This is a genomic window from Pseudomonas sp. DP-17 (genome assembly GCF_022380625.1).
GTDB lineage: Bacteria > Pseudomonadota > Gammaproteobacteria > Pseudomonadales > Pseudomonadaceae > Pseudomonas > Pseudomonas nitroreducens_A.
Genome location: NZ_JAKSXG010000018.1, coordinates 1 through 110,749 on the forward strand (window position 1 = coordinate 1; position 110,749 = coordinate 110,749).

General features: G+C 57.0%; 115 protein-coding genes and 1 pseudogene (1 of these 116 cut by a window edge). 30 read left to right on the forward strand and 86 right to left on the reverse strand.

Features of this window, described 5'->3' with window-relative positions; translation table 11 throughout:
* Both MJ122_RS27030 and MJ122_RS27035 read right to left on the reverse strand, forming a co-directional pair.
* Positions 1-1,220: copper resistance system multicopper oxidase (locus tag MJ122_RS27030; RefSeq protein WP_239746815.1), on the reverse strand; the 1,220-nt coding region annotated here is incomplete at its 3' end.
* 300 nt (positions 1,221-1,520) lie between these two features.
* Complete coding sequence (locus tag MJ122_RS27035) at positions 1,521-2,066, reverse strand: plastocyanin/azurin family copper-binding protein (RefSeq protein ID WP_239746816.1); 546 nt, start codon at positions 2,064-2,066, stop codon at positions 1,521-1,523.
* A 340-nt stretch (positions 2,067-2,406) separates the two neighbouring features.
* Here MJ122_RS27035 and MJ122_RS27040 point away from each other — a divergent pair, with 340 nt between their 5' ends.
* Together MJ122_RS27040 and MJ122_RS27045 are read left to right on the forward strand one after the other, a co-directional pair.
* Complete coding sequence (locus tag MJ122_RS27040; RefSeq protein ID WP_017516956.1) at positions 2,407-3,090, forward strand: heavy metal response regulator transcription factor; 684 nt, start codon at positions 2,407-2,409, stop codon at positions 3,088-3,090.
* Entirely contained in the window at positions 3,087-4,460 is a 1,374-nt protein-coding gene (locus MJ122_RS27045; RefSeq protein WP_239746817.1) for a heavy metal sensor histidine kinase, read from the forward strand. Before MJ122_RS27040 ends, MJ122_RS27045 begins: the two co-directional genes overlap by 4 nt.
* 82 nt (positions 4,461-4,542) lie before the next feature.
* Here the strand turns inward: MJ122_RS27045 and MJ122_RS27050 are convergent, their stop codons facing one another.
* The 10 genes and pseudogenes from MJ122_RS27050 to MJ122_RS27095 form a co-directional block, all read right to left on the reverse strand.
* On the reverse strand, positions 4,543-4,986 hold the full coding sequence (locus MJ122_RS27050; protein WP_239746818.1) for a DUF411 domain-containing protein: 444 nt from the start codon (positions 4,984-4,986) through the stop codon (positions 4,543-4,545).
* 13 nt (positions 4,987-4,999) lie between these two features.
* A complete protein-coding gene (locus MJ122_RS27055; RefSeq protein WP_239746819.1) occupies positions 5,000-5,269 on the reverse strand; it encodes a heavy-metal-associated domain-containing protein in 270 nt (89 codons plus the stop codon).
* A 111-nt stretch (positions 5,270-5,380) separates the two neighbouring features.
* A complete protein-coding gene (locus tag MJ122_RS27060) occupies positions 5,381-7,720 on the reverse strand; it encodes a heavy metal translocating P-type ATPase (protein WP_275590851.1) in 2,340 nt (779 codons plus the stop codon).
* Positions 7,721-7,723: 3 nt separating this feature from the next.
* Positions 7,724-7,975, reverse strand: coding sequence for a DUF2933 domain-containing protein (locus tag MJ122_RS27065; protein ID WP_239746820.1), 252 nt, complete (start codon positions 7,973-7,975; stop codon positions 7,724-7,726).
* Between the two features lie 90 nt (positions 7,976-8,065).
* The gene (locus MJ122_RS27070) at positions 8,066-8,515 is read right to left on the reverse strand and encodes a hypothetical protein (protein ID WP_239746821.1); all 450 of its coding nucleotides are present in this window, start codon (positions 8,513-8,515) and stop codon (positions 8,066-8,068) included.
* A gap of 105 nt (positions 8,516-8,620) precedes the next feature.
* Complete coding sequence (locus MJ122_RS27075) at positions 8,621-9,013, reverse strand: hypothetical protein (protein ID WP_239746822.1); 393 nt, start codon at positions 9,011-9,013, stop codon at positions 8,621-8,623.
* 32 nt (positions 9,014-9,045) lie between these two features.
* Positions 9,046-9,234 (reverse strand): hypothetical protein, encoded by a 189-nt coding sequence (locus tag MJ122_RS27080; protein ID WP_239746823.1) that lies wholly within the window; start codon positions 9,232-9,234, stop codon positions 9,046-9,048.
* Positions 9,235-9,255: 21 nt separating this feature from the next.
* Positions 9,256-9,790, reverse strand: a pseudogene (locus tag MJ122_RS27085) (arsinothricin resistance N-acetyltransferase ArsN1 family B).
* Positions 9,791-9,809: 19 nt separating this feature from the next.
* Positions 9,810-10,277 carry an arsenic resistance N-acetyltransferase ArsN2 gene (gene arsN2 / locus MJ122_RS27090; protein ID WP_239746824.1) on the reverse strand — a complete coding sequence of 156 codons (468 nt, stop codon included), beginning with the start codon at positions 10,275-10,277 and terminating at the stop codon, positions 9,810-9,812.
* A 103-nt stretch (positions 10,278-10,380) separates the two neighbouring features.
* Positions 10,381-11,352 (reverse strand): site-specific integrase, encoded by a 972-nt coding sequence (locus MJ122_RS27095; RefSeq protein ID WP_239746825.1) that lies wholly within the window; start codon positions 11,350-11,352, stop codon positions 10,381-10,383.
* A gap of 180 nt (positions 11,353-11,532) precedes the next feature.
* Here MJ122_RS27095 and MJ122_RS27100 point away from each other — a divergent pair, with 180 nt between their 5' ends.
* A complete protein-coding gene (locus tag MJ122_RS27100) occupies positions 11,533-12,531 on the forward strand; it encodes a DNA-binding protein (protein WP_239746826.1) in 999 nt (332 codons plus the stop codon).
* A gap of 894 nt (positions 12,532-13,425) precedes the next feature.
* The gene (locus tag MJ122_RS27110) at positions 13,426-14,583 is read left to right on the forward strand and encodes an IS30 family transposase (RefSeq protein ID WP_239746961.1); all 1,158 of its coding nucleotides are present in this window, start codon (positions 13,426-13,428) and stop codon (positions 14,581-14,583) included.
* Between the two features lie 31 nt (positions 14,584-14,614).
* On the opposite strand, the gene MJ122_RS27115 is transcribed toward MJ122_RS27110, so the two are convergent.
* From MJ122_RS27115 to MJ122_RS27125, 3 genes are all read right to left on the reverse strand, one after another.
* Positions 14,615-14,875 carry a hypothetical protein gene (locus MJ122_RS27115; RefSeq protein ID WP_239746828.1) on the reverse strand — a complete coding sequence of 87 codons (261 nt, stop codon included), beginning with the start codon at positions 14,873-14,875 and terminating at the stop codon, positions 14,615-14,617.
* 109 nt (positions 14,876-14,984) lie between these two features.
* Complete coding sequence (locus MJ122_RS27120; RefSeq protein ID WP_239746829.1) at positions 14,985-15,992, reverse strand: nucleotidyl transferase AbiEii/AbiGii toxin family protein; 1,008 nt, start codon at positions 15,990-15,992, stop codon at positions 14,985-14,987.
* Positions 15,985-16,575, reverse strand: a complete 591-nt coding sequence (locus tag MJ122_RS27125) for a DUF6088 family protein (RefSeq protein WP_192225832.1) — start codon at positions 16,573-16,575, stop codon at positions 15,985-15,987. Before MJ122_RS27125 ends, MJ122_RS27120 begins: the two co-directional genes overlap by 8 nt.
* A 490-nt stretch (positions 16,576-17,065) precedes the next feature.
* Between MJ122_RS27125 and MJ122_RS27130 the strand changes: the two genes are divergently transcribed.
* The 3 genes from MJ122_RS27130 to MJ122_RS27140 all read left to right on the forward strand — a co-directional run bounded on the left by MJ122_RS27130 (position 17,066) and on the right by MJ122_RS27140 (position 19,546).
* A complete protein-coding gene (locus tag MJ122_RS27130; protein ID WP_239746830.1) occupies positions 17,066-18,565 on the forward strand; it encodes a UvrD-helicase domain-containing protein in 1,500 nt (499 codons plus the stop codon).
* A gap of 63 nt (positions 18,566-18,628) precedes the next feature.
* The gene (locus tag MJ122_RS27135; protein ID WP_239746831.1) at positions 18,629-18,889 is read left to right on the forward strand and encodes a hypothetical protein; all 261 of its coding nucleotides are present in this window, start codon (positions 18,629-18,631) and stop codon (positions 18,887-18,889) included.
* Between the two features lie 111 nt (positions 18,890-19,000).
* Positions 19,001-19,546 carry a hypothetical protein gene (locus tag MJ122_RS27140; protein ID WP_239746832.1) on the forward strand — a complete coding sequence of 182 codons (546 nt, stop codon included), beginning with the start codon at positions 19,001-19,003 and terminating at the stop codon, positions 19,544-19,546.
* A 79-nt stretch (positions 19,547-19,625) separates the two neighbouring features.
* Here MJ122_RS27140 and MJ122_RS27145 read toward each other — a convergent pair whose 3' ends face one another.
* The gene (locus MJ122_RS27145) at positions 19,626-19,895 is read right to left on the reverse strand and encodes a helix-turn-helix transcriptional regulator (RefSeq protein WP_024766020.1); all 270 of its coding nucleotides are present in this window, start codon (positions 19,893-19,895) and stop codon (positions 19,626-19,628) included.
* Between the two features lie 121 nt (positions 19,896-20,016).
* Between MJ122_RS27145 and MJ122_RS27150 the strand changes: the two genes are divergently transcribed.
* Positions 20,017-20,436, forward strand: a complete 420-nt coding sequence (locus MJ122_RS27150; RefSeq protein ID WP_192225826.1) for a hypothetical protein — start codon at positions 20,017-20,019, stop codon at positions 20,434-20,436.
* Positions 20,437-20,556: 120 nt separating this feature from the next.
* On the opposite strand, the gene MJ122_RS27155 is transcribed toward MJ122_RS27150, so the two are convergent.
* Positions 20,557-20,859, reverse strand: a complete 303-nt coding sequence (locus MJ122_RS27155; RefSeq protein WP_239746833.1) for a hypothetical protein — start codon at positions 20,857-20,859, stop codon at positions 20,557-20,559.
* 65 nt (positions 20,860-20,924) lie between these two features.
* On the reverse strand, positions 20,925-21,464 hold the full coding sequence (locus MJ122_RS27160; RefSeq protein WP_239746834.1) for a phospholipase D family protein: 540 nt from the start codon (positions 21,462-21,464) through the stop codon (positions 20,925-20,927).
* Positions 21,465-21,672: 208 nt separating this feature from the next.
* Between MJ122_RS27160 and MJ122_RS27165 the strand changes: the two genes are divergently transcribed.
* From MJ122_RS27165 to MJ122_RS27175, 3 genes are all read left to right on the forward strand, one after another.
* Complete coding sequence (locus MJ122_RS27165) at positions 21,673-22,170, forward strand: hypothetical protein (protein WP_239746835.1); 498 nt, start codon at positions 21,673-21,675, stop codon at positions 22,168-22,170.
* A 134-nt stretch (positions 22,171-22,304) separates the two neighbouring features.
* On the forward strand, positions 22,305-24,050 hold the full coding sequence (locus tag MJ122_RS27170; protein WP_239746836.1) for a phosphoadenosine phosphosulfate reductase family protein: 1,746 nt from the start codon (positions 22,305-22,307) through the stop codon (positions 24,048-24,050).
* 79 nt (positions 24,051-24,129) lie between these two features.
* Positions 24,130-24,312, forward strand: a complete 183-nt coding sequence (locus MJ122_RS27175; RefSeq protein WP_239746837.1) for a hypothetical protein — start codon at positions 24,130-24,132, stop codon at positions 24,310-24,312.
* A 28-nt stretch (positions 24,313-24,340) separates the two neighbouring features.
* Here MJ122_RS27175 and MJ122_RS27180 read toward each other — a convergent pair whose 3' ends face one another.
* The gene (locus MJ122_RS27180; protein WP_239746838.1) at positions 24,341-25,375 is read right to left on the reverse strand and encodes an endonuclease; all 1,035 of its coding nucleotides are present in this window, start codon (positions 25,373-25,375) and stop codon (positions 24,341-24,343) included.
* A 430-nt stretch (positions 25,376-25,805) separates the two neighbouring features.
* Between MJ122_RS27180 and MJ122_RS27185 the strand changes: the two genes are divergently transcribed.
* Positions 25,806-26,003 (forward strand): hypothetical protein, encoded by a 198-nt coding sequence (locus MJ122_RS27185; RefSeq protein ID WP_239746839.1) that lies wholly within the window; start codon positions 25,806-25,808, stop codon positions 26,001-26,003.
* A gap of 630 nt (positions 26,004-26,633) precedes the next feature.
* Here the strand turns inward: MJ122_RS27185 and MJ122_RS27190 are convergent.
* The 5 genes from MJ122_RS27190 to MJ122_RS27210 are packed head-to-tail and all read right to left on the reverse strand — an operon-like array spanning position 26,634 to position 30,700.
* Complete coding sequence (locus tag MJ122_RS27190) at positions 26,634-27,359, reverse strand: hypothetical protein (RefSeq protein WP_239746840.1); 726 nt, start codon at positions 27,357-27,359, stop codon at positions 26,634-26,636.
* Positions 27,356-28,327: a hypothetical protein gene (locus MJ122_RS27195; protein ID WP_239746841.1), complete on the reverse strand. Its 972-nt coding sequence runs from the start codon at positions 28,325-28,327 to the stop codon at positions 27,356-27,358. Before MJ122_RS27195 ends, MJ122_RS27190 begins: the two co-directional genes overlap by 4 nt.
* Positions 28,327-29,430, reverse strand: coding sequence for a toxic anion resistance protein (locus MJ122_RS27200; RefSeq protein WP_275590852.1), 1,104 nt, complete (start codon positions 29,428-29,430; stop codon positions 28,327-28,329). Before MJ122_RS27200 ends, MJ122_RS27195 begins: the two co-directional genes overlap by 1 nt.
* 13 nt (positions 29,431-29,443) lie before the next feature.
* On the reverse strand, positions 29,444-29,899 hold the full coding sequence (locus tag MJ122_RS27205) for a hypothetical protein (protein WP_239746842.1): 456 nt from the start codon (positions 29,897-29,899) through the stop codon (positions 29,444-29,446).
* 24 nt (positions 29,900-29,923) lie between these two features.
* On the reverse strand, positions 29,924-30,700 hold the full coding sequence (locus MJ122_RS27210; RefSeq protein ID WP_239746843.1) for a toxic anion resistance protein: 777 nt from the start codon (positions 30,698-30,700) through the stop codon (positions 29,924-29,926).
* 171 nt (positions 30,701-30,871) lie between these two features.
* Here MJ122_RS27210 and MJ122_RS27215 point away from each other — a divergent pair, with 171 nt between their 5' ends.
* Positions 30,872-31,705: a hypothetical protein gene (locus MJ122_RS27215; protein WP_239746844.1), complete on the forward strand. Its 834-nt coding sequence runs from the start codon at positions 30,872-30,874 to the stop codon at positions 31,703-31,705.
* A 76-nt stretch (positions 31,706-31,781) separates the two neighbouring features.
* Here MJ122_RS27215 and MJ122_RS27220 read toward each other — a convergent pair whose 3' ends face one another.
* From MJ122_RS27220 to mobI, 11 genes are all read right to left on the reverse strand, one after another.
* Positions 31,782-32,180: a hypothetical protein gene (locus tag MJ122_RS27220; RefSeq protein WP_239746845.1), complete on the reverse strand. Its 399-nt coding sequence runs from the start codon at positions 32,178-32,180 to the stop codon at positions 31,782-31,784.
* A 24-nt stretch (positions 32,181-32,204) separates the two neighbouring features.
* Positions 32,205-32,501: a hypothetical protein gene (locus MJ122_RS27225; RefSeq protein WP_239746846.1), complete on the reverse strand. Its 297-nt coding sequence runs from the start codon at positions 32,499-32,501 to the stop codon at positions 32,205-32,207.
* Positions 32,502-32,572: 71 nt separating this feature from the next.
* Positions 32,573-32,833 (reverse strand): hypothetical protein, encoded by a 261-nt coding sequence (locus MJ122_RS27230; RefSeq protein WP_239746847.1) that lies wholly within the window; start codon positions 32,831-32,833, stop codon positions 32,573-32,575.
* Positions 32,834-33,006: 173 nt separating this feature from the next.
* The gene (locus MJ122_RS27235; protein ID WP_239746848.1) at positions 33,007-34,272 is read right to left on the reverse strand and encodes a DUF1173 family protein; all 1,266 of its coding nucleotides are present in this window, start codon (positions 34,270-34,272) and stop codon (positions 33,007-33,009) included.
* A gap of 110 nt (positions 34,273-34,382) precedes the next feature.
* On the reverse strand, positions 34,383-34,688 hold the full coding sequence (locus MJ122_RS27240) for a hypothetical protein (RefSeq protein WP_239746849.1): 306 nt from the start codon (positions 34,686-34,688) through the stop codon (positions 34,383-34,385).
* The gene (locus MJ122_RS27245) at positions 34,669-35,103 is read right to left on the reverse strand and encodes a hypothetical protein (protein WP_239746850.1); all 435 of its coding nucleotides are present in this window, start codon (positions 35,101-35,103) and stop codon (positions 34,669-34,671) included. The genes MJ122_RS27240 and MJ122_RS27245 overlap by 20 nt, the downstream gene beginning before the upstream one ends.
* Before the next feature lie 148 nt (positions 35,104-35,251).
* Positions 35,252-35,506 carry a hypothetical protein gene (locus tag MJ122_RS27250; protein WP_239746851.1) on the reverse strand — a complete coding sequence of 85 codons (255 nt, stop codon included), beginning with the start codon at positions 35,504-35,506 and terminating at the stop codon, positions 35,252-35,254.
* Positions 35,499-35,912 carry a hypothetical protein gene (locus MJ122_RS27255; RefSeq protein ID WP_239746852.1) on the reverse strand — a complete coding sequence of 138 codons (414 nt, stop codon included), beginning with the start codon at positions 35,910-35,912 and terminating at the stop codon, positions 35,499-35,501. The genes MJ122_RS27250 and MJ122_RS27255 overlap by 8 nt, the downstream gene beginning before the upstream one ends.
* Positions 35,913-36,046: 134 nt before the next feature.
* The gene (locus MJ122_RS27260) at positions 36,047-37,549 is read right to left on the reverse strand and encodes a hypothetical protein (protein WP_239746853.1); all 1,503 of its coding nucleotides are present in this window, start codon (positions 37,547-37,549) and stop codon (positions 36,047-36,049) included.
* Between the two features lie 35 nt (positions 37,550-37,584).
* Entirely contained in the window at positions 37,585-37,944 is a 360-nt protein-coding gene (locus tag MJ122_RS27265) for a hypothetical protein (RefSeq protein WP_239746854.1), read from the reverse strand.
* Between the two features lie 494 nt (positions 37,945-38,438).
* Positions 38,439-38,912 carry a conjugative transfer protein MobI(A/C) gene (gene mobI / locus MJ122_RS27270; protein ID WP_192225808.1) on the reverse strand — a complete coding sequence of 158 codons (474 nt, stop codon included), beginning with the start codon at positions 38,910-38,912 and terminating at the stop codon, positions 38,439-38,441.
* A gap of 259 nt (positions 38,913-39,171) precedes the next feature.
* Between mobI and MJ122_RS27275 the strand changes: the two genes are divergently transcribed.
* From MJ122_RS27275 to MJ122_RS27290, 4 genes are all read left to right on the forward strand, one after another.
* Positions 39,172-40,152: a ParM/StbA family protein gene (locus MJ122_RS27275; protein ID WP_239746855.1), complete on the forward strand. Its 981-nt coding sequence runs from the start codon at positions 39,172-39,174 to the stop codon at positions 40,150-40,152.
* 273 nt (positions 40,153-40,425) lie between these two features.
* Complete coding sequence (locus tag MJ122_RS27280) at positions 40,426-41,004, forward strand: transglycosylase SLT domain-containing protein (protein WP_239746856.1); 579 nt, start codon at positions 40,426-40,428, stop codon at positions 41,002-41,004.
* A gap of 12 nt (positions 41,005-41,016) precedes the next feature.
* Positions 41,017-42,051, forward strand: coding sequence for a FlhC family transcriptional regulator (locus tag MJ122_RS27285; protein ID WP_239746857.1), 1,035 nt, complete (start codon positions 41,017-41,019; stop codon positions 42,049-42,051).
* Positions 42,052-42,280: 229 nt separating this feature from the next.
* Positions 42,281-42,664, forward strand: a complete 384-nt coding sequence (locus tag MJ122_RS27290; protein WP_239746858.1) for a hypothetical protein — start codon at positions 42,281-42,283, stop codon at positions 42,662-42,664.
* 34 nt (positions 42,665-42,698) lie between these two features.
* Here MJ122_RS27290 and MJ122_RS27295 read toward each other — a convergent pair whose 3' ends face one another.
* The 6 genes from MJ122_RS27295 to MJ122_RS27320 all read right to left on the reverse strand — a co-directional run bounded on the left by MJ122_RS27295 (position 42,699) and on the right by MJ122_RS27320 (position 50,367).
* Positions 42,699-45,737 carry a conjugal transfer protein TraG N-terminal domain-containing protein gene (locus tag MJ122_RS27295; RefSeq protein WP_275590853.1) on the reverse strand — a complete coding sequence of 1,013 codons (3,039 nt, stop codon included), beginning with the start codon at positions 45,735-45,737 and terminating at the stop codon, positions 42,699-42,701.
* A gap of 9 nt (positions 45,738-45,746) precedes the next feature.
* Positions 45,747-47,111 carry a conjugal transfer protein TraH gene (locus tag MJ122_RS27300; protein WP_239746860.1) on the reverse strand — a complete coding sequence of 455 codons (1,365 nt, stop codon included), beginning with the start codon at positions 47,109-47,111 and terminating at the stop codon, positions 45,747-45,749.
* A gap of 38 nt (positions 47,112-47,149) precedes the next feature.
* On the reverse strand, positions 47,150-48,163 hold the full coding sequence (traF, locus tag MJ122_RS27305; RefSeq protein WP_239746861.1) for a conjugal transfer protein TraF: 1,014 nt from the start codon (positions 48,161-48,163) through the stop codon (positions 47,150-47,152).
* A 121-nt stretch (positions 48,164-48,284) separates the two neighbouring features.
* Positions 48,285-49,499 carry a toprim domain-containing protein gene (locus tag MJ122_RS27310; protein WP_239746862.1) on the reverse strand — a complete coding sequence of 405 codons (1,215 nt, stop codon included), beginning with the start codon at positions 49,497-49,499 and terminating at the stop codon, positions 48,285-48,287.
* Positions 49,451-50,053 (reverse strand): DNA primase, encoded by a 603-nt coding sequence (locus MJ122_RS27315; RefSeq protein ID WP_239746863.1) that lies wholly within the window; start codon positions 50,051-50,053, stop codon positions 49,451-49,453. Before MJ122_RS27315 ends, MJ122_RS27310 begins: the two co-directional genes overlap by 49 nt.
* Entirely contained in the window at positions 50,053-50,367 is a 315-nt protein-coding gene (locus MJ122_RS27320) for a hypothetical protein (RefSeq protein WP_138527031.1), read from the reverse strand. Before MJ122_RS27320 ends, MJ122_RS27315 begins: the two co-directional genes overlap by 1 nt.
* 402 nt (positions 50,368-50,769) lie before the next feature.
* Between MJ122_RS27320 and MJ122_RS27325 the strand changes: the two genes are divergently transcribed.
* Positions 50,770-51,465 (forward strand): hypothetical protein, encoded by a 696-nt coding sequence (locus MJ122_RS27325; protein ID WP_239746864.1) that lies wholly within the window; start codon positions 50,770-50,772, stop codon positions 51,463-51,465.
* 189 nt (positions 51,466-51,654) lie between these two features.
* On the opposite strand, the gene MJ122_RS27330 is transcribed toward MJ122_RS27325, so the two are convergent.
* The 23 genes from MJ122_RS27330 to ssb form a co-directional block, all read right to left on the reverse strand.
* Positions 51,655-52,368 (reverse strand): nuclease-related domain-containing protein, encoded by a 714-nt coding sequence (locus MJ122_RS27330; protein WP_275590854.1) that lies wholly within the window; start codon positions 52,366-52,368, stop codon positions 51,655-51,657.
* A gap of 24 nt (positions 52,369-52,392) precedes the next feature.
* Positions 52,393-53,442, reverse strand: a complete 1,050-nt coding sequence (locus MJ122_RS27335; protein ID WP_345772986.1) for a TraU family protein — start codon at positions 53,440-53,442, stop codon at positions 52,393-52,395.
* On the reverse strand, positions 53,411-54,619 hold the full coding sequence (locus MJ122_RS27340; RefSeq protein WP_239746865.1) for a TrbC family F-type conjugative pilus assembly protein: 1,209 nt from the start codon (positions 54,617-54,619) through the stop codon (positions 53,411-53,413). Before MJ122_RS27340 ends, MJ122_RS27335 begins: the two co-directional genes overlap by 32 nt.
* A gap of 8 nt (positions 54,620-54,627) precedes the next feature.
* The gene (locus MJ122_RS27345; protein WP_192225794.1) at positions 54,628-55,194 is read right to left on the reverse strand and encodes a S26 family signal peptidase; all 567 of its coding nucleotides are present in this window, start codon (positions 55,192-55,194) and stop codon (positions 54,628-54,630) included.
* Positions 55,194-57,665: a type IV secretion system protein TraC gene (gene traC, locus MJ122_RS27350; RefSeq protein WP_193452212.1), complete on the reverse strand. Its 2,472-nt coding sequence runs from the start codon at positions 57,663-57,665 to the stop codon at positions 55,194-55,196. Before traC ends, MJ122_RS27345 begins: the two co-directional genes overlap by 1 nt.
* Positions 57,666-57,674: 9 nt before the next feature.
* Positions 57,675-58,391 carry a DsbC family protein gene (locus MJ122_RS27355; RefSeq protein ID WP_239746866.1) on the reverse strand — a complete coding sequence of 239 codons (717 nt, stop codon included), beginning with the start codon at positions 58,389-58,391 and terminating at the stop codon, positions 57,675-57,677.
* A gap of 119 nt (positions 58,392-58,510) precedes the next feature.
* Entirely contained in the window at positions 58,511-58,840 is a 330-nt protein-coding gene (gene traA, locus MJ122_RS27360) for a TraA family conjugative transfer protein (protein WP_275590857.1), read from the reverse strand.
* A gap of 181 nt (positions 58,841-59,021) precedes the next feature.
* Positions 59,022-65,129: an Ig-like domain-containing protein gene (locus MJ122_RS27365; protein WP_345772988.1), complete on the reverse strand. Its 6,108-nt coding sequence runs from the start codon at positions 65,127-65,129 to the stop codon at positions 59,022-59,024.
* Between the two features lie 69 nt (positions 65,130-65,198).
* Positions 65,199-65,726 (reverse strand): type IV conjugative transfer system lipoprotein TraV, encoded by a 528-nt coding sequence (gene traV / locus MJ122_RS27370; protein WP_239746868.1) that lies wholly within the window; start codon positions 65,724-65,726, stop codon positions 65,199-65,201.
* On the reverse strand, positions 65,726-67,114 hold the full coding sequence (locus MJ122_RS27375) for a TrbI/VirB10 family protein (RefSeq protein WP_239746869.1): 1,389 nt from the start codon (positions 67,112-67,114) through the stop codon (positions 65,726-65,728). The genes traV and MJ122_RS27375 overlap by 1 nt, the downstream gene beginning before the upstream one ends.
* 10 nt (positions 67,115-67,124) lie before the next feature.
* Positions 67,125-68,231, reverse strand: coding sequence for a type-F conjugative transfer system secretin TraK (locus tag MJ122_RS27380; protein WP_239746870.1), 1,107 nt, complete (start codon positions 68,229-68,231; stop codon positions 67,125-67,127).
* Positions 68,232-68,421: 190 nt separating this feature from the next.
* Positions 68,422-69,057 (reverse strand): TraE/TraK family type IV conjugative transfer system protein, encoded by a 636-nt coding sequence (locus MJ122_RS27385; protein ID WP_138526927.1) that lies wholly within the window; start codon positions 69,055-69,057, stop codon positions 68,422-68,424.
* Positions 69,057-69,347: a type IV conjugative transfer system protein TraL gene (traL, locus tag MJ122_RS27390; protein ID WP_138526928.1), complete on the reverse strand. Its 291-nt coding sequence runs from the start codon at positions 69,345-69,347 to the stop codon at positions 69,057-69,059. The genes MJ122_RS27385 and traL overlap by 1 nt, the downstream gene beginning before the upstream one ends.
* The gene (locus MJ122_RS27395; protein WP_239746871.1) at positions 69,344-70,156 is read right to left on the reverse strand and encodes a thioredoxin domain-containing protein; all 813 of its coding nucleotides are present in this window, start codon (positions 70,154-70,156) and stop codon (positions 69,344-69,346) included. Before MJ122_RS27395 ends, traL begins: the two co-directional genes overlap by 4 nt.
* 86 nt (positions 70,157-70,242) lie before the next feature.
* Positions 70,243-70,899 (reverse strand): DUF4400 domain-containing protein, encoded by a 657-nt coding sequence (locus MJ122_RS27400; protein WP_192225788.1) that lies wholly within the window; start codon positions 70,897-70,899, stop codon positions 70,243-70,245.
* Complete coding sequence (locus MJ122_RS27405) at positions 70,892-71,248, reverse strand: hypothetical protein (protein WP_138526904.1); 357 nt, start codon at positions 71,246-71,248, stop codon at positions 70,892-70,894. Before MJ122_RS27405 ends, MJ122_RS27400 begins: the two co-directional genes overlap by 8 nt.
* 12 nt (positions 71,249-71,260) lie before the next feature.
* Positions 71,261-73,096, reverse strand: coding sequence for a conjugative transfer system coupling protein TraD (gene traD, locus MJ122_RS27410; protein WP_239746872.1), 1,836 nt, complete (start codon positions 73,094-73,096; stop codon positions 71,261-71,263).
* The gene (mobH, locus tag MJ122_RS27415; protein ID WP_239746873.1) at positions 73,093-75,606 is read right to left on the reverse strand and encodes a MobH family relaxase; all 2,514 of its coding nucleotides are present in this window, start codon (positions 75,604-75,606) and stop codon (positions 73,093-73,095) included. Before mobH ends, traD begins: the two co-directional genes overlap by 4 nt.
* A gap of 113 nt (positions 75,607-75,719) precedes the next feature.
* Positions 75,720-76,763: a lambda-exonuclease family protein gene (locus MJ122_RS27420; protein WP_239746874.1), complete on the reverse strand. Its 1,044-nt coding sequence runs from the start codon at positions 76,761-76,763 to the stop codon at positions 75,720-75,722.
* A 128-nt stretch (positions 76,764-76,891) separates the two neighbouring features.
* Entirely contained in the window at positions 76,892-77,395 is a 504-nt protein-coding gene (locus MJ122_RS27425) for a hypothetical protein (protein WP_239746875.1), read from the reverse strand.
* Positions 77,376-77,555 carry a hypothetical protein gene (locus MJ122_RS27430; RefSeq protein ID WP_239746876.1) on the reverse strand — a complete coding sequence of 60 codons (180 nt, stop codon included), beginning with the start codon at positions 77,553-77,555 and terminating at the stop codon, positions 77,376-77,378. Before MJ122_RS27430 ends, MJ122_RS27425 begins: the two co-directional genes overlap by 20 nt.
* Positions 77,556-77,780: 225 nt before the next feature.
* Positions 77,781-78,884, reverse strand: a complete 1,104-nt coding sequence (locus tag MJ122_RS27435; RefSeq protein WP_239746877.1) for a RecT family recombinase — start codon at positions 78,882-78,884, stop codon at positions 77,781-77,783.
* Between the two features lie 61 nt (positions 78,885-78,945).
* The gene (gene ssb / locus MJ122_RS27440; protein WP_239746878.1) at positions 78,946-79,485 is read right to left on the reverse strand and encodes a single-stranded DNA-binding protein; all 540 of its coding nucleotides are present in this window, start codon (positions 79,483-79,485) and stop codon (positions 78,946-78,948) included.
* Between the two features lie 402 nt (positions 79,486-79,887).
* On the opposite strand from ssb, the gene MJ122_RS27445 reads away from it, so the two are divergent.
* The 5 genes from MJ122_RS27445 (at position 79,888) to MJ122_RS27465 (ending at position 83,587) form a co-directional block, all read left to right on the forward strand.
* Entirely contained in the window at positions 79,888-80,475 is a 588-nt protein-coding gene (locus tag MJ122_RS27445; RefSeq protein ID WP_239746879.1) for a hypothetical protein, read from the forward strand.
* Between the two features lie 4 nt (positions 80,476-80,479).
* Positions 80,480-81,358, forward strand: coding sequence for a thioredoxin domain-containing protein (locus MJ122_RS27450; protein ID WP_239746880.1), 879 nt, complete (start codon positions 80,480-80,482; stop codon positions 81,356-81,358).
* Positions 81,348-81,626 (forward strand): hypothetical protein, encoded by a 279-nt coding sequence (locus MJ122_RS27455; RefSeq protein ID WP_239746881.1) that lies wholly within the window; start codon positions 81,348-81,350, stop codon positions 81,624-81,626. The genes MJ122_RS27450 and MJ122_RS27455 overlap by 11 nt, the downstream gene beginning before the upstream one ends.
* A 156-nt stretch (positions 81,627-81,782) precedes the next feature.
* Positions 81,783-82,694 carry a hypothetical protein gene (locus MJ122_RS27460; RefSeq protein ID WP_239746882.1) on the forward strand — a complete coding sequence of 304 codons (912 nt, stop codon included), beginning with the start codon at positions 81,783-81,785 and terminating at the stop codon, positions 82,692-82,694.
* Between the two features lie 113 nt (positions 82,695-82,807).
* Complete coding sequence (locus MJ122_RS27465) at positions 82,808-83,587, forward strand: hypothetical protein (RefSeq protein WP_239746883.1); 780 nt, start codon at positions 82,808-82,810, stop codon at positions 83,585-83,587.
* A 29-nt stretch (positions 83,588-83,616) separates the two neighbouring features.
* Here the strand turns inward: MJ122_RS27465 and traN are convergent, their stop codons facing one another.
* The 16 genes from traN to MJ122_RS27545 all read right to left on the reverse strand — a co-directional run bounded on the left by traN (position 83,617) and on the right by MJ122_RS27545 (position 99,786).
* Positions 83,617-86,319 (reverse strand): conjugal transfer mating pair stabilization protein TraN, encoded by a 2,703-nt coding sequence (gene traN, locus MJ122_RS27470; protein ID WP_239746884.1) that lies wholly within the window; start codon positions 86,317-86,319, stop codon positions 83,617-83,619.
* A 129-nt stretch (positions 86,320-86,448) separates the two neighbouring features.
* On the reverse strand, positions 86,449-86,646 hold the full coding sequence (locus MJ122_RS27475) for a hypothetical protein (RefSeq protein ID WP_024766031.1): 198 nt from the start codon (positions 86,644-86,646) through the stop codon (positions 86,449-86,451).
* Positions 86,647-86,919: 273 nt separating this feature from the next.
* A complete protein-coding gene (locus MJ122_RS27480) occupies positions 86,920-87,135 on the reverse strand; it encodes a hypothetical protein (RefSeq protein ID WP_138526983.1) in 216 nt (71 codons plus the stop codon).
* Between the two features lie 265 nt (positions 87,136-87,400).
* Complete coding sequence (locus tag MJ122_RS27485) at positions 87,401-87,541, reverse strand: hypothetical protein (protein ID WP_239746885.1); 141 nt, start codon at positions 87,539-87,541, stop codon at positions 87,401-87,403.
* A gap of 351 nt (positions 87,542-87,892) precedes the next feature.
* Positions 87,893-88,138, reverse strand: coding sequence for a hypothetical protein (locus tag MJ122_RS27490; protein WP_024766033.1), 246 nt, complete (start codon positions 88,136-88,138; stop codon positions 87,893-87,895).
* Between the two features lie 96 nt (positions 88,139-88,234).
* Positions 88,235-88,633: a hypothetical protein gene (locus MJ122_RS27495; protein WP_024766034.1), complete on the reverse strand. Its 399-nt coding sequence runs from the start codon at positions 88,631-88,633 to the stop codon at positions 88,235-88,237.
* A gap of 65 nt (positions 88,634-88,698) precedes the next feature.
* Complete coding sequence (locus tag MJ122_RS27500) at positions 88,699-89,142, reverse strand: hypothetical protein (protein ID WP_239746886.1); 444 nt, start codon at positions 89,140-89,142, stop codon at positions 88,699-88,701.
* Between the two features lie 71 nt (positions 89,143-89,213).
* Positions 89,214-90,959 carry a VWA domain-containing protein gene (locus tag MJ122_RS27505; protein WP_239746887.1) on the reverse strand — a complete coding sequence of 582 codons (1,746 nt, stop codon included), beginning with the start codon at positions 90,957-90,959 and terminating at the stop codon, positions 89,214-89,216.
* 77 nt (positions 90,960-91,036) lie between these two features.
* Positions 91,037-92,134, reverse strand: a complete 1,098-nt coding sequence (locus MJ122_RS27510; protein WP_239746888.1) for a DUF3150 domain-containing protein — start codon at positions 92,132-92,134, stop codon at positions 91,037-91,039.
* Positions 92,135-92,209: 75 nt separating this feature from the next.
* Positions 92,210-93,169: an AAA family ATPase gene (locus MJ122_RS27515; RefSeq protein ID WP_239746889.1), complete on the reverse strand. Its 960-nt coding sequence runs from the start codon at positions 93,167-93,169 to the stop codon at positions 92,210-92,212.
* An 85-nt stretch (positions 93,170-93,254) separates the two neighbouring features.
* Positions 93,255-93,605 carry a hypothetical protein gene (locus MJ122_RS27520; RefSeq protein WP_239746890.1) on the reverse strand — a complete coding sequence of 117 codons (351 nt, stop codon included), beginning with the start codon at positions 93,603-93,605 and terminating at the stop codon, positions 93,255-93,257.
* Between the two features lie 310 nt (positions 93,606-93,915).
* Positions 93,916-95,367: a 3'-5' exonuclease gene (locus MJ122_RS30205; protein WP_239746891.1), complete on the reverse strand. Its 1,452-nt coding sequence runs from the start codon at positions 95,365-95,367 to the stop codon at positions 93,916-93,918.
* Positions 95,364-95,825: a hypothetical protein gene (locus MJ122_RS27530; RefSeq protein WP_239746892.1), complete on the reverse strand. Its 462-nt coding sequence runs from the start codon at positions 95,823-95,825 to the stop codon at positions 95,364-95,366. The genes MJ122_RS30205 and MJ122_RS27530 overlap by 4 nt, the downstream gene beginning before the upstream one ends.
* A 156-nt stretch (positions 95,826-95,981) precedes the next feature.
* The gene (locus MJ122_RS27535; protein ID WP_239746893.1) at positions 95,982-97,403 is read right to left on the reverse strand and encodes a UvrD-helicase domain-containing protein; all 1,422 of its coding nucleotides are present in this window, start codon (positions 97,401-97,403) and stop codon (positions 95,982-95,984) included.
* On the reverse strand, positions 97,393-99,117 hold the full coding sequence (locus MJ122_RS27540; protein ID WP_239746894.1) for an ATP-binding protein: 1,725 nt from the start codon (positions 99,115-99,117) through the stop codon (positions 97,393-97,395). Before MJ122_RS27540 ends, MJ122_RS27535 begins: the two co-directional genes overlap by 11 nt.
* Before the next feature lie 84 nt (positions 99,118-99,201).
* Positions 99,202-99,786, reverse strand: coding sequence for a hypothetical protein (locus tag MJ122_RS27545; protein WP_239746895.1), 585 nt, complete (start codon positions 99,784-99,786; stop codon positions 99,202-99,204).
* A 343-nt stretch (positions 99,787-100,129) separates the two neighbouring features.
* On the opposite strand from MJ122_RS27545, the gene MJ122_RS27550 reads away from it, so the two are divergent.
* On the forward strand, positions 100,130-100,462 hold the full coding sequence (locus MJ122_RS27550) for a hypothetical protein (RefSeq protein ID WP_239746896.1): 333 nt from the start codon (positions 100,130-100,132) through the stop codon (positions 100,460-100,462).
* Positions 100,463-100,511: 49 nt separating this feature from the next.
* Here MJ122_RS27550 and MJ122_RS27555 read toward each other — a convergent pair whose 3' ends face one another.
* From MJ122_RS27555 to umuD, 4 genes are all read right to left on the reverse strand, one after another.
* On the reverse strand, positions 100,512-101,099 hold the full coding sequence (locus MJ122_RS27555; protein WP_239746897.1) for a lasso peptide biosynthesis protein: 588 nt from the start codon (positions 101,097-101,099) through the stop codon (positions 100,512-100,514).
* Between the two features lie 83 nt (positions 101,100-101,182).
* A complete protein-coding gene (locus MJ122_RS27560) occupies positions 101,183-101,824 on the reverse strand; it encodes an SOS response-associated peptidase (RefSeq protein ID WP_239746898.1) in 642 nt (213 codons plus the stop codon).
* A 30-nt stretch (positions 101,825-101,854) separates the two neighbouring features.
* On the reverse strand, positions 101,855-103,138 hold the full coding sequence (gene umuC, locus MJ122_RS27565; RefSeq protein ID WP_239746899.1) for a translesion error-prone DNA polymerase V subunit UmuC: 1,284 nt from the start codon (positions 103,136-103,138) through the stop codon (positions 101,855-101,857).
* Positions 103,139-103,145: 7 nt separating this feature from the next.
* Positions 103,146-103,586, reverse strand: a complete 441-nt coding sequence (gene umuD, locus MJ122_RS27570) for a translesion error-prone DNA polymerase V autoproteolytic subunit (RefSeq protein WP_239746900.1) — start codon at positions 103,584-103,586, stop codon at positions 103,146-103,148.
* Between the two features lie 245 nt (positions 103,587-103,831).
* Here umuD and MJ122_RS27575 point away from each other — a divergent pair, with 245 nt between their 5' ends.
* From MJ122_RS27575 to MJ122_RS27585, 3 genes are all read left to right on the forward strand, one after another.
* Entirely contained in the window at positions 103,832-104,065 is a 234-nt protein-coding gene (locus MJ122_RS27575) for a hypothetical protein (protein WP_239746901.1), read from the forward strand.
* Between the two features lie 19 nt (positions 104,066-104,084).
* Positions 104,085-105,089 (forward strand): nucleoid-associated protein YejK, encoded by a 1,005-nt coding sequence (gene yejK, locus MJ122_RS27580; RefSeq protein WP_239746902.1) that lies wholly within the window; start codon positions 104,085-104,087, stop codon positions 105,087-105,089.
* 282 nt (positions 105,090-105,371) lie between these two features.
* Positions 105,372-106,448, forward strand: a complete 1,077-nt coding sequence (locus MJ122_RS27585) for an RES family NAD+ phosphorylase (protein WP_239746903.1) — start codon at positions 105,372-105,374, stop codon at positions 106,446-106,448.
* Between the two features lie 187 nt (positions 106,449-106,635).
* Here the strand turns inward: MJ122_RS27585 and MJ122_RS27590 are convergent, their stop codons facing one another.
* Together MJ122_RS27590 and MJ122_RS27595 are read right to left on the reverse strand one after the other, a co-directional pair.
* Positions 106,636-107,133 (reverse strand): hypothetical protein, encoded by a 498-nt coding sequence (locus tag MJ122_RS27590; RefSeq protein WP_239746904.1) that lies wholly within the window; start codon positions 107,131-107,133, stop codon positions 106,636-106,638.
* A 115-nt stretch (positions 107,134-107,248) separates the two neighbouring features.
* On the reverse strand, positions 107,249-108,187 hold the full coding sequence (locus MJ122_RS27595) for a S49 family peptidase (protein WP_239746905.1): 939 nt from the start codon (positions 108,185-108,187) through the stop codon (positions 107,249-107,251).
* A 504-nt stretch (positions 108,188-108,691) separates the two neighbouring features.
* Here MJ122_RS27595 and MJ122_RS27600 point away from each other — a divergent pair.
* The 3 genes from MJ122_RS27600 to MJ122_RS27610 all read left to right on the forward strand — a co-directional run.
* A complete protein-coding gene (locus tag MJ122_RS27600; protein WP_024766604.1) occupies positions 108,692-108,925 on the forward strand; it encodes a hypothetical protein in 234 nt (77 codons plus the stop codon).
* 126 nt (positions 108,926-109,051) lie between these two features.
* Entirely contained in the window at positions 109,052-109,327 is a 276-nt protein-coding gene (locus tag MJ122_RS27605; protein ID WP_239746906.1) for a hypothetical protein, read from the forward strand.
* A 44-nt stretch (positions 109,328-109,371) separates the two neighbouring features.
* A protein-coding gene (locus tag MJ122_RS27610; protein WP_239746907.1) for a PRTRC system ParB family protein crosses the window boundary here: on the forward strand, positions 109,372-110,749 show its 5' portion. The gene runs 428 nt beyond the window's last position; 1,378 of the gene's 1,806 nt are visible here — the first part of the coding sequence; its start codon is at positions 109,372-109,374; the stop codon falls past the right edge of the window.

The window sequence follows — 110,749 nt, forward strand, 5'->3', positions numbered from 1 at the left end:
GCCATGTCGCCATGATCCATCCCGGACATATCCATGCCCGCCATGTCGCCATGATCCATCCCGGACATATCCATGCCCGCCATGCTCCCATGGTCCATGCCTCCCATCCCCATATCGTCCATGGTGATTTGTGGGCGGGGATCTAGCGCCGGCACTGGTGCACTGATTCCGTCCTTTACCGCAAGCGTGCCTCGGGCGTAGCCGGTACGGTCCATCGATTGAGCAAAGATGGTGTATGCGGCCTGGTCTGTCGGCTCGACAATGACGTCATAGGTTTCAGCAACGGCAATGCGGAACTCATCAACACTTACCGGCTGGACTGGCTGCCCATCTGCAGCCACTACTGTCATCTTCAGTCCGGGAATCCGAACATCGAAGTAGGTCATTGCAGAGGCGTTGATGAAGCGCAGTCGGACCTTTTCCCCGGGCTTGAAAATGCCAGTCCAATTGGTATCAGGTGCGTGACCATTGACGAGATAGGTGTAGGTATAACCACTTACGTCGGCGAGATCGGTTGGGCTCATCTTCATTTCAGCCCACATTTTTCGGTCGGCGACAGTTTTCGACCAACCATTCTCGCTTACATCATCAATGAAATCCCCGACCGTGCGTTTATGGAAGTTATAATAACCAGAGTCTTTCTTCAGCTTGGCAAGGACACGACTGGGATTCTCATCCGACCAGTCGCTCAGCATGACGACATAATCACGGTCGCAAGAAATTTTCTCTGGCTCTTTGGGGTCGATAATTAACGGCCCGAAAACGCCAAGCTGCTCCTGGAAGCCGGAGTGGCTATGGTACCAGTAGGTACCGTGCTGATTGACCTTGAATTTATATTCGTACATGCCATCGGGAGCGATTCCCTGGAAACTTAAACCCGGCACACCATCCATGTTGGCTGGGAGAATAATTCCATGCCAATGAATGGAGGTATCTTCCTTCAGGCGATTACGAACGCGGAGCGTAATCGTGTCACCTTCGCGCCAACGCAAAGTTGGCCCAGGAAGCGATCCATTGATGGTCATTGCTGTACGGACTGCACCGGTCAGGTTGACTGAAGTTTCACCAATGAACAGATCGAACTCGGTACCGGCAAGGACAGTCGGTTGAGTCGGACTGGCAAGGGCCCAGACGGGGGTGCGCCACAAACCGAGCCCGCCGAGAATGCCTGTCGCGGCAAGGCCCTTAACGAAAGTCCGTCTTGACGTTTTGTTCTGCATTCCGCTACGACCCTGCTAGGAAAGAGCTCTCATGAACCAATTTATGGGGCCACTTTCGAGCCATTATGAAGTGGACTTCAATTCGAGCCTGACGATCGGAGGCTCAGATGTCCTTGAAAAATTTGCCATATTTAGGCAGTCGCGATGATTACATTTCTGTAAGGATTGACCTTGCCGCTACCTGCCTGGCCTGCGGGGGAGTTTGCAGGCATGTTGCCATCACCGCAGTTAGCCGCCGGCGGGAGCCGCCCCCTTCCCACAAGCCTGCAGCGCAGATAAAACGGAAAGCACTGCCATCAACTAGTTTATGGCAATCTGCCCTACCATCCCTTTCTGGTAATGCCCTGGAACGTTGCACGCAAATTGCAGTCCCGCTGTTTTACTAAATGTCCAAACCAGTTCCTTGGTTTGACCTGGCTCAATCAAAACACTGTTGGCGTCATTGTGGTTCATGCTGGGCATGCTCATGCCATGCATGTCACCTTCCATACCTGCCATATCGTGCTCGGCGTCGTTAACTTTCATTGCCGTGAGATAGCCGCTCTTGAACATCTCCACCATTTCCTTCTGGTGCTGCACGTGCGCCGCTGCCTTGCCCAGATTGAACTCATGAAGAACCAGCCCTTCGTTTTTCAATACAAATCGAATGGTCTCGCCATTTTTTACATCTATACGAGAAGGCTCGAAGTAGAGATCCCCAATCTTAATCTCAATTGTCCGATCTGCTTTCTCCGGCGCGCTACGACTTCCAAAATCGAAATTCACTGCCTTTTCACTAGCCATCGAAACTGCAGAGAGAGCAAACAAAATCCCCGCCACCAGGAAGTTCGAAAATTTGGTATTCATAGGACACCTCTCAATAGAAGTATTAATCCCAGGCCAGCACAGTTAAGAATCATGCTCTTGGCATCAGTTCTTGAGCGGCGTACTGATTGCTAAAAAATCGGCGCCAAGGCGGCGCCGATTGGCCAAAGGAGCATTGGTAAGGCCTTAAGGGGATCGTGCCAATCGTCACACCTCGCGTGCTCAGATCGCCCAAACGAAGTACTCGCTCTAGAAGTCGTCTCCACCATAGCGCTACCTGCCTGACCGTCGGCTTATGCCAAGATTACATTTTTGTAAGGATCTGGTTGGTGGCAACCAGTAGCGGCACACTCACAGCATTGTTCAGCTATGGGTCAGAAAAATGAGACTTCTTGTCGCGGAAGACGAACCCAAGATCGGCTTGTACCTGCAGCAAGGACTGAGCGAGGCCAGCTTCAATGTCGACCTGGTCAATTCGGGTACTGAAGCGCTCCAACATGCACTCAGCGAGTCCTATGACCTGCTCATACTGGACGTGATGATGCCCGGCCTGACCGGGTGGGAAGTACTACGCATGGTGCGGGCCGCCGGTAAGGATGTTCCGGTGTTGTTCCTGACCGCACGCGACGGCGTGGATGATCGCGTCAAGGGACTTGAGTTAGGAGCAGATGATTACCTGGTCAAGCCTTTCGCATTTGCCGAGCTCCTGGCGCGTGTACGCACGCTGCTACGGCGCGCGACAACAACTCCAACCTTGGTGACCCTAAAAATTGCGAATCTCGAAGTGGACCTGCTCAAGCGCCGGGCAGTGCGAGGCGGGGTGCGCATTGACCTGACGGCAAAGGAATTCTCGCTGCTTGAGCTGTTGATGCGGAGACGCGGGGAGGTTCTGCCGAAATCGCTGATTGCCTCTCAGGTATGGGACATGAACTTTGATAGCGATACGAACGTTATCGAGGTGGCAGTACGGCGGCTGAGGGCCAAGATCGACGATGACTTCGAGCCCAAGCTGATCCATACGATTAGGGGAATGGGGTACATGCTCGAAGAGCCCGAGCAGAAATGAAGCGACTATCCCTAACTGCTCGTATGAGCCTGATGTTCATGCTTGCCGTGGTGTCCGTCCTGACCGTTGCTGGAGTGAGCTTCAGTGAGTTCAGTCGTCGGCACTTCTTGATGCAGGATCAGCAGACGATCACCGAAAAGCTCGACTCTATTCAACAAATCCTCATGTCTGCGAATGCCAATCTAGAGAGCGGTCACATTCGTTTGGAGCTTAATGCTTTACTTGGCGCTCACCATGAGCTCGAATCGATCATTACCACGACGGATGGCAATGTACTTTTCTCGAATTCAACCATTACTAATTTGCCGGCTCAATTTTCGCAGGAAAGTGCCGGCATGTGGGAGTGGGGGAATCATGGGCGGCTGTATAGGGGTATGACTGCTCGGGTTGGCCCACAGTCGGGGCCTGGCTCGGCAACCGCCGTTCTGATATTGGATGTCACCAGCCACTCTCACTTTTTCGTGACGCTAGAACGTTGGTTTTGGATAGGCTTGGCGATCAGCGCCATTGCAAGCGGCGCCTTGGGCGTCGTGGTTGTCAGAAGTGGCTTGCGACCGATACGACAAGTGACCGCAGTGGCGGCATCGATGTCAGCAAAGTCCTTGAAAGAGCGTATCCCACTGGACCCCGTACCCTCTGAACTCCAAGAGTTGGTAAGCTCTTTCAATGAGATGCTGGCTAGACTAGACGATTCGTTTGTGCGCCTCTCCAATTTTTCGGCGGATATTGCCCATGAGCTTCGCACACCCATTACAACACTACTCACGCACACCGAGGTGATCCTCGGAAAAAAGCGCAGCATCGATGACTATGAGGAAAATCTCTACTCCAATCTTGATAGTTTGCATCATATGTCAAGAATGATTGATGACATGCTCTTCTTGGCAAAGTCTGACAATGGACTTATCACTCCTGGCTCGGCCAAGATCAATCTTGAGGAGATTGTGCAGAGGCTCTTCGAGTACTACAGCCTGCTTGCAGAGGAGCGCGGTATTGAGCTTCGCCTCATTGGTTCGTCTTGTATCCAGGGCGATAGCCTGATGCTGCATCGAGCCATTTCCAACTTGCTATCGAATGCGGTTCGTTACACCCCAGCGGGTGCAACAATCGAAGTTTTTATTGAGAGTAACGCCAATACCGTGACTCTCTCGGTCGTCAATCCTGGAGAGACAATTCCTTCCGAGCACCTGAAGAAGCTCTTCGATCGCTTCTATCGTGCCGACCCCGCGCGTCGAGAGGGGGAATCGCATAATGCAGGCCTTGGCCTCGCGATTTCACGTTCAATTGTCGAGGCGCACCATGGCCGCATCTGGTGCACCTCATCAGACGGAGTGACAACATTCCACCTGGAATTTCCACATCGCCCTTGATGGTGCGATGTCCGGGCTAGCGGCGCGTCTTGTTGAGTTCAAGACACGCTACTTGAAAGCCCCGGCGGGAAAGTCCACACGGTTATTGGGTTGCCGGATAGTCGGCGATAACCTCGTCGGCGCCGTCACGGGTAAGCCCAATGATTTGGTAAGCCTGCTGGGCCTGCCCCATTTCCATGCCAGGCGAGCCGATGGGCATGCCTGGAGCCGCGATCCCAAGCAGTTCCGGACGCTTCTCCAGCTCGTGGATCTGCGCCACCGGAACATGCCCTTCGACGAATTTTCCACCGATCACCGCGGTGTGGCAGGACGATAGGCGCGGTACCACACCAAAGCGCTGCTTGACCGCGCTCATGTTCGGCTCGAGATGGTCGTTCACGCTGAAGCCATTGGCCTCCAGGTACTTGATCCAGCTCTTGCAGCAACCGCAGTTGGGGTCGCGGTAGACGTCGATAGTTGTGGCTGCCTGGGCGATGGAGGCCATGAACAGCCCGGCCAGTGCGGTCAAGCGAAGTGCCTTGTGCATGATGCTCCCCCTCTTAGTGACAGCAGCAGGAACTGCCGCCGCAGCCGCGCACCTTGCCACCTTCCGGGGCCTGGGTCGATGCTTCGACCTTGGCCGGATAACCGGCATCCTGCAGCGCGGCCATCAGTGCTTGGGCATCAGCATCCCCACTGACGCGCACCCGCCCCGCCGCGAGGTCGACCGACACCTCGGCAACCCCAGTGACTGGCGCCAATGCAGCATTTACGTGGCGGACGCACGAAGCGCAGCTCATGCCTTCTACGTGCAGATCAATACTTTTCATCGTGGTGACTCCTCAACAAGAAACCTTATTGCCCGGAACACTGGCTGAACCTGTCCGGAACGTGGAGCTATCCTCGACCTTGCCATAGTGGCAAGGTCAAGCTTCCCGAACTCAGCCATCGAGCGAGGCCTTGCGCAGGCGCACGGCATTGAAGACGACCGATGCCGAACTTACGCTCATGGCCAACGCAGCGATAATCGGGGACAGCAGGTGCCCCGTCAGGGGGTAGAACAACCCGGCGGCAAGGGGTATGCCCATAGCGTTGTAAGCAAAGGCGAAGGCGAGGTTCTGATGCATGTTGCGCACTGTCGCCATGGAGAGGTTGCGGGCGCGGAGAATGCCGAGCAGGTCGCCTTTGACCAGGGTGACCTGGGCACTGTTCATCGCGACGTCCGTACCGGTACCCATGGCAATGCCAACATCGGCACGCGCCAGGGCGGGCGCATCGTTGATGCCGTCTCCGGCCATCGCCACACGATGCCCAGCCGCCTGGAGGCTGGCAGCCAGGCGCTCCTTATCCTGTGGCTTGACCTCACCGTGTACTTCTTCAATACCCAATTGCCGGGCCACTGCCCGCGCCGTGGTCGGACCGTCGCCAGTGGCCATGATGACCCTGACGCCGGCGTCCTGGAGGTACTGCACGGCCTGCCTGGAGGTAGGCTTGATAGGGTCAGCCACCGCCAGCAAACCGGCCAGGGTACCGTCCACCGCGAGATACATGATGCTTGCACCTTCACTACGCAGTTGTTCGGCGCGTACCTGCAGGGCCTCGCAGGACACGCCAGCATCGGCCAGCAAGGCAGTGTTGCCCAGCAGCAGGCGCCGCCCATCGACCTGGCCGCGCACGCCAATCCCCGAGGCGCTCTCGAACTCATCCGTTTCACTCAACGCCAGCCCCTGGGCCCTGGCCTGGTCGACAATGGCATGGGCCAGTGGATGCTCGCTGCCCTGGTCAAGGCTGGCGGCCAGACGCAGGACCTCTTCAGCACTGAAACCGGACGCTGCCTCGACACTCTGGAAGGCCGGGCGCCCTTCGGTGAGGGTGCCGGTTTTGTCGACGATCAGCGTATCGATCTTGCGCAGGTTCTCGATGGCCGCCGCATCGCGGAACAGCACTCCACTGCCAGCAGCCTTGCCCGTAGCGACCATTACGGACATCGGGGTCGCCAGGCCGAGGGCGCAGGGGCAGGCGATGATCAGCACCGCCACGGCGTTGATCAGACCAAACACCCAACTGGGCTGCGGCCCCCAGACGCCCCATCCAATCAGGGTCAGGGCCGCGATGGCGATGACGACCATCACGAAGTAGCCGGCAATGACGTCAGCCAGGCGCTGCATCGGCGCCTTCGAGCGTTGCGCCTGCACGACCATCTGCACGATCTGCGCAAGCATGGTATCCGACCCGACCTTTTGCGCCTGCATCACCAGGCTGCCATGGGTGTTCAAGGTTGCCCCAATGAGCGTGTCGCCCACTTGCTTGAGCACCGGCAGAGGTTCGCCAGTCAGCATGGATTCATCAACGGCGCTTTCGCCCTGTACGACCAGGCCATCGACCGGGACCTTCTCGCCGGGGCGGACGCGCAACCTGTCGCCTGGGTGCACATGGCTCTGCGGGATGTCCTCTTCGCTGCCATCGGCATTGATCCGCCGGGCCGTCTTCGGTGCCAGGCCAAGTAGCGACTTGATGGCCGCCGAGGTCTGCGAGCGTGCCTTGAGTTCGAGTATCTGGCCCAGAAGGGTGAGCGAGATGATGACGGCCGCCGCCTCGAAGTAGACGCCGATGCGGCCCTCCATCATGAAGTTCGCCGGGAAGACCGCCGGCGCCAGGGTGGCCACGAGGCTATAGAGATAGGCGGCGGAAGTACCCAGGCCGATCAGCGTCCACATGTTCGGGCTACGCTGCAGTACCGAGCGCACTCCGCGCACATAGAACGGCCACCCCGCCCAGAGCACCACCGGGCTGGAGATCACCAGCTCGACCCAGTTCTGCGTGGCGCCATGGAACAGGTTCAAGGCATGCCCGCCCATGGCCAGCAACGTAACGATGACGGTCAGGGGCAAGGTCCACCAGAAGCGCCGGGAGAAATCCCGGAGCTCGGGGTTCTCCTCCTGCTCCAGTTCCGGCAGCACCGGTTCCAGGGTCATGCCGCACTTTGGGCAGGTGCCCGGACCGAGCTGGCGTATCTCGGGGTGCATTGGGCAGGTGTACCAGGTGTCACTTGCAGCCGTCGGGAGGTCGGTCGTCTCTTCCCGCACAGCGGCACCATAGACTTCCGGTGCCGCCCTGAACTTCGACAGGCAGTTTTCGCTGCAGAACCGATAGACCTTCCCGACGTACTGCAGTCGGTGGGGGCTGTCTGCTTTGACCGTCATCCCGCAGACGGGGTCCTTCACTTCGCCGGACGAGGTTTGGTTTCCGGGTAATGAGTGTGCATGTTCATGACCGTGCATGAGTCAGCCTCTTTGGTCGTCCTTGGGGGCATTGTCCGTTCCGCCATGATGACCGTGGCCGCCGTGGTGATGGCCGAACAGGTGCATCAGGGGGCACAGCAACAGGATCGCGTACGGCAATAGCAGCGAGATATGACCGTAGTGCTCACGAGCCAGGTAGAACAAGGCAATGACCAGCAACATACCCAGGGCAATGCCGGGCTTGCTGCGCCAAAAGGACGGCGGAGGCTGATGGGATGAAGGCGAAGCGTTCATAAGTATTCTCCAGGGCGAAAGTGGGGGTGCTCCGTCTTGGCCTAGGGATGCTTCCGCCCTACAGACCAAGACTGGAGCCGCGCCATGTGATTACTGGGCTGGTTTCTGGGCCGGCTGGTCCATGGAGTGCTGCATGGGCATGCCCTTCATGCCTGACTGCGGGTCCATCATGCCGGCCTGCTGATCCATCATTTGCATCATCATTCCCATCATCTTCGAGTCCATCATCTTCATATGCTGGCCCATGCCTTTGCCGGCGCAGCCGTTCTGCATCATACCCAGGCCTTCCTTCATCGCCTGCATACCGTCATGCATCGCCGCCTGACGCTCCTCCGGGGTCTTGGCGGCAGCGAGTCTGTCGTGAATAACCTGCATCTTTTGCATCTGTGTGGCCATGGCTTTCTCCTGGCCCTGAGTCGGCGCCGATGTGTTCTCGGCTTTCGTCGGAGCCTGATCGGGGTGATGTTCGTCGACGGCCACAGCAAGCAGAGGACTGCTAATCAGTAGGGTGGCGACAAGCGATTTGAGGGTGATGTGCATGGCGATCTCCAGGTGTTTCAACGGGTGAAATGAAGCGCAGCCGCGCCTGGTCGTGCAGGCACGGCAAGACTGTGCGCCCGGTGGTCCGGGTGCACGGAAGGCGGGTCAATCGTTGAAGCGGACGAAGCTCAGGCGTGCCGGCGGCCGGAGCGGCGCAGGCAGGTGCGTGGCGAGTGCGCCGAAGCGCGGAGGGATGATGGCAGGCAGGAAGAGGACCGGAAGCGTGAGCAGGAGCACCCAGAGGGCCTGGTCGAACGGAAGGTACCCCGGCGCCAGATTGAGCGCGGATGCGCTGTCGTCACAGAATTGTAGGCAGCCGCTGGCATGCAACTGGTGCGCATGCCCCTCCAGACTGACTGAGACGTCTGTATGAGCTAGTGCGGGGTCATGCTCTGCGTAGGACAGACAGCCATGGCTTGCCGCAACCCCGAACGCCAGCACCCACAGCACCAAGGCCATGCGTAGCAACGTGCGTTGATGGTTCCGGAACCAGGTCATCTGCTCAGCCCGTAGCAAAAGTAAGCTAGACACTAGCGCTGGCAGCTTTGCGACGCTTGATTCGGATCAAGCAAAGCGGCTGGCTTCGCGACTTCCAACTCAAGGGGTTCTCCGTCGGCGAGCAGCAGGGGCATCCTTGGGCATTGATTGTAGCCGTTCGGCAGCGAACTGGCCCTGACGATGAAGCTGGCTCGGCCGATCAGAAGTTGGTTTTTTGCCATGGATGCTCGTTGCCGACTCGGTCAGTGATCAAGATTGGCAAAACGGACGGGTTCTTCAGGAGGTGTCGACAATTCGCGCATGTGGAGCCGCCAGTAACCCACGTCATGCCACTTCCCGAGCTTGTAGCCAACCTGCGGAAATGTCCCGATGTGCTGGAAGCCCATTCGCTCATATAGTCCCACACTTCCCGCATTGGGTAGCGCGATACCCGCGTAGGCCGAGCTGTATCCCAGCCGGGCCAGGGACGGCAGTGAGCTGTTGGCCAATACCACAGCGACGCGCGATCTCGGCGATGTAGACAGTGACATCCACCGCCCAACGATAGGCGGCCCGCGCTCGATGCTGGCTGGCGTATGCATAACCCAGAACCTGGTCATCGTGAACTGCCACCAGATAGGGATAGGCCTCAAGCGTCGCCGTTATTCGTTGGCGCATCTCCTCAGTCGAGGGTGGTGCGTCCTCGAAGGAGATGGCGGTGTCAACCACCACAGGGGCATAGATGGCTTGGATTGCTTCGGCATCCGTTGGGCGAGCCACCCGAACTTTAATGGTCATGAACTTCCCCGCGTAGTGACTAGCGATGACCATCCAGCGGCATGGTCCCGAGATTTTTTCTGAGGTAATTAGCCGAGGATGGACAGAGAGTTTTGAATTGCGCGGTGCCAGCGATGTCGGGCGGTGCCACCTGACGCGGCGTAAGCACGTAGCCGATCCGCTCGAAGAATGCTGTCTGATTCGTGGTCAGAAGGTGTAGGGTTTCAATCCCTGCCTCGCGTGCAAGCTTTTCCACCTCGCTAACCACCAGACTTCCGAGTTCGCGTTTCCGGTGCAGAGGATCAATCAGAACAGAGCGCAGCAGTGCATCCGGCCCATACACTTCCAAGCCTGCATATCCAATGTGCTGTCCTTCCAGTTGGAAGGCATAGAAGACTTTGCCAGGAAGAGCTACGTCATCACCTGGTAGGTCCGCCTCTAGAAGCGCCTGTACGAGAAGCGGCAGGTCTGCCGACGATACAATCGACAACTGAAGAGAATTGGCCATACGTTCCTCGCCCCTCGGAGACCACCTCAGAATTGCCAAGCCTTTGGGGTAAATAGCTCAGTTAGGCCAATGTAAGAAGAGGTCGGTCCTGTCATGGACGATGTTAGTGAGAAGTCGGAAGCCGCGCCAAAGTGCCAGCATGTAATTCAATGACCGGTCTGGCAGCGAGGCCGCCAAACGAAATGGCGGGGGCGATGTAGCGCATCGCCGACTTGATGTCCTTCCAGCCTACGTAAGTCATCAGCGCCTTGATGTCCCAGCCATTGGCTGTGGCCCAGGTGGCGAAGCCGCGACGCAACGAGTGGCTGGTGTACAGCGCGGCGGGAATACCGGAGCGCTGGAGGATTTGCCGCAGCAAGGTGATCAGGCTGCCGGGATTCAGACCTTCCTCATTCAAGTGGCCCCAACGATCCAATCGGCGAAACACCGCCCCGCGGGCGATCCCCGCTGCGCTGATCCAATCGAGGTAGGCCTGCACCGGGCACAGCCGCTTCAAGGCGGGCGCATAGTGTGTGGTGCCGAGGTTGTGCCGGTCTCCCTTGCTCCAGGGCAGAAACAGCGTCATGCCGGCCCCGGCTTCAGCCTGGATGTGCTCCACCTGCAAGCGACACAGTTCGTCGCTGCGAAAGCCCCGCCAGAAGCCAATCAGCAGCAGCGCAACATCCCGTCGGCAGCGCAGATAGCCTGCCAGGTCTTCGGCCTGATACGTGCGTGCCGCCTCTTGCTCCAGCCATTGAACCGCCTGCTCCAGATGCTGCAACTGCAGCGGCGTGGCCTGCTTGGCTTGGTTTGGGTGCAGAGTGCGAATGCCTTTTAACACCTGGCGTACGGTGGGGGTCTTGGTCGGGTCGGGGAAACCCTGGCTGACATGCCACTGTGCAAGAGCGGCGAGGCGCTGCTTCAGCGTGTTGAGGCTCAGCGTGTCCGCGTAGTCCACCAGGTAGCGCACGATGGCATCGCTGGTGGCGGGCAGAAAGCCACCCCAGGTCACCTCGAAGTGTTCGATGGCGGACTGGTAGCTCCGACGGGTGTTTTCCCGCGTACCAGCCTGCAGGTAACGCTCAACATCCTTCATCGCTGACTCACGCTCGTTTCGTACCGAAAAACGGTCGGACAACGATCGAACAGGTCGCTGTCATCGAATAACCTTCCATTATTTTATCAGAAAAAGTGATCATAATTTGATCAAATGTACTTCATAATCAGTATGTAAATACGTGGTACGTAAAACGATACGAAATCGTAGGAGCGCATCATGGCTCGTGGAGGAATCAACAAGGCATTGGTTCAGAAGGCGCGGCAGGCCATTCTGGCGCGGGGGAAACACCCAAGCATCGATGCCGTACGGGTCGAGTTGGGCAATACCGGCTCGAAAACCACCATCCACCGCTATCTAAAAGAACTGGAAGAGGCCGACCACGGCCAAGGAGGAGCGCCGGCTTCGTTCACTGATCAACTGGCGAATCTGGTCGCACAGATGGCGGCGCAGTTGCAGGACGAAGCCCGTGTCGCCGTGGCCCAGGAACGTGAGCAATTGGCCCAGGAGCGCCGCGGTTACCACGAACGGATACACCAGTTGGAAGCCCAAACCCAGCAGCTTGAAGCGTCTTGCGCTGGTCTCACCGGGCAGCTACAGGTCGCGCAACAGGGATTGCAGCAGGAGCAGCAGTTACGTCAATTGGCGGACGTAGAGATGGCGCGGCTGCGGCAGGCGGAGAGCGACCAGGAAATGCGCCTTCAGGATCGCGAGGGACAGATCCGTTCGCTGGAAGAGAAGCATCAGCATGGGCGGGATGCTCTGGAGCACTATCGTCAGGCCAGCAAGGATCAGCACGAGCAGGATCAGCGTCGGCATGAATCCCAGGTACAACAACTGCAATTGGAGATGCGGCAGCTGCAGCAGACCCTGATCGTCAAGCAAGACGAACTGACCCAACTAAATCGTGACAACGCCCGCCTGCTGACCGAAGCCCGCCAGCAACAGAAGGGCATACAGGCCTTGGAGCGACGACTGGAACAGAACCAGCAATCCCTGGCGGACGAGCAGCGCACCAGGGCTCAGACCGAGCAGGCGAACAGTGTCTTGCAGGAACGCAGCGATAGGCTAGAGGGTGAAGTAATACGCCTGAGCGAAGCCAAGGACTCTCAAGGCCGGCAGGTGCAGAAACTCCAGGAACGTCTGGTCGAGGCACTTACGCAGTTGAAACTTCTTGGTTATCCACCGACCGAGTCCGGCATCACGAATCACACCTGATCCGACGCAGGCGGTCGAATGCCATCAGGCGACATGCAGAATTCGTCAGCAAGTTGGGATCGCCGGCCGCATATGCTTACAAGGACAGCTCCCATAATCGCTGCATCATCGCGCAAGATAAAAATGCAGAAAAAACATAGTATTATCGGGGAAGTGAGTGAATTTTCCCCTTATCTCGGCATGGCCCCGTGACAGGGACGCAGCCTGTGCCGACCAGCCCGGAAGCAGCGCGAGCAGCAGCCAGCCGGGATGGAGTCGGACGTGAGTCACGATGAGGATTCCTCTAGAAAACCAGCGCATGAGCGCAATCCACCCGGCAGCCTTCAGGGCCGCGGGCAGGGTTCAGGTCGAGAGAGGAATCAGGCGCAGGGAGGTCGCCAGAGGTCTGCGGGTGCCTGGCTGAGAACTACATCGGTGTACGGCGAAGGCCGCGGGGGAGTGGCGACGGGATGGGCAGCTTTCAGGACGCTGACCTGCAACAGGCTGCTGGTCTTGCATTCCTGCCCACTCTTGCAGTCCTTCTTGCCATGCTGGGTCATCTTGCCCAAATCCTGGCAGCAGTCCTGATCCATACCTGCCATCTGGCCCATGCCCATGCTTTGCATCGGGCAGGGTTCAGTTGGCGCCTCGACTCCCGCCATCCCCGTGAGAGGAAGCGTGAGGCTAAGAAGCAAGACGATTAGCAATCGAAGGCGACGGATCATGGTGGGCAGTGTATTCAGACCTTTCTGAGGCAGCAACAGAAACCCAAGCGGTGTGTATCAGTCTGTAGCCTGAATCTCTGAGGTCCGCTTTTGGCCGGTTGCTGCCCCTGGGGAGAGGCCGCTACCGACTGTGGATTCAACCGGTGAACGCAACACACTGAACCCTGTGTAATCAGGAGGAGTGTTGCAGATGAAGCAAAGGCCTCGGATCTACTACACCGAAAGCCAGAAAGCACTGATGTGGGATCGCTGGAAGGCAGGTGATTCGCTCCAACAGATCGCGCAGCTGTTCGATCGAAACCACTCTTCGATCCAGCGAATTCTTGCGGAGACAGGAGGCATCCGCCCAGCGGCGCGACGACGTTCCAGATTGTCACTGACACTGGTTGAGCGCGAAGAGATTTCGCGAGCACTTGCCGTTGGGCAGTCGATTCGGCAGATCGCGCAACGCCTGGAGCGCGCCCCATCCACCATCAGTCGCGAGATCAGCCGTAACGGTGGTCACCGCTCTTACCGTGCCAACAAGGCGGAACAGGCAGCATGGGACAGGGCTCGTCGCCCAAAGCGCTGCAAGCTTGCCCAGTCCCCGGAGTTGGCGCAGCTTGTTGCGCAGAAGCTTCAGATCCAGTGGTCGCCTGAGCAGATCGCTGGATGGTTGAAGCGTACTTACTCGGATGCGGCCTATCAGGTGTCACACGAGACCATTTATCGCAGCCTCTTCATCCAGGCCCGTGGCGCATTGAAGAAGGAATTACAGGAGCATCTGCGTCGCAGCCGTGCCATGCGCCGCTCGCGCCATCACACCCAGAAAACCGATAACCATGGCCGTATCAGCGATACGCTTTCCATCAGCGAGCGGCCGGCCATCGTTGAGGATCGTGCAGTACCAGGGCACTGGGAAGGCGATCTGTTGTGCGGCAGCAAGAACAGCCAGATTGCCACGCTGGTTGAACGCCACAGCCGTTACGTGATGCTGGTGAAAGTGGATGGAAAAGACACCGAGACAGTAGTGAATGCGCTCATCGAGAATGCTCAGAGATTGCCTCAGGAACTCTACCGATCACTGACCTGGGATCGAGGCAAGGAGATGGCCGCCCACAAGCGCTTCACCCTGGCGACGGATATCCAGGTCTACTTTTGTGACCCTCAAAATCCCTGGCAGCGAGGGACGAATGAAAACACAAACGGCCTGCTGCGGCAGTACTTCCCGAAGGGAATGGATCTCTCGCTCTACTCGCAGGATGAACTGGATGAAGTCGCTCGGCAGTTGAACGAGCGCCCCAGGAAAACTCTGGGCTACTCGACTCCTGCCGAGTGTTTTAACCAGGCTGTTGCGTCGATCGGTTGAATCCACAACCCAAAGCGGACAGAGGGATTAGTCATGGCGCCGCATCACCGAGGTCGGTCGAAAGAACCTCGTAGACCAACTCTGCTTCCCGAAACGTGGCTCGCCACTCGAGAAAGCCTGCACGCGGCTCGCAGAGCAAGCGGACAGTGCGGCCATCTTTGGAATCCCAAGTTTCTTCGACGATAGCAACATCGCCAGACGCTGGCGTCCGTTCGTTCAACCAGTCAGAGAAAACAGCCGAAGATTGGTCAACCTCCATCAGCCTTACGGTATCGCCCTTGGCGAGTGCCATGTCGTCTTCCTTGGAGTCCCTTCTCTAAATGAATTCTACGATGGCTGGAGACCGTCCGCTTCTGGCCGGTAGCTGCCGGTCGTCCCTTCGGTACATTCAAGCGCTTGCTTCAACTCTCGGCCGCCGCGTTCAGGCGTGCTTCCAGGGCAGCGCATGCCGACATCAGCTCGGCGAAGGAGGAGGGCGTCGACTCGAACATGCCGCCATCAGTCATCCTGAGATAGTCCTCTTCCAGACTTGAAAGGGCACCGCCGGTTGGTACGAGCTGCAGGTTCCCCTCTACAGCGTGTCGGTAGTCCACCACCGAGTCATCTGAAGCTTTCTCCCTGAAAAACCAGGACTTGTGCTCAGCGACTTTCCTTGCAATGTCCCGCTGGGAAATTACGTCGGCGAACTCGGCGTTGCTGGCAATCGAGACCAAGTCGTGCCAGTGGCGGGCAAACCGCTCAGATTTCAGGCGCTCTTGCACACAGTAAACATGGGCAGCCGTAGCCTTCTCCCAGAAGGTGCGCGCAACATCCATCACGACAGGGTTCGCATCGGGGAAGCTGACACCCTCCATCTCTGCCCGGGCCAGATCGCAGGTTACGATGCGACGCGCATGTGGCTCCCCGGTGGACCTGGCCCCGAACTCAAGCAGGACTCGTGGCTGGATGTAAGAGCTCGCGGGTGTGCGGGGAGGATAGTGGAGGTAGAGCTTGTCACCTTCCTGCTGCAGATCCAGTTGGATGCCGGCGTTAGCGATCGCTTCCCCAAGCAGGGGAGCGACGGCCTGCTCGATCCAAATTGGCAACTGCTTGCGTACTTCCTCAGTCCAGCGGCCGGCCTGAGTGCGGCTCTTTGGAATTTCGGTCTCCGCCGCAGGAAGCATCTGACGGACGTCGTATGTCAGATCAATATCCTCCGAGAAGCGATCGATCAGCCGATATACCTTCGACAAGGAGGTGCCGCCCTTGAAGGTGAGATGATCACCAAGCGGGGTAGAGAAAATCCTCCCCAGTGTCCACACGACGTAGATGTCCTTCTCCAGGACATAGGCTGGCCGGCCAAGCATCTGCGCCGCTGTTTCCAGAACCTCGGATTGGTCATCTGCGCTGAGTTCGAAGAAATCAGGCATTCATAGCCTCCTTACCGAGGAGTGTGGCCATCCATGAGGGCAGGGTAGAGCGGCGCGCGAGCAGCATGGCCCACTCGGAGGCAGGCAGCTTGCTATGCAGCTGCTTGATTGCCGAATAAGCGTGATGCTCACCCAACCAGGCCAGAGCACGAATTGCTTCGCCGGCGGCCGACACCCCCAGCATCCAACGAGGCGCATGCCTCACCTGAATTTCGGTTTTGCCGAGCTGCAGGGTTCGCGGCCGGCCACTCGTTAGAAACATCTCGCGAACAGGCACCTGTTGCGTTAGACCGAGTGCGTTCGCCGCTCGGGCGCCAGTCGAGGTCACAGTTTCATTGTTCCTCTCGGCGAGCGCCTGGACGATTTTCTCCGCGGCCGGCGCGCGGGTACCGAATCGACTTTTCACAGGCACCACATACGTACCGCGGCAGATGCGCAAAAGCTTCCCGGCCTTCGCCAAACGAGAGAACGCTTGGTCAATGGCAGCACGTGATCCCACACCCAGAAATTCTTTCGGTGCAAGCACGCCACCTTCCGGCAAGGTCTGGCTGCGCTCCAGGATGAGTTGAGGAAGCTTCTTCATATCGCCACCACTCGGTGATTTGATGCAATGTCATAACTCTATCAATGTTTCTGACATTTGGTCAATTTTCAACCGAATACGCCGCCATGGAGCAGCTTCTAGCACGCTCTAGGGAATATTAATTGCCTTGGTTATTCATTCGCATAATAAGCATTATGTTAAATAGCTTAGTGCGCAATATTTTAGCGTGACTTTGAATGCTCTCGAAGCACACCTCGAAGCCCGCTTGGGATCAGGCCGGGGACCAGTAGCGTGGGCTTGTCATCCAAATGCGGAATCCGCCCATGAACATCCGTGTCATCGCCCTTTTGCTGATCGGTCTTCAAGGCTGCCAGGCCGTTGAGCCGCGCCAGCTCTCCAACGATGAGCCGAAAGCGCCAGCCGTCTTGCGTTTGGCGCCAAGCTGCCAGGTCCTGGGGGGCGTTTACCGATGCGCGTGGGTCGAACCGGCGGGTTCCACTCGAACGCTCATGCTTTGAGGTAGTCCCCGATGAACTACACACACGAGCAGCTACCGGCCATCAACTCGCTTGCGCGGTTGGTAAAGCTTGTTGCCTTCGCAGGCACAGGCAAAACCACCACGCTAATCGGCTATGCCTTGGCGCGGCCGCAGAGCCGCATCCTTTACCTCTGCTACAACAAGAGCGTCGAGCAGGCGGCAAAGCAGCGGTTCCCCAACAACGTCGTATGCAAGACGTCTCACGGCCTCGCTTTCGGTGCCGTCGGCACGCGCTACAAGCACAAGCTCACGCAAAACCTCCGACTGATCGACGCAGCGAAAGCCATCAACAGTCAGAACTGGGATTTGGTCAGGTCGGTGCTGGAAACGCTGAACAATTACCTCGCCAGCGCGGATGCCGGCATTGAGCTCGACCACTGCCCTCCCGAGAAAATGAAGAACGAGCGGATGCGCCGGGCCGCCGCCGGCGTCGTGGCCGCAGCACGTCTACTCTGGGCCCGGATGCAGGACGTCGAAGACGGAGCGGTTGGAATGACGCACGACGGCTACTTGAAGCTATGGGCCCTCTCCAGGCCCAACCTGCGAAGCCGGTTTGATATTGTCCTCGGGGACGAGGCCCAGGACATCAATCCAGTGGTTGCCGGTGTCCTTGCAGATCAGGCCAGCTACGGCTTAGGGGTGGTGGTGTGCGGAGATGGCCACCAAATGCTCTACCGGTTCCGTGGAGCTGTGGATGCGCTGAACGCTTCGTGGCTCAATCGCGCCGAGGTGCATTACCTCACTCAGTCCTTCCGCTTTGGCAGCGCGGTTGCACACGTCGGGAACATGATCCTTTCGTTCAAAGGTGAACAGCGCCAGCTGGTAGGGCTTGGTCTGGCAACCCGAGTGACCAAAAAGCTCCCCGAGGGCCTGGAGCACCGCGCCATCCTTTGCCGAACCGTGGTCGGAGTAATCGAAAGCGCGCTGCGCTTGGCGGACCAAGGAGAAAAAATCTTCTGGGTCGGTGGGATTGATGGATACAACCTGCAGGCCTTGGAGGATCTCCATGCGCTGTCGATTGGTCAGTACGACCGGGTAAAAGGGAAAAAGCTGCTGCAGGAGTATCCGCAGTACACCTTCTACAAGGAAGTGGCGAGCGACAGCCAGGATCCGGAAATGCTGCGATCCATTCAGATCGTCGAGCAATACGCAAAAGACCTCCCTGCTCTCTTTGCCAAGCTGCGGTTAAGCGCCGTCGCCGACGAGCTCGAGGCGAGTGTCACGCTGAGCACCGCCCACAGAGCCAAGGGATTGGAATGGGATGCTGTGCAGCTCGCAGAGGATTTTTCGTTCGAGCCCTTCAACCCGAACAATGTCCGCGAAGCATGGGAGGACGAAATGAATCTCCTGTACGTCGCCTGCACCAGGGCTATGCAGGTTCTCGCGGTCAATGCCCCTGTTCTCGCGATCATGGCGGAATTCGTCGGACGCCGAGATGGCGTCAGGCCGGCCACGCCGCTCGTGTTCAAACAGGAGCGCCTTGCAGCGTGAATCTGCCTTGGGATTGCTCAGGATGGGCATAGCGTGGTGATTCCCGAGAAATGGAGAACGCCCATGCCCCACCCTTTCCTCATGATCCAGACCAGTGCGGGAGAGAGGCTCACGCTAAATCTCTCGCCCATGCTGCCGAAACAAAACACCGAGGCCCCCGAAGAGGCTGAGCCGCGTCGCCACTGGCAATTCACGAACACGAGCGCTGCGCGCATCAGGGAGTTTCTCAGCAAGCATGATGCCGGCTCGCTGTACCTGCGCCAGCAGCTGCTCATCCTGGTTGGGAATACTCTGGTCGACGCTGCTGCCAGCGCGCACGCGTAAACCTGACCGAAGGCTCAATGATGGCTCTTTGCCACAAGACCAAAGCCGTGGATAATGGCGGATTGCATGCGGACTGGATGCTTTGCCGCAGATCGTATCGAGGACTGAAAGATGCAAAATAAATCGGGGACGCCAAACAGCCTGTTGGACATCTGGCGCGAGCTTGAAGAAGTGCGCCAGGCCGCCCGCTCCAAGGCTCAAGGAGGCGATAAGGCCTCGGACACGCTGCTTGGTTATGTGTCCAGCATGATGGACCTCGCGCTGTACCCTATTGATTCGACCATCTACAGCAAGGTCGACGAGCGCGACGGCACTGCTGTGACGCCGGCGGGATACCCGTGGCAGGTATCGGCGACCGAAGGGAATGTGCGGCAGCTGGTGTGCATGGCTACCGGTGCCGTAACACTGAAGACGATCGAGCAACTCACCGCGGAGTTCTCGCTCGTACCGGTATCGCTCCCCGAGATCTATCGCCCGGACGTTCGTCTTTCCCCTGCTCAGCTCGATGACAAGTACAGCGACGGTTCTGCCCCCACGCATCCGTTTTTCACCAGCTTGCAGTGGCGCCACCATGTTGCCCAGAACCGTACCATCTACGGCTACTGGGAGTGGCTCAGCCAGCAGCTGCACTTCCTGAGCGCGGCCGAGGCCGCGTAAAGAAAAGGCCCGCAATCTGCGGGCCTTTATCGTTATCGGGCTCAAGAAGGTCGGCGAGCCAGGGTGAGCCAGCCTCAGGTCACTTCGCCCCCAGTTCGCGCTGAAGTTGCGCGATCAATAGCGCCGGCGTCATGCCCGGGTTTTGCAGAAGAACCGCGCGCGCGATCAGTGTCACCAGGTCGACGCCCAGCGCGTCCGCGATCTCCTGAGCCTTCACAAGGGAAGGCGTTTTGAGGCCGCGCTCCACCTCGCTGATGTAGCTCTGGCTGGGACCAACCGCTTCTTGCTGTACACCCCTCTCCTTCCTTGTTTGGCGAACGGCTTTGCCAAACGCTTCGCTCATATCCATTTTGCGTCTCTGGCAAAAGGGACGATGAAGCCTTCTGAGATGGCAAACAGCTATACTTGATAGCGTATATTTTTCGCCCCAGGATAGAGACTTGACCGGCAGTGACGCCCTTGGAGTCGGCATGAAAAACACCTACCCCGTAGAGTCAGTCCTCTACAGCAAGCAGGACGTCCGGACGGAGGCTGCTGGTGGCATGAACAGCATTGTGCCGGCAGGACATGCCTGGCTGGTAGTCGCCGCATCGGCGTCGACGCGCACGCTGAAGAGCACCACGACCGGCATAGAAATAGGGAGAGTTGTGGACGAGATTCGTGCTGCTTTTGCGCCAGCCCCGCTGACTGTTCCCGAGGCCTACCGGCAGGATCTCCAACTATCGCCGGTAGAACTAAGCGCCAGGTACGCCAGCAACTCCGTAGACACCCACCCGCTCCTACCAGTTCAGCTGTGGCGCCAGCACGTACAACAGCAACAGACCATGACGGGATACTGGGATTGGGTCAGCCAACAACTGGCCATGCTGGCGGGCGTAGATCGAAGCTAACGGCAGACAAACAAAAACGCCCGCTAAGCGGGCGTTTTTGCGTTTGGAGGGCTGCTCCAACAATTCTGCAGCCAGGGTATGGGAATGGATTAGCGCCTCGTAGCGAGCCTTGAAGGAGCCCTACTCGCCGGGCAGGTGAAATCGGGTGGTGTGGTGACCCACTTCGGTGGTCAGCATCATGAGGATCGGCAGATCGTCCTCTATCAAAGAAACGAGATAGGTGGACCTGATCTCGCCCTCATGAGCTAGCACGGCGAGGTTGGTTTCCACGCTCTCCTCACCAGCCACACCGAAGTCCCCACAGCAATGGCGCTCGAGCAGTGGAGCGAAAATTTCGTGTGCTGCAGCTGGCGAGCCGCACAGATGGACGATGCCCTTGGATACGAAAACCGCGCCGCAGTCGAAAAGGTGGTTCTGGGCCATGCCAAGGTCCTTGGAGAGTGAGTAGTCGCAACCAGGATGAGCTACCTCTGCAGGAACCCAAGCCGTCAGTACTTGGCTGGCAGGTCCACTCCTCCCTCCCATAGGACTCGCCACTCCTCAGCGTACTGGCGCGCCAGCTTCGGCACGTCGCGGAGCAACAGCACATTCTCGGCATTCTGGGAGTGTGCTGCTGCGGAGTAGTTGAAGCTGCCCAGCTGGACGCTACGGCCGTCGATCACCATGAACTTGTCATGCAGGATCGCGTATTGGCTGTTCAGCCGTACGGCAACGTTCTTATTGGCAAGAAACTGCGCCGCGGAGTAGCGCCGGCCAGTCCGGCTATTCGGGTCGTTCGCCTTCGCATCGGCGACTACTGCGACTTGGACACCTCGGTTGGCAGCCTTGAGCAGGGCCATGGCCACCGGCTTGCTTGTGAACGAATACGCCGCTACCAGGATTTCTGATTGAGCCGATTGAATCCCTTGAAGCACCACGTCCTGGGCGCCAGCTCTGGGAGAAAACCCAACCAGGTAAGAGGCCTCAGGGATCGGCGTGGTGGCGCCGGCGGCGCTCGCCCCCAGAGCAAGGACGAAGGAGATGAGCAAGGCCTTTCTTTGCATAGTGAACCTCAGCGGAACGTGATGTTGCCGATGAGGTTATTGGCCTGGCCACCCTGGGAGATGCGTTTTCCGGGCAAGAACACGACGAAAAGAACTGCTCAGCTTGCTCGTTCTGAAGCCCTGCCTTCAGCAACTTGGGATTGCTTGATGACTGCGTAGTGTGGGTGCCAGTACCAATCACACGAGATCGAGCATGTACCAGAGCACCCGCACCTCCAAAGCCGTAGGCCTTGAACTGAAAAACCTGCGTTCCTGCGCAAGCACCGACGGTGACGCATGGAGCGCCTCGGTGTACTTCGGCGGTAAGCGCATCGGCACCGCAATGTACGGCGGAACCGGAGGCCCGGTAGAGGTCGACGTCGATGACCAGACACTGATCAGCATTCGAAAAACGGTCGAAGGCGCTGGATATCAGATGCTGGATTTCAACGGCAGTCCCTACGTCGAGCCCGCCACTCTCCACGGCTTTGCAGAGTTCTTCTTCCACGAGTTGGCCGAGGAATCCATGATCCTGAAAAAGCTTCGGCCCAAGCTGCGGAAATCCACCTACGTCCACCTGCAAGGCGCACCGGAAGGCGAGTTCGTCGTCTACAACTGCGCGCTCAGTCCCGAGACGAAGAAGCACATCTTGAAGGCGGAAGGCGCCCAACTGGACTACATCCTCAACGAGAAAATCGCTGATCTGTTGTAACCGGCAAACCTCATCAAGCCCCGCTTCTGCGGGGCTTTTTGTTTGAGCAATCTCCCCAACCTTGGGATCACCGCTGGCCACCGTAGCTTGGAGGCCAGACATCCAGTCATCACTGGGTACAAGGCGAGATTCCCATGCAGCTATTCGACATCCCCACCGCCGCCGGCCAACCGGTCACGATCGAACTGGCACCACTTTCGCTGGAGTCGAAAGTCTCGGCCGCAGTTGCAGCCATCAAGCAGCAGGTTCTCGCCGGCATGCATCTGGTGGTGGCCTGGAGCGGGGGGAAAGACAGCAGCGTGACACTCAACTTGGCTTTCACTGCACTGCGCCAGCTCATTGCGGAGGGATTCAAAGCGCCGGCTCTGCACGTAGTCCACAGCAACACTGGCTTGGAAAATCCCGTGATTGAAATCTTCAACCAAGGTCAGATCAAGGCGATCAAGGAGTACGGCAAAACCACCGGCGTGGAAACACGCGTCTGGGTGGCATCTCCCAACCTCTCCAACGATTATCTGGTGGGTTTGCTGTCTGGGCGCACCATCATGGCCGTGGGCAACAACACGAAATGCCAGCAGATGCTCAAGGCCTCAGCGCTGGACCGGATCAAACGGCAGGTGAGGGCCTGGGTGGCCCAGCACGATGGCGTAAAACCCAATGACGCCATGATCGTCAGCCTGATCGGCACGCGCTTCGAGGAGAGTGCCCAGCGAGCAGCGCGCATGCTGCAGCGCGGTGAGAGCTCAACAGAGGCAGTAGATGCGATGGAAGACGGGCAACTGCTGTTGAGCCCCATTGCAGAGTGGAGCGCGTTCGATGTTTTCGGCTACCTCGGCCAGGTCCGTTCAGGAAAAATCGAGGCGTACGATTCCTTCGACGACCTGGTCGATATCTACCGCGACGCGAACGGCGGGGACTGTTTGGTTACAGCATACCTTGCCGGCCGTGAGCAGAGCCGGCCACCGTGTTCGGCCCGCACTGGGTGCTGGATCTGCGGCCGCATTGGAAAGGACACCAGTGCGGAAAACATGATCGCAACCGACGGCGGAAAGCACGCCTGGATGAAGCCGCTGAATGACCTGCGCAACTACATGCTTGCACGTCACTACGACCCCTCCGCCCGTTGCTGGCTGGCTCGCACAATCAACGAGGGTACGGGCACTATCAAGATCGTCCCGAACGCCTATGCCCCTGACTACACCCTGGAGCTGCTCCGCATCATCCTGACCATTCAGATCCGAGAGGAAAAATCCGCCTCGCGTCTGGGCATTGCTCCTCGCTTCCAACTGCTCGACGAGAAGCAGCTGATTGCCTTGGACTTACTCTGGGGCCGATACCAGTACCAGCGATCTTTCATGGCTCTGCGAACCTGGAAGGAAATCTACGAGGTAGGCAAACGCTACGAGATTCCCTCTCTCGAAGGCATACCCGCGTACTCCGAGAAGGACGTGGCCTACCGTGCCGAGGTGCCTTTTGCGGATAGCGAGTACTACAGTGCGTGGCGAGGATTCCGAAGCGTGTCGCACTCGGCCGCCGATTGGGAGGAGACCACAAGTCTGCCCAATGGGCAGTACGTCCAAAGCGCCAGCCTTGGCGAAGAGTTCGACATCGACGACGAAGGTGCTCTGCTGTTCTGGGAGTTCGAGCTGGACTACGCGCTAAACCGGATCACCGTCTTGGACAACCCTTCCGAAGTGGTCCATTACTTGGTCGGGCTTGGGACGGTCATTCTCTACAAGGGGAGCCTTGGCGAATGGGACCGAATGATGCGCGTTGGCAACCAAGCCTGGTTTCATGGCCTGATGCCGATCATCAATGATCCCATCGCATTGGTAGCCAAGCTTGGGGGCGAAGCGACTGGTCAACTATCTCTCTTCTGACTTTGCGGCCTGCGCGGGCTGCCGGCTAACCAAGTTTGTCCCATTACAAATGCCCATCATGCAACAAGGACACCTACCAATGAGCGCCAAACAGAGTAACGAACAAACCCCTGGATGTTTGGTTGATGTCGATCAGTCCCTGCTGGAACGCTGTCAGAGACTGATCGAGGCCGGGGAAACCGTCGAGGCTGTTAAAACTTACCGCGCCGCAACCGGTTGTGGCCTTGCGACAGCTCAGCGAGCACTGGGCCTCAGGCTGTGAGGACGTGACCACCCCATCCTCCGGTACATCAGTCATGCTGCTGGCATTCCTTCGCCAGCTCATATCCCGCCGCACGCGCCTCTGCCGGCGAGTCGAAATCTACCTGGTCGCGACGGTTCAGACGACGTTTGGTGGTGCAACCCTCGGGCAGGTAGAAGATATTCGTTCGTCTGTTCCCAACCACGGGACCGGTCCAGCTGTCGACGACGCCCTCCTCCACTACCGGACGCAATGCAGACTCTCGATCTGCCGCATCCAGCCCATCCGCCGATGGGACATAGCCCGAAACCCAAGCTCGCGCTCCGGTGACAAAGAGATTGGGCACACCGGTGAGGGCCTCGAGCCTCTTCTCGCGCTCAGCCTCCCAGGGAGTCACGGGAAAGCTCCGGTCCCATTCCATGAGCAGGTCCTGCTGCTGCTCGCTCAACCGGATCGCATACCGGTCGGCCATGTAGAAAGTCACCCGGGCCACGAGTCCTTTCACTTCATCGCGCGGCTCAAACAGTCCAGCTCCTCGGTCGAATTTTGAAGGGCACAGCCCGTAGCGAGGGAGAGAACTGGGCAGCTCACCGAGATCAGCGCCAGCGCGATCCATTGCAACCTCGCCTCCGGCCGGTACCAGATTGTGCAGATCGGTGGCCATGGCCTGGAATGCGTCGTCACCGGCGGAGCAGGCCTTCTCCCCACCGCGGCGCCAGCACTCCCTCCCCTTGCCCATAGCCTGCAGCGGAACGATAGGTGCCCAGGTCAGTTGCTGAGCCGCGCGTGGCTGGGTGCTGGCCACGTAGCCGCATACGCTCAGCTGCATCTTGCCGGCGCCGTTTTTCGTCCAGGCCCAAGTGCAGCCGCAGTACAAGTCGCCAATCCCGGTCTGGTTCCAACCGGCGTAGAGCCTGCGCAGTTCAATGCCTGCGGCGTCCGGCGCAAGGCCGCGATCCGGTGCTGCGTTCACCGAGCAAGCCATGAAAGCGAGCAATACCCCTGCGGCCCTTGCGCACCGGGGGATGGTGTTGGGCAGCCGTTGAAGATCCGCTGCCACAGAAAACAGGGAAAAGCTGGTCATCGAGCACGTCTCCACCGGATATTTCCGGGCACGCTACCCGTTCGGCAGAAGCCCAGGCGTCGTTTTCTGCCGCGTTTATGGTCGGAAAACCTGAGCTTGGGGAACCCGCCGGCGATGGTAAGGTTGCGGTACCGCTACCTAACGTGAGGCGTTGCGATGGGACTTCCCCAAGAAACCACCATTTCATCTTCGGTACTCCTGCAGCTGCTGCAGGTCGCTTCAGCGTCGATCCCGCACTCGTTCAACGGCCAGTGTCCTGACGTGGTCGAGGGCCCAGACGTACGTGACCATGACTGCCCAGCGTGCCAAGCGCTGATCGCTGCGGAGAACGAAATCCCGTGGCTGCGAGAGTCGGCAGGGCGCGAACTTGCTCCCAAGTAGCGACGAGCGAAGCTATTGACCCATAACCGGGAAGGAACACGGAGGCCAGATGAAGGACCAGGGCGAGTACACCGAAGAGGACCGCATTTACGGTGCATGGCTGGGCGTGCGGAGTCGAATCCACAAAATCGACTATGGCCAGGCCGACGAAGACTTCCTGGGGCAGCGCAGCGTGCTCTACGGCGAGATGGAAGATTTGGCGGCGAAGTACCGCGAGATCACTGGAAGGTCGATCAGCCACGGATAGCCGAAAAGACAAGCCCCGCATCTGCGGGGCTTTTGTTTGTCTGCGGTTTAGAAAAAAACTCCCTTCGGAGCACCGCAACAGCTACTGCGGAGGCCTCATCGGTGCCGCGTCCAACTGTACAACGCGACCACCGCCCCATCACTCCTCCCATAGGTCGGCACGCCACAAGCGCAACCACAGAACCGGCATCGACGTCTCTGTGAGTTCGCACCGACCATCCCAGTTCGGAACTGGCTCCTCCGCGCCGGGCCAACAGCAATTGCGCCGCATCACCGTAGGAGCGAGTAGGCATGAGCTTCAGGTGCGAAATTCCCAGGGCCGCCAGTACCCACGCATCCATCTCGCATGAACCTGGCTGTCTGCCCAAAAGCGAGATCCGTTCCAGTACCTCTCCCCTGCTCGGCCGCCCCCGGGAAAAATTTTCACCGGGCATGTCGCCAGCAATCGGGCACAAGTCTGCAGGCAAGCATCTCCACCGGAACCACGCCTCATTGCTGGCTTGGTCGATCTGGTGGCCAAGACGGACAAGAGGGCCGTCGGGGTTCGATAGTACGCCGGCAACCCAGCCTGCGATCGATGCCCTCTGCACGACACGAGCGGAACCAGCCCGCGGGTATATGCTGAGCCTGCTCATTCCAGTTGCCCCAGCAGATGCGTGATTCGCTCGATCCGGCGCCGCAAGAAAATGGTGATGCCGCTGATCGGCATGCTGATGAGCACAATGGCCAGGAAAGCGTACTGAGCAAAGCTTGCTGCCTTGCGCCAAGCCTGTCCCGCGCGCACGGCATCCGCCTTGTAATTCTCAGCCTCTGGGGTTTCGACCCGGGCATCAGCTGCCATCTCCATTGCATAGATCCACTGGCCGTCGGCACGGATGAGCGACTCCCCTCGGCGCAGACCATCAGCAACCGCCTTCTGCGCGTCGGTCCCCGTGTTACCGCGCCAAAGATCGAGTTGGGCTGTCAGAAACTCCCGGTCCTTCTGCTCCAGCGGAGCATGTTCGATGAGTTCGGCAACCTTTGCGTAATCTCGAGCCCGAACCGCGAAATGCAGAGGAAAACGGGCGCGAACCCGACCTTCCATCCTGGTTGGCGTCTCCACTACCTTGTAAACGCTCTCAGGCACCTGCAGACGTTCGATTCCCCCGTTGAGTCGATGCTGCTGAGCGATTTGGCCGACAGCGACCGACACTCCCAGCGCCAGCACTGTCGATACCAACGCCCCCTGCGTAATCCAAGAGAGCTTTTTCTCCTTGCGCTGAAGCTCCCGTAGCGGACCCTGTGCAATCACCTCGGCGAACATCACCTGGCGAACAACTGGCATCTCGGCTGCTGCCCACCGACTGGTCTGCTTCATGCGAGAAGCTCCAGCATGCCGCTGATCCGCTCGATGCGACGACGAAGGATGTAGCCGAAGGTGCTCGCGATGAATGAGGCCAATGCGCAAGCCATGACCACATTGCGGGCGACATTCCCGGCTTCTCGCCAGACCTGCTCCGATCGCTTGGATGCCGTCATGTACGAGACCGCTAGCGGAGACTCAACCGGACCACCAGCAGCAGTCTCAAGCGCAAAGGCCCATTGACCGCTGAAGTCCGTCAGCCGCTCCCCTTTACGGATATCTTGCGCGACAGCTTTCTGTGCCGGCGTCCCTACCTTGTTATCAAACAGCTCGATCTGTGCGTCGACGAAATTTCGTTCCTTTTCGGGCAGCTGGATGTCTCTCAGGTAGGCGCGAACATGCATGTGCTTGTTCTTCTGCAAAGCTTGGCGAAATTCCAGGCTGTCAGAGGTGCTATCTGGTGCATACAGGCCCGCCATAGTCATCACGGCCGGAACTGAGAGGATCATGATTCCCCCCAGCACGCCGGAGATCGCTGTCGTAACCTCCCCGGAGATGAACATCCGGACGAATGCCGCCACAAAAACGACCCCTGCCATTAGGGGCAGGAGACTTATGAGGAAGCTAGGGAGAGTTTTCAGTCCCAGGGGCTTGGCAAACTCCGACAGCGGGTCACCGGATGGCGCCTTGGAGGTGGCTGCATCGACAGCCTGAAATACGCTCGCCGGCACCTGCATTTCGTCAATGCCAGCATCAAGCCTGTATTGGTGAGCGACCAGGCTGAACACGCCCCAAAGGACCAAGGCCAGCACGTTCGCCCCGAAGAACCCAAGTGACGCTTTGTGAAACCAATTTTGTCGATCACGCAAAAGACTCAACGGACCTTGGGTTACGGACTCAACGAACGAAAGCTCACCCTCCACCTGTGGCTTATGCCTCTCGGCACCGAACAACGCCTTGAAGCGTGCCTTGAAGCTGACCATCAGTGCAGCTCCTTGGCGGTTGGCTTAATGCCGGCGCCAGCGACCAGTTTCGCGAGACCGCTGCGCATATCCAGGATGGTTTTTTCCGCCTTGGCGCGCTCCGCAACTCCTTCGCGCTGGATTTTGATGACGTCGCCGACGGTCTGTACCAGCAGATTCTGGCACTGCTGCAGTGTCTCGACGTCGATCACCAAGCGTTGGTTCGCCTTGGCGGTGGCCACGGCGTTCTGGTGCAGCAGCTGGGCATTGCGACGGAGCAGTTCGTTGGTGGTGTCGTCGATAGTGTCAGCCAACTCAACGGCATTGCGCTGCTCGTTCAGCGCCAGCGCCAGCATGAACTGCCGCTTCCAGGTAGGAACTGTCGTCTCGCGGATCGTGTAGAACTTGTCGATAAGCATCTGGTTGTTGGCTTGGATGATGCGAATCGCCGGCAGCGACTGCATCGCCGACTGCTGGAGCGCCATCAGGTCGCCGACACGCTTGTTGAGGTTGGCAATCATCCCATCCAGGTCGGACAACTCCTGAACCCGAGCGGGGTCGTTGCCGATGGAATCACGCAGTTGATCGGCTTCGGCCTGCAGGTCACGGAGCCGGGCCTTGCCGGCGGCGATGTGGATGCCGAGCAGCCGATGTTCTTCGCGCACGCCGGCGAACATCTCGTGGAGCGCCTGGTTTCGAGTCGCAATGCTCGCCTGGGTCTGCGAGACCTCATCCACCAGGCGCTCGATCTGCTGGCGGGTAGTTTCGAACTCGGCGCGGACCTTCACGCCTTTCATGGCCACCCGGTCAATCAGCGGGCCAATCAGCGGCACCCTGGAGCGCCGGTGGTGCAACGAACTCACATTGAACGCCTGAGCTGCAGCGACCACCTGCGTGAGTTTTACGCCGGCCTCGTCGAGGTCACGGTTGTTGACCTGATCCAGGAGCGAGTCGGCGTAAGCGGATGTGTGATCGGCAACCTCGCGGCCGAACTCTGCGATCGACAGCGGGTTGTCACGGTTGATACGCCCGGCGACTTCGTATATCGCGGGCACATCAGCCTCTCGCAAGCCCAGATCCATGAGGTTCACGCCATCGAGGGCAATAACATTCTGTTCAGCCATGGAGTAGCTCCTTTCAGGCAGAAAAATTCTGTTCGGGGGAAGAGAGATCGGTCGCCGGCGCGCGGAGCGCTCGGTATCCAAGGACCAGCAGGGTGCTGAACAGCACCGACATGATGTACAGCCGCTGCAGCACGCCCAAGGCGCCAGCGGCAACCCGCGATACGGGGGCGTCGATGACCTCGTGGCGGTGGCAGGCGCTATAGACGGGAACCTCAGAAAGCGGTTGAGGCGCGTCCTGGCAAACAACGAGGCGCAATTTTCCGTCCTGAGCCGCGGGGCCAACTCGTTGCACGTCGACCAGCAGTTGGACGAGCCCGTTGGTGGCGCCGCTCGCGGACCAGCCGCTTGCGGCCGCGATCAATAGCGTCGCTGTTGCCATCGGGATCACGACGAACGACAGCAGGCACACCAAGGCAACTTCCTTGGCCTGCTGCAGCGTGTTGCGGAACCTGTAGGTGCTTTTGCTCACGTCGACACTCCTATGTCTGCTGGATCAGTCCTGGGTGATGCCCTCGAGGCTGCTGGAGAGGCTCGCCATCAACGCTTTGTGCGCCCGGCTGGCCTCGGCAACGAGCGATGGGCTCATGTGCTTCGTGGTGATCAGGGTGAGGCTGTGTTGGCGCCACACGGGTACCAGGACGTCAACCGTCTCGTTAACGCGATCGAGCATGTCGATGGCCTGAGCGCGGGTGAGCTTCATCTGGTTGATGCTGAGTTCGTGGGAGGCCAGCAGCGCCGCCAAATTCGCAATTTTGCGAGCGAGGCGTTCGCGCGGCCGATCGAACTCCATGCCGGCGCCTTGCGGTTCGCCGACGGTGGGGTTTTCCTCCAGGAACTCTCGTCCGGCGCGGATGTAGGTCTGGATCGCCTGAACGTCGGTGGCATGCGATTCGATGAGCTCGGACAGCTTGGAGATCGTGTCTCGAACTGCCTGCGCCTGGCCCTCGGCAGTTGCGATCATCTCGTCCAGCGTTTTTCGAGCCACCTGGTAGCGCACCTGTTTCTCCAAGCCGCCACCAAACATGCGTTCCCAGAAATTGGGCTCTTTGCTGATTCGCTCGGGCGAGGCATCAGCCATCTTGGTGAGGATCTGGGATAGCTGCTTGGTAAGCGCCCCCATCGAGCCGCGCTGCATTAGCGAGCCCAGCTGGTCGATGCTTTTCCCGGCGCCCTCGGTGTTCCCGTATTCACTGATGCGGGATGGATCACGGAACAGGTCGGGGAGCACCTGGTGCTTGAGGTGATCGACCGTGATCACTTGTTGGGTCATCTATGGCACCTCCTGAGTGAGAGGTCCCATGATTCCTGGGCTGCAACCCTGTCAGAGGCTATTTCCGTCGCTTTTCGTGCAGGAAAACGAAACTCATAGCTTGCTGGCCAGCTTGGGTTCCCAGCAGCCCCCCATAGCCTGGCAATCCCTCCCCCGAAGGATTTCCAAGGCATGAGCATCAGTGTTCCCAGCTGGCTATCGCGCTATCAAAGCGGCGAGCGCCTCGGCCGAGCCCAAGCCGTGATGTCGTATGCCGATTACTACTGCATCGATGGATCCGCAGACACCGATCCGGAGATCGAGGAGCGCCTTGGCTACTCAGCGCCAGCCATGACTGCCTACGCAAGCCGAACAGGAACACGCACTACCCTGGCGGCGATGCGCGAAGCCGGTTGGCGGCTGTTAATTTCCGCCGCCGGCGCGCTCCGAACGGAAGGTTTCGAGCGGTATGCCCTTGATAACGGTGCCTGGAGCGCGTTCCAGCAACAAACGAAGTTTGACGAAACAGCTTTCGGCCGGGCGCTGGAGAAGGTCGGCGAGAAGGCGGACTGGGTGGTCCTACCCGATATTGTGGCCGGCGGCATGGAATCCTTGGATTTCAGTCTCCAATGGCTTGAGCGCCTGCAGGGGTTTCCCCAAACGCTGCTGCTCGCGGTGCAGGACGGCATGACCCCCGATGATGTGCGCGATCTTCTGAGCCCTGCAGTTGGCATATTCCTGGGTGGGTCCACCGAGTGGGAGCTGCAGACGATGGAGGCATGGGGTGTCCTGGCTCGCCGCCGCAACTGCTACTTCCACGTGGGGCGAGTGAATAGCGCGCGCCGAATTGCAATGTGCTCGGCCGCCGGCGCCAGCAGCTTCGACGGCACCAGCGTCACGCGATTCGCGAACACGCTACCGCGGCTTGACGCAGCGCTGAGCTTCGCCGGTGAGCAGAAGGATCTGTTCGATCTGAGCTGCCAGCATCTCCAGGAAACGCCGTACGATTGCCGGTGGCCACTGTGAACGAAGAAGCCCGCTGACGCGGGCTTGGGGATTGGGGATTGGGGATTGGGGTGATGCAGTTTCCGCCAGACCTACGCTACGACGTTGGCCGTTTGAGCAGATGCTCGATGTCGACTTCGGCCTTGGACCTGCTGGTGTGGGCCTTGGATTCGAGCGCAACCAACTCCTCTTCTCGCAACAGCTTCAGGGTTCTGCAAACCCTGAGATAGGCCTGAGCCTCGATCGCGTAGCTAAGCCGATCTACTGGCGCCGAAGCCTCACTGATCTTGTCGAGCAGCGTCTGTGCTTGCTTGCGCGTGGAGTCAGCGAGGCGCTTCAGGTGCTCCAGCCGGGCCTCGCAAGCCTTGCAGCCTGGTGCAGGGGTGATGCGCCGCTGATACTGGCGCTCAAGCCGCATACGCGCGGCCGCCCACTCCTCACCTGGTCGGGCCTGCAGGCGCACAAACTCATCGTCGAAGGGAGGAGTATCTCTCATCGGGAACCTACCGAATCTGGTTCTTTAATCACGACTGCGCTGCAGCGCGATGTATGCCTCGGTGACCCGATCAAGCGACCTCGATAGCAGGAACAGCGGGTGGCCAATCTCCTTGCGAAGGAAGGAAGGCCCTTGGCTTCCCCCTCCCCCCACTACGAACAGCGCCTGCTCCGGCATCAACGAGGCCGCGTAAGGGTCGCCCTGCAGCTGGAACTCGCTTTCCAGATTCCACACCTCGACCTCTTCGGGAAGAACTCTCCAAAGGGCCGCCAGAAGCAGCGGTATCGACTGACGTGCATGGTCACGGTTATCCGCGTCCACGAATACCACTCGCTCGTCTTGGGCGCGATCGGAGTGCTCGCGCGAGTACGCGCTGCACATAGCTCTGAAAATCATGCTTTGGCAGACCTTTCGGAAAGTGGCAAACCGGTCAGTGCCGCTAGCTTTGCCCGCAATTTATCAAGGGCAGCAACCATCAGGTGGGCCTCCCCGGGGCTACCGGCGAATCTGCCGCACTCTTCGCAACCCAGTTGGAAAAGCAGCGCTCCGAGAGCCTTTGCTTCATCAGCATCCCAGCTGCCGGCGCCAGCGTGAGCCACGGAAGTTTCGCCGACCAGGGCAACAGAGATGGAGATGTAGGGTTTTCCGCTCATCGTTGATGTCCTGTCTGGGGATGGGCTGGATAGGTTGTCCTGTACTGGCCGAAAGAATACACCCAGGGCCACGGGCGCGCGCGATGCCGCCGGACAAGAAAATGCCCGCTTACGCGGGCACATCGGTGGATTACTCGATATCGACTACAGATTCCGGTATGCGGCCGCAAATATTAGCCCTGACCCTTTCGATAGTCAGTGATTCGCTCTGGGAAGGCCGGTATCGCCAGCCCTTTCGGATCGTTGTAGACGTCCCAGTACCACCAGCCGCCTGGCTTGTGCTCACGGTTATACCAGCGAATTTTTTCGTTCCGGCGTGCAAGGTATGCCGGAGTGTTCATACCGAACACCTCGAGCGGGTATTCCGTGCTCTTGCCCATGTCGAGAAGCCAGAAGTCAGGGAAAATCTCGTCCTCAGCTTCGAAGCGTGGCGGCTTGAAGAAGGCGCGCCCTTCGGCGTGCAGCTTGGCCTCGATCATTGCCTCGTATTCGGAGCCGAGTGGGATCATGCGGTCGCTCACGCGCATCAATGCAAAATTCAGCACGTCAGCGTACCGGTCCTTCTTCAGGTTCAGTTGCGCGATAGCGATAACCTTGTGCCCGTTCTTCCAAGCATTCAACTCGTTGGAGAAGCTGCGCTCTACGCGACGCAGTACCTCCACGCGAATATCCATCGTGGGCATGCCAAATGGGCGGGAGAGCGGCAACTTACTCAGATCATGACGATCTGCGTCGTAGATGGCCAAAGGGGCGACGGCTATCAACCTCCTCGAACGGTCTTTGGCTGTTTGGAATACCGCGGCATTTTGTCGTGCCCGGGGCGAGTCCTTATCTGCCGGCACCAACAGCACGTCGTCAACGGTCATGTGGCTCGCGCGAATCCGCTTCGCAGCTTTGGAGGCCCAGAACGCCACCCGATCCGGCGTGCGCTGCCCCTCCATCGCCGGGTACCAGTTGGCGAGGCCAGCTTCAAGCCAGAGCAGCTGCAGCAGACCTAGCAAGCTCATCGCCGGTTTTTTTACGCCGGGAGCTCTTGCCTCAGTCGCCTCGTCGGCGCCTTCGACCGGGGCAGCATCCTTAACCCGAAGACCGTGCGCCAGGCGAATACGCAGCGTGTTGTCGTCTGCCTCTTCGACAACACCATCCGCATAACCCTGCAGGCCTGAACGATCATGGGCGTGAGCGTGGAATCGGCAGTCGTTGGCATGCTCCCAACCCGTCTTGGCGTACCGAGCAAGGTGGTAGCTGTCGCTGTCCTCGCGGTGCTTGACCGAGAGAAGGCGATCGCCTTTGCCCGGGCAGAGGCACGTAACCGCGGTTCCGTGCGCTCTTTGCAAGGCCGATTTCCATCGCTCCTGATACTGCGCCTGTGTCTGGAACTCCACTGAGTAAACCTGCTGGATGCTGTTCACTCTCACCTCATAGACCTTCTTCGACATTGTCACTCCATGAAATGGCTGGTACGCCCCTCAGGCCGCGTGTGCTGCTAACACCTTGCCTGAAATTCCATCTGCGCGGCCAGGCCCGACGCTTCGCACCGCATCAAGTATCAGCACAAATGCGGAATACCAATGGCATCCCAGTCAGCAGCGCTTGGAGAAAATCCTTCCACCCATGGCCACGTGATATTCAGATCCACCTCTTCCGAGGCAAAGACGCCAGTCGTGACATCCAGGTAGTCGATTTCCCAGACGTAACTCCGTGCGCCGTCGGCGCCGGCGAGGAAGCACAGCGCGACCATGTCGTGGTAACCCTCGGGGGGTTCCGGCCGGCGCCAGCCTGGCAGTAGGTGAGCGTGGCTCGGCGGATCCGCGCGATTCACCCCTTTGTACAGATCAATGGCTGCGTTGAGCATGCGACATTTCCTGGCTGGAGGACTGAGCGTTGAGGTAGTAGCGCCCGTCGTTGGAGGAAACATTCCAGCTCGCCGGATCGGACAAGATCGGGCGAATGATGACGTGCATCCCAGGAAGGTCACGGACTAACTCCTGAAACTCATCCCAGTCGGGGAGCGGGTTGCGACGGGCCAGAGGAGACAGCGGCCCTCCTACGGTGTCGACGATCAGCGAACGCACACGTCCAGGTGTTGGCGTGTGCATACGCGTGACCACATAAGGGCCCTGCAACCTGAGGAAGAAAGCCCCAACACGCGGTAACGGCGCGCCGACGGAAAGACTGGGCTCTTCGGCGTCAAACCAGATCTGGTAGCTGCCCCAGGTCTGATCGGTGTAGGGATCGAGGGCCGGTGGCCGATGGTCCTGTTTCTGCATCTCGAATTCCTCTGTGGGGGATGCCGGCACAATGGTGCCGACCTGCACAACCGGCTTGATGAGGTTGTGCCTGGCGCCAGCGTAGGGAGCAGTTGGGATTGGCGGTTCAGCTTTCATACCGGTTTTGAGCAGAAAAAAGCCCCTGCGACTAGCGGCTGGTCCTAGCACTGACCTCGGCAGCAAGTTGCTCAATCTGCTCAACAGTCATCTGACTGGTGAGGTTCAGCGCCGCGGCGATACGCCGCGCCATGGCGTGCCGCTGTTCAGGCGACATGCTGTAGCAGTAGGTGGTGGTGGCCACACCACCACCCGCGGTGTTCTCCATCCCCTTAAAGCGAACAGAGCAGGCTCGGTACCCGCCGTGCTGGCTGTACAGCCGGCCAACGAAGTCGACCTCAGCCATGCTTCCCAACCTCCGGGCATCCAGGAAGTGCCAGCAACGCGGCGGCACGAAGAGAGAGATGGTTGCCGTTGACCAATCCCCCGGACAAACCTGCGCACTGGCCGATGAACGTCCGCCATTGCTCGGCCACAACAGCACCCCCACGCAAGTCCGCCAGCAGGCTCGCCACACCGCTTTGCAACTCATCGCTATCAAAGCCGGCAACGAAGCGTTCTGCCTGGTCCAACACGTGGGTTACGGGGTTGCTGGAACTTCCTCCAGCGAGATGCTGACCCCACGCCTCCTCGGCGTTGTCGATCAAGGCCATGAGCGAGGTGTGGGCAATGTGTGATCGTGGGATACCTGCCGTTGCCAGTTGCTCAAGCGCCAACAGCAGGCCCGGGAGATGGAGTGCACTGATTTCCATTGGTACGACTCGGTAGGGAAGGGATTTCAGCCTATCGAGGGGGGAGAGAAACCCAAGCGGGAGATGGCGATACCGGAATCTGTAGTCGTAAACCGACTTTCGACTACAAATTCCGGCTTAGAAAGCGAGAGAAGTTAGGCCTTGTTCACCCTAACGTATTCTTCAGCATCGGCAATAACTCTATCCATTTCACTATTAAGATACGTAACGCTCGCTCGATCAGTGAGCTCCTTGAATTCACTCAGCAAGAAGGGAGCCATCTGCCATGAAATGTGCTCTGAGGAGCATTTCTTGTCCATACATTTAGCTATACCGACTTCGTTCATCACCTGTATACCAGTTTCGAACTCATCAATAGACATGACTGTAAATGGATGATCGATCAGCAAAGACTCAGGCAATCCTGCATCAGACAACCGCTGCCTAACAAGCTTCTCCAGTATTGAGCGTGATTGAGGATTAAAAAGAAGCCACTCAACAAGCGTGACGATAACAGGGAAAACTTTCCTACTTCCAACATCGAAATCAGTGTGGCCGTCCTTAATGTCAGCGAGATTCTTGTAGTTCTGAACTACAAACTTAGCGAGCTTGTCCATCTCCTGATCGATAGCGGCGGTATCAAATTCGTAGCGAGCGCGAAGGTTTAGTCGCTTGGCTTTAGCTTCAACCAACAAAACAGACTCGCTATCGAGTATCGCCCAGTCGGCGCCGTGTTTCTGTGCCTTCTTTATCATATACGGCTCAAGTTTTTTAACCTCAAGTTTGTTCGAGGCCAATTCAACTGCTATCTCGCCCACATAATTTTCGTAAGCTGCACCGTATACATCCTCGAAGCCTGGTATTTCAGTAAAATCGTAGAAAATTCCGTCCGAAATTCGCTCAAGAAGAAATCTCGGTATCGGACAGAACGCAACAGCTGGCGAGTTGGGCAGAATTACAAGAGGTGTTTTCCGTAGTGGATTAATGGTATATGACCAATTCCCATTGTATTCTTGAACGCTTTTTGTTCGTTCACGTAGATCAGCAAGGGGAAACATGATCTTCTGGAAAAAAACATTTCTCAGTGTGTCATCAATCCCAAGCTCCCTGTAACTCTGGCTCAAGTTAAAGTATGGCTTGTTGAGCAGCGCCCCCGCCATGGCGACCCCCATCAAGTAATATTGAGAGACCGTTAAGCCTGTACGATCAGCTATTAATGCATTAAGATTCGACTCGCGGTATATCCGATGAAAGCGAGCTAGCTTTATATGCAAAGATCTTTGCCATGGGAATTGCTGCTGGGCGAGCCGGTGCATCTCATGCAAGATGACATCACCAGGGGCTAAATCTCGCTGCTTGTCCTGTAGCTTTCTAATCAAGTTCACTGCTGCGATCAGGTCTCTAACCCTGTATAAATCCTTGCCGTCAGACGAACTGGGAGCAGCATTCAAAATAACTTCACGAGAGAGAATATCTAGTTCCCATGGGTGTACTAGGCCACGAAGTGTTGCACGGCCCGTCGGGTTGATATTGGCAAACTCCGAAGAAACCGCCTTATCATTATCTAGATTCTGGCTGTAGTGCCATAGTGCGACCAGCGAGTTTTGCAATTCAAGTTTCTGCGCAAAATTTCGCAGCGGTTTGTAATAGTGATACATCCCCTCTCCTAACATACTTCGCTGCGCGACACGGGTTAGCCAAACCTCATCCGCTGAGCTTCGAAAGTGATCCGGTTCAAGAGGCAGTACCCTGCTGGGTAGCCTTGAACGAAATCAGACTTCAATCCTGATTCACTCTGGATCATGCAAGCTTCGACGTTGAATGAGAATCCTGCGGAAGAATATTTCTGCGAGTTTATGCGGCAGGTGGTGCCCACGAAGCTCGCGCCCTCAATCTCGGACCACAGCAAATGAATTCCCTCAGCGAACAGCCCCTCGGCGGTGACGCTGAATATCCTCATCACGCGACCTGTCTGTGGAACCAGGGAAAAGAACTCCCCATTGGGTAGTATCGGGGGGAAGTACTTCCCCTCCTCCAGCTTGCGGAACTCCAAATCCTTCCTCCGGTTGAATTGCTTTCCCTCGCCCTCAGTGGGAGTCAGAGGGGGTGAGCCAACGCATCACATTCCTGCCTGGCGCATGGGCCCTAAGCACTGGCAGCCCCACGCCAATTATCCGCTGCGTATCCGAAACCCAAGCCCGAAAGCGTGGGTCGTGATTCGAAGGAAAACCGGCCTCAACTTGTTCTTCGCTTCGCGACACGGTGTCAGTCACAGTCAGACTTCCATCTCTTATCTATGGAAGTCTGGGCTTTCATTTCGCATAGCAGCATGGTTAAACCACCTGCTTATGGCTGATGCCTCCAGATATGGCTGACACCTAGTGCCCCGGCACAGATCTCTATCGGAGCGTGGGAACACCTAGCCCGACTCAGCCATCACGTTCAGCTATCCCTTGATGACTGACTGGGATGGCTGACGCCCGTATTTCTGCGGGTTGCGCTGCACTAGGCTCCATGGGATCACGATAAAGGCTGACGTCATGTCAGCTACTCGGATCGCGCGTCAGGCACCTCGGCCAGGCTGCGGAACGAGGCTTGTGTAACCTGCCTGGTGACTTTGCCGTGATGAGCTTGAAGCGACTTTCGAAGGGCACGGTTTTCAGAGGCAAGCTGCCGCAGTGTCGCGAGCTCCGTCTCATAAGCACGCACCAGCCCTTTCAACGGCTGCTTGACGAAACTGAACGCTCCAACTGGGTACTTGAAGCCAATCCCTTTGTTGATCGTGCGCACCGACCGCCCCTGCGCAGAGATGAAGATCCGCACCCAATACGCTGCAAACGAGTTCTCGGATGGTTCCAGTACAGCGATTCCGATTGGTACGTGCCCCTTCTTATCAACCTGCAGCGCAAGCGCCCGCTGGAAAAACTGGTCACGCATTTCCTCGGCCTGCTCGCGAAGCTGCTTGTACAGCTGATCGACGACGGCAACAGGGTCTGGGGTTGTGCTTGGTGATGATGACAAAAGCGATCTCCTACTTGGCTTGGGATCATTTTTTGCCGTGGTAGAACAGAAATAGGTTTTTTTCTTGCCACTTTTTGGTTGGAAAAAGCCTTTCAGACGGAATCTTGGGCGCCAACATCTGCATCGCCGTCAAACGTCGCAGCTTTGTTGCGTGACTCACCTGGTTAGCAGCTGAGCCACGAACTCCAAACGAAGTGATGCGTGTTGCGCCGTCATCCAACGGCATTCCGTCGCATGATCAACTGAAGGACAGATCCAGATGCAGAGATTCCTTGGCCTCGATATCGGCTATAGCAACGTAATCGGGGTATATGGCCACGGCGAATCCGAGTTTCAGACCTTTCAAGGCCCCGCTCAGGCTGCGCCTTTGACCTGTCTACCCGGTGATGCGGGCCTTCGGGCTGGAGAGGTAATTGTTACTGTCGGCGATACACAGTGGGTTGCATTTGCGTCTCCGGGACGCGTTCAAGAAGGAAGAGAGCTTCACGAGGACTACACGACAACGGATGCTTATGAAGCATTGTTCAAAGCATCGCTTTTGCATGCCGCACAGGATGGCGACACGATCCACAGGCTTGTGACTGGGCTTCCCGTAAGCCAAGCGCGTGATGATAGCTACGTCGAACAAGTACGGAGCCGGATGCTTGGTCGCCATAAAGTTTCTCTGAAACGCGAAATTACAGTTGAACATGTGCAAGTGGTTGCTCAGCCACTCGGAACACTGACTGACATCTATTGCAATACCGTGCACGGCGCCGTACTGGAGCAATCCCTCACCCTCGTAATCGATCCTGGGTTCTTCAGTGTTGACTGGGTAGTTTTTGACCATCAGGAACTGGTGGCGAAATCCAGTGGAAGCAGCCTGAAAGCTATGTCTGTACTTCTTGACGCCTGCAACGAAGAAATCGCTAAGGATAACGGTGGCGTGCCTGGTGTTGAGAAGATCGAGCATGCACTCCAAACTGGAAATGACTACATCTACCTCTTCGGACAAAAGGTTCTCCTTGACGACTACCTCCGTCTCGCAGCAGATCGCGTAATTCCAGGAGTATTCACCGAAATCAAACAAGGTCTGCGCTTCTTGCGCGGGCGCACTGTCGACTGTGTTGTTCTAGGCGGTGGTGGAGCAGATACCTATGAACGATTTGCTCGTAGTGAATTCCCGGAAGCGCTAGTCATTAAACCCGACAACAGTGTTCGCAGTAATGCGGACGGATTCGCCTGTTTGGCAAAATACTAATCCGATGGCGCAGGGACGCGCCTGGCCAAGGAAATATTATGCGCCTTCAATGCAGAATAACGCCTGCGGAGCAAGAGTTGTACGAGCACTTGGATAACATTCCGCCCGAGTACCGTGCCAAGCGGTTAATCGTAATGGCGTCTATGTACCTCAGCAAATGTACACAGAGTGCGGGAATACCTGGTGACGTTACTCAACCTCCAGGTACATCACAGGAAGTACAACCAGCGAGCACGTCGCATAAGCCGAAGAAGCCAGCGGGATGGATAAGGGATGCCGGTATTCAGAAGCCATAAGGCAATGCTGCTAGCAGGAGTGCTGTGCACTTCAGCGCTGCCACCTGCATTTGGCGAGTCGATAGGTTTCACTCTCAAGGGAACAGTTTGGGAGCGAGCAGCTCTGAGCGCTCCGTGCAAGATTGAGCCTGAACTACTCTTCTCGCTGGCATTGAAAGAGTCGCACGGCGCGGTAGCGAAAGGCCTAATATCCCCACAGCCCTACGCTCTAAGAAACGGTCCTAGTGGTCCTGCTTACCCTAAAACCCAAGGTGAAGCAGAGGCTCTACTCATCAGATACCTACAGGAAGATAAGCTGACTGATATAGGTATCATGCAGATAAACTGCAGGTGGAACTGCGGCCGCGTGAAAAATGCTAGTGCTCTGCTCAATCCCGTGGAAAATATAAAGGTAGGCGCAGCCATACTCTGTGAGTCAATATCCGCAAACCCTGCGGATATGCAGCTTGCCATCGGCGGTTATCACACGATGAACCCCACCCGCGAGTTCGATGCGCGCCTGTACGCTCAAGATGTAATTGCCATCTGGCGATCTATTCAAATGCTGAAGAAATAAGGACAACTAAGCATGAAGTTTACGATCAACCGAACCCTGGTCCAAATGGCGGTCAGATGGCTAATCCAGGATGAAGCTGCATTCAAGCTGGTGCTGATGCAGCAGCGCTATCGTCAGGATGATATTGTCTGGCTCACAAATGTTGTAGCGAGCCCTCCCAAGCTACAAGCCCTGGATGCGCTGCCGGTGTCGATCAACCGAATCGAGTATGAAACTCTGAGCGTGGGGAATACGCACCTCGACGACAAGCAGTTTTTCAATCTCGGCCTTCGTCTGACCATGTTTACTGAACTCTTCAACTTCGCGCGCCACAATAGCTTCAACACTCTCAACGCCATTGGCTTGGACGATACAGCGTTTCGCCTGATGGAGACCTCTTCCTTCGAAGAGCGGCTGATGCTGATCCGTTCTGGTGGGTTCACCATCAGCATCCGGTCACCAGTCCGAAAGCTTCGGCTTAATCCAAATTCGACTCGAGACCAGATCCACGACACGACCCTGGTGCTTCTCGGGGACCTTCGGTTTTTCCTGAAAAAGAACCCTGATGGGAGCGGCCGCATGCAAGACTTCGGGCCCACCATTCCAACCGAATCCATCGCGCGCGAGCTGTTGCTAGCTCGCATCCAGCCGAAACTCGTCGCGCTGGCTACTGGGATGTCCCCTGAAGAGGCCGGAAAACTCAAGCGGAACATCACCCGCGGAGTACCCGGGGCGCAGTCACAGAGTGGGCGAATTCAAATCCCAGAAACGACACTCGCTGAGTACCCGATGCACAGCTTGCTGTACCTCACCATCTACAGGCTGCTTGCCCACGATCCCTTGCGGAGAACTAACGTCCGCGCCCTGATGGCTGCCCATCGGGAGTACGAGCAAATCTGCGATGCCTTGAATGTGCCAAAGGGCGACACCATCACCCCAACGAACGCATTTCAATTGAGCAATGCGATTAAGTCTGGCGAGATCCTGATGCAGGAATGCTCCAGCTGCAGTGAGATCAACGCTCGATTTGTCCTCAAGCCAGCAAAGTGCATATGGTGCGGACATTGACAAAGGCACGCCCGACCAAGGAAAGGTCTTTCTAGCCCTAGTTTACGAGCTGGGGCCAGTGCGTCCCACATGCAGTCCCTCCCTTGCTGTCTGGCTTCGACGAATGAAACGATAGTGATGACCTAAGTTGGCAACCGCCCTAGCCTGTCTCAGCCCTGGTGTTGATTGATTTGGGATTCAGTGAGCCACATGCGATCATGACATCAAAGCGATATCAGGAGACCGCCTCATGACCCAGTCCACCGTGCTCTGCCACTGCTGCGGACGCCACATGGTGCCGCAGGTAGTCAGGAGCCGAGGCATTTATGTCGGTTGGGAATGGGGTGGTCGCATCGGCGCTGGCCACCCGATCGACTCAGTTTGCCCGTTCTGCCTTTCGTCCAACTGGGATGGTGTAAAGCGCCCTGTGCATAGGAGCCCTGGCCAGAAGCTACTTCTCGTTCTGATTCTTTACATTGCCGGCCAGGTGATGAACAACGTAGTTTCTGCGATCTATTCACTTGCGGGAAAATCAGCGATTTACATTGAATATAAAGGAATGATTAGCGCTGCAATAGTATTCCTCCTCTTCCTTGCTTATCGCAAATATCGATTCGAGAAACAAAGCATTTGATCTGAATATGAAAAGGGGCCGTATGGCCCCTTTTTTAATCGATCTTCGGTGGGCGCTCCTTCGCAGAAACAGCTTTCACTGTTTCGAGTGCGGTTGTCACTGGAGTAGATACCTGCCTAAGAGCGGTGAATGTGGAGTCAATCGGAGGTGTGAGATAGTTCCTTGTCGTTTGTACAACAGGATTATCATGTGAAACCCCCAGCGTCTCTGCCACTTTCTCAACCATGGTGCCGTTTAACTCCATAGGGTTCTTCACATAGTCTTTAGCAGATTCCATGTACTCGCTTTTCGGGTCTGTATTGGTAATTCCAACCGCCTTATCGATCAACTGAGTCACCCCCATTCCAACTGCGTCGAGTCCATTGGTGGCGAAACTCTCAGCGGTATCATGCACCGGTGTGGTGGACGCCACGTCGATCTTGTTCTCTGGTACCGGATTGTCAGCCTGCAGCGCGTTCATCCTCTCGTTCGACATGTCCCTCTCTTCATTGACTCTGTCGATCGCACCGTCGCGCGCTTCCTGGACGCCCAGGGGGCCACTCTCTTTCATGTCAATGAAGCCAGAGCGGGTCATGTCCTGGTTACTACGGAAAGCCTCGGCTGCGCCCGCCGTGACCTGATTGAACCTGCCCTGTAAATTGCCAGTATCGATCGTCGCTTGGGAGAGGCCTGAGCTCTCGTTGCCGCTGACTGCGCCCATGGAGAAGTCGAACGGCGACATCTTTGAGCTCACCAAGTCACCAAGCCTTCCGTCCTGGTTCAACGCGCGTATTGCAGCCATGGCAACACGTTCTTCCCTATCGGTCGAGAGCCCGCGGATAGAAGCGCTCGCCATCGCTGTATTAAAGGCCGCACGCCCTCCTTCGGTTTGGCCGGCAATCTCAGCAAGGGCCTGGGCAGATTCCGCACGAGACTCTCCACGAAGCAGCGAAGTCACTGCTGCCTGCTTGAGGTTCAAGGACTGACTCGCAGCGTAAACATTCTCCATTTTCGAAGCCCGGGAGTAGGTTTCCTGCGCTTGACGCGCCTGCCCAATGGACAGACTGAGGGTTTCACCAGTCGATTGGCTTACGCTCGCCTGGGAAGAGCGACTGAACGAGTCTGCAGCGTTGAAGGCGGTTTGGTCGTTCGAGCTTGCCTGCACCGCTGAAGTGAGTTGGGTAAAGGCCTGTTGGGCTTGCTGCTGCTGAGTGGATGACAGTTTCTGGAACTGTTCGGAATCCTCAAGACGTGCGCCTGCCAAGCCCAAAGGTGCTGCAGCGCCAGCACTGGCAGCGAAGACTCCTTGAGCGATCTTGTTCTCATTGAACCCCAGGCTTTTCAGCTGGCTTGCAGCGTTCGTGAACTGGGAGTTCTGCGAAAGATTCAGGCTCGACGCCACCTGGTGGCCCAGCGATGCGAGGTTCTGCTGACCCGTGGTTGTCTGTGCAGACTGCTGAATCGCGCTTTGAAGAGATCGCTGCATGTTCTCGGTAGCGGTAACCGAGGCGCTCTTCGAGCTCTGAACGTAGGCGGAAGCCGCTTGCTGCCCACTGATCGTTTCGGCCAATTGTGTCGCGCCGGTAACGCTTACGCCCTTGCCAACCTGGTCGGCTGTGTAGACTGCCTCCGTCGCCATAACTGGAGAAGGCCGCTGAGTCCGAGGGGTCATATCCTCGCTGTTGAACTTAGTGTCAGAGGTCGCGCCCGACATGATCGCAGTCATGCCAAAGGCTCCAGCTCCTACGATCGATGCTGCGATTGCGGGAGTGTAAGCCGCGAGGTAACCACCCAGGCCAAGGGCTGAGCCTATGGCTTGGTCGATGTCCAAGAGTTGCATCTGAGCGAAGCCCGTGGAGATCGGGTCGTACCCGTTGAATATCGCTTCCATTTTGGCGCCGGCATACCAAAGCGTGAACGCGTTAACCACCGACAGCAGAGGCATGCAGAGCGAAGTCGACAGCGGCAATGCGCAGAACTTCGCCAGGGTCATTGCCCCCCTCGAACCCATCATCAGAAGCAACGCCATGAACGGCGCAACCGCATAGACCAATCCCTCGAGGAAGCCAAGCATGGGTTTGATATAGAACTTGAAGCTATCCCCCTTCCCTGCCCACTGGATCTCCTGTTGGCTGAGCGACTGCTGAAGTGCCATCGCTGCACGCCGCTCTTGCCAATGGTTCAGTGCGTCAACACGGCCCTGATTGAAATACCGCTGAATCAACGAAGCAGCAACATACTCTGACGCTTTTTTATTAGACAAAGCAAAGGACTGGAGGGAATTATCGATCTCACCTTGCATTTGGGTGAAGTTGACAAGCTTCCCAGAATGAACATCATCACTAAAGCCTTTCTGCATGATATCTTCAAAGACAGAAGGAAGCACATCTTGAAGTGCAGCAGTAAGCAAACGTCCGGCTTCAGCGCAAGTTTTCAAAGAAGGATTCGGGGAGTCGTAGAAATATACCGATTGCGCCTCAGAAGTATTTGATAGAAGCGATGCGACATCTCCGGCGCGCTGTAGTTGATCCACAGATGCTTTATTGCGGAGGAAGACTGGATTAAAGTTGCAATAGGTCATGTACTCTTGGAACGATCGGCCCAAGTCCCACCCCGCGCCTTTCTTGTAGTTCTGGAACTGGTCAAGTGCAACCGGATTCCTTAGCACATCTCGCACGCGTGCAAGTGTCGTCAGACTCGAAAAAAGACCGTAACGTGTCATTCCAGGGGTTGAGTTTGCTTGTTCAGCCAGCTCAGAGATTCTGTAACCAACAGTCGAAAAAACCGATCCAACAAATGCAGGCCCAAGCGGAACATTATCAACAACACGAACCTGGTCAGTCGTAGTGTCTTGCACAATAACAGTCGCAGTGGGCCCATAAAAACACATGTAACCAATTAGCATGATGCCAACTGCGTGGAAAGGAATCGGCTGGTTTTTGAAGCCTGCCTGGAAACCGATAACCAAAACCCCCATCAAAGCGCCAATACGCGCCATATCATCTATTGAACCGCTGCCGGCAAGCATGGCGCATGAATTGAGCATTATCTGGAGAAACTCGGAGCTCCCCGCAGTGTATATTGTAAAATCCATGCTTCCCCCTTATGAGCCACTGCTCTGATTGCTCGACCCTTGATACAAGTGTCCACCATCGTCGGGCGGGCTCATCTCCATCATGCTGGATGCATCAGCGTCGGCGTCTTTATCTTTAAGACTCACCTGGATGTACTGGTCGTACTGGCTTCTGATGTCAGCCCTGGCGGATCGCAGACTTTCAAGGTTCTGCTTTGCGTTGGGCATATCTGAACTCGTAACTCCTGCTTCCGCAACGCCAAGTAGCATTACAATCAGGTTATAACTAGACTGAACTGCAATCGTAGTCGCGTACTTATTCAAATAATCGTAACCAGCTTGCGCCCCGCTCTTCTGAACGATTCTGACGAGGTTTACACCGATACGGCTCGAACCAAGGTATCCGATACGCGCATCATCTCCCGGCGACAGCACGCCATTCGCAATATGCTCGAGAACTTGATTATTTTGTAGGTCTGCAACAATCCGTGTGGAGAGACCGGTAAAGGTAGACATGTTTGCAATATTTGGGCTCGTGCATCCGCTATCGTTCGAATCGCAACGGTAGACCTGATAACCTGCGTCCTTAGTTCCCTCTACGAAGATCTTTAAGCCATCGCTGCCGATGAGCGTAGGGAGAGGGTTGACTGTGAAGTTCTTCCCTCCCCTCTCGTCTGGTGCTGGTGTAATTATGAAAGACCCCACCATCGACATAATGAACTCGGCATTCTCGTCACTTCCAAACAGAATCTGAGAAGCTAAGCTTGTCTTCTGCATGGCACACCACAGAACATTGCCAACGTCCTTGCAATTAGTTGCCTTCCCGGAAGATACCAGTCTGTTGGCAGGTGAATCATCTGCGGTAGATTTTGCACTGAAGAAGTCTGTAGCCACATTATTACCGAAGGCACTGATCGCCGATGATAAGTCTGAAGACTCTTCATAAGCCTTTTTTGCATCAGTAATTAGACCGCTGGCAATTTGACAGCTATTCGAGAACATCTGATTTAGGGATTGGATCTTATTCGCCAGGTTCCGAATGACACCTGCAGTTTGAGCATCCATTGCATCAATAGCGAGATCAAATGCAAAGCCAGATACGATCCCAGTCGCGTTTGCAGCGATGTTACGCATCAGAGCCACGAACTCCTCGCCATTAATAAATGAAAAAGAACCGGAGTACAAATTAATACCGCCACATCCAGCTTTAGCGCTGGGAGGAGTAATGCTGATCAGGTTTGACGTTGAGATTCGATTCCTCAGTACTACCGACCCGCCCGTAACAACGCCCCTCGATGCGGTTTGATAAGCACCAGGCTTGGTTGTATTGATCATTCCGTTAAACATTTGATCAACCTGCTCTTGAATTGAGCACTGACCAATTATCGGGAACATGGAAATCGCCACCGAAACAGCGAGCCGCTTTAGATTCATCACTCACCCCCAACACTTTTAATAAATGCTTTGCGCGCTTCTTCCCGCACGCGCCTTGAAAACTCTGATGGATTGTTTACTACATCCGGAGGAAGGCCCGACAAAGAAGCCGAATCGATGAGGCCGACAGTATTTACCCGTGAAGTTGCAGCCAATTCCTCACCAGTAATTAGCCCGGAATCCTTAGCTGCAACTAAGATCCTGCTTATTGCCGTGTCCATAGACACGGTACTGAACGCTACAATTTTTACATCATGGGGTGGGATTGCGATGGCTAGGGCTGGAGCGGTAATCACACCAAGTTTTTTGGCAAGCCCGTTATCATATTTCGTTTTTGGATATTTGCCGTTAGGCAGCGGGTTGCCATCCATAGAAATCGGAAGGACGGAGAACCCATATTTAAACTCTAGTGCCGAAATTGCGGCTATTGCCTGATCACATAGGACGCAACTCGATCCGTTGTAGAAAAACACAAGAGATGATCTCTTTGCAATTTCGCGCATCAGTAGATCGCGTTGCTTTCCAGACTCGGTGGATATGGCGTCAGCTGCCGCGTTTGAAGCTGGATAACGCATGTCCTCATCGAGGAACGGATCATTACGAATAGTTTCAACGGAATTGCGCGAGAACCTCTCCGCTTTATCTAGCATTAACCTCTGAGCAAAGTAATACGCGCTCATGTTTTCTCGAGTGGGATTGTCAATCGCCTTGTCCCGTAATTTTGGGAGCATCACGCGCAACCACGCGACGGTACCAGGGGCTGGATCAGCAGCCGGCGCTGGTTCAGCAGTTTTCGGAGACTCCGGCGCTTTGGGTGGATCAGGCTTCTCAGGTTCCACCGGCGGAACAGTCTCTTCTGGCGGATCCTCATACCAGAACCACCCACGCTCCTTGTCCTGGTAGAACGAACTCCCAGCCAGGGGATCAGCAGGCGCGGCCGCGGGCACGTCTGCCGCTATCGCTCCAGTAGCGAAGACGGCGAGAACAGCGGCAGAGAAAGAGTGAGAAAGCATGGCAAACCGCCTTGGCGCAGCAATCGATGCTCAAATTCTGCGTGGCGGAGTGAAGCGCAAAGGGCGTTTTCAGGCAGAAAAACGTACGGAAAAAAGTAAATCAGGAGGGAAGGCCTGAGGCCTACCGCACGTGGCGGTAGACCTCTTGCCCGGGGAAACCGGCCGGGCCCTGCCAAAGCAGGACGTCGTTCCAATCAACCCCTTTGGCGCCATGCGGTATGTCTAGTGTCGGCTCCAGAATTCTGGCCCTAACTCCCAAACTCCACAGGCGCTTTTTGAGCGCGACTCCAGCATTCACGCCGGCGCTTTTGCGGTCCTTGTCGATCCAGATTCGAACCTCCTCAGTTCCCGCCGGCGGCACGAACATCTCCATCAGATATGTGTTCACCAGTGGCCATACCGGCAACCCCGTTGCGGTCTCGATTGCCAACGCTGTTTCCAACCCTTCGCAGACATCAATCACGCTGCCAGGCGAAGCTGTCGGAATCGCGCTGCCAGGCAGTGCTCTATCGCTTGGAATTGCAAACATCTTCTTCGGATCCGCGATCGGGGCTTTCTCACCCTTTGAGGTCAGAAAGTGCCTCTGGACTGTCACGGCCTGCTTTGCCGGGGACATCAGTACACCGATGATCCCAGGGAAGGTCGTTTTCTCCCCATCAGGGCCTTTGTGGGTCAGCCTTGGGTGGAACCGCACGAAGCGGCTCAACTCAGGCCGGTCCCAGACAAGGATTCCGCGAGATCGAAGGTAGAGACGAGCAGGTTCGGCATCCGGGTGGGTCAGTGCGACACTCTCTTGCACCATCGTTCGAAGAGTGGCGATTACCCATTCATCCGATAGGCCCTTACTGGCAGCCTTCGGTACAGCACGCTGGGGTATCACCCGCTGAACGTCACCGGCGGTCCGACCATGCTTGTCCTTCACTCCCATGAGGCTTCCGACTTCCTGCAGCGCCTCGTGGAAACTCCAGCTGTTTACCCACATCACCAACGCCAAGCCGTCCGGCTTGATTCCACAGGTACGGCATACGCCGCCACTGGTTGTGTCGCTGGTTTTTCGGAAGATCTTGAACCCATCTCTACCACCGTGAACCGGGCAAGGATAGTTTCGGCCAGGCTTGCCGTTGGCATCTGCCAACCCTGGTGCCAGTTGCTCGAAGACGAATTTCCACCGTCCTTCTGCAGCTTCCAGCACGTCTAACTTCTCGGGGGCGTATACGCCCATCTGATTTGCAGACATGAGTAACTCCAAGGAAATGAAAAGCGCCCCGTAGGGCGCTTCGTGGTGGATCAGTCGATACGGTCGATTTGCCAGGAATTCCTGTGCGTGTTCTTCCATTCGACTTCGTCGTTTTCTTTTCGAATCGGCACAGTGACCGGCGTCTTCTCAAGGAAGGTGAGCCGGATTCTGTCCCCCTTCTGGATATTGGTTCGATTGATCTCCATCGCCAGCTCCGCACCCCAAACGAGGTGATTGCCAATGCGCAGATAGAACGACCGACCATTGCGTTTATTGAAGCGATACCAGTGCGAGCCTGAACCGTTGTAGATACCTTCAACAAACTCCCCCTCCATGCCCTGCCGGAAGGAAAGCTCGATGTCTTCTTCAGCAGCACAGGAGTTCGAAGCTTCGGCATCGACTGCATCCAGTCCCCGGTGGTCATTTTGCTCAAGGAGTTCCCCTTCGACCGAAACAACTGCAGCCTGCATTGCCGGCTGTAGCCGATCCTGCGGGCGATACAGGCGATTGAGGATGACGGGCTCGAGAGCCAAGACATCATCATTCAGCTGCAGCGCCACATCGTCACGACAGTACCGATGCGAATGGACGCACATCCCCTTGTAACTTCTGAGGTAGGCCGGCTCATCAAAATCAACACGGACAGTATTCATCAGCACTCCTCCCCTTGGCGCAGGTAGGTGGGCATGTGGAAGTTGTCGTAGTCGATGTGGTCGCACCAGACTGCAGTAGCCGTTCCAACGCGTGTAGCTTGCTGGGACGTCGTTCTCGCGCGGCGTTTCAGAGCCCCTCGGATTAGCGCCATGAGCGACGGAGCGTGCATCAAAGCAGCAGCGAGCACGATGCAAAGTGCAAAGGGCACAACTGCCTTTACGAACGCCGGGGCATACAGCGCGCCCAGGAAGGACAGCAGAAAGCCATAACCAACCAGCACTTTCGCCTTCAGGGTTTCATTGGATTTGATCATTTCAGTTCTCCGTTTTTCCGACGGAGAACCCCCTAACGGAGGTGTGCCCCGTCAGGGTTTTTGAAACGAAAAAAGGGAGGCCTAGGCCTCCCTTTTTTGATGACGCTCTGCAGGTTGCAGAGCAGCTTTTTAAGCTGATTGGCTCAGCTGGGCACAGCCCCAAGTGCATACACAGCTTGGGAAACCCACAACTGCACAGCAGCTATGAAGGTTGGCGGAGCCCTAAGGCAATTTTTGATCGGGACAACCCGATGGATGCGGTGATTTTCTCTACCGGTACAGCGGTCGTCAACACCTCCAGGGAGAACTTCTATTTCCGGCGTAAATCAAGCAGAAAAAAGCCATTCCAGTCTTCCTGCCGCTGTTGCAATGCGATGGCCACCAACACTGGAGATCTTGAACATGACCACCCAATCTGCAACTGCACCGAAGAAATACCAATACTCCACAGCGCGGCTGAAGGGGCATCTCGTACTCAACACTGAACAGGCTAAAGCCTTCAGCGGCAATCGTTTCGATAACGTGATGACCGCCCTCTTCGTTATCGATGTCGTCGCCCGGAAACTGGCGCAGAAGCTCAAGAGCTTCGATTACCAGGCGGTGGCTTCCGCAGTAAGCACCAAGCTCGCCGACACGGAAAAAGCAATCAGCGACGACACCGCGCGTATCAGCGCCCTGCTGGGCGCGCTCGCCCAATGCCTTCCGGAATACGACCATCCCCAGGAGCGTGCCTACGAGATCACCAGCCCCGAAATCGCTCGGTTCGGCGCCCTGCTGAAGGCTTACGACCACCTGATCATGCTGGTCGACGCAGGTTGGTTGGGAGGAGTGATTGAAAGCGGTGAAGCTGACGCATTCCGCCAAGAGAAGCATAAGCAGATCAACAAACTCGTCCGCTTTCTGGTTGGGACCGGTCAGGCCGCAAGAACCAAGGCTTACGCCAGCAAGTCTTTGGAGATGAAGGCCGATCTTGAGCAGGCAGACGCTCAAGAGCAGACCGAAAAGGAAGAGCGCAAAGCAAGCGGCTTCGTGGAACCGGAATCCAATGACCTTGATGCCGTCGAGCAGATCGAGGCGCGCGAGACTGCGATTGGCTGAGTGGCTTGCTGACGCCCCTCACAGGGCGTCAGCTCCTCTACGGAGAAGCATCGATGTTGTCGACGCGCGAAAAAGCAACTGCAAACGATCGATTCGAACATTCCAGGTGGCTCAGCGTACTTCAAGACCCGCCGGAGGCCTCCACGGATAAAGGTAAGTTTTGGAGTTTCTCAGTGGTTGCCCTGGTCGTCATTGCGGCCACTGCTGGGATCGCACTTGGCATTCCTCTTGGGGCGTACTGCTGGCTGCACTTTTCCTTCTAGCCTCTTTCCTCTTGAGCAGCTCGACGTGGCGTTTAGCTGCCCAATACCCCCCTTTGACCCGACACCTTTCAAGCGCCTTCGTGATCGAGGAAACATGCCCGGCGGTGAATACCGGTGCGCGAAAGGCTTGGATCTTCCGTACAACAGACCAGATGCTGAAAACGCCCTCCGGCATCCCATAGACAAATTTCGCCTGCCCCGCCATCACGACGAAACTCCGAATTTGCTGAGAGTGGATTCCGGTTACCCGGTGAAGCGCTTTGACGTGGGCATAGTTCTGCAGTAGCGGGTTCCTGACTTTGTACTTCCTCCGGCCTACCCGTTGCAGCCAGGTGTCAGGTGCATTGGGGTCCGTGACTATGCGCCCGCGAAAGCACTTCGTCTCAATGACAAACAGGCCATACCGGCTCACCACGATGTGATCGATCTGCGTGGTCTCATCATCCGTCTGCCCGCGATAAAGTGCGTTGCTGAAAACACGGTACTCCCCACTCAAGCACACCTTCAGCATGAAGTTCACCTTGTATTCCCCCCACCAGCCACGGTATGCAGGCCGGGCCAATAGAAGCGTGTGCGCAACGGCGCCGACCAGTAGCATGAGTGCTACTGGCGGCGCGTATATCCAAAGGAAATCTGCCATAGAGATGCCCCTCCGGGCCTCCTGTTAGAGGTTGGAGCAGCAGTCTGTCCAACGCCAAATGAGGTACATGGAGTCATTTCCAGTACCTGGTACGTGGCGCGAAGGGCCACCATCCCAAAGCTGTGGTGGCGTACCGATCCACATTGCCTTCTGGTTCTGCGACTTCGGGTAGAACTGAGTGAGCTTGTACTGACTCTTCGGTAAGGTCGGGTAGATGCTCGCGTTACACAGGTTGTCGTCACCCATTGTCCTACGCGCCAGTCCCCTGCGATGTTGCTGAGCAAGCATCCGTGCCGCCAAAAGCGCGGAAGACCGGTTCACGTCTTGCGCCGGCGTAACGCCGGTAAGGGGATATACGCCGCCCCACGTTCCGGTGCACCACCACATGCTTTCCAGCGGCTCCTTTCCTGCAGCAACCATTGCTGAGTCAGCGGCACATGCCGCGATCGCAAGCGGATTCGCCACTGCAGCCGCCTCAGGGTTCTGAAAGAAAGCGAGAGTCGGAGATGTCCAGGTTGGATCGATCTCTGTGAAGGAAATGATGTCGAGATCCAGGTAGCCATCTGGGTTGCATTTCGTTGGCGTGTACAGATCGAGTATCTGCAGCAGCGGGAAAGCGTAGTAATGGGTGTGATAGAACGACCCCGCAGCCTGGCCGGTCTGTGTGAGGTTGTCCTGCCTCAATCGTCCGTACGTGCGGGAGTTCCCCATCGGGAGTGTGATCCCACCCAGAGTGGGCGAACACCCAGCCTTGCGCACGTTCTCGACGATTCTCGCCGGCTGCCACATGGAGGTTACGACGCCGGGCGTATAGATCCCGGAGCTGCCTTTCTGGCAGACGCAAAGCACTTGCTTCGACGCTCCTTCAGGCGCTACTCCAGGCGTTATTTGGGCACCCGATACCCGAATTGGAAACAGGCAGGCCCAGCAAATGTCGGTGAAGAGTTTTGGGCCCAACAGCCCAGAGTCCTCACACATCACCTCGCTTGCCCGAGCGCCGACACAGACCAGCAATGCCAGCGCTAAACCAACGAAAATCCCACTAGCGAATCGCATCGATTGCCCCCTGCGCATCGGATTGAGATATCTCCCGTACAACGAACTTCTTGTCCTCGGCCGTAACGACTGAAGGCACAGCCGTCACCTGATACCGCGCGGCTAGATCCTGCTGGAGGAGATACAAGGGAGCTGCAATCGAGTCCTGAACATCGTTGAACAGCTCCCAACCAGATGGGCCAACGTCCGACGTTGAACCGGGAATGTGGCTGGCGATCACGATGACCTGAAGCCCATCCTTCGTAGCAACCTCGCGGCGAGCAAGGTCCACCTGCCAGGAGGAGGTTGGGTCGATAACCACCAACTTGATACCGAAAGGCATCACCTCCAGTGGGTTCATCCGGCCAGCTTTGATTACTACTCGGCCGTCTGGGCCCAGGATGTCTTGCGGGATGATCACAGAGGGGTCAACGGGCCTGATGCTGCTGTGTTCAACGGTTGGCAATACAAAGCCCGGCTGCTTGTCCCAAAAGCGAGCAATCGCGCGCTGCTTCATCGCGCCGACGTCCAACTGCTCGATACGCGACTTCGCCACGGCCATGAGATCAGGCTCAATGATCTCGGTGGTAGAGCCGAAGGAGCCAAGATTTCCGCGCTTACCTTGGGCAACCCTTTGAGAAAGCAACGAGGTCGACGAGCTGCCAGTAGCAAAGGCAACCTGATGCTGCTCGCCATCCTCACGCCCAATTGATGGCACCGCGAAAACACCGTGGCGCTGGAAGGCGAGTGGATCGAGGAGGATTGGAGTTGTGGAACGGGTGACTTTGGTTAGGCGCTGCATTCTCGCCACTGCCGTCGCCATCGGCACATCCTCCGGGATGCCCCTAAAGACCACTCCAACCCCGGGGACTCCGTCGTAGGCCACCAAGATATCTTCGATGGCACGGGCGCCCATGGACCAGGAGACAAATATCAAAGTCTTTTCCCCATCTCCAAGGGGGTGCGGCGGCGGATGAGAGCCGTTGTCGGCTGCCCCGTCTCGCTCTCCCGTACTCGCTCGCACCTCCTCTCCGGCACGCTTGACCCACTCGTAGTCGTGCGGGGATGCATCGGCCGTTATCGCTCTGCTGTTGTCCACAATCGTCTTCGCCTGCTCAAGCAGAGTCGGATCAAGGTCACTAAGCGCGGGCCTGCTTGGAAGGGTGTCTACAGCCAAAGCGGCGGTGGAGAGAGCAGCGCTGGCAGCCAGAACCACAAAACGCCTCACCATAGTGGATACGCCCTCCCCCACAGCTGCGAGCGCGCAACAGACCCCCAGTAGCGCGAGTCAAAGGAGTCCTGCGTTCTGCCCATGAACCAGTATCGCTCGATCTCTATACGGCCATGACGCACATACCGTGCAATATCAAGGTTCCGCTCGGTGGCAACGGCCAAACCATTGCCGACTACCTCTCCGTTAATGGCTGTCGTTGCCTCAGTCACTGAAACGTCATCGCCAGGCAGACCAACCATTACTTTCACGATGTTGGTGCCATCGGGGAAAATTGGCTGCAGCCCCTTGGCTTTGAACGCAAAGGTCCCCCCACGTACCGGGGTGGTGTCTGCCTTGTCGATGACCCAGACCCGGTACGGTGGGAGGCACAGGGCCTCCTGAGTGGCAATCGCAATGCTGTAGCGGCTCGCGAGGAGGACAATTCCACCTGCCAGTAGCGAGGCAAGCGTTACCCCCTTCAGCAAAAAGCGAGAATCCAGCGGTCGGCGTCGCCGAGCCGAATTCACGGCCTCGACAGTACGCCGCACCTTGGCATCGATGCTGAACGGATTCCGCATCACGCAGCCTCCGAAGCAATGATTCCCACGTCGATGCCACGGTCGCGCAGTACTTGGAGGATCGCCTGATCCTGAGGCATACCCGCCTGGGTGTAATTCCTGATCGCTTGCACGTCCTCCGGTGCAGTGGAGTACAGCAACATCGAATAGGGGTCGACGGTGAGGCGTGCAATGCCGGCGCCACGCGGCGTGAGCATGAAGATTTCGGAGTAATGGCCCTTGTAGGAGCGAACTGTCTTGAGGATGCGATAACCACCGTCGCCCAGAGGCAGGCGCTTCTTCTCTTTGATCGAGTCGATGGCCTCAGCCTTCTGGCCCAGGAGAAGGGTAAACGCCGAGTTCTCCGCGATAGCTTGGCCGACCTTGTTCTGATAGAGGTCGTTGACGCCCTGAGTGATGACAATCGCGCCGCCACCGTACTTACGGAAGCGACGGTAGCCGTGTTCGATGAACTCACCGACGTTGCCCTGCGCCAGCAGCGACCACGCCTCGTCGATGATCACGATTTTTGGCCGGTCACGTTCGCCGAGGTACATGTCCTGTTGGATCTGGTAGATGAGCTGCAGTAGCACTACCTGCTGAAGGTGGACGCGCCCTTTGAGCTCCTCCAGTTCCAGCACAGTGAAGGGGTTCTGGAAATTGAGGTTGTTGCGACCGTTGAAGTACTTGCCGTACTGGCCGCGGGAGGTGAATGCATAGAGCTGGCTGCCGATGTCCTTGATCCGCTGGTCTTCATCGCTCAGCAAGGACTGCTCGATGTGATCGACCAGCAAAGCCTTGCCATGTTTATCCCAGCAGTTCGTCAGGTGGCGCTTCAACCCAGCAGTTTGGAAGTCCTTCAGCGGCTCCGTCGGCGCCGCCATCGCAGAAATCAGCCCAACCAGGACGTCTTCCTCGTCGCTGAAATCTTCTACCAGTTCGAATGGGTTCAGGCAGATCTGGGAGCCCTTATCGAAGCACGCGAAATCACCCTTGTATGCCTCGGCGAGCTTCTCGTAGGAGCGACCTACGTCAATGCACCAGACCTTGGCGCCCATGCTCAGGTAGGAGGTGATGAGGTAGTTGGTAAGGAACGATTTACCTGACCCCGACTGGGCAGCAATGGTGCCGTTGTAGTTGGTGTCCGAATCGTAGAGATGGAAGCTGATTGGCTGCCCGTTTCGGGAAACAAACGGGGCCACAGGGGTACCGGTTCCGCGCCAATCGCCGTAGATCGGCAGAATCGGTAGAGCCTGCGCCAGGCTCATAGTTCTGTAGCGGAACATGTCCTGGATTGCTCCGGTGTCCGCGCACATCGGCAACGCATTGATGAAAATTGGCAGGACGATGAATTTGTCCTCGAGGAGCGTGAAACCTTGGGTCGAGAAGTGGCTCTTCGCGCTCGCCGCAGCCTGGATCAAGTCCTCTTTACTCTTTCCGAAGACAACGAGGGTGGTGTTTAACTGAATGTTCGGCAGCCCCTTGTCCAGGTCCTCGAAAAGGGTGTCATACCCCTGTTTTTTCTTTCGGAGCGCCGGCACGAAATGGGGCATCGGGCCGACCGCCTGCTTGATCGACCATTGGCGTCCACGGTTGAGCTTGTCCTTGGTGGAAAGCTGCGGGGGAAAATAGATCGTGCTGGTGAAGATGCAATTGCCGCGGATTCCTCCCCGCTGGGAGAGAATGTCCGAAAGGTACTGTGAAGCATCCCCTTGCCACATCGAATCCGGATATGCCTTGGGCGAGAGGGTTTTAACGAAGCAGTCATCACCGATTTTGAGGTGATCCTTTTTCGGCTCGACACTGCGGTCGAAGTCCAGTAGCTGCTCGTTCAGGGGCTTGTCGAGATCAGCATGCAGTTCGGGGTTGTTTCGCCACGAGGCGTTCGGCCCCTTGTTCAGGATTGACTGGAAAATCTCGACATACGCGTCATTGGTCAAAGCGACAGGGGCTAGGTTGCAGCTGTCCAGGGAAGTATTGAGACCATCAGCCAGTTCCTTGGCCATGTTGGCCTCAGTAGCGGACGGTAGTGCATCCTTGATCGGCATCGTTACAGAGATCACCAGGTCCTGCTGGCGAACCTTCACGCCGGAGATACTGTCGACAGGCAGTAGCGTGCGATCGGACAGATACTGCCCTCGAGCCTGAGTGACCTTCTGCAGGAGAGCCTGTGTTTCCGGCGGTAAGTCGGACACGCCTCGCTCCACAAACGCTTTGCGTAGGTTAAGGAATCCCGCTTTCAGATGGTTGATGTTCTCGGTACAGATCAGGCTGAAGCTAATTGCAGTACCTTCCGGCCAGTCGACAGTAAGACCTGCCTTCAGGCGCGCTGCCTCGTCGCCGCTGGAGCCGGCCAGAGGCGAACAACGGAACGCAAAACCCAAACGGTTCCCTTCCAGTTGAAACAGCTGCATTTCGGGATCGTAAGCAAGGCCGTTGATCAGTTTGGAAAGGCGCGGAAGAGGTGCCAGAAGCGATGAGAGAAGCGACATAAGGCCCCCTTAGTTCGAGCGGTTGCTGAGGATCCACGAGCGCAACCCTTCGGAAGGCTTACCTTCGTGGGTGAACCCGTCATCGCGGATCAAGAAGGGGACGTTGCGAGCGCCCAGGAACTGTGCCGTGAGGCGACGCTTGTCGATAACCTCCAGAGAACACGCACCCTCCGGTTTTTGAGCCAGTGGAGTGTCCAGATCCCCGGTCACGCCAGCCTTCCAGGCAGCGACTTTGTCCTCGGCGCAAAGCAGTTCTTTAGTCCGCGACGCACTGCGCTCAGTCAGCAGCGGAAGCTCCAGCACGTCGAGGCGGTACCCTTCCGGTAACTCCTTACGTGCCTCTTCCATAATCTGCTTGCAGTAGCCGCAGGCGGGATCGGAGAACATCGTCACCGCCTTTTCCCCATTACCGATCGTCATCGGGGCCAGGTCGGCAAATCCTGTTTTCACCCTGTCGACCGGCACGTACTGAGCAGCGTACCGAGCGTCGTCAAGGTTCTTGATTTCCTTGTTTTGCCAGACGTCGAAAACTGTGCCCTGGATGAGGAATCGACCGGTATCACTGATGATGGCGAATTTGCCATTCTTCTCGATGCCGATCATCGCGCTTGCAGGGAGGATGACGATGTCCTTGGAAGGGGTATTGCCAGGAACTCCGGCCAGCGCGCCGGAAGTGACGAATGCGCCCAGGAGGGCTAAGAAACTCGATATTGGTTGCGATGGCATGTGCCGTTCTCCTATAGGGGATTGGCACAGCGTAGGGATTGCAGAAAAGCGAAGGCCCCGCTTTTCCGCCGCTTTTGCGACGGAAAAAAACGGGGCCTTGAGCGGTGGCCGAAGCGCTGTTAGAGCGCCACAGGCAGATGCTGCAGAGCGCTGTTCAGGCCATTCATCACCGGCACAGTGGCGGTCATGATCGATTCGATCACATCGGGCGCAGCGTACAGACCTACGCCACCGCCGACGCCAGTTACGAAGGGCATCAGGGATTGGCGCAGAACGCCGGCACCGATGCCGGTCAGAATCATCAGGCCGATAAGGATACGGCCCAGGGTACCTTGCATCCAGTCGGTCAGGGTTACCCAGACCGAGTCGAAGGTATCGCCGCCAGTACCGGCGACAGCAACCCCTGCGACGATCATCAGCGCGGCGGTGAGAACGACCGGGTTGACCATCGCCTTCGCGACTTTACCCGGCTTGAATTGAATGTTTTGGACTTGCATCGTGACTCTCCTGGAAATGCGCAGGGCCTGCGCTCGGAGGAGAGTTTTCCGCCTTGCAACAATCGTTAGTGGCGCTTTCCGACGCGGTTTTTACTCAAAATAGAAAAAGGCCGCAAAGCGGCCTTTTCTAGGGTTACTTGTTCGCCACCGGTGGCGACTCAGCTCCCGAGTCATCGATACCGATGAGGGTTATCACCGGCTCCCCATCCGGGTAGCGCCACATGGGGATCGAGATGTTGTTGGAGTTCAGTGCCTGCTTTTCTCCATTGATGTACCAGTTGTTTTTCGACACCCGGCCATCCGGATCAGTGCAGGTTGCCTTGGCCAACCAAGAGGTACGCCCATTAGTGACTTCGAGCGAGCAGCTCGGCGCCTGGTTGGCGACCACTGGAATTTGGACCTCCCCACTTGCCTCATGCCCCATCTCCGTAGTGATGTTCATCGTTACCGTGTGAGGGCCAGGGGTGGCCAAAGTCGCGCGACCGTAGTCTCCCGTGCTGTCGAGCGCTTTCCCATCCAGGGTATAGGCCTTGGTCAGAATCCTGTCCTTGGGATGACCTCCGCTGATCGATGGTCGCACCAGCACTCCAAGGGGAGCGCGGCCGAACTTGTTATCGCCGGACCACGACAGCAGCACGTTCCAGTCAGGCGGCGGAAGAAACTCCATTTCGGTGGACACGGTACTCAGGTTGCCTCGTGCATCGGTGACTGTGTATCCGAACTGGTAGGTTCCTGGCTCGGTCACTCTGACAATCCGGCTCTTCTGGTCGGAGTCCTTGACCACGCTCATCCCCTCATACGGGGGGACATCCCAATCAATCTTTAACCCTTCGAACTGCTGGAAAGTGCCACGGTTCCTTGCGGTCATCGTGAGGTCCGCAGGCGCGTAGATCGCGCTCGTTTTGCTCTGGATGTACCAGTCGGGCCAAACGTACTTCCAGAACTGCAGCAGCTTCTGGGTAAGGCCGCTGCCGCCACGGTCTTCGTAGCCGTTGATCCACCCCTGGAAGCCGATGTAGGTCTTCTCATCCGACATATCAGCGGATGTGGGGGTGTACTCAGCCTGCAAGCTGTGGACTTGCTCTCCGTTTGGCATGATGAAGTAACCATCCATTGTCACGTCCATGTTGGGGTATGGCAGCATCATGTTGGCCTTCCATGTCCCCTTGGTGTCGACCTCCGGATGGCCTGGCCCGATCAGTTGCACCCGAGGCGGGCGAATCTGGCGGAACGCGACTCCTACAGTGACCTTCTTGTAAACGCTGGGATGGTCAGGGGAATCGTTGTACTTCAGCCGCCCGTACAGCGTGACACGGACTGCTTCATCTCGAGTCAGGCGGTAGACGCCATCGCCTGTGCTGCTGGGCACCCACGTCTTACCCCGGTCCAATGACCAGTCCACGGTCATATCAGAGGTGTCGAGCGGCTGCCCCTGCAGATCGACCAGCTTGAAGATGGCGGTGTCGCCGATAAACACGTTTTGCGGCCCCTTCAGCCGTGCCTGCGGGACCACAAATGCAGTGATATCGATCACCGGCGTAGTCGATTTAGCTCCCGAGTTTCTGTTGGTGAGTTGCGCACGCAGGAGATAGTGCCCACGCGGGAAGGTGTAACTCAGGTGCTGGGGGAGCTTCGGATCCGAGCTAACGACGTCCCAAGTCACACCCTCATCCTTGCTCAACTCCCACACAACTTCACCAAGATCACGACTTTGGGTGCGGTCGGTAGTGACTGCGTAGAAGCTGTTTTTCAGCGGGGCCGGCCCGAGGATACGCAGCGCTTGGATCTTTCCATCGAGCGCCTCCCCGTTGAGGACGGTGAGCATCAGCGGTGCACTTCCTTGCCGTGTAAGCGAGTACTCCGGCACCGGCGAGTGAACTCGCGCCTCCGCGATGATCCGAACCGCTTTATTCGTCAGGCCGGTGAGATCAACTTTGAAGGTGGCATTGCCCTCGGCATCTATCGGCTGCCAATCCGCTAGCTGCTGATAATTCACGCCCGACGTGGTCGACAGAAGGCGAATGTCCCAATCACCCATCGTCGAAAGGCTATAGGGGTCGCTCATTGCCACCGTATCGCGAATGCCAGCCTTGATGGCTAGACCGTCGGTGTCGAGGACCTGGCGCTCATCATTAAGGATGACAGGCTTGATGGAGTCCTTAGGAACCGCGAGCAGCTGCACGGTTTTCTTCGTATGGGCCTCTGGAAGAGCGCGATAAGCCACGTCGACAACAAACGGCGTCTGCGACCACAGCGGAGCGGTCTGGCCGGAGATGTACCGTGTGAAGCGTTGCGCCTGACCGTAGCTTAAGGAGACAGAGTTTTCGAGTTGGGCGCCGTCGAGAGTCGCCTGATAGGTCAGGTCTGCGGCTATGGCACTGATAGACATTGCCCCCACCGAGCCGCCGGCCTGCGAAACCCAGTACATCCCCTCCTTCACAAAGTTCGTGGTCGGCAACGAAACATCGATTGCAGGCGGTGGAACCACGTTGAAATCCTGCCCGCCGTTGCCGCCATCAATCTGCGCACCACTGGGCGTGAACAAAGTGACATTCCATCCGATCGACTGCAGCCCAGGGACGTTCATTGAGCCGTTTAACTTGGCATCGGTTGTCGAGCTTGGTTGGACCATCCCCTCAGGAAGCTGGATCCACTGGATCAAGCAGCTTACGTTCGTCTGCCATTGCTGCGCTGACTTCTTGGCCATGTCTGCGCTAACCGTCGGCGTGCAGGTTGCTTGGCTGGCGGTTGACTTAAGCGAGAGCGAAAGTGACTGGACCTTCTGGTACACATCGCTCACTTGGGGGCTCAGTGCAAATCCGAGCTGGCCGGCCAAAGGCTTGACGATCAAATCGTGCTTGATGTCGACCATTTTCTGCGGCTGGCCACTCTGGTCGAAGACAAATGCCGTGGCCTGAACCAGCTGCTTTCCAGCGGCCATGCCAGCGGCAACCATTGCGAGGTTTGTGCTCGAGCTAGTGTCCTTCCATTCATCTGGCGTCCCAGTCCAGGACAGGAAGCAGGTGGGCGTGTCCAGGGCGTTCCGGGACTTGGCCATCTGGGCATTCGTCAGCAGAGCGCATGCGCCATTCGACTGTTCAACGCGAATGGCTGTCCGCCCTGTGCCTTGATAGATCGACCAATTATCTGCAGCGAGCGCACCTTCAAACGCCCAGATACTCACAGGTACCGAATAGACCGGCCCAGTACGGTCCGCGCGGCTCAGGTACACGTTGGATGTGCCGGCTACCCCGATATTCAATGCCCCCATTGGGGATTGCAGGTCTGTTGCAGTGAGCACCTTGGGAACCAAGCGCATGCCGATTCCTGGGGCCAATTGCCGGTGCTGCAACGTCACGCCAACTGATGATGAAGGAGTGACGATCGCAACCAGGTCGTTGCCCAACGACTCAAGCACCTCTGGCTGGCTGACTTGGAATGCCTGCTGACCGTTGGTATGCACGAGTTGGGCGGCTACCGCCGGAATGCGAGGAACAGCCTTTGTGGTCACGACTTCTCGCCCGTCAAAGAATTCCCAGGCCGGCTTGAAGGTCAGCTTGATGTCCTTCTCGACAAACAGGCCGTCCTGATCCGTCGCTCTCAGCCGAACAGTCGCGGGCTGATCGTCATCAGTGCGGTAGGTCAGCGTATTCCCGGAAATACTGACTTCTCCATTGCTCGGCTGCTGAACCACTTGCAGCGAAGTCGCCCCCCACAGGTTGGGATCGACAACGGCGAGCTCCGCGCTTCCGCCGATGCCGGCGTACATTTCCAGCGTGTGGGGGAGGATATCGGTAGGTGCATAGTTGAACTTGTTCACGACGACGCGCACCTGTCCGTCCACCCACAGGCCGCCAGAATCTGTTGCGCGAATCGTGAGGGCGTCATCACCGAAGTACTGACTAGACGGGGTGTAAACGAGTGCCCCGGCGACCAGCTTGATCGAACCGTGAACGGGCTGGCCAATTATCTGGAAGGTGAAGGTGTCGCCGTTCCCCAGATCGGGATCCACGACCCACGGAATAACCGAGGAACTGGTTTTCCCCTCGTCGGTGACGATAGTCGCGCCAGTCGCCTGGGGAGCATCGTTGACGGGCACGACGGTAATCGTAACTGTCCCGACGTTCGACTTGGCCCCGTGGGAGTCAGTCGCCTGGTATTGGAGCGTTGTTTTTCCATTCCAATCCAGACTGGGTGTGAAGGTCAGCTTGTTGCCACTGATCGATGCTGCTCCGTGCTCTATCTCAGGAGCAGTCACGATGCTGAAGGTATGACTGTCACCCTCGAAATCAAGATCGACGTCATGGACTGGAAGAGTTGCTTCAACCGCAGTGTCTTCATTGGTGGTGAATTGCAGGTCATCCACGGAGGGCGTGTCATTTACCGGCGTGACAGTGATCGTCACGGTCGCGATGTTGGACTTCGCCCCGTGCGAATCGGTCGCCTGGTACTTCAGAGTCGTGGTGCCGTTCCAATTCGCCGTTGGCACAAACGTCAGCTGGTTCCCGCTGATGGTCGCTTTCCCGGCCGAAGCAGGGGGAGCCGCCGTAACGATGAAGGTGTGCGAGTCCCCTTCGAACGCCAGATCGACGTCGTGCACAGGCAATGTCACAGCACCTGTCGTGTCCTCAGCAGTCGTCAGTTGCAGGTCGTCCACCGAAGGCGTGTCGTTCACCGGAGTGACGGTGATCGTCAGGGTGGCGACGTTGGACTTCGCTCCATGCGAGTCGGTGGCTTGGTATCTCAGCGTCGTAGTGCCGTTCCAGTTTGGCGCAGGTACGAACGTCAACCGGTTACCACTGATGGTGGCTATTCCCGCTGCTGCTGGAGGAGCTGCCGTGATGGCGAAGGTGTGGGAGTCCCCCTCGAACGCAAGATCGACATCGTGTACGGGCAACGTGACAGCGCCAGCAGTGTCCTCGGCAGTCGTCAGTTGCAGGTCGTCCACCGAAGGCGTGTCGTTCACCGGAGTGACAGTGATCGTCAGGGTGGCGATGTTGGATTTCGCTCCACGCGAGTCGGTAGCTTGGTACTTCAGCGTCGTGGTGCCATTCCAGTTTGTTGCCGGCACAAAGGTCAACTTATTCCCACTGATGCTCGCCGTTCCGGCTGCGGCCGGGGGTAATGCCGTGATCGCGAACGTGTGGGAATCGCCTTCGAACGACAGATCGACGTCATGGACAGGAAGCGTCACTGCGAGGGCGGTGTCCTCTGCTGTTGTTGCCTGCAGGTCGTCCACAGAGGGTGGATCGTTCACTGCTGTGACGGTAATGGACACAGTTGCCGGTGATGACCAAGCACCGGCGCTATCCTGCGCGCGGTATGTGACCAATGTCGTGCCGTTCCAGTTGGCGACCGGGATGAAGGTCATGGTCGAGCCGGATATCGTGGCGGTCCCATAGGGCGAGTTGGCAACAATCTGGAAGACTGTCGGCGCCGGCGAGTCGATATCGGTTGCGGACAAAGTGACAGAACCAGTGGTGTCCTCCGCCATTGTGAGTGTCTTGGCCTGGGCAACGGGCGGATCATTTACCGGCGTGACGGTGATAGTGATCGTAGCGGCGGCAGACCAAGCGCCTGCTCCATCCTGGACCCGATAGGTGATGGTGGTGACCCCGTTCCAGTCCTGGTTGGGGGTGAAGCTCAACGTGTTTCCGGAGATCGAGGCGGAGCCATTTGCCGGACCACCTAGAATCTGGAAGGTATACGGGAATGGACCGTCATCACTGGCGCTTAGGGCCGCGGAAAGTGGGGTGTCCTCAGGAGTGCTGAGCGAGACATTCTGTACAGTTGGAGCTTGGTTGTAGCAGTTGTTGTAAACAGTCCAATCGGAGTAGTTCTGAGTACTGCCGTCTGAATACACATCATAGGTACGGTTCTGGTAAATACTCCCGCTAGGAGTATTCGCCGGGCATGAAAGCCATTGGGTTTCTGTTTGCGTCGAAACATAGGTTGGGCCGGACGCAACACAGCTACTACTCTTAAGCTTCCAATACTTTGAGTACGACGGATTGTTAATAGTTGTCGACTTGCACTTCGGCTTTGTTTTCAGCGACCCATCTGGATCGGTTGTACAAGAACCACCATTTACACTTTGCGAACATGTGTAAATTTGCGACCCCGTCTGCCCTGCCGGGCATGCAACAGTTTCTTCACATGCAATGTTGACTGTGCCGCCATCTGCAAATGCAATAAGCGGTGCCCCCATTACAGCAAAGAATATAGCTAAGAATCGTCTCATATTGCGCTCCAATACAAACGCGAAAAGGCAGATACCTGCCTTTTCAATTCCTTGGTTCGAAACATTGGCCTAACGGCTGTTCATGCCGGGAGTCGTTCCGGGAGAGGCACTCTTATTTGGTGTGACGATGCTGAGCGGTCGCAACGTCGGGCTTGCTGTTGCCTGACGCGTACCGATTTCCCAGCGGCGAGGTTCGATTTCGGTGTAGATGTAGCCAGGTACGATCAAGTCGCCGTTGTCGTCTTCCCACGGGTCGATCGCGATGCGCATGACTACGGCTTGAGTCCGGATCGGGATAGGGTTGCGAGCACGCATAGGCATCGGCGCGTTATCTGCACTCTCGGCATACAGGACTCGTGTTTCAGGGACGGCGGCGGCCTTCCCGGCACCACGCCCGGCGGCTGCCTCCTGCTCCTGCTTCAACTGAGTCTTATAATTTTCACCCTCAGTGGCGGTGTACACGTCCTTGGCGGACATGCATGTCACACCATTAGGCATACCTTTACAGGCATATTCGCTCTCCCCCACGTTTAGCATATTGGAACAGCCGGTGAGCGCCGAAGATGACAGAAGCATTGCAGCGATGATTTTCTTCATTAGTTACTTCTCCCCTTCGCAGCGCCAGCCGCCGAGTTATCTTTGGTTTTCTTATCCGAATCCAGGCCCACGGACTCGTTGGACTTTAATGTGTCCGAGTTGAACTTGACGGTCATACCCTTATTTACGATGAAGTCGACTTCACGCATTGCGTCAATTTCGATTACGGGGAACAGGTTTTGCGCCATTTCCAAGTAGTAATTCGCAATTCGATCTAATGCAGTGCCCATACCAGTGGCAGCTGCGGCTTGCAGGGCATTGGAATCAAACACCTGTTCATACACCGCACTTTGTTGGTCGCTACTGCCGTTACTGCCACTTCGAGTGATGTTGATCGACGGGACCTGGCGGACGTTGAAGACGGACGAAGCACCTTGCATCAAGCCAGCCATAAGGCTTCGAGCGAGTAGTTGTCCTTGTTTGCTAACCAAGCGGCCGCGAAGACCGTTCTTGCCATCCTCGCCCGAGGCGAAAGCCTCAAGAGGAGCTTCCAGCGTCTTCCCGTCTTGCCGAACACAGGACAACCGCTCGGCGCGCAAGTAGGCACGCTCGGAGCTCATGTCTCCCCATCCACCAGCAATGAGGAAGCACTCGCGAAAGTCGGCACGGAAACGGTTCGGCAGAATTGCCTCGGACTTAATCCGAACGAGCGTTGGGAATGGGTCCCGCTTCGCCTGCTGCCCGGTTGGTGCGTCCATACCGGTGACAAGAACACCCGACAGCATGGAGCCGGCCGGGAGCGACACCGAAATATCCTCCGCCTTCTCCTTCTTCTCTTCGTTCTGATTCCGGATTGTCCGGATCTTCACCGGCTCCTTCTTCACAGAAGAGCGAGCTTTGGGGTCCTCCTTCGGAGCGGCGGGAAGGTTGCTGTAGACATCACCCAATGCAGCAGACGAGCTTGTTGCCTTGGGGACGAAGCGAGCAGGCGCCGAGGGCATAGCGTCTTCGTCGGCGGTGAACTCCTCATCGGAACCACCATCGGCACCGCCTTTCCGTCCCTGCCGCTGCGTTGCCTCCTTCTCGACACGCCCCAACTCCCCCTGAAGCGTCTGCAACTGGGCCTTCAACTCATCCAGCTCCTTGGTGCCCTTTTCGTCCCTGCCACTGCTCTGCTGCTGTTCCAGGAGTCGCAAAATCCGAGCTTGGTCTCCCTGCAGGTTACGCACCTGGGTAGCGAGCGATGCGATGCCCAACTGACGTGGGTCGTTATCGGTCAGAACAGCCTCAACTTGGGGCTTCTTCGGTAAGCGGTCTTTGTGCTTAGGACCAGCCCACTGCAGAACGATCCCAACCAGGGCACCCACGGCGATGACTGTGCCGCCGATCACGAGAAGGCGCTTCGCGTTCGGGTTCAGCCGGTCAAGAACTCCTTGAATTCCGCTCATGGCCGCCCCCTCAATTCAACAGGCTCGGACGGACGGAAGTGTCCGGCACGTCCACGGGTACACGGGTCACCACGTACACCTCACTCTTCTGGCCAGGCTCCAGAACCTCGTTTGGCCAGACGCTCACGGCCGCGCGGTTTGGGTGAGTGCAATCCGCATAATCGAACTCGACCGTGCGGGCGGAGATGTTCTCAACCGTGGCCACAAAAACGCGGAAATCGTGCCCTTCCAAGAGCTGCGCATGGCTGAAATCGAAGTTGAGGTTGGGTTGCGCGCAGGCGGGGACTCGACCGCCATTGGCTGGGGCACCCATCGAATAGCCCCGAGGCAGATTGCCCAGCGCCAGCTGGCGGAGGAGCTCCCGGAGCGTCTCCATGTAGGGCATAGAGCGCTCCCATTTCTTCGCTTGGCCGCTGTAGGAGCGAACCGAAGCTGCAGCGATGCCACCAGCGCCTTGCGGCTGGGCGGCACCGGGCAGTGACTTCGAGAAAATCAGGTTTGCCTGGATCGGCGGGATGTCTTGCGGGAAGAGCGTGAGAGAGATCGCAACCGACTCATCGTCAGCGGGTGTCACGTACATGGTGACCGGGCGCTCAGGCACGGTAGTCGTTACGTAGATGACGTTTCCGCTCGTTTCGATCGTCGCATCCGAAACGGTTTGAACCTTCGGGTCTTCGAAGGGCGTGACGATACGGTTGATCTGTCCGAGGCTAATCGGAATCAGTGTGTTGGTTCCGTTGGTGACGACCACGTCTTGTCGAGTGTCGACCGGAGGCAATGACTTGACCGGCTTGGGCAAGACACTGCTCGGTACCGCAGGGTTATCAGCACTTCCCGGTGTTACTTGGACTAGGCGCGGTTTTGATGCCGCCGGCGCGGGAGCAGGTGCATGACCTTGAACTGCCACGTCCGGTTCAGCCTCTGCAGCATCAGCAACGCGCTGCTGTTCAACACGAAGGGCGGCCTGCCGCTGGGGCTGCTGCGTGCTCGCGGCAACGGGCATGTTCAGCCCTGGGATCTGAATCTGTTCTTCAGCAGCGGCGTACGGGGCAATTGCCAGTGCCAGCGCTAGCGCAGCCGGGCGGAAGAGTGTTGGGTGCCTCAGGGACATCGTCATGACCTCTGTACTTTGATGAGGTCATTGTGGGAAGGCGTCAGGCTTCTATTTCGGCTTTTCCAACCATAAAATGGTCAGAAAAAATCTGCACTGCCGCGGGCGCCAAATCGGGAAACAAGCCCTGGTCAAAACATGCAGGCAAAAAAAACCCCGGACCTAACGAGGGGCCGGGGTAGGAAAAACTGGTAGGTCAGCCGCGTGAGTGTGACTGCCGCTTAGCCTGGCGCTCGGCCGACTCGGCTTCGCGATCTTTCACGTCCTGGGTGCGAGGGTCGCCTCGGTTGGTCGCCATCCAGGTCAGGTTGGGCCTGTAGTCCTTGATCACGAGTTCGAACTCATAGGTCCGGTTCTCACGCTTACGATCGCCGGCAGGGCCTTCAGCAACGGAGTAGCCGGAAACGTAGAATTTGCTGGGATTGAGGTTGTCACGGAGCACCTTCTTGGGCTCAAAGCTGAGGCTGACCCGATCCTGTCGAATCTGCTGGATCTGCTTGTCGAGCACGACCATGACGTCCTGATAGATCGATGGGTCGAGAATGGGACCGATCGCCTCTTTGATGATGTCCGCGTTATCCGGATTGACGTTGCCTAACATCATACCGAGATAGAGCGCCCAAGCGCTGGTGTACTCGCCCGATGCCTGTGTTTTGCTGACCCACGCTTTCTCGGTGAGGGTTGGTGGAATGACGGTCACTTTTTCTTCTCGGCGCAGTGACGCACACGAGGTAACCATCTGAGCAAAGACCAGAAGGATCAGCGCAGTCCGGTAGAACTTCACCTCCCCCTGCAAACCACTGAACGATTTTTTCAGATTGCCGAAGAGCATCAGATGAACTCCCGCTCATAGGAGTTTGGCATGGTGCGTGTCTCCTTCATGCCGATGGACCCCATGTACCAGTAGATGGCGTGGAGCAGATATCCATCCGGCCGGTTATCACAGAAGCGACGGTAGAAACGTGCCGCTACCATGCCCACCGCGGAGCAGATGATCAGTTGGGCCATCAGCACGCCGGCAACAAGCCCAATGCCGATTGGCATTACTTCGTCCAAGCGCCAGAAGAGAACGTGGGGAGGCTCGTCGATGTGCGCGGGGATGACTGTCGGCTCGTTGCTCATGGCGTGTTAGCTCCTTTGGATGGGGATAGTTTGGCAATGGCGCTAAGGATGCCGGCAGGACTCGCGTGCTCGCCCTGCAGGAGGAGGGACTTACCGGTTTGGTTATCCAGCACGAGGGTGGACGGAGTCTGCGTGACGCCAAGCTGGATCACCTGTTCCAAGTCCTTGCTCACTCGTTTCGCCACAGCCCTGGACTCCGAGCAAGCTGCGAAGCGGTCGCCGTCGAGACCCATTTCCTTCGCAATAGTCACCAGGGGCTTGCCAACGCCCTGCCCCTCGCTTCGAGTCAGATCGAACACCTTCTGGGCGAACTTCCATGCAGCGTCGGAACCCCCTTGGTCGCCCGCGCATTCGATTGCGTTGGCCTGATTGCGCGAGGTCTCACCCAGGAAAGGAACCTGCAGCAGCGCCGCGTTGATCTGGCCTGCAGACGATTCCACGAGGGATTTCAACAGGGGGAAATGTTCTTTGCAGAAAGGACACTCGGTGTCGGTCATCTCGACCAGGGTGTAGCGCGCTGAGACGTTTCCGTAGACCCAGTTGTCGGGGTAGTGCTCAGGCGCAGCAGCAGTGGGGGCCGCGGATTGCAACCCCGATACCAACTCGTTGATCTCCTTCGGTGTGAGACCTTTAGCGCTGGTATCGGAAAGCTGATTGCTGACCTCGGCGAGCTGCGACTGCAGCACGCTCACTTCACCGAGCGTTTGCACGTGGAAGTAGCCCAGTACAGCCAGTGCAGAGGACAAGGCCGCGATCGCAATCGTCGGCCCGTAGGATTTCTTAGGAGGCGTTTGGGTGGGAGCACTCATGAAGGCGAACCTGTTCAGAGGAATGCTCCGATTGTTCCCGGCGCGGGCTCATCGAAATCGCTTTTTCCTGCCAGAAAACGGACGAATTAAAATTTCTTCGGCAGGTTGCTAATGAGCAGCGACAGCAGGATCGGAATCGCCAAGATGAGGAACGTACTGACCACAAGCGGCGGCAACGGGAGCGGGAAGATCAAACTCAACGGTAGTAGTACCGTGCTCATCAAAAGCATGTTCGTCGCATGGTTGTTTACAAACGGCGACGTGTAGCTGAACCCTGCCCTTTTCGCATGCCAACGCATCCAGCCGGCGTAGGCCCCGGGTACAACGACAACAGCAAGGAATGGCAGCCAGAAAAGCGCCAGCACCACTCGATACACCACCTGGTAAATGATCTTCTGTAGTGCCTCCCCCCGCTCGCTCAGGTAGTTGAACCACCAGCCTGCTTTTTCCTCCAGAGCATTGACGGTTCCCCTGGAGCTTCGCTCGCCAATGAATACGTCGGCGACCATGGCTTTGACCCCGGAGTCGAGGAGGAGAAACGAGTACCAGTCTCTTGTCTTCGACTCCACCGCAGCCAGATCGCTTTGGCCTAGCAGTGCAAGTCCCCAAGCCCGTTCCTTGACCATGACCTTGTCCACGAGCTTGTTTGGGGCGGCGGTGGCCAGCATCAGTACCAGGATGAACCCGAATGCTATCGACGCAACCAGGCCCTTGGGCCACTTCTCCTCGATATTTTCAGCCATGGATCAGTTGCTCCGTCACGATCGAAGGTACGTTCGACAACGTGCACCATTCCAGAACCTGTTCATTCGGCAGGGCTGCATCGCTTTTGCGCAGATGGTCTAGAACATGGCTGAGGACAGCACGCAGGCGCGAGAAATCATTGCTCCGCTCAATGCACATCCGCTGGTACTGCCCGAGTACCTCCTGCAAGGCATGACCAATCGCCAGCGGCGGATACCCAGCCTCCAGCATGAGCGTGATCAAGCGGGTACCGCAGCGCCACTCCAAATCAAAAGTGCGAAGTAGCTTGGTGGACTCCGCATCCAGCTGGGTACGGCGTTGAATCTCGAGAGGAGTCGATACAGACACAGGGGCCTCCTATCAGGCTGCTTTGTCAAAATTGATGATCGGGATACGGCCCTTGCGAAGATCTCCGCCAGCAAACACTGCAAGGAACTCAAGGTCGGGCAGTTCGCCCAGCAAGCCGGTAGGGAAACGCTCGCCCTCCTCCTGCATCAGCCGCTCACCGACATTGCCACCGACACGAATGCCGCTCTGGTCTGGGCTATTTCCTTGCGTGCGCATGACGTACTTGAAGCGCGTCGGCGTGAGTTTGTCCGCGATGAAGGCTTGCGTATCGGTATCGAGCACGCGCAAAGCCACGACGTGGTTGCAGTTGCCGAGAACCTGCATGGCTTTCGATTCATCCCCCAGCCGCGCCTTGAAGTCTGCGATGGTCTGCGTGGCGATGTAGAGGTTGATGCCGGCGCCGCGCCCCTTGTTGAGCAGCTGGATCAACTGGTCGTTGATCACTTCAGCAGCCTCATCCACGAAGATGTTTACGGGCTTGGGAATGCGGTGGTTGTAGATTTCGCCAGCCGTGGAGGCCAAATCAGCCAGTGCCAGCGAACCGATGGTTGAGCCAACCATCGAGTCCGAGAGCGAGTCGAGGCCCATGTAGAGTACCTGGTCCCCGTTGATCACGGAGTTGAGGTCAACAATGGCACGCTCGTCATCGGGATCCGCCACAGGAGACAGGAGCGGGCCCATGGCGCCAGCAGTCAGCATCACCAGAATCGGCAGTAAGCCCGCGATCATCTTGCTGAAGTGCGAGCGTTCGTGCTCCAGCATGGTGAGAAGGCCTTCAATGTCACCGTTCGCTCTGACGGGCGCGATATCCTGGTAATAGACACGGCGAAGAACCTTGGCCTTCCCTTCGATATCGCCTGGCTTCACCTTTGCGCTGATCAAAACGGCAGAGGCCATGGCATCGAACTGCGCGTCGCCGAATACTTCCGCGCCGTAGGTCATGATGACCTTGATCGTCAGGCCCGGAACGTCCCCTTCCAGCGTTCGCCTGAGCCCAACCAGGGTGGGTTGGATCTTGCAGATCAGCATGGCCTGAATCACGTTGTTCAGGGCCATCATCGAGAATGCCTGGAAGGGGTCACCGGCATCGCTTTTCATCAGAACAGCAACACGTGAGGCAATTTCTGTCGCGCGACCGAAGTTTTTGGTCAGCGACAGGCGTACCGAACGCTCAGGGAAGGCCGGGTGGAAATACTTGTACCGGTGGCTCTTGCCGATTCGTGCCGTTGCCATCTCACAGGTGCGCGCTAGCCCCTTGTCACCCTTTGGATCGATCACGATTACCGGTTCGCCACGGGCGATGCACTGGGTGATGGCCATGTCAAACCAGCGAGATTTTCCGGCGCCGGTGGTGCCCACCACCAGGAAGTGGATGTTTCGCGAATCCGCCGGCCGCATGCAGGGCTCTTCCTCTCCCATACCCAAGCCATGGATCCACTTGGTGCCCTTGACTGTTGCCTTCCGCTTTCCCTTCTTGCCCAAGATGTCTTCAAGGTCCAAAGCAAGCAGCTCGAAGGCGTACTGCCCATGCATGTGGCGCCAGGCAAAGGCCTCTCCGAAATAGATATCGTCTTTGTTGGCCCGGACCATCGCGATCATTTGATCCAACGTGATGGTATGAACGCCGGCGCCATAGAGACATGCCTTCGCGTTGTGTACGCGCAAGGCCTTGGGAAGCGCTGCGAGTGCGAAGCCCGCCTGAACCCCTACCGTGATGAGGTACGGAGTGATAGGCATGCTGGTGAGCAGCTGAACGGCCGTGCTGCCGATTATCGAGGTGCCCCATGCAGCGACCTCGTGGGCTTCAAAGTTTTTCCGCCAGTAGCTGGTGTAGTCCCATTCGCTCATTTGGCAGGGATCTCCTCAGGTAGTGCTCTGATGAAAATTTTGCGTTTAACCGCCACTTTCACTGCATCGCGCAGCGCGAATATCGCCTCCTCCAGAAGGGCCGGGGTGACGCCAAACTGATCTGCGATCTGCGAAACCTGGTGCGGAGTGATGGCGCGCAGGCCGAGGCCGGCGATGACCTCGAATGAAGACTTTGCGATCACCTGCTCGACCGCGTTACGCAGAACAGGAAGCTCGCCTGTTGGAAGGCGACTGAGGTGGGGCACGTTCCAGTCCAAACGTGCCAGCTTGCAGACGATCAAGCTGTAGTCCTGCGTGAGCAGGAACCCTTCCTGGTTCTTGAGCTTTTTCAGGACAGCAGGTCCCTCGGACGCGATGTCCTGCCAAAGCCATCCGGCCTGCACCAAGCCCTCAACATCATCGTGCTGAAACGCCGAACCCAGGCGAACGAACACCTTGTTGAAAGCGCTGCGCAACGTATCTGGCTCTGCTGCTGCAGCTAAAAGCTTTCGCGCCAATTCCGGGTGCATCTGCAGCAGGTACATTTCGTGGTCGGCCAACAACTCTGCATCACCAGGGGATATCTCCAGGGGAGCAATAGGTGCTGCAGATTTCTCTGGTTGGGCTGGTTGGACCGCTAACTGAACTTGCGGAACGGTCGCTGATGAAGCCTGAGGCGGCGACAATGGGCTTGCGCCGCATTGATCGCCGCGTAACTGGCTGAGGCTGATTCGTCCAGGGCGAGCAGCGCGCTCCGGTGCCGCGGCTGCAACCGATTGCTGTTCTGGAGCATCGTCAGCCGCCAGCGCGCCGGACGGCGTTTCGGAAGTCACCGGAGCCCCGTTATTCGCCCCACTCGCGTTGTCCGCGGGCAACTGCGACAAGTCGCCAAGCATTTGCTCGAGGGTGAACGTCTGCTCCGGCTCTTCTTCATGCTCCACCGGCTCTTCTGCGGAGCCTGCAGCTGGTTCGGTCATCTCGAGTGAGGGGGATGCCTCTTCAGCTGTAACAACTGCTCGCACACCCGGCGAAGGCTTACCGATCTCAGCCGTCGCTGGAGCTTTCTTCCGCTTTGGCTTGGTCTGTTTATCGGCCGGCGGTACGACCTCCTCGCCACTGTCATCGGCCTGCCCAGGGGATGCAGTGCTTTCCTCCTGGAACAAATCGCCCTGGTTCTCGTTCGTCTGGCTCGCCTGCGCACCCAGCTTGTCGTTGGGTGCTATGAGATCCCGTGCCTTTCCCTCCTTACCCAAGCTGATTGAAACCGGGGGTGGCAGAGGTGTAAGCGGGAAGAGGATGTCCGGCGAGACGAGTTTTATGCACCGCAGCGCCGGCGCCTGTCCGTTCTTACGCAAAAGGTGCGGTGTGACGTACCAATAGACGTCGCCATTGGAGGCGCGCTCCGCGATACCGTGCGCAGCTAAAATCCCAACCAGGGTATCTGCGGCGCGCGGGATCGCGACAACACCGTCGGCGACAACCATCTGCACGATCTCGTCGGCAGCCATCGTCCAAGCGATGTAGATTCCGTCGGTAGCTATCCAGACTCGTCCACCAGGAACATTCGCCTTCCAGGTACCCTTCTCGATCAGTCGAAGCATGGCATCGGTAACGAGGCGAGCTACCGGAACGCCTGTATCACCACCGGTGGTATTTCGTGGGCCCTTCAGGAGATCCCGTTTCACTGAGGCCTCATCCGCTGCACGCACGAGCGATGTCAGCGGCCCTGCCCCCGCGCCAGAGATGGCGTCGAGCATTGCCTCGTAGATGTCGTGGCCACCGTCCCGAATCCAGGCCCTGGCCTCATCTGGAATGATGCCCCTAACCAGCGAGACTGAAACTTGAACGTGATTAGCGTGCCGATCAGGATTCCAGTGGAGAAAATACCGGTTGATACCGGTTCGACTGGACCACGCATGGAGCGTTTCCCGCTCGTAATTCCACTCTTCCCCACCCTCAAAGCTCGTCGCCCGAATGTCCGACAACGGTTTGCCGGCATCGTGAAGCAACCCGGCAGCAACGCCAGCCACATACCAGCGGCGCAACCGCATGCTTCGCCGCGAAGGCGTTTCGCCAGCGTCGAATGCCGTGGTCAGGCAACCGTCGAGCGTGAACGCTGCCACTTCCATGCTGTGACGGAGCAAACCTCCAGGACCATCATGGTGATGGCTCTGTGAGGCCGGGAGGAGATGGGCCAGCTCAGCGAAGTTATTGAGGATCGGCTCGACATACCGCGCGAACTCTTCATCAGGCAGTCCAAGTGAACCCATGAGCCGGTCGAAGAGATCCTGCTGATATCGGCGCATGAACCAACGGCCGGCAACCAGACCTGGGTAGCCTTCCTGGTAGGGTGGGTACCGGAGGTTCCGCCAATTGTGATTCTCAAGGTATGGACGGAGCTCAGGGGCAATCATCTCCTCGGCAGGGTGCGGGTACGAACGGCCGACGCGATCGACGTTCCGGTTACCCCCAAGCGAGAAAATCCGTCTGATAAGCGAGATAGGCGACATAGGCTTCTCTTTGTGTGGACTGGCGCATGTTGCTTGCGCGCAACCCCGGCAAGAGGCCATTTCCCGCCAAAAAACGGGCGAAAAAAAACCCGGCACATGGCCGGGCGGGGAACTCAGAACCAGAAGGTTCCGTAAGCGACTGAAGGCTCTGTGGCCTCTTTCGATTCAGCTGGCGCCAACCTGCGAACCCTAGGTTTAGGCTCTGGCAGCGCTGTTGCTTCGTCGTAGTTCGGATTTACGGTATGTCGATATGCAACGGAACCACCCGTTCGATGACGATTCAGGACGTCTTCAGGAATTGCGTCATGCAGTTCCTTCGCCACCCCTTCCCAGTCAACAGCACCGGCGATCTCGTAACACGTCACCCGCACACCGAGAGCATCGGCTCGTCGAAACAGCCCCATCAGCGGTCGGAACGCAGCATCCTGTTCCTTAGCTTGATTGGTCAGTGCTTTGAGCTCTGCCTTCAATTGCGCGATTTTTTGCTCCAACTCTCTTCTTGGCCTAGCCAGCTTGCGCCAGGCATCCAAGTCGAGCTGCTCCAACGGCAGAACATCACGCTTTGGATCAGCCGCCGGCGGGCAGCCGGTTTCAACCAACTCCCAGAAGTGGATCTCCGCGGCAATGATCCGCTTGCGAGTAACTTCGTCGAGCGACACCGGTAAGCAACATGGTTCGTGCTTGGGGGACCAAAACCACAGGTACCCTTCACTCGCGCCACTGACGATCAGCTGATGCCACACCTGCCACCGATACAGCAGGTATGCAGGGCTTTCCATCTGAAGGCGGAGTACTTCCAGGTGATTCGCGTCGGCCAGGTTTTTTATCTCCACCGGCGCGCCGTTGGCCAACAGCCCATCGAAAGATGCCCGGATGATCGGGTACTCCAGCGACTCGCCACAGACCGGCATGCCCAACTGGCCATACTTCTCTTCGAACGCCTGCAGAGCCAATGGCTCTCGTTGTACCCCCTGCCGCACCTGCGGTATGACCGATAGGTCCGGCGGGGTAACGATGCCAACCAGCTCCCTCCATAACTCCAGAGGGCTTTTCTCGGGGTTTGCACCCATGATCACTGCACAGCTGGTCGCAGAAACTCCCTCACGGCGCCACTCGTGCCACTCGGGGGATCGCTGCGCGAGATCAATCACTTTCATCTCGTTCTCCTTTTCAAGTAGTGAACCACCTGGTCATGCCGACCCAAGTGGTTCCCACCGGAACGAACGAGCCCCTTGAGGCGTCCGCCCCAGAGGGATTTTTTTCTGGTACTCCAGGCAGCCAGGCATCAAGCAGCCTCTGCAGCAGCAAGGTACCGGGCATAGATTTCTTCTCGCTGTCGCATGGCGTCTTCGAAGCTGAGCAACCCTGCGTTGCAGGACTGGATCAGACCGACTACCTCCATGCCGCGGCGCCATTCGACGGTATCGGCAACACGGTCAAGCGCGCCCGGGTCGGGCGCGCCATAACCGTCGTCGACCAAATCACCGAGACACTCCTCCATCGAATCGAAGGTGACGTGCCCGGTAAAACCATCGCTCTGGAACGCCTGCCACCGAAAGCGGCCAGGCTGCGAGGCGTCAGGAAGGATGATCCCCCAGGCGTCTCGCCGGCAGTGCTTCAAGGTCAAACCAACCTCGAGCTGGCCAACGAGAAACTCCAGGAGGAATAACTTCGCCTGAGTCTTCTCGATCACCTCTTCAGCACAGACCGCAAACGGGCCGCCATCGTGAAGTACCTGCTGCCACTCGCGTAGCGATTTCTGCAGGCTTTCAACGGTTGACGGCCGCATTGCTCTGCTCCTTGGCCAGGGATGGTTTCAGGAGCAGGAACAGGTCTGGATGGTTCTTCTCAGCGATTTCGATTGACTGCTCAAACGACTCCGCCTCGCAGCGGAATTGCTTCGTTTCATTGGTCAACAGGTTCACGAGGGTATGAATGTAGGTGCGCATGGGATTTCCTTTTCAGAAGTTCAACACCTGAAAAGGCAGCGCTCCCGAAGGGGGCGAATGCCCCCTCAGGGTGGGTTTTTCCTGGCGCCTTACGGCAGCAGCAGGGTCAGGATCAGCTTGATGATGTCGAGCATGATGCTTCCTCAGTTTTGCCAGAGTCGCCCGCTAGGGAGCTTCCCTGACGGGTTGGTTGACTCGGCGTGCCCGGAGGCGGTCGAGGATGAGTTATTCGCCCTTGGAGGCGATGGCATAGGCTTCAGCTCGCGCTGCGTTGATTTGCGTCTCCGCGTAATTGCGAGCATCTACCGGCCAGGTCGACACATACTCCAACGCTGCATTCCAGGCCCCTGAAAGGCCCGCGCGGCGGACCAGTTCAGCAACTTTCTTGAGCGTTCTTTCCGGGAAGTTAGGTGCGGGCACAGCTTCGCTATCAGCCGCTAGCAACTCCCCCTCAACCAACACAGCTTCCGGTGCCGGCTGAAGCTCAGCTGCAGGTACGGCGGCCGGCTCGGTGTCCACCCGGCCAGGCTGCAGACCTTCCTCTTTCGAGGTAGGTAGCGGCTCAATCGGATCGACAACCTGCGCATTCCCCATGAAGCGCTCGATCGCCGACACAGACACGCCGGTGGTAGCGAATCCCTCGCCACCATCGGTGTTGAGGTAATCAATTACCTTGTCCAGCTTCCCACCAGCGAACGGCCAATACTTGCGGGCAATCTTGATCGCTGATTTCTTCTGCATCGAGCTTTCATAGTGCACCCATGGACCTTTCTTTTTTCTCCGCCACAGGTCTGAGGCCTCTCTTGCAGCGTGGATCTCCTTGAGGGTCACAACCTCGACGTGGAACCGACCATCAGGGAGTTCCGCTTCGACATAGCAACCCAAGAGTTCTCCTCGCTCCTCCAGGGGGGCAAATGGTTTGCACTTAAATATCGGCTGTTTGCGCTTACCGAGGTATTCGAACACATCGTTCGAATACACCAGCTCGACATTAGCATCTTTAATTGCGCCATCATTCACGGCGACCTTGATCATGCCTCGCCAGGAAACATCGAGGACGACTTGCCCATCGCGAGGAACCAGATAGGCCAGTTGCCGTGAAGGATCCAGTGTCAATCCCGACGCAGCAACTTGCGCAAACGCGTTACGAAGTGACAGCTTGTTCTGGATTGCAGCATTGCAGAGATAATCGTTATTCATCATTGCTTGAGCTGCATAAAGCAGCTCATTCTGAAATACGACATCCGAATTGCTCAGCCTGGCAATCGACTTAAACTTATCTTCCTGCTTTGCAATTACAGCCAAAGCGTTTTGAAGTTGCTCGCTCATGAGATTTCCTTTTATAAAAATAACGCACCCGAAGGTGCGTCTTTCTTGAACAGTTCCGACTTCAGCTAATCAACAGCAAGCAGCGGCTGATGGGCGCGAACGGAATGTCGTCATCGAACGAGTCGTAATCCGGAGCTGGCTGCGGTGCCGGCTGCGGTGCCGATTGTTGCGGTCGCTGTGGCGGGCGCTGCGTGGCGTGGCTCGCTGGTCGTTGCTGACTCTGAGCTTGTTGCTGCCCATCGTCTTGACGATTTCGGTTACCACCAAGCAATTGCATTTCGCCGTTGATGTCCACAACCACTTCCGTGGTGTAGCGATCCTGGCCGTCTTGCGCTTGCCACTTACGAGTTCTCATCGACCCTTCAACGTAGATCTGAGAGCCTTTTTTTACGTATTCCGCTACGACTTCAGCAAGTCGACCGAAAAACACCACTCGGTGCCATTCGGTGCGCTCCTGCTGTTGCCCAGTTTGCTTGTCCTTCCAGCTTTCACTGGTGGCGAGCGTTACATTGGCAACTGCATTGCCATTGGGCATGTAGCGTATTTCTGGATCGGCGCCAATGTTGCCAACCAGGATTACCTTATTTACTCCGCGAGCCATAGTTTTCTCCATATCAAGAGAACTAAGGGCGGCATGATCCCGTAAGGGGCATGTCGCCCCTAGGGGGTTTTTGAGAGGTTTTTGGTTGTATTTGTAAATCGGCCAACAAGCCGACCATGTGCAAAGAGCACATGACTAAACCTAAACGCTCAAGCGATTAGATTTAATTAGAGAATTCTGCTGGTCATGCGGCGAGCACTTGGTGTGCCGCAGAGAGTGGCCAGGAAGGCCGAAGATGCTTTTAACGCCATGCAGGCGTGCCGCAAGTCTGCAACAGCCGGTATCGATCTGCAAGATAGCGGGGTCGGCATCTTTTTTTCCGGCCAATTTGTTGCGTGAAAAAGCGAATCCTCACCGTCAGCGGCTCGGACAATTTCAACAAATTGATCCCGAGGATCCACCATGCCCTACTGGAAGTTCACCGGCCGATTTGGCCTCTACGCGGGACTGCTCCTTTCCGCGTCCTGTACGCACCAGCCACCGGCTGACAAAGCCGAGCAATTGCCGCTCGGCGTTCCGTATGTAGTCGAAAGCTACGGCCCTGACTTTCGCGATCACTACACCAGCTGGGGTCATGCGGGCCGCGGTGGCGCCGCGCTTCGAGAACCTACCTACCAGCCAGTCCTGGGAAGCAAGGACGTGCTCGACACCCGGAACGGCAAACTCTATCCGGAGCTTCAGCCGCAGCCGAAAGCATCCCACCAGCCGATGGTGGCCGTGCCCCCCGACCTGGTGGCAGCCAACTGCGCCGAGAACAACGGTGTCGCCCAGACCTTTGCTCTAGGCACACCAGCAGGTGGGAAGTTCATCACCGCGCTGGCCAACGGAAAAGGCACCGTCAACGAGTACGTGCAGGTCCGCAACAAGCTCTGCCGCGGCACCGAACGGCTCACCTATGACGAATGGCTGATCCTGGTGAACGGCACACCCAAAGACTTGCCGGTGCGCCTGCAGGCTCCCTCCCGCCCATCTACCCCTCAATGGAAGTGAAACGATGTCCAATTCGAACCTGACCGGCCATATCGCGATCACTGTGCTTGGTGTGGCAGTAGCGGTCGGCGTGTCCTTCATGCTGAACGCGCGTTACACAGACGCCTATGTCGCCACTCAACTGGTAGAGAAGCTTCCAGGCCAAGTCGATAAAACCTTGGAGTTACGGGAGTCGAAGGTCATGGCGGCGCAGCGCGATCGAATCCTTGCGGGCTGGACCGCCGCCAAGAATGCCGACATGAAGGATGGCCGCCACGTTTACGGCAACCCCCAGGCCGAGTTCACGCTGGTCGAATTCAGCGATCTGGAGTGCCCTTTCTGTCAGCGTTTCCATGACACCCCCAAACGCATCGCCGACGGCTCCAACGGCCAGATCAACTGGGAGTGGCAGCACTACCCTCTGCAGTTCCACGATCCGGCAGCTAATGCAGCCGCCGTAGCAGCCGAGTGCATAGGCGAGCAGGTCGGAAACCAGGCTTTCTGGGCATTCACCGGCGAGTACTTCAGCCATACCCAGCTGAATGGCCAAGGCCCCGAAGACCTCGATAAGATTGCGCTGTCGGTCGGCGCTCAGCCGGACCCGCTGCGTAGCTGCATGAGCAGCGGCAAGTACGACGAGAAGATCCAGAAGCAAATCAGCCGCGGTACTTCACTGGGTGTCACTGGCACGCCGGCGACGGTGGTGGTGGACAACACCACTGGCAAGCACCTGATCGTGAAGGGGGCGCAGCCGGCGCAGTCGTTCCGCGCCGCGATCGCGCAGCTGGTCGCTATGCGCAACGAAGCTCCCGACCAGGAAGGTCTGCCGCCACCGGAACAATCCCCCGCAACCATGCCAGCCCCGATCAAGCCCTTGGACCTCGGAGGTGCGCATGAGCAGTAGCCACGCTCCTCTCGAAGATGCCTCGATTCGCCGCCTGGCAGACCTTTTGGAGCAGGGCACTGAGCGTGAGCGAGTGTTTGCCCGCCTGCGGGCGGCGAAAAGCTGGTGGGCCGTAGGGGAAATCCTCCAGCAATACGGTCTCAGCGTGATCGGGAACGATGGCGAACTGTTCGCGGTGAACTTTGAGCGACGTGAGTTCTTCGCTCTGGCTGACTGCGGGCACAACATGCAAGTCTTCGAGGAAAGGCTGGGCCCTTACTCCAACTAAAATAATCTTGACGCTAGAAAAACGCCGCATATGCGGCGTTTTTCATTCTAATCGCTCTTATATATTTCAAGCAAAATAGCAAAATCTGATAACCATCATCTGCTTCCCAGCTTTAATTACTCCGGCAAGGGCAATTACAACAGCACGGAGAAACTCATGGACATCCAGACAAAGCTAGCAAGCCTTTCAGCCTTTGGTGTAGATTTTGATGAGGAAAAGATAAAACCATTTATGTCTGTAGCACTCACAGAGGTTGGGGAAAGAATTGAAGGGAAGATATACAAACTCGAAAATGCAATTAAAACACTTTTGAGTCGAGAAGGTAAGTATGGAGCATTTGAGAACTTCTACGGCGCCACTTCACAACTACCAAGTATCGCTGATCTAACCGACTTGGACAATCCAATAGAATGGATAAGAAAAAATCGTGAAGAGCGCTATCAAAGGTGCTTCGATGTAGCTCACTTCTATGCAAATGGTGGAGCATGGAATTACATTATTGGAGATATCGTCAGGCCACTAGACGAAGACCTACCATTAGTTATCGAGTTGGTTCCACGAATAATCGACCTCCACCCTAGCCAAATACAAGCTGCAGATTTTCCGGCCGGCTCACTGCCAACATTAATAAAGATAACAGACGCATTAAGAATTGCGATCTTCAAGCTCTCCGCACAACTACCGAACGATGTCACTCCAGATGGTGTTGGAGATGAACCGGGAGATATCTCAGACTGGGCAAACGCCGCTAAAGAAAAGCTGAGCGCCAACTTAAAAGTACTTCTAGAGAAGCCAACAACAGATGAGAGACTCGTAGCCGGGAGGACAACCGAGGTAGCCATACTTGTAATCGTAGGCGCCTACCGACTATATGCAATGATAAAGCCAGTTATAGAAACTATTGTGTATTTCATGGAGAGAGAGGCTGAAGAGCAGAGGAAACAAGTAGAAGCTCGCAAAAGGGAATACGAAAGAGAATTCGGTCCTATGCCAAGCGAAATACCTCACGCCTCTGACCACGTGGACTCTTACGAGCACAACAAAGATATTTTATCTCGGACAGTATAGAAGATTTACCTTGCTACTTGGGATGTTGAAGAGAAGTCGCGAAGCTACACAGCGACTCACATCACCGGTATTCTGCCGGTCTCCATGGAGTCCAAGATCAAGGAGTATTCTCAATGGCTCAGCGTCTAATCATCGCCGGCATCCTTGCAGCCTTAGCGGGCTGCGCGTCAGCGCCTAGTCAACCACCTCTGCCAGATCCCCAGACGGTCCCACGGCAGCAATGGTCTGATGCTCTCACCATATTCGATGGCATGGGGCTCAGGGGCCAACGAGACATTCCTAAAGTGATGGTGGACCAAGCCCAAGGACAAAGCCAAGCAGTGAACATCAGCGCCGGCGCAGGTGATCTGGCTGTGGGCCCATCGGCCGGCCTTGGGCTCGGGCTATTCCTCCTGGGTGGCGGCGGCTCGCCCGCAGAAGGCCTTCCCCAGATCGCTGCCTGGGTCCCTGCAGAGCTTGCGTCGACACCAGAAGCAGCAACAGCACTTGTGGCCAAAGAGTGGGAGCAGGCTCGCCAGCGCGTCTTTAAAACTGACCTGGCCTCGATCCCGACCACTACGGCGAAATATCCCTATGGCTGGAGCGCCAAGATCGCTTATGCAAGCATGAAGGAATACTACCTGGGACAGCCTCTGCAGCTTGATAAGGGCCCGGTTCCAGGCCCAGCATTCATGAAAAGCCGGCAGGTCTACGGTCCGGTGTTCGTTTTCCCGACGCAGCTTCCTGTGGATGAAAGCCGGCACAATCTTACGGCGCCCCAGGCTATGGCTGAGCTTGCAAAGAATCTCCCGGACTGGTTCTACCTTTACTACCCCGGCTCCAAGTATTCGAAAGAAGTACTTCCAGCTGGCGTATTCAACGGAGCACAAACATTCCGGTTCGTGAGCAAATAATTAAAAGCCCCGCTGTGCGGGGCTTTTTTTCACTTAACCGGCTGCATTTGTTGAGCGGCATTCTTCTTCACAGAATCAACATCTACATCTTTTAGCCGCTCTACGTTGCGCTCAACTGTATCAGCGCGGCCCGTGCCGTCATTGAATATGTCATTCAACTCACTTCCATTACCCGTCAAGTTCGTGAGGGTCACCGAGTTTACTGTGGGAAGGTTCCCAGTGATGCTCAGCATTCCGATCCATTCAGAGAGGTCTATTTTAGACCAATCGAGTTGCTGAAGCTGCGCAGGAGTTAGGCCTTCGCAACTTGGACTTTCAGCCTCGCCAAAATTCAAACCTAGCTGCTTGCGCCCTTGCTCTTGGATAATTCGTCCTACTACCGATCCAAAGCAGCAATATGCATCACGCTTTTCGATGCAGCCCCCAATCGACTTGCTTGCACAATAGCTTCCTACAAATGTGCATTGTCTAGTCTCATTCTTAGCGCCAAGTTCGAATTCTTTCGGCTCGCACTCCCAAATAATATGAATCAACATGTCCGTAATCACATATACGGTGTAAATCCAACCGATGATATTTACGACCATTGCTGCTTGGCTGGTCAGCCCAGACACCGCTCCGTCCGAACCTGTTTGGAAAACCGCGCTCGCTGCGTTGGCGGCGCCCATCTGTACCATGCCATCGTAGGCCCATTGCATCAGCTGCTGCTGCAGGACACCAATCGTCGCGTTGCCGGCCATCTCGCTACTGAATGCACCGGTCGCTGAGTCAACGATGCTCCCCCACTGGCCCTTGATCAGCGCACCAGCTCCAGCCTCAAGAGCAGCTCCACCAGCCTGCCAGTAACCAGGCGCAAACAGGCTTCCAGTGCGGTTCAAGGCCTCCACAGATGAAGCCATTTTCAGCGATGCCATGGTGAGGTTCACATAGTCCATGAGGCTCACGCCGCTGGGGGCTTCACAGCAGTCCACGTAGCCGCCCAAGGCTTTCTTGCACTCCATGGCTTCGCCACCAAAGATTTTGCAATCAAGGCTATCGGGGGAAGCACAAGTCATGTCCTGCTCCGCGAACTGGGTGACTTGCAGCATTGCAACTGCGTAGGCGAAATCACCACTCTTGGTATTCGACGTATCGAAGCATTCGCTTCCCATGCAACGTGCTCCCCCCGGGCACTCGATCTTCTGGCCGGTGTTCACCACAGTCGGTACCGAAACGTCGTAGCCGCAGTCCCAGGTTTCGTTGTAGACGTAACATGTCCCTTTCGAACCACTGGCGCCTTGAACACACGATTGGCTAACAAAGCCACAGGAACTGTTCTGCTCGAAGCTGGTGCAACTATCCAAACTCGATCCATCGTTGTACGGGCACTGGGTCTTACCCTGAGCGTCCACATAGCAGTCCATTTGGCCTACGTTGTAATCACACTGCAGGGCAGATACGTGGACCTTAGTTGCCAGACGATCAACATTCGGAATGGGAGGCGGCTGCAGCTTCTGGTAAATCGGATCGCCAGGGCAAACGTCGAATCCGGATAGGTTCACACAGCTACTCGAATCGCCGCTGCTGCCGGCGGTAGTGCTATAGGACCCCGTGCAGAACTCCTCAAGCGTTGCAGTAGCCGCAGCGAGGCAATCTTGTGGTGTCCAATAGTCTTCGACAACAACCAGGAACTGGGCCATTTTGTAGAGTCCTGTTGCTGAGAAGCTATTGGCGATCCAGGTGCCGAGTGCTTTCACACTTCCATTGTCGTGAAAAACATACGACGTAACCCCTAACGACGCCATTTTTTGAATGAGCTCGGCGCCCCCACTACCGGCGCCATCTTTGTTGCCGATAAATACTATTACTTTCTGAACATCACTTCGCCAGGTGAAAGTGTCCAAGACATAGTTTGCAGCGGCTACGTTGTAGGTGTCACCGGAGGAGGTTCCCACCCCATTTATCCATGACTGGAAGGAGCTTGTATCGTCGGTCAAATCGATATGCCGTGAAACATAGTCAGTACCCCTAGTAAGTGCCCCACCAATTCTAAGATCACCTGAATTAGTTGATCCGAGCAACATTGCCAGGTTGCTGATTGAGCTGCGAAGCTCTGAGATGACCCCACCCATTGACCCAGAGTTATCGACAAGGAACACCAAGTCAACTGGACCGGCTTTAACTTTAACCTCATGGCTGATATCGCAGTTTCCTTGGGGCTTTACCAAACGCTCGCAAGTCTTATAGCTTGCAATGTGAGACTTAATCGTTGCATCAGCAAACTGATCGGTCTTTTTGCAATCGGCAAAGTTCTGTTGGAATGCCTGCATGTAATCGCTCGATCGGACAGAGTCAGCATTCGAGTACATGGGGTCTTTCGAAAGGTCGGGTTGAACCCTACGTGACGAGTCCTGAAGCAGGCGATAGGCATCCCCCGTGGTGCCGGAGTCGCTGGCGAGCTGAGTATTCGCCTTCTGGCCGAGATCGATCGTGTGCGCATCACTCCCATAAACGCCTTCCAGGGACTGAGTGTTCCCATCCTGGTAGCCGGAAAAGATATCCTTCAGTGTTGCCGATCCGGTGGATCCGCTGAAGACACTGATGCCCTGCTTTCCAACATCCTGGCCAGCACTGGACCCTGCTGAAACAGCGTCGGCCCAGGCGCTGAAGGCAGTCATGTTGAGGTACAGCCCCACCACAACCGTACTGACCGCACGGATCAGCGATTGGCGGGCGCGGAATGGGTTTGGCATGGGCGAGTGCTCGAGGTTGAAGTGCCTCGATGCTATGGAAGCTGGATAGAGCCGGAAGGCCTTTTCCAGTGAAGAATGTGCAGAAAAACGAAACCCCGGTCAGCATGTGCTGACCGGGGTCCGTAGGGGTTACGTCGGAACGTGGACGATCACCTCGTCGTCAGAGGAGATGAGCTTGTGAATCACTGCCCAGCGCTTGACGTAGCGGGGGTCTGGATTCCTGTCCTTGACGGTATCGGCGATCTTCGGTGGCACCAGAAAGCGCCGACCGGAGTCGACCATCAACTCACCCAGTTCTCGACAGTAAATTGCGTTGGCTGCGGTCACGATTCGTACTCCTGGTAGGTGATCCCCGCAGCCCTCAGCGATGAGAGGGTTCCGGGGATCACCCACCAGGGGTGATCGCAGCGGAGCCTAGCCCGAAGGCTAGGCTCTAGGTTTTAGGTACCGAGCCGCACGAGGCGTCCAGGTAGGTTCATCCGTGGCGGTGAGCTTGACGCTCCTTCTTGTGCCGTTGAATGACTCGATCGAGCAGAAGCGCGGTCACACCCATCGTGACCGTGAACGAAACGACCGCAATCACACCAATGCCAAGAGGACTCATTCGCCTTCTCCTTTCAGATCTTCCAGTACAGCCATGATGAGACTGACTACCAGGCAGAGAAATCCTACCACAAGTAGCCAAGCTCCCCACTCAAGGTTGTCGACTCGTTCGTCCGGCGGCAAGCCAAGCAGCAGCAAGCCAGGCACGATAAAGCCGGCTCCCATGGCTAGAAAGAAGTTGATGAACCAATCTTTCAATTTCGTCTTTTTCATTTACTACCTCTCAGTTAATGCGCAGAGGTAGCCCTTGCGGGAGACTCCCGCACAGGGTTAATTATTTCCAACTCCAACCCATTGGGCTGAGTTACTACGCTTACAGCGAATCCAGTTCCTTCTGCATAAATCGCATGCGGAAGTTTTCTGTCGAGTGCAAGGCTTTCAGCCTTACGGACAGCTGCAAGGGAATCGTCGAAGTGCATTATTGCCACCCACGTAGAGTGAGAGGCTTCCCGTGAGGGGGAGCCCCTCAGGGTTTTATTCAGAACGTAATGTTCTGGCGGGCCTTTACCAGACTTGCTGTTTGAGACTGTTTGGCAGTCTCGAGAGTTCGGTCGAACAGGCCACAACCAACTTGGATGCCACCAACGGTCAGTGCGACAATAACGGCCAGAATTTTCATTTGTGTATCTCCATTCGCAAACAGCAGACGGAGATACCCCATGCGGGATTTCTCCCGCTGTGGGTTTGTGAAAGCATCTATCTGAAAATCCAGAATCAATGCTTTGTTTTTAAGCCAGTTTTAAAGCCTGGCTCCGCTTTTCCATCCGCACATACATGCTTCAGGAGTTGCCCAACCACATAGGTGGTATAGGCGCTTGGCGAGTGCAACACTGCACATCGCAAAGTTCGGGTGCCCCGTGGGGCTTTTCGTGTTTCAACCCTTTGATTGCTTGATGGAGATGATACCAAACTGCTCCATCTGAACAAGGTAGGAAAATAAGAAAAGGCGCCTACAGACGCCCTTTTTTATTTACGCACCTTGCGGAGAAAATACCCGCTGGCCTCTTTTGTGTCGGAATCGGTCTACCACCACTTCCATTTCACTTTCCAATATCACCGGTTGTTTAAAGCCTTCACCCTTAACATGCTGCAACATCAGCACGCCCCCAGACTCCAACTCCCATAAATGGACTTTGGTGTCGCCACGGGAGGCCCAGGCCTTTCTCTTCACGGTGGTACCGGCAGTCATCTGCGCTGCAGCGAGGATTGGATTCATGCTGCTCACTCCGAGTTGACGGAGCGGCCCCCCATACGGAGTGACGCCCCGTATGGGTTGTGCATGTCGCCGGCTACGCCGGCGGTCCTGCTGTTGCTATTGCTTGCAGTAGCTGTTGATTGCAGTCGTTTTCTGGGAAGCCCAGGCAAGTGCCTGCGCGCGGCGCTCTATCGTCATGTAGCGCCAGCTGGTGTCCACTGCGTCCTGGAAGAAGCCGTAGGCGTCGATCCATTCCCAGTAGATGCCAGCGTGATCTACGCGGCCGAGATCGTGAGCTCGCGGGCGCAGGAGTGAGAACACCTGACTGAGGTTGTTCCCGACCAACGCTGCGCGTACCAAACTCAGTTCACCCTGGCCCAAGACCGCGGAGCAGACCTTGTCCAGCAACACCAATCCGCTGCGAACCAGGTCGCTCTGAACGGCGTTTACTTCTTGCTCATTGCGCGCACGAAACTCCAGCGCCTGCCGGCGCAGGTTTTCATGGTTGAGGTCCATCTTTCTCTCCTTTCGATGCCGAAAAGAGAAAGCCCGCGAGGGGCTTTCCCCCTCGGCGGGCTTTTTTACAGTTTCAGCTTTGTCTGCAGTTTGCGGCAGATCCAGAGAACACCGTCCCGCACATCCTCGTGATCCGCACCGCGGTCAAGGTGAGCCTCAGTCCAGGCGTTACAGCAAGCCCGGAAGCTGAAGGGATGGTTGTCATCACTTTGGATCCACAGCAGTGCATCCATCCGCGTTTCGTTGCTCGACTGGGGATGAACCAGTTGGCGCAACGTGAGCTTCAAGAGGTACTCCCTGAGCCACTGAACGTAGTCGTCAGTAACTTCGTCTTCCCCCCTCAACCGTTCCAGCTCTGCTTCGGACATCTCGATGATGTCGAGAAGACCGAGTTGGATCACCTTGGCAGCAGTGGAGCGGCGCGGGCGTGGCCCGAAGGTTCGGCGTTGGGTTACGACCTGCTCCCCGAACAAATCGAACAGGGGCATGGCAAGTGCAATATTTTCCATTTCAGACCTCCACATTCCGCACGGAGGTCTCGCCCATTGGGGGAGAACCCCCAATGGGATGATTGGTTACGTCAGGCGACCAGTGCCTCTCGAACGAGCTCGTAGAGCGCGCTCTTGAGGTTGGATACTTGACCTATCGCTTGGTACCTCGAGAAGCACTTGGCAAGGACTGTGGCGGTAGCCTTTCCAAAACCCAGGCCAAACACCTCAATACCGCTCGCCTCGCAGCGCGCGACCAGTTCCCTCACCTGCTGCTCAGTTCCGGAGTCAGGCTCGCCATCGGTAGCAATCAGGAGCAGCTTTCTCTCACCCGGTGCCCGAAGGACCTCGCAGGCAGCTGGCCAGAGCGCCCTGACCAGGGGGGTTCCCCCCTGAGCCGAAGCACCAAAGCCACCCTCTCGCACCGCGGATACAAGCCTTTCCCGCCAACTCTTGATCAGCGCGCAGCGCTCCACACCATCACCACACATGTTCGGGAAGGACATCGCCCCAGTCGTGACTTGGGGGATGCTCTCCAGAGCATGGAGGACGGCATAGATCGCGGCTTCAGCTTCTCCCATCGCTTCGCGCATGCTTCCCGACTTGTCCAACAGCAATTGCACCGCTGCTGAACTTCGCTCTGCACGCGCCTTGTGACGGTAGATCCTGGTTTCCCCCGCCGGCAGCATGGCCAGGCGCCCGGTATCCAAACGCTTCCCGGAACGCCTAAGGCTTACTCGGCAATCCACCTTCGCCTGCAACAGCCCATACAGGCACTGTTGAAGTCCGGACGACTGGAATACTCCGTACCGGACGCGCGACTCGCCTTCCATTTGTGATCGGTCCATTGCGCGACCGCCCAAGGTGAATGGCGAGAGATTTGGCGGGTTGCTTTTAGCTCCCTGAGTCAGCAGAGCAGCGGCTACGTCACCCACGTCGGAAACCAAACCATCGAGATCAGCTTCCGAGGCCTCCATGGCCAGCTCGCGCAGGTTAGGAGCCCCGTCAGGTGCGCTTTCCCCTGAAGCATTCGGCTTTGCTGCTTCAGCAGGTCCATCGCAGGGCTCAACAGCCCCTTGATTCCCCGCCTCCGATGCATCGTCGCCGGAACTGTTTGGCCCTTCCTGGTTGGGCTGTTGCCCTTCCTGGTCAGACTCACCTGTCTCCGGCGAGCCGGGTTCGTTAGCATCCCCTGGCTGCGGATCGTTCTTATCGCGTGGCGCCTCAGATGAGGACGGCAGCAACGCAATAATCTCGTCGACCAACTGGAGTACTTCCCAGGTGGACCCGCAGTCGAGCGTCCGCTTCACTACCTCCATCACCGAACGCGCCGCGTCGGTGCCGATGAGAGAGTCCAGACGGGCGAGGTACGCCTTTGCCGGAACCTCTAATTGCGGCTCCTGCAGCAGCCAGTAGCCCCCGAAAAGAACAGCGTTGGCGACGACGTGCAGCGGAGGACATGCGTCCACCGAAGCTGCCACGAACGGCTCCAACAGAACCTTTCGATTGAGGTAGCGGAGGTTGTCCTCCGTGCCCGGGTACTGCTCCATGCTTAAGCGCTCGATACGGATATCTTCGAGCGCATTCAGCAGGTGCCGGCGAAACGCGACAGATTTACTTTGCTCAAAGGCTTCCAAGTCGGTGTTGCGGACGTGGGAGCACTCGTGGTCGATGTAGCCAAAGGCCAGGTCCAGGTCATCGTCAGCGAAAGGGACATACACCTCCCTGTTCACATTCGTGTAAGCAACCGAGCCTTCAACAAACACCTTTACGCCGGTTTTCTCGGCCAGGTGTTGAGCGTAGATCGGCAGTGAGCCGACCAAGGATTTCGTACTCATCGTTGTCTCCTTTCTCGCCACCGCAGAAAGGAGTTCTCCCCTTGCGGAAGAGAACTCCCGCACGGGGTTTTTGATGGTTAGAACCAGAAGTTTTGCGGTATCGGTTGAGGGGCTACCTCCACCGGCGCCGGCGTTGCTGGCGTTGGGCTCGGGATCTCAGCTACCGCCGGGGCGGGAGCATCTACCGGGAAGAGCAGATCGGCGGGCTCCTGTTCGGCACTCGCTGCAGCTGAAAACAGCTCGGCGAGTTGTACCTGTTTAGGCTCCACTCGATCCGCATCACAAGGAGCCGTTGACGTGACCTGCAGTGCAGGTGCGCCGGCGTTTCCCTGGGCCAGATTGAGGTTTTTGACGAGTCGCCGAATCGAGTCCTCGTCGCTCAGGCTCGATACCAGCGTGACCACAGTGTTGTACTCCACCCCCGACACAGGACCAGCCTGCGGCAGGGATGCCAGCACCTCTTCGATATGGTCAGTCAGCACCTTCACATCCGATGACAGGAACATGAGGCCTCGGAGTTTCGTGCTGATTTTCCGCACGGTGTTCAGTGTCACCTGAGTCACCTGGCCCCGCGTCGCGAGTCCCGTTTCCAGGAGCCGGAGCGCTGTATCTGCCGTTTCAGCGTAAAGCTGATCTGACAATCCACGGACCTGCTTACCGAGCGTGTCGGACAGGTGAGTATCACCGTCCGGAGCCACTCGGCACGCGGCATAGCCGAATTGCATTCCTTCCTCGACTTTCGCCTTGGGCGTCACCGAAGCTTGAATTGCATTTCGCCACTCTTCTTTGTCCCATCCCTTATCAATCCAACGCTTGACCAGGTGGTCATAGTTAGAAATGAACCAGGTTTTGGCTGTATAAAATTCATCTTTGAGTCTTTCGAGCTCTGCGATCACTTCTTGGATTCGGTCCTGGGAAACTGCGTAGCCCCCCAAAAACTTGACCCCATGTGTTTCTAGAACAGCAGTCGCTTTACGCTTGAGTTTCTCAAAAGGCTTTAAAACTTCAGGATCGATGACGCGCATTGACCCGAGTGACGCCAAAGTTTCTGGCGGAACTTTACCCTCAAACATCGAAGGCTGAAGTTTCTTTCTTGCTGTCCAAAGATGAATATCTGAAAGATCCACCAGCAGAAGCTGCTGAAGAATCTTAATTTCATTAGGTTGAATAGCCATTGTGATTTTTCCTTTCTCTCGAACATGAAAGGGGAAATCACGCCCTGTTTGGGGGATGACTCCCCCAAAGGGTTTTTACTTCCAGTCGTTACCGAACACGCTTTTCGCGATTTGGTTGATGGCGATTTGTTGGACTTGATCGCAGCGATTGAGCAACGACTCGAATAACGCAGTTTTGGCCGGCTCGTTGACGCCTTGGCTGGCGTAACCAGTTGCAATTCGCGCCCAACGCAGCACTGTCCTGGTGGACATCGTTACGCTGAGGTATTGGCCGTTCTTGCCCTGATGCTGGTCACGAATCGAGTTCGCAATCCGCACCATTCGTTGGGCAATTGACGCGTCAACCTGAGGTAGAGCATCCAGCAATGCCTTCAACTCTTCATCCTCGGACAGGTACGGGCATTCGAACACCCGGAACCGATCCAGAGACGCTAGGTTTTGCATCATCGTTCCCGCGTGCAGTCCGTTCCCGTCCCCTTGGCCTCTGGTGTTACCACAGCCAACGAAGCGGAAGTTCGGATGCGCGTTGACGACCTCACCGTTGTTTTCTGCAATCACCAGCGGACGGCCTTCGAGTACAGCGTGAAGGCCAACGGTGACTGCAGGATCCAAGGTGTCCCACTCATCCAGCACAAAGAGGAATCCATTGCGCATAGCCTTGGTGAGGGGGCCATCAACAAACTTGGTGTTTAGATCCCCGGTCAGCTGGTCGGTGACCGGCAGGTTGTACCCCACCAGCTCCGGCATCTCCATTCGGCTATGAGCCGAGACAGTAATGCATGGCCAGTTCAGCCGTGCTGCCAGTTGCTCCACGATCGAGGACTTGCCCGATCCGGTTGGCCCCACCAGCAGTGCGCTGTCCCCGAAGGGTGCGTACAACCAGTTCATGAACGGTTTGAGCAACATCTCCCGGAAGAAATACTTCTTCTCCGGGGGAACGTACATTTGCCATTCATGCCCCGATGAGAAGGCGGGTGCCGTCTTGTCGGAAACAAAACCAAAAGCCGAAACAGGGACTTGTGCGTTGAAATGCATTTGAATTTCTCCTTTCTCTCAAGCGAGGCCCAGATAAGGAGAATCCCCAAGGGGATAACTCCCCAGAGGGTATTTTTTAGTTAGATCAAGCAGCAGGCACTAACGCGATAACAGTCAGGCCTTCATCAATCGATTTCTTTGTGAAGCTAACGACCGGCGTAATTCCGTGATACATCAACTCACGGCACAGCGCAGCGGTCATCCACGGCGGGCAACTGACCAGAACGGTCTTGTGCCCAGTCTTCTTCGACTCTTTAACAGCGATCTCGCCCAAGCGCTCAACACGCTGAGTGATGACCTCAGTTGTCGGCGCGCTCGGGAAGTACAGCAGATCGCGGATTTCTTTAAATTCACTCCAGCTGGAAATATCCTGAACTCCAAAGTTTGCAAGTTCGCTGGTGGTTTTGAATTTGGTCAGGTTGATTACGTTTTCCATTTCTCGCTCCAAGTTGAAGCGGAGAAATTCCCACACGGGGAAATTTCCCCGCGAGGGTTTTTAAGCTGTTGTGTCGCAGCTGACGACCCGTGCAGAGCACGGACAAGCACCAGCGCTCATGCGCTAGCGTTTGATTCTGGAGGATGCGGAGCCGGGAGGCTCAACGCTTGAACGGCACAGCCGAAGGCTGTGCGAGGAAATTCTTGAGCTGCTTGAGCGCGCAGCTTACGCACCTTTCGGCCCCTGAATCATGCCGGCTTGCCGCCAGGGCTGCAAGCCTCTGGCGGTACGCAAAATTGCGAAGTTTGCTTCAAGCAGACGCTCGCTCCCGGCGCATTTCAGCATGGCTCTTCATGATCACCAGCTGGGTGATGGGATTGATGACAAGCACTTTTCGGGCGCGCGTGTTCGCAACGTACAGCAGATTCAACTCGTCCTTGCGCTGTTCTGGCGTGACCTTTTCTGTATCGAAGATATCGGGGAAATCGTCCTGCAGGAGCACCACGTCCCATTCCAATCCCTTCGCTTTGTGTGCCGTGCTGACGACAATGTCCGCCGCGGCCGGGTCATCGGTGGTGTGGTCTCTCAAGTCAGCCACCAACCTGGGGATGTCGTGATGTTCTTTGGTGATCCGGACCAGGCGATTCATTTCGGCATCTTTGCTCTCCTCCGCCGCCTCGACGAAGGTCCCAAAGTCACCAAATGGTCTGAATAGCCGCTTGTTCCGGATGTCGCCGTGACGATTCGACTTCAGTGCATGCACGTCCTCGAGGTCTGCTAGCTGGTAGGCCTCGATACCCCCAACCCAGTAGACCATCTTGCCGGCTAGCACAGCGTCGATCGCCGTCATCAGCACTCCCATGACAGTACGGTTCAGCACGGTGTAGTGCCCACAACCGAACGGCAGCGACGTCATCACTTTATCCCTGGGACCCAACCCAACCAGTGGTCGTGTTTCACCCTGCTGCCGGAGGATTGCGTTGGCTACGCCGGCGATCATCGGGCCGAAGCGGAAGCTATTGGTCAGGTACATGACGTCAGCGCCAGCCTCGACCTGCTGGTCCAATGCGTTCTCGGCTCCGCGCCAGCGGTAGATTTGCTGCCACTGGTCCCCAACAAAAATCTTCCTGGCTTGCTGCCCGGCGACCAACGCCGCGGTCACTGGGTTACTGTCCTGGGCCTCGTCGAACAGGATGACGTCGTAGTCCAGAACCGGTTTGCTCAGTTGGTAGAGCTTCAGGTAAGCGTCGTGCTGGCACGGCAGAGAATGCTCGACATCGATCATCGCCTCCCACAGCCGAGCCGCGTTGGCCATCAGCTTGTCGATATGGGCTTCCCCGCAGGTCTCGTACGTTTCCTGGTCCAATGCAGCCGCGACGTGGGGAAGCATGACCTCAGAGTCGGCGCTCGCGAGGAAGGCATTCAGGACAGCGATCGACTCTCGGACATCTGCCCATTTCCTGGTTTCCAGAAGCTCGGCGGCGTCTGTCAGCCTGATATTCCCAAGCTTGTGGTCGTAGAGCCGCCCGAACTGCGGCCAGGCCAGCTGGTGGGACGTTTTGCAGATCACGTTAGGCGGGAACTTCTGTGCCCCTTCGTCCCTGATAGCTCGGTTGTATGCCAGGTAGAGGATCCTGAGATTCGGATGGGCGTTGGCGTATGCGACGAGGGTCCAGGTCTTGCCACAGCCGGCGTATGCCTTTACGACCAGCTTGTTCCCCTCGTAGCCGATGATTGGCTGCTGCTCTGCGGTTCCGATCACGCCTGGCCCCTCCCTGCCCCACCCTTCCGGCTGTCACAGCGCCAGACGAAGAAGACTCCCGCGCCGAGCACCCATGTGCCAAGCACTTGATCCAGCTCTCCGCCGGCGGGCAGGTATCGCAGTACCAGGCAGATCGGCTCGGTCACTAGGAACAAGCATGTCCAACCCTCAAGGGCGCGTGAACCACTTGCCTTGATCACCATGGTCAGCGCCACGAACCACAGACCAGTCAACACGAGGTGCTTGACGTCCTTGATGCCCGGCGCCAGGTAGGTTGCTGCAAGCACAACCAACGTGGCCACAATGATCAACCACGCCTGCTGGCGGCGCGTCAGCTTCCCAAGGCCCTCGCCCTGGTGCTTGAAACGAAGAATGGCCCAGCTGTGCCAGGCCACGGTGCGGAGGAGTTCAAGCAGGGAGTTTATGCGCGGACTATGGGCAGAAGGGGGCATCGGCACGGGCGTCTCCAGAGGAAGTATCTGGATATCGTCCCAGCGCTATTGGGAAAGAAATGCTTTTTTCAGACGAGATTCTGGCCAGAAAGATAGCCGTACCTCCTAGATTGCCCCCCTGCTATCCGCAGGCTCCTAGATTGCGCATGAGAGCATGCCCAGTCACGGGGCTGGTGATAGTAAGCTTGTGGGTGAACAAACGATCAGCTGACGCGCCCCCCGGGTCATGGCCACGTAAAGATGCTGGGCAGTCATTTCGTGGGGCTCCAAGATCACAGCCACGTCAGCTTCCAATCCCTTGAGCAAGAGCGTGCTGCCCACGCGACGGCGCGATTGAGTCCGGCCGGTGTGCCGCTGCCGCTCTCGAACCTGCAGCGCGGCGGCATACAGACTCGCTTGGCTACCCTGGGCCGACTGCAGCGAAGCTTGGCAGCTATACAGTAGCTCCGGCCTGTAAACGCGAGTCTGGGGATCACGGCTTGTCGCCGTGAGGAAACGATGCGCCTCGACGAAGCTTGGAGCGTTGGCGAAAGCCACTGCGGCGGCTTCTACAGCAGAAGGGGGAGTCTGTGGCCTTCCTTCGCGCAGAATCCTTACGCGCTCAAGCAAACGAGCGGCTCCCACCCCCGTCATTACGTTGCCGGCAAACTGAACGAGAACCGTGAGCGCGTCGGCGGCCGTCGGGTTGAAGGCTCTGGCAAACTGAATGAGTTCTGGTAAATCCACTCGCTCCACCACGGTGGTGCCTGGCGTTTGGCTGGCAAAATCGTTGCGGCGCGCGGGTCGCCTTGAGTCCCCTATTACCAGCACGCTGTCTTGGCCCCCGTTGCCACGCACCTGCGCCGCCTGACGACGTTGGGCATCTGCGGTATCTGCCTGCAACTGAACCCACAGCACCTCGGCGGGTGCTGTCAGCAAGTCCACCGGCTGCCCTGCTTGAAGTTGATCCCGGATATTCAACAACCATTGGCCCAACGCGGGAGTGCCGGCGCGGTGCCAACGCCAAGGTGTCTGCAGTGTACCCGCCGTGGGGAAGTAGGACTCCACATCCGTCTGCCAATTCACCAGAGTGTTGCCGGCGAAACCGAAGATGGCCTGCATTGGGTCGCCCAGGACGCAGGTCGGGAGCACCTGAGCCGCCCACGCGATCATGCAGTGCTGCGGAAGGTTGCAATCCTGGTACTCGTCCACCAGCAGCCGCGCATAACTCGCCTGAAGGGACTGAGTGATGTGACCGGCCTGCAATAGGCGCGCCGCGGCCGCCCGAATAGCAGGGTAATCCTGGCCGGGATTGGTCAGTTCGAGCGCCACCGGCGCCAAACCGCTGCGCATAGGAAACTTCGCCACCAAGCGCATTGCAAATCCGTCGATCGTCGCTATCCGGTAGGCCAAGCTTGGGATGGCGGCCTGTGCCAAGCGGGCCCGCAGCGCGGCCACACCTGCGTTGGTGTGGGTTAAAACGAGGATGGGTTTGCTACCGGTGTGGGCAGCCAGGGCTTCTGCGATCTGTTGAGTCTTGCCGCATCCTGCCGGCGCGGTGACCGAGCCGCGATTTATCGCAAGAAGATCAATCTCAGGCGGCATGGATCCATGCCCTCAAGTCGTTCAGCAACGCAAAGAAAGCTGGATCGCCTTGTTGAGCATGTGGGCCGACGATCTGGCGCCCGACGTGCTGGTAGGCAGTCACACTCTTGAACCAACCATTCCTGGTGCGAGCCGCCTGACCAAGGCACTGCCGAGTCGGAGGCGCATACGGAATGTTCTGAGCCCGGAACTCGTGGATCGCTTCCAGCGTAAGCGTATTGTTCGACTTCGAGCGTACATGCTCCGCGACAGTCTCGGCTCCCTTTTCGTCCACCGCTAACGCGAGCAGCGCATCGATGGCCTGGTCGGGAAGACTGAGGAAAAGCTCGTCCTCCAGAGCACGGCCAGCGCGCCATGTCTGCACGTAGATCCCTTCACTCAGAACTTCCTCCAGCAGAACCTGAGTGTGAGGTTTGTCGGCATCGATGAACACCATCACTCGATAGCCCAGCCGCCGAAGAGCGAGGCCACGCTGCAGGCACAGGTCCGGCGTGCTACCGCCGGCGTTTACATAGGATCCACCCAGCGCAAAGAAGGACGGGTGTCCGATTTCAGACCAATATTGGTCTAGCCCCCTGGCCAGGCCGATTTCGCTTGCCCCCTCACAGACCAGCACAGACTTAGCCAGAAATGCCTCAGGATCTGAACGCAAGGTGCTCTGGACATGATCCAAGTGCCCAGGTGCGCGTACTTCGTGGAAGTCTTGCTGTCTTCGGACGATGAACAGCTGCGAGCTACTGAGCTCACGCAGTGCCACCGGTGAGTGGGTGGTCAGGAACACTTGCAGGGGCGCAACTGCATCTTTCGCACCCAGCGAGTCCAACAAACGCTTAAGGCGATGCGGTTCCAGGCCGTATTCAACCTCATCGACCAGAGCGATGGTGGACGCTTGCGCAGCCGCTCTCTGAAGCCCAGCCGTGAGCAATCGTGCCGAACCGGTCCCCAAGGCGTGTAGTGGTACGCCTCCTTCGTCATGTAGCGCAATCGCACCATCGCCTATGGAGACCGCGTGCGCATCGAGCAGCGCCTGGACCTGCCCGATACTTACCCCCAAGTTGAATGCGGTCTGCCCCACAATTTGGAGGGTCTGAGCGAGCTGGACGCTTGCCTGGGCACCAAATCCGTTACGGGCCTCGCGGGCGGCGCGCGCGAGTTCGGACCCTAAGTCAGGACGTTCATCCGTCAGGCGGTTGAGTACCGAGCTTCGGTTCCAAGACAGATGCGCGCTGGCGTATTGGCCAATTCTGGCCGGCGCCAGCAACGCGCGATGCTTCCAGGCCAATCCGCGCTCCAGTCCCTGCGCGACGGCCCTTTCAGAGAAGAGTGACCAGACGGGTTCCAGGTCGGCCCCAACCTGCAACTGCACGCTCAACACCGTTTCGATGTCGGCGCGTGGCTCATCCTCCACAAGCCCGGTGTTCGCATCGAACCCACGGAGAAACTCGCCGTAGGTATCGAGGTTCAACAGCTCATCGGGCAGGGCCCCGACGGTGACTGTGATCCAGATGGGTTGAGCCACGTCCAGCAAATGAAAGTCGGCATCGGTGAAGCGAACGCTGCGCCGGGCGCCTAGGCAGAGATCGATGGCCTCCAGCACGCTGGTCTTTCCGCTGTCCCCGGGGCCGATTAGGCAGTTGATACCCGCAGAAGGAGCCCACTCTAACGTCTTGATAGCGCGGAAATTCTGGATCTTTAGGTGCCTGACTCGAACCATCACTGTTCCTCATCGTCTTCCGTGATTGCTGTCCTTCCCAATCCGCAGTTCTAGACAGTCAGCTACCCCTGATTCCCGACCTATCTATGCCGAGCCTTCATCCACAGGGTCTGCATGCCGTTCGAACGCGTGCCCAATTAATTCTAACATTAAGCTATCGAACCACTCGTGCGCCTCTTTCACAGTAGCAACCTCGGCGCGCGAAAGCATTAGGTCGTTCGTCAACTTAGGGTGGATAATTCGATTTCGAATCTTCACGCCGTTTTGGAAGCTATCATACATATGGTGGCCGAAAGCACCTGCGACATACTCCTCTCGCCCGAGGCATCTGCCCAAAACGCTAATAGTCAGACGAAAACCAGGAATAAACTGAAGAAAATTTTCTTTTTCCTTGATCTTACCTTTACCATCCAAAATATAGGTCTGCTCACTTAGCAAGTCATGCTCTTGCGTTGATATTTTGTACCTTCCAGCGGCTGCTTGAGCCAGAATATACTGCCTGGTTGCATATGCCACCCCTTCGAACATCGAAAAGACCGTTCTGACATACGTACGGTCTTCAAAGCCGCTGCGCAATGGATCTATATTTTCAAGACTAATAGTCGCATCTGACTTCAAACATAGGTATAGAGCGCTTAACTCCGATTTAGCAACATCCTGTTGGTGCATTTTATTCCACCCTTATAACTATCTTTTTTGCTTGTTAAATTAAACCTGCAGGAAACCGCAAGCTGAGACATGTTGTAAACAATTATCTCGGGTACTTTCACCTACTGGTCTGGCCACAATTGAAACTCATCCTCAGCGAAAGCTCGAAAGTTGGCAATCGAAAAGACTATCTCAAGATGATTCGCTTAGCATCCCCCCGGCTGGTTCCCTTTGTCCACGATGAGTGAGAGCGCTAGCAGACTGGCGGTCGAACCAACCGGTCGTGCATTGATCAACGGAAGGCACCCTCTTGCTACCTAATGAACTAAACAAGAAAGCTCTGGCGATAGGAAAAGTCAATCAAATGCGCATGGACTGGCGGCCCAATCTGTGGAAATCTAGCCATGGCCAATCCGGCTATTATCGAGATGTGCATATGAAAAGTAACGAAACCGACCAACCTGGGATGACCAATGGCCTAAAAGCTCTTGGCCACGTAGCGATCGGAATACAGTACGAGATGGGGTTAGCATTTGCGAAAGCGAACCCTAATATGTCCACTGAGGATATCCTTAAACTCGCGGCAATTGGGGCCGTGATTCAATACGATGCAGTGATTGACCAGCACTACACTGGAAAAAGCGCACCAGAAATAACATCAAAACTTCGCAACACACGCCCAGGTAAGGCTCGGTGACGGAAAGCGGGGTAGAAGCAGCACTTGTGCACCGCTTCTACCTCTGCTGCTAAACAGCTACCACCCGCCTTACATCACCATATTTTTCTTCTAAGTAGTCAGCTGCAACGTCAATACCGCAGATGTTAAAAATACACTCTGCCATCTGCCATATGGTAACTGGATTCTCTACGCCGCCCTTTTGATCTTTTTCGTAAGCATTTCGAATATAATCCCGCAGAGAAATTTCTGAAATTTCACTGGCATCAACACCTAAATTTACTCCAGTAACACCGTATTCATTACCGAATCTCTGCATTGCATCTACATCAATGCTCGCAAATACCGGTCCGCCTACGTATTGCCCACTCTTATCCGGGAATGCCACTGCCAGATCGAATATCATATCATTCGACTCTACCCAGGAATGATCAAACGGGCCTTTAGGTGACTCAACGACGCCGATTTTAATTAGCGATGGAAGCCCCTTCTCGGATAGCAACATATGGAGTATCGCCGAGGTGCTATGGCAGGCACCATGTAGCCCTAACGGGACAATCGCCTCCATTAACTCGCAAAACGCATTGAAATACCAATAATCCAGCCCCGATTGCTCCATTACATACTTGGAGCTATAAACCCATTCTTCCTTCATCATTTTTCAGGTCCATTCAATATAAATAGGAAAAAACTAAAAAATTCGATATACGTCGGCACAAACTTAGAACTACGAATGGGAGTTTATTCTGGGTGGCCTAATGAAATCATACGATCAGCAGGATACTCACGTAAAAAATCCAGGCTTACTTCCATCGTGGCTCGCAGCCACTCCTTGTAAGCTCCCTTCGGCAGAATCACTACCATGCGCTTCTCCTGCCCGGGACGATGGAAGTTCCGCATCAGAGAATGCTCGTCAGCATTGATAGTGATCATCGTGAAGCTATGCACCGTGCCGGCGTCCGGCGATTTCCATCGCTCCCATAGACCAGCGATCCCCATGAGTTCGCCGTCGGCGCGGCAGATCCTGGTGGCTACGGCCTTCCCGCTCCTCCAGTCCGGTTCGTAGATGGCGCGAGCAGGAATGATGCAGTGCTGTGCACGGCGCCAGGCGCTCCTGAATGAGGGTTTCTCCGCGATCGTTTCGCTACGGGCGTTGAAGGTGTTGCGTGCCAGCTTCATGTCCTTCGCCCAGGGCGGCAGCAGCCCAAACACTCCCATCTCGGCTTCGAAGGAAACGCCCTCCTCCGCCGCTTCTGGAGACGCCAGGCGTAGGAACGGCGCGCTGTACCCAGGGAAAATATCCTGCTGGGCATAATCCCCCATGTCGACGCCGAACGCTGCAGCAAGCTCAGCTGCTGTCGGGGACTCAAAACGGCTACACATCCTGACCTCCAAGGCCTGCAGGCCAGATTATTAGGCGGATCTCGCAGACTGACACGACACCTTCGCCAAACCCTGCCAACTGGTGGTGTACGCCGGCGTCAGCAACTCTCGCTTCATTGACCAGGTACCGACCGGTCGTTCACGGGCAAAGCGCACGGTACCGCGGCCTTCCCGCAGATTGATTGCGTCCATCACCGCCATCAGTCGTTCGCTGTTGGGGCGAGGCTGAGGGGCGAAAAGATCGCCTGTGATTGCGCCGCGCTCAGCGAACTGGGAAAGGATCACACCGGCCTTGGCGTAAGCGTAGCCCGGGCGGTACAGCGCCTTGAGACCAGTCAGCGCAGCCCGAAGCAGGTCGCGCGTGTCATCTGCAGGATACGGCATGGCCAGGATGCGAGATCCACTGTACTGCTCGCCGACAGAGAACGGACTGGTCTTGGCAAAGACCTGAATGCAGTTGGCCAGGCTGCCTTGGCTTCGAAGCTTGCCGGCGGCAATGCTCACGAACCCAGCAACTGCCTCCTGCAGATCCTCCAACGCATACACCTTGTTCCCGAATGAACGGCTCGAAATGATCATTTGCTTTCGCTCGGGGCCGGAATCTTGGAACGGAAAGCATGCTGTCCCCAGCAGCTCGCGCGCCGTCCGTTCCACGTTCACGTTGAAGTGGCGCCGCAAATGCTTGGGATCGGTACTCGCCAGCTGCCAGGCGGTATCAATCTTGAGGTCCTCGGCAAGGCGTTTCGACAATCGCGGACCTATGCCCCATACCTCTCCCGCCGGCGCATATCTGAGGAGCTTCTCCTGCCGCCCAGGATCCCTTAGGTCAACGACGCAACCAGTACGGGATTTCCAGCGCTTGGCAGCCCAGTTGGCCAACTTCGCCAAGGTTTTTGTCGGGCCGATCCCAACGCCAACCGGTAGCCCCACACTGCGCAATATCTGCTGTTGAACCATCCGCGACCATCCCTCCGGATCGCTCACACCTGCGAGATCCACAAAGGCCTCGTCGATGCTATAGACGAACACCCGTGGGGCCTCTGCCTGCAGGATGGCCATCACACGGTTACTCAAGCTCTGATAGAGCTCGTAGTTCGAAGAGAAAACCGTTACCTCGCCGCGGCTCACCAACTCACGCATCTCAAACACTGGCGTACCCATCTTGATGCCTAAACGCTTGGCTTCGTCGTTCCGGCTGACCACACAGCCGTCGTTGTTGGAGGCTGCAACCGCCGCCCGTCCTCGTAACCAAGGCTGAAAGAGCAGCTCACAGCTGACGTAGAAAGCGTTGGCATCAATCAGTGCAATGGTCATGGCACCGTTACCGCTGCAGGAGACCGTGGAGAACCCAGCAGCAGACTCCCCACACCTCCAGCACCTCACCATCACCCAGCCGCAGCGGCCGATACGCTGGGTTAGCCGGCGCAAGCATGATCTGGCCTTCAGGATCACGAACGAGCGTCTTCACAACAAACTCGGCGCCGACTACCGCCACCACCACGTCCCCTGGTTGGGCTTCTCGCGCTTTATCGACGACCAGGACATCGCCATCAAAAATTCCCATCTCCCGCATCGAGTCGCCCCAGGCCCGCAGAAGAAAAATCGAAGAAGTCGGCCGAATACCCACGAGCTCATCGAGGGACAGGTCCGGAGTCTGGTAGTCCGCTGCCGGCGAGGGGAAGCCGCAACTCGCCTGGCCGCATAAAGGCAGCTTGCGGGGAGAAAGGCTAGGGCTTACGGAAGCAACGAGCGAAAGGGGCATGGGATCACCAATACTGTACATACAACCAGTATAGGACCGTCCCCCCGATGAGGTGAAGACCGCCTCCGACCGACAGCCATTGCAGCGCTCCACCTGCCGGCAAAAACCCAGCAGAAATAATCTCCTGCATTCGCTGACCATGGCCCAGCCGCAGAACGCTTTCTTGCCACGAGACGGCAGAAAAGAACGCTTGGGATCTTTCTCAGACCTGCAAGGTTGATCTCATCCAATCACCGAGCAGTCCCATGCAAAAAACCAATCTCTCGTTCCTCCGCGGCGCAGCTGCAGAGTTAAAGCACCTGGTCCAGGACGCAATCAGCCAGGGATGGGCAGCCAGCCGTACCTCTGGCGGCCACATCAAGCTGTCCAAAGCCCGCCGGCGACCGGTGTTCGTGTCCTGCACCGGCAGCGACCAGCGCGGTTTGAAGAACGCTCGAGCAGATATTCGCCGGGCGGACGCCTGCTCTGCTGTCGCCTAACCCCAACCAAGGAAAAGACATGCCAATACGACACGCCATCGTCCACCTGATCGACAAGAAACCCGACGGTAATCCTGCACAGCTGCATGCTCGCGACGCCGAACTGGGCGACTCGCAGGCCATGGAAAACCTGATGGCCGACCTCAACGAGAGCTACAACGCCAAGCCGAACAAGGCCTGGGGCCTGTTCCAGGACGAGTCCGGCGCCTACCCGTTCAGCGGCTGGCTGACCGAGTACCTGAGCGGCAAAGACTTCGTCGCTTTCTCCAAGCAGGCGGTGGAGCACCTGGCGGCGCTCATGGAGGAGTCCAATCTGTCCGTCGGTGGCCACGTGCTGTTCTGCCATTACCAGCAGGGCATGACCGACTACCTGGCGATCGCCCTGCTGCACCACAGCGAAGGTGTGGCGGTCACCGAGGCGCTGGAAGTCTCCCCGTCGCGCCACCTGGACCTGGGCCAGCTGCACATGGCCGCGCGGATCAACATTTCCGAGTGGCAGAACAACAAGACCTCCAAGCAGTACATTTCTTTCATCAAGGGCAAGGGTGGCAAGAAGGTCTCGGACTACTTCCGCGACTTCATCGGCTGCACCGAGGGCGTCGACGGCCCGAGTGAGACGCGCACCCTGCTCAAGGCCTTCAGCGATTTCGTGGAGAGCGAAGACCTGCCCGAAGAGCAGGCCCGCGAGAAGACCGACGTGCTGGTGGACTACGCCACCAGCCAGGCCAAGATCGGCGAGCCGATAGCCCTGGACGCGCTCTCCGAGCTGATGGACGACCAGGCACCGCGCGCCTTCTACGACTACATCCGCAACAAGGACTACGGCCTGTCACCGGAGATCCCGGCGGACAAGCGCACCCTCAACCAGTTCCGCCGTTTCACCGGCCGTGCCGAGGGGCTGTCGATCAGCTTCGAGGCGCACCTGCTGGGCAGCAAGGTGGAGTACGACAAGGACCGCGACATGCTGATTATCCGCGGCCTGCCGACTCAGTTGCAGGATCAGCTCAAGCATCGCAACGACTGAAGTCGGAGCGCTAACCCAAAAGCCTATCTCGCGATGGGCTTTTTTGTGCCTGAAGATTTTCCGTAGGGCGGTCCGCGAGCAATCTCGCACGTACAGACAACCAGCCAGCGCGGTGCGCTTTTCGTAGGAGTGGCTTGCTCACGAACCTCTCTGACGTCTTTTTTTGGGTCGGAGTCTGTCTAACTTCAACGGCAGCAACCAAGCAGAAGCGGTCGTCTCACGTTTAGGAGATTCAGGCTAACTTAACGGTTGAGTCCGGCAACAACATCGCAGGGAGTTTGCATGTCCGACGTAACCGAGCCAACCAGTCAGATTCTGCTCTGCTCAAATTGCTTCACAGATGAAGGGCTAAGGATCGATGCTGCAAAGCATGGCCTTGAACAACAAGGCGAGTGTCCGAATTGCCAAAGCCCGGATGGGCAAAAACTGACTCAGGAGCACATTCTAGATCTGGCGTGGCGCTTTTTCGTGAGCGGAACTACTGTCCGGTCTGACTACGGTGCAGCGCCGGTGATTCAGTTCAATGAGTACCATTACGGTAGGAGCGACATCACTCCGTCAGCGTGGCTTGCGAATGACATGAAGCTTATCGAGGAGGCCGCTAAAATTGGATTTTTCCATTACGGGCCGCGACTGTGGATGGTCGGCGAAGTCGAGCCACTAAAGGCGCTACAGGATCCGGCGACACGCCCTCAGCTCATCGAGCGTGTACTGAGAGAGTACCCTGAAATAATTTTTAGCAAAGGTAGAAAGTTCTACCGTCTGCGCGTCAACCCAGACCATCCAGCAAATCCATTCGAGTACGACAGTCCGCCAGTAGCGTTCGCCGGTAGAGGGCGCTTGGATTCACCAGGCTTTTCCGTGATGTACGGATCACAGGACCTTGACGTCTGCATCCATGAATGCAGGGCATCAACGGAGGATGAACTTTACGTCGCAACCTTACAGAGCCAGCAGGATCTGAAGTTGTTGGATCTCTCTTACCCGCTGAAGGAAAGCGAAAACGAGTTCGAAAGTCTAGATATGGCAATTCACATGCTGTTTCTTGCTCGCTCTCACTCATATGAGATCGCCCGAGACATTGCTCTTGCTGCGAAATTGGCCGGCTTTGATGGCGTGATCTATCCGTCATTTTTCAGCCTGATCCGCACTGGCAGCCATCCTTTCGAGACAGTTTATGGCATGTCGGTTCGACACTACCATCAAGAGCGAGAGAAATATGTTGAGGCGACCACAATCCGTAATCTGGCACTATTTGGTAGGCCCATGGAAATTGGCTTGGTCAGCGTCGAGTGCATCAATCGTCTGATTCTCACCCAGGTTGGCTATCGTGGGCATTTCGGGCCAGTCGAGTATTAAACGTTTGGAGAGGCCAATCGGGCTAATATTCATCGCCAAGAATGATCTCTTCTGGCCGGTTTAAGTTACCTGTGTGCGACTGCAATGGATCGTTATCTGCCGAACAAGGCCACTATGTGATCGGCGGATCCGATGCAAATGATTAGTCGCGCAACCAAAAAAGCCCCGGATCGGGGCTTTTTCGTCTTCAGATCTCTTCGAGGCTGGAGGTATCTCGCACGCTGAGGGCCGACGCGCAGGGGCGTACGTCACGATTGGATGTCCCCGGCGGCGAGACACAGAAGGTGAAGGCCACACCGTAGGGCAGGTCTACCTTGCGCACCTGGCCATACGGGATTTCGGCAGAGCGGCTGAAGGTGCCTTGATCGTTGATCACCTCTGGCACGCCAGCCTTTTCCACGATCTTCATGCCCGGCCACTCTCGGCGCGACTCCCCACTCACCCGATAGCTCAGGTCGACTTTGATCGTCGCGCTGCGCGGGCCGATGGAAAGGACCGAAACATTGCTCGCGAGGTCAACGAGCCCCAGTGCACATGCAGTGTTTGCCGCGTTGCACTGCCGAACCGGGAGCGGCTGGTAGTTGAAGGGGGCAACAACACCGACCGCTCCATCAAAGACATTGCCAGCGCCAATACCCATTCCTGGATACCCGGATTTGTCGGTCGTCCCGGCGTAGAAGTCCACCACTACAGACTCTTGATTCTTGCTCCCTTGAGAGGAACAACCAGCCACGGCCGCGAGGGCCACCGCGACGCCTACTGCAACTGAAAATCGCATTTCTATTCCTTTTCGGATGTGATCAACGAAGCTCAAAACCGCCGAGCCCCAACTTCATAAATGCCTCGCCAGCCATGCTGGCGCCGACACGATTGGCGAATCGATCAAGCGCGTTGCCGCGCGGAGTGAAGTCAACGATCTTCTCGGCGCCTACGACATCCCGGGCGACGTAATCCGCATCGCCGAGTTTGTCGATCAGCCCCAGGCCCAGAGCCTGCTCGCCTGACCAAACCAGGCCGGAGAACAAATCCGGGTGTTCCTTGCTCTTCAAGCGATCACCGCGACCCGCCTCGACTGCAGCAATGAACTGTTTGTGCGTCTGCTGCAGTACACCCTCCCAAAACTCAGTCTCCGAGGGGTTTTCCGGCTGGAACTGGTCCAGGAAGGCTTTGTGCTCACCAGAGGTGTACGCCCGCCGCTCGACTCCGAGCTTCTTCATCAAGTCGACGTAGCCGAAACTCGCCGCGGTTACCCCGATCGATCCAACCAGGCTGGCTTTGTCGGCATAGATTTCATCCGCCGCGCTCGCGATGTAGTAGGCCCCCGAAGCCCCGAGGTCCCCTATCACCGCATATACCTTGACGTCTGGGTGGAGATGGCGCTGACGCTTGATCTCGTCGTACACCCGGCCAGCCTGCACGGGACTGCCGCCAGGGCTGTTGATGTCCAGGATCACCGCCTTCGTCCGGGGGTCCTTGAATGCAGCCACTAAGCCGCGATTAACAATCGCAGCACCGGCGCGCTCGCCTTCTGCGATCGTTCCGCTGACCGCAACCTTCGCGGTAATTCCAGCGCTTTTTTCTCCCCACATTTCGGAGAGAGGCGGGCCGCCGGCGGTGTAAGCCGCTACCACCAGGCCGAGCGTGCAGAGCTGGAAGAAACTCTTCCAGCGGCGCGCTGCGCGTTGCTCGCGGATGCTTGCCTGAAGAACCCGCTCCAGGACCTCTAAACCGTTATCCAATCATCACCTCTCTTTATCGCCGTCTGGTCGACTGCGGTACCAGATTGCCGAAGGGAGAAAATCAGTTCCACCGAAGTGGGGTACATGTTCTCCCTCCACTCTGCACGCCCCGAACGATGCCGCTCCTACAAATGGCTAGCTGCTTCCCAACCAGGTGGGTGGGACAGGGCTTGTCACCCCGGATGCGGGCACGCAGGACGAATTTTGAAAGCGCGCGAACTGCGGATCGGCTTTTTTCCGTCGCTTTTCGTGCATGAAAAAGTCTTCCACCGGAATTTAACGCCGGTAATTTTTGGGTCGCCTTTATGCGCTGCTGGTAGTAAGCCGAGTCATCAGGAAAGGACCAGTTGGCCAGATCAAACTTTTTCAAGAGTCTTCTTGGGATCACCCAAGGAACAGATAACTTGGAATCAAGAGCAGCGAGCGAATTTATCAAAGCGAAGCCCCTGCCTGTTCTGACAACCATCGGGGATTGACCCCACCGACTTACCAAGAGGAATTACCATGTACAAAAAACTCATCATCGCTGCTGTAATCTCCATGGGTGTTGTGGCTGGCGCGCAAGCTGGTTCCGGCGGTAACGGCAGCGGTAATCCACGCAACTCCTGGGACAAGCAGCCGGTAGGCGAACCGCACTATGTGTGGAAAGACGGCAAGTTGGTGTCGGCGAAAGATAAGGCCGGCGACCAGAAGGTCGTTAAGAACGACGAGAAGAAAGGCGAAGTAGCTTCCAAGTAATAGAGCTACACCCAACCAGAGAGGCGGCCATTGGCCGCCTTTTTTGTTCCAAAAACCTGCAAGATAGAGGCTTGGGTTCCTTATTCGGCTTGGTAGCTTGTCACTACCAACTCACCGGAGACTCAAATGAAATCCAAGCCTAAGCACCGCGTCAATCAAAATCTCGGCGATGTAATTGCTCTGTTTTCCTGCGTAATCGGCTGTATTCATATCGCGCTTATCGTCTCCAGCGGCTTCACACTCTGGCCAGTAACTCCAGTTGAGATTTTGGGCGGACTTTTTGGGACTGTAGGCATGCTGATTTATTTCATTCTGATCCTTATGGTTTGGATGTGCGCCGGCCTATTTATTGGATTGATTGTAACCGCCATTAAAAATCGCAGATCACTTGGGTTGTCCTAATAGCAAGATAAATTAAAGAAAGTACCAGCAAGGAATTACCTGAAATGTCTCAAGTCCAAGTTCAAGAAATCGCTGTATCCCGTATACGCCGCAATCCGAAAATTGACCCGCGCAAGGGCCGAAAGAAAGCTAGCTATTCCGCTTTTGTTGAAAGTGTCCGAGCAAATGGCGTACTTCAACCGATCCTTATTCGCCCGGTTGGTGATGATCCGGATTACGACTTCGAAGTCGTGTTCGGTAATACCCGCCACGCCGCCTCCATTGACGCGGGCAAGACGACGATTGCCGCAGAAATTCGCGGTATGAGCGATGAAGAAGCACGCATGCTGGCAGCGGTTGAAAACCTGCAGCGGTCTGACCTCACACCCATTGAAGAAGCACAGCACGCCGTGGTGCTGCTGGCTGACAACGCGAATGACCATGCAGCCGTCATGAAGGCGCTGGGATGGTCGCGCACTATGCTCGACAGCCGCATCCTGCTGTCGCACGCCTGTGATGCCGTTGCAGAGGCGCTGCTGGAGGATCAGATCAAGATTGGCCACGCCGAGTTGCTGTGCCGCCTTCCGGCTGCCGATCAACCGGCCATCCTTAGCCGCATCATTGAGAAAGGCTACTCGGTCGTCGATACCCGCGACCGGCTGCTGACGCTCACCCGCGACCTTGGGTCGGCTCGTTTCGACACCGAAGAATGCCGCACCTGTGTCCATAACTCCGGTGCCAACGCCGACCTTTTCGAGGTGAGCCTTGGAGAATCGCGCTGCCAGAACGCGGTTTGCTGGAACCGAAAGACCGCTGCGCTCATCGAGGTGAAGCTGATCGACGCGCAGCAAGAGTTCGGCGTCGCCCATACCGACAAGACTCTTCCCCAGGACGGATATATCCGTTTGGAAGCAAAGGGTTCCACCGGGGTCGGCGAAACCCAGCTCGCTGCATGCGTCACCTGCGCCAACTATGGGGCGGTCGTATCCACCACCGCTGGGCGTGAGGGTGAGGTGGTGGGTGGCTACTGCTTCGACCGAAAGTGCAACGCTGACAAGCACGCTCAGTACAAGGCGCTGATCGCGGAGGCGTCGGGAGCTACCGCACCGGCTCAGCAGGGAGAGGTGAGCCCCCCCGAGGGTAGCGCCGGCCCTCGCCAACCCGCCAGCGAACCGGGCAAGACCCGTAAGCCGGCAACCACCTCCAAGCCCGCGCAGCCGGCGCAGTTGAAGCGGGCGATTCGCCGCGAGGCATTCACGCTGTACAGCCGAATGGCGACCAAGGCAGTAATGGATGACCGTCGCCTTGCTCTCGCAGTGGCTGTCACCAGCATGTACTTCGACGTGCGCAACGAGATTCCGAGCCAATTGCGGGAGCGCATGGAGGGCAACCTCGGGATACAAGGCCGGGGCCTGACCAGCAACCAGCGCGCTGATCTGGAAG

What these genes read in the sequence shown, in the direction of transcription:
- MJ122_RS27035 (WP_239746816.1), bottom strand. Translation starts at nt 2,066, where the DNA reads ATGAATACCAAATTTTCGAACTTCCTGGTGGCGGGGATTTTGTTTGCT.
- MJ122_RS27040 (WP_017516956.1), top strand. Translation starts at nt 2,407, where the DNA reads ATGAGACTTCTTGTCGCGGAAGACGAACCCAAGATCGGCTTGTACCTG.
- MJ122_RS27045 (WP_239746817.1), top strand. Translation starts at nt 3,087, where the DNA reads ATGAAGCGACTATCCCTAACTGCTCGTATGAGCCTGATGTTCATGCTT.
- MJ122_RS27050 (WP_239746818.1), bottom strand. Translation starts at nt 4,986, where the DNA reads ATGCACAAGGCACTTCGCTTGACCGCACTGGCCGGGCTGTTCATGGCC.
- MJ122_RS27055 (WP_239746819.1), bottom strand. Translation starts at nt 5,269, where the DNA reads ATGAAAAGTATTGATCTGCACGTAGAAGGCATGAGCTGCGCTTCGTGC.
- MJ122_RS27060 (WP_275590851.1), bottom strand. Translation starts at nt 7,720, where the DNA reads ATGCACGGTCATGAACATGCACACTCATTACCCGGAAACCAAACCTCG.
- MJ122_RS27065 (WP_239746820.1), bottom strand. Translation starts at nt 7,975, where the DNA reads ATGAACGCTTCGCCTTCATCCCATCAGCCTCCGCCGTCCTTTTGGCGC.
- MJ122_RS27070 (WP_239746821.1), bottom strand. Translation starts at nt 8,515, where the DNA reads ATGCACATCACCCTCAAATCGCTTGTCGCCACCCTACTGATTAGCAGT.
- MJ122_RS27075 (WP_239746822.1), bottom strand. Translation starts at nt 9,013, where the DNA reads ATGACCTGGTTCCGGAACCATCAACGCACGTTGCTACGCATGGCCTTG.
- MJ122_RS27080 (WP_239746823.1), bottom strand. Translation starts at nt 9,234, where the DNA reads ATGGCAAAAAACCAACTTCTGATCGGCCGAGCCAGCTTCATCGTCAGG.
- arsN2 (WP_239746824.1), bottom strand. Translation starts at nt 10,277, where the DNA reads ATGGCCAATTCTCTTCAGTTGTCGATTGTATCGTCGGCAGACCTGCCG.
- MJ122_RS27095 (WP_239746825.1), bottom strand. Translation starts at nt 11,352, where the DNA reads ATGAAGGATGTTGAGCGTTACCTGCAGGCTGGTACGCGGGAAAACACC.
- MJ122_RS27100 (WP_239746826.1), top strand. Translation starts at nt 11,533, where the DNA reads ATGGCTCGTGGAGGAATCAACAAGGCATTGGTTCAGAAGGCGCGGCAG.
- MJ122_RS27110 (WP_239746961.1), top strand. Translation starts at nt 13,426, where the DNA reads ATGAAGCAAAGGCCTCGGATCTACTACACCGAAAGCCAGAAAGCACTG.
- MJ122_RS27115 (WP_239746828.1), bottom strand. Translation starts at nt 14,875, where the DNA reads ATGGCACTCGCCAAGGGCGATACCGTAAGGCTGATGGAGGTTGACCAA.
- MJ122_RS27120 (WP_239746829.1), bottom strand. Translation starts at nt 15,992, where the DNA reads ATGCCTGATTTCTTCGAACTCAGCGCAGATGACCAATCCGAGGTTCTG.
- MJ122_RS27125 (WP_192225832.1), bottom strand. Translation starts at nt 16,575, where the DNA reads ATGAAGAAGCTTCCTCAACTCATCCTGGAGCGCAGCCAGACCTTGCCG.
- MJ122_RS27130 (WP_239746830.1), top strand. Translation starts at nt 17,066, where the DNA reads ATGAACTACACACACGAGCAGCTACCGGCCATCAACTCGCTTGCGCGG.
- MJ122_RS27135 (WP_239746831.1), top strand. Translation starts at nt 18,629, where the DNA reads ATGCCCCACCCTTTCCTCATGATCCAGACCAGTGCGGGAGAGAGGCTC.
- MJ122_RS27140 (WP_239746832.1), top strand. Translation starts at nt 19,001, where the DNA reads ATGCAAAATAAATCGGGGACGCCAAACAGCCTGTTGGACATCTGGCGC.
- MJ122_RS27145 (WP_024766020.1), bottom strand. Translation starts at nt 19,895, where the DNA reads ATGGATATGAGCGAAGCGTTTGGCAAAGCCGTTCGCCAAACAAGGAAG.
- MJ122_RS27150 (WP_192225826.1), top strand. Translation starts at nt 20,017, where the DNA reads ATGAAAAACACCTACCCCGTAGAGTCAGTCCTCTACAGCAAGCAGGAC.
- MJ122_RS27155 (WP_239746833.1), bottom strand. Translation starts at nt 20,859, where the DNA reads ATGGCCCAGAACCACCTTTTCGACTGCGGCGCGGTTTTCGTATCCAAG.
- MJ122_RS27165 (WP_239746835.1), top strand. Translation starts at nt 21,673, where the DNA reads ATGTACCAGAGCACCCGCACCTCCAAAGCCGTAGGCCTTGAACTGAAA.
- MJ122_RS27170 (WP_239746836.1), top strand. Translation starts at nt 22,305, where the DNA reads ATGCAGCTATTCGACATCCCCACCGCCGCCGGCCAACCGGTCACGATC.
- MJ122_RS27175 (WP_239746837.1), top strand. Translation starts at nt 24,130, where the DNA reads ATGAGCGCCAAACAGAGTAACGAACAAACCCCTGGATGTTTGGTTGAT.
- MJ122_RS27180 (WP_239746838.1), bottom strand. Translation starts at nt 25,375, where the DNA reads ATGACCAGCTTTTCCCTGTTTTCTGTGGCAGCGGATCTTCAACGGCTG.
- MJ122_RS27185 (WP_239746839.1), top strand. Translation starts at nt 25,806, where the DNA reads ATGAAGGACCAGGGCGAGTACACCGAAGAGGACCGCATTTACGGTGCA.
- MJ122_RS27190 (WP_239746840.1), bottom strand. Translation starts at nt 27,359, where the DNA reads ATGAAGCAGACCAGTCGGTGGGCAGCAGCCGAGATGCCAGTTGTTCGC.
- MJ122_RS27195 (WP_239746841.1), bottom strand. Translation starts at nt 28,327, where the DNA reads ATGGTCAGCTTCAAGGCACGCTTCAAGGCGTTGTTCGGTGCCGAGAGG.
- MJ122_RS27200 (WP_275590852.1), bottom strand. Translation starts at nt 29,430, where the DNA reads ATGGCTGAACAGAATGTTATTGCCCTCGATGGCGTGAACCTCATGGAT.
- MJ122_RS27210 (WP_239746843.1), bottom strand. Translation starts at nt 30,700, where the DNA reads ATGACCCAACAAGTGATCACGGTCGATCACCTCAAGCACCAGGTGCTC.
- MJ122_RS27215 (WP_239746844.1), top strand. Translation starts at nt 30,872, where the DNA reads ATGAGCATCAGTGTTCCCAGCTGGCTATCGCGCTATCAAAGCGGCGAG.
- MJ122_RS27220 (WP_239746845.1), bottom strand. Translation starts at nt 32,180, where the DNA reads ATGAGAGATACTCCTCCCTTCGACGATGAGTTTGTGCGCCTGCAGGCC.
- MJ122_RS27230 (WP_239746847.1), bottom strand. Translation starts at nt 32,833, where the DNA reads ATGAGCGGAAAACCCTACATCTCCATCTCTGTTGCCCTGGTCGGCGAA.
- MJ122_RS27235 (WP_239746848.1), bottom strand. Translation starts at nt 34,272, where the DNA reads ATGTCGAAGAAGGTCTATGAGGTGAGAGTGAACAGCATCCAGCAGGTT.
- MJ122_RS27240 (WP_239746849.1), bottom strand. Translation starts at nt 34,688, where the DNA reads ATGCTCAACGCAGCCATTGATCTGTACAAAGGGGTGAATCGCGCGGAT.
- MJ122_RS27245 (WP_239746850.1), bottom strand. Translation starts at nt 35,103, where the DNA reads ATGCAGAAACAGGACCATCGGCCACCGGCCCTCGATCCCTACACCGAT.
- MJ122_RS27250 (WP_239746851.1), bottom strand. Translation starts at nt 35,506, where the DNA reads ATGGCTGAGGTCGACTTCGTTGGCCGGCTGTACAGCCAGCACGGCGGG.
- MJ122_RS27255 (WP_239746852.1), bottom strand. Translation starts at nt 35,912, where the DNA reads ATGGAAATCAGTGCACTCCATCTCCCGGGCCTGCTGTTGGCGCTTGAG.
- MJ122_RS27260 (WP_239746853.1), bottom strand. Translation starts at nt 37,549, where the DNA reads ATGTATCACTATTACAAACCGCTGCGAAATTTTGCGCAGAAACTTGAA.
- MJ122_RS27275 (WP_239746855.1), top strand. Translation starts at nt 39,172, where the DNA reads ATGCAGAGATTCCTTGGCCTCGATATCGGCTATAGCAACGTAATCGGG.
- MJ122_RS27280 (WP_239746856.1), top strand. Translation starts at nt 40,426, where the DNA reads ATGCCGGTATTCAGAAGCCATAAGGCAATGCTGCTAGCAGGAGTGCTG.
- MJ122_RS27285 (WP_239746857.1), top strand. Translation starts at nt 41,017, where the DNA reads ATGAAGTTTACGATCAACCGAACCCTGGTCCAAATGGCGGTCAGATGG.
- MJ122_RS27290 (WP_239746858.1), top strand. Translation starts at nt 42,281, where the DNA reads ATGACCCAGTCCACCGTGCTCTGCCACTGCTGCGGACGCCACATGGTG.
- MJ122_RS27295 (WP_275590853.1), bottom strand. Translation starts at nt 45,737, where the DNA reads ATGGATTTTACAATATACACTGCGGGGAGCTCCGAGTTTCTCCAGATA.
- MJ122_RS27300 (WP_239746860.1), bottom strand. Translation starts at nt 47,111, where the DNA reads ATGTTCCCGATAATTGGTCAGTGCTCAATTCAAGAGCAGGTTGATCAA.
- traF (WP_239746861.1), bottom strand. Translation starts at nt 48,163, where the DNA reads ATGCTTTCTCACTCTTTCTCTGCCGCTGTTCTCGCCGTCTTCGCTACT.
- MJ122_RS27310 (WP_239746862.1), bottom strand. Translation starts at nt 49,499, where the DNA reads ATGGAAGAACACGCACAGGAATTCCTGGCAAATCGACCGTATCGACTG.
- MJ122_RS27315 (WP_239746863.1), bottom strand. Translation starts at nt 50,053, where the DNA reads ATGAATACTGTCCGTGTTGATTTTGATGAGCCGGCCTACCTCAGAAGT.
- MJ122_RS27320 (WP_138527031.1), bottom strand. Translation starts at nt 50,367, where the DNA reads ATGATCAAATCCAATGAAACCCTGAAGGCGAAAGTGCTGGTTGGTTAT.
- MJ122_RS27325 (WP_239746864.1), top strand. Translation starts at nt 50,770, where the DNA reads ATGACCACCCAATCTGCAACTGCACCGAAGAAATACCAATACTCCACA.
- MJ122_RS27330 (WP_275590854.1), bottom strand. Translation starts at nt 52,368, where the DNA reads ATGGCAGATTTCCTTTGGATATACGCGCCGCCAGTAGCACTCATGCTA.
- MJ122_RS27335 (WP_345772986.1), bottom strand. Translation starts at nt 53,442, where the DNA reads ATGCGCAGGGGGCAATCGATGCGATTCGCTAGTGGGATTTTCGTTGGT.
- MJ122_RS27345 (WP_192225794.1), bottom strand. Translation starts at nt 55,194, where the DNA reads ATGCGGAATCCGTTCAGCATCGATGCCAAGGTGCGGCGTACTGTCGAG.
- traC (WP_193452212.1), bottom strand. Translation starts at nt 57,665, where the DNA reads ATGTCGCTTCTCTCATCGCTTCTGGCACCTCTTCCGCGCCTTTCCAAA.
- MJ122_RS27355 (WP_239746866.1), bottom strand. Translation starts at nt 58,391, where the DNA reads ATGCCATCGCAACCAATATCGAGTTTCTTAGCCCTCCTGGGCGCATTC.
- traA (WP_275590857.1), bottom strand. Translation starts at nt 58,840, where the DNA reads ATGGTCAACCCGGTCGTTCTCACCGCCGCGCTGATGATCGTCGCAGGG.
- MJ122_RS27365 (WP_345772988.1), bottom strand. Translation starts at nt 65,129, where the DNA reads ATGAGACGATTCTTAGCTATATTCTTTGCTGTAATGGGGGCACCGCTT.
- traV (WP_239746868.1), bottom strand. Translation starts at nt 65,726, where the DNA reads ATGAAGAAAATCATCGCTGCAATGCTTCTGTCATCTTCGGCGCTCACC.
- MJ122_RS27375 (WP_239746869.1), bottom strand. Translation starts at nt 67,114, where the DNA reads ATGAGCGGAATTCAAGGAGTTCTTGACCGGCTGAACCCGAACGCGAAG.
- MJ122_RS27380 (WP_239746870.1), bottom strand. Translation starts at nt 68,231, where the DNA reads ATGACGATGTCCCTGAGGCACCCAACACTCTTCCGCCCGGCTGCGCTA.
- MJ122_RS27385 (WP_138526927.1), bottom strand. Translation starts at nt 69,057, where the DNA reads ATGCTCTTCGGCAATCTGAAAAAATCGTTCAGTGGTTTGCAGGGGGAG.
- traL (WP_138526928.1), bottom strand. Translation starts at nt 69,347, where the DNA reads ATGAGCAACGAGCCGACAGTCATCCCCGCGCACATCGACGAGCCTCCC.
- MJ122_RS27395 (WP_239746871.1), bottom strand. Translation starts at nt 70,156, where the DNA reads ATGAGTGCTCCCACCCAAACGCCTCCTAAGAAATCCTACGGGCCGACG.
- MJ122_RS27400 (WP_192225788.1), bottom strand. Translation starts at nt 70,899, where the DNA reads ATGGCTGAAAATATCGAGGAGAAGTGGCCCAAGGGCCTGGTTGCGTCG.
- traD (WP_239746872.1), bottom strand. Translation starts at nt 73,096, where the DNA reads ATGAGCGAATGGGACTACACCAGCTACTGGCGGAAAAACTTTGAAGCC.
- mobH (WP_239746873.1), bottom strand. Translation starts at nt 75,606, where the DNA reads ATGTCGCCTATCTCGCTTATCAGACGGATTTTCTCGCTTGGGGGTAAC.
- MJ122_RS27420 (WP_239746874.1), bottom strand. Translation starts at nt 76,763, where the DNA reads ATGAAAGTGATTGATCTCGCGCAGCGATCCCCCGAGTGGCACGAGTGG.
- MJ122_RS27425 (WP_239746875.1), bottom strand. Translation starts at nt 77,395, where the DNA reads ATGCGGCCGTCAACCGTTGAAAGCCTGCAGAAATCGCTACGCGAGTGG.
- MJ122_RS27430 (WP_239746876.1), bottom strand. Translation starts at nt 77,555, where the DNA reads ATGCGCACCTACATTCATACCCTCGTGAACCTGTTGACCAATGAAACG.
- MJ122_RS27435 (WP_239746877.1), bottom strand. Translation starts at nt 78,884, where the DNA reads ATGAGCGAGCAACTTCAAAACGCTTTGGCTGTAATTGCAAAGCAGGAA.
- ssb (WP_239746878.1), bottom strand. Translation starts at nt 79,485, where the DNA reads ATGGCTCGCGGAGTAAATAAGGTAATCCTGGTTGGCAACATTGGCGCC.
- MJ122_RS27445 (WP_239746879.1), top strand. Translation starts at nt 79,888, where the DNA reads ATGCCCTACTGGAAGTTCACCGGCCGATTTGGCCTCTACGCGGGACTG.
- MJ122_RS27450 (WP_239746880.1), top strand. Translation starts at nt 80,480, where the DNA reads ATGTCCAATTCGAACCTGACCGGCCATATCGCGATCACTGTGCTTGGT.
- MJ122_RS27455 (WP_239746881.1), top strand. Translation starts at nt 81,348, where the DNA reads ATGAGCAGTAGCCACGCTCCTCTCGAAGATGCCTCGATTCGCCGCCTG.
- MJ122_RS27460 (WP_239746882.1), top strand. Translation starts at nt 81,783, where the DNA reads ATGGACATCCAGACAAAGCTAGCAAGCCTTTCAGCCTTTGGTGTAGAT.
- MJ122_RS27465 (WP_239746883.1), top strand. Translation starts at nt 82,808, where the DNA reads ATGGCTCAGCGTCTAATCATCGCCGGCATCCTTGCAGCCTTAGCGGGC.
- traN (WP_239746884.1), bottom strand. Translation starts at nt 86,319, where the DNA reads ATGCCAAACCCATTCCGCGCCCGCCAATCGCTGATCCGTGCGGTCAGT.
- MJ122_RS27480 (WP_138526983.1), bottom strand. Translation starts at nt 87,135, where the DNA reads ATGAAAAAGACGAAATTGAAAGATTGGTTCATCAACTTCTTTCTAGCC.
- MJ122_RS27485 (WP_239746885.1), bottom strand. Translation starts at nt 87,541, where the DNA reads ATGAAAATTCTGGCCGTTATTGTCGCACTGACCGTTGGTGGCATCCAA.
- MJ122_RS27490 (WP_024766033.1), bottom strand. Translation starts at nt 88,138, where the DNA reads ATGAATCCAATCCTCGCTGCAGCGCAGATGACTGCCGGTACCACCGTG.
- MJ122_RS27495 (WP_024766034.1), bottom strand. Translation starts at nt 88,633, where the DNA reads ATGGACCTCAACCATGAAAACCTGCGCCGGCAGGCGCTGGAGTTTCGT.
- MJ122_RS27500 (WP_239746886.1), bottom strand. Translation starts at nt 89,142, where the DNA reads ATGGAAAATATTGCACTTGCCATGCCCCTGTTCGATTTGTTCGGGGAG.
- MJ122_RS27505 (WP_239746887.1), bottom strand. Translation starts at nt 90,959, where the DNA reads ATGAGTACGAAATCCTTGGTCGGCTCACTGCCGATCTACGCTCAACAC.
- MJ122_RS27510 (WP_239746888.1), bottom strand. Translation starts at nt 92,134, where the DNA reads ATGGCTATTCAACCTAATGAAATTAAGATTCTTCAGCAGCTTCTGCTG.
- MJ122_RS27515 (WP_239746889.1), bottom strand. Translation starts at nt 93,169, where the DNA reads ATGCATTTCAACGCACAAGTCCCTGTTTCGGCTTTTGGTTTTGTTTCC.
- MJ122_RS27520 (WP_239746890.1), bottom strand. Translation starts at nt 93,605, where the DNA reads ATGGAAAACGTAATCAACCTGACCAAATTCAAAACCACCAGCGAACTT.
- MJ122_RS27535 (WP_239746893.1), bottom strand. Translation starts at nt 97,403, where the DNA reads ATGCCGCCTGAGATTGATCTTCTTGCGATAAATCGCGGCTCGGTCACC.
- MJ122_RS27540 (WP_239746894.1), bottom strand. Translation starts at nt 99,117, where the DNA reads ATGGTTCGAGTCAGGCACCTAAAGATCCAGAATTTCCGCGCTATCAAG.
- MJ122_RS27545 (WP_239746895.1), bottom strand. Translation starts at nt 99,786, where the DNA reads ATGCACCAACAGGATGTTGCTAAATCGGAGTTAAGCGCTCTATACCTA.
- MJ122_RS27550 (WP_239746896.1), top strand. Translation starts at nt 100,130, where the DNA reads ATGCGCATGGACTGGCGGCCCAATCTGTGGAAATCTAGCCATGGCCAA.
- MJ122_RS27555 (WP_239746897.1), bottom strand. Translation starts at nt 101,099, where the DNA reads ATGATGAAGGAAGAATGGGTTTATAGCTCCAAGTATGTAATGGAGCAA.
- MJ122_RS27560 (WP_239746898.1), bottom strand. Translation starts at nt 101,824, where the DNA reads ATGTGTAGCCGTTTTGAGTCCCCGACAGCAGCTGAGCTTGCTGCAGCG.
- umuC (WP_239746899.1), bottom strand. Translation starts at nt 103,138, where the DNA reads ATGACCATTGCACTGATTGATGCCAACGCTTTCTACGTCAGCTGTGAG.
- umuD (WP_239746900.1), bottom strand. Translation starts at nt 103,586, where the DNA reads ATGCCCCTTTCGCTCGTTGCTTCCGTAAGCCCTAGCCTTTCTCCCCGC.
- MJ122_RS27575 (WP_239746901.1), top strand. Translation starts at nt 103,832, where the DNA reads ATGCAAAAAACCAATCTCTCGTTCCTCCGCGGCGCAGCTGCAGAGTTA.
- yejK (WP_239746902.1), top strand. Translation starts at nt 104,085, where the DNA reads ATGCCAATACGACACGCCATCGTCCACCTGATCGACAAGAAACCCGAC.
- MJ122_RS27585 (WP_239746903.1), top strand. Translation starts at nt 105,372, where the DNA reads ATGTCCGACGTAACCGAGCCAACCAGTCAGATTCTGCTCTGCTCAAAT.
- MJ122_RS27600 (WP_024766604.1), top strand. Translation starts at nt 108,692, where the DNA reads ATGTACAAAAAACTCATCATCGCTGCTGTAATCTCCATGGGTGTTGTG.
- MJ122_RS27605 (WP_239746906.1), top strand. Translation starts at nt 109,052, where the DNA reads ATGAAATCCAAGCCTAAGCACCGCGTCAATCAAAATCTCGGCGATGTA.